This window comes from Neotamlana laminarinivorans (genome assembly GCF_020523925.1).
GTDB lineage: Bacteria > Bacteroidota > Bacteroidia > Flavobacteriales > Flavobacteriaceae > Neotamlana > Neotamlana laminarinivorans.
This window is the reverse complement of record NZ_JAJAPW010000002.1, coordinates 1-115,343: the sequence shown is the minus strand read 5'-3', so window position 1 is coordinate 115,343 and position 115,343 is coordinate 1. Positions and strand designations below refer to the sequence as shown.

The window sequence follows — 115,343 nt, the reverse complement described above, 5'->3', positions numbered from 1 at the left end:
AAACAGCAGCAGAGTTTGCAAACAATGCTGAAGAAACTTTTAACGAAGTAACCGGAGAAAATAAAAAAGTTTTAGCAGGAGTATTAGCTATAATTTTGGGTGCGCTAGGGGTACATAAATTTATTTTAGGATACAATAAAGAAGGAATTATTATGCTAGCTATTTCTGTAATTACTTGTGGTATTGGTGCCTCTGTTATTGGACTTATTGGTTTAATTGAAGGTATTATATACTTAACTAAATCTGATGCAGAGTTTTACGCAACTTATCAATTAGGAAAAAAGGGTTGGTTTTAAGCGTTAAAATATTTTTAAAAAGTCAAAATTTAAGAGTTTTGACTTTTTTTATTCGGTTTATCATCGTAATATTGCAATATATAATTAGATTAAATTATGGGAATTACAAAATCGGATATATTTACAGAGAAGCAAAATGATTTAGCACAGTTTTTTAAAGTACTTGGTCATCCAGCTAGAGTAGCTATTCTTCAGTATATAGGAAGCCAAAACTCATGTATTTGTAACGATTTGGTAGAAGAAATTGGTTTGGCTCAAGCTACTATTTCTCAACATTTAAAAGAGTTAAAAAGTATTGGGTTGCTTAAAGGTGAAATAGAAGGAAAAAAAATGTGTTATTGTATAAATGTAGAGCGTTGGGAAGAAATTCAGCAGCATTTAAATCAGTTTTTTAATAATACAAAATCCAATTGTTGTTAAACCATAATAGTAATGTTTAAATTGTTTTTATTACCTCTTTTTAATTTTCAATTTAACTAATAAAATTTTAAAACTATGAAAACACAAGAATTATTAAACGTTTTAAATCAACATAAAAACAAAAGTTTATTGTTTGAATACGCCCCTAATTTATTAGTTGGTGCTAATTATCATATAACCGAAGTAAAACATATTACTATCGATTCGGTAGATTGTGGCGCACAAACCGATGCATGGAAAGAAACTGTTATTCAGCTTTGGGAAAGCCCGAGCGAACTTGGAAAAACCGAGTTTATGAGTGTTGTTAAGGCTTTAGGTATTTTAAATAAAGTTGGAAAAATTAAAACGTATAATGGCGATGCAGAAGTAAAGTTTGAATACGGAAACGCAAATTTTCATACAGCACAGTTATTTGTTAATGATTTTGAAATACGTAACAATAATTTAATTTTTAAGCTAGCCATTGAAAAAACAGATTGTAAAGCCAAAGGTATTTGTGGTGTGCCAGAAGAAGTTCAGGTTATTGATAATACTAGCGACGAGCCTTGTTGTTCGCCTACAGGAAACTGTTGTTAATTAATTTACCTATAAATCAATTTTTAAATTAAGGAAAAATAAATTCCAAAAACAGATGAAAACACCTCTTTTTGAAACTATTGAAAACACAATAGACTCATTAAATACAAATACTATTTCGGAAGAAAGAAAAGCCATTTTAAACCCTTTAACCGATTATATTAAGTCTAAAATTGATGCCAAAGCACCAATAAATATTAATTTTATTTGTACGCACAACTCACGCCGAAGCCATTTAAGTCAAATTTGGGCACAAACTATGGCTACGTTTTTCAATATTGAAAATGTAACATGTTATTCTGGAGGAACCGAAGCAACAGCTATGTTTCCAAAGGTTGGTGAAACATTACAAAATCAAGGTTTTCAGGTTTTAAAATTATCAGATAACGATAACCCTGTTTATGCCATAAAATATGCTAAAAATAACCCAGCTGTTATTGCTTTTTCTAAAACTTATGGTGATGAATTTAACCCTGAAAGTGAGTTTGCAGCAATTATGACGTGTTCGTCTGCAGATGGTGGCTGTCCGTTTGTGGCGGGTTGCGATAAACGTATTGCTATAACTTACGAAGACCCAAAGGCATCAGACGGTACACCAGAACAAAGTAAAGTTTATGCAGAGCGTAGTTTGCAAATTGCTACCGAAATGAAATATGTTTTTGAGAATTTATAACAATATTTTAATTTGTTGGCAACCAGAAGTTTTTATTTTTTCTGGTTGCTATTATAAATCATAGTTTACAGAAAACAACCAAATGTTGGGTTGAATATAGGTTTGCTTATTTGTTATTAAATAATCAGATATTGAATTACTATTCTTAAACTTAGTGTTAAATATATTAGTCCCACTTAATTTTATACTCCACGGGCTATTATTAAAATCATAGAGTAAAGAGGTGTCTGTTATGTTATAACTGTTTTTCTGATTATTATAATTTTTGTAGATCGTTTTTTCATAATTAAAATTAAATATAAAACCATTTAAAAAATTATAATCCATTGCAAATTTTGGAATGGTTGTTATAAATGTAGAGTTATTGTTATTGTAAATAAATTTATCAAATTGTTTTTTTAAGCTTAACTCAAAATTTGGTAGTTTTTTAAAATCAGTACTTATTTCTAGCTCATAATTTTCACTATTTGATTTCGATTTATAATTCTCGTTGTTAACCATTAACTGAATATCACTAAAAATTAAATCGGTATTTAATGTTACACTAAAGTTGTTAATTCTTTTTTGCAGCATAACATTGGTTAACCATGTTTTTTCAGGGTTTTTTAATAATATATATGCATTTATTTGATTAATACCATTAATTTCTGTGTTGTAATTAATACCTTTTGATGCTATTTTGTAAGTTAAGTTAGAAGCGAAGGTTAAGCCTTTGTATAAACTAAATTTAAGGTAATTTAAGTTTAACGTATGGAAAAGTTCGTTCTCCAAATCGGTATTACCAATAACAATGTTGTTGTAGCTTTTTAACCAGTATTTATTAGCATATTTATTAGCTGAAGCGATACTGCTTTTTAAATTATATTTAAAACTTAATGAATTACTACCACTAAATTTTAGTTTAGTTTGTAAGCTTGGTAACCATACCTGTTTCGTAATTTTTTTATTGAAATTTTGATTAATATTCCAATTATAAAAATGAGTTTCTAAACCATATTTAGCACTAAAAATACCCTTTTGAAATTTGTGTTCTATACCTAAAAATAGGTCATTTGCTTTGTAAATTAGGCTGTTATTAAAATTTGCAGATTCAAAATTATTTAAACTAGTATTACTAAGCTTTTGGTAATCTTCTGTATTGTATTTTTCTGTCAAATTATTATTACCAATAGTAGTGTAAATGTGGTTGTTTTTATTTAATACCCAATAATGCTTTATCAATAAATTAATAGTTTGTTGTTTATTGTTTTCAAAATGATTGATATTATAATTATCATCTTCAATAAGTGGTAAAAAATCATTTAAAATAGGTAAATCTGTAATCCAATAGTTTGTGGGGTTTTGTTTTAGATATTTATAGTTAAAAGTTAATGATGTAGTATGTTTGGTATTGTACTTTTTATGCCATTCTACATTTTGCTTTATTTCTGTAGAATTGTTTTTATAGTTTGTGCTTAAATTGTTTTCTGACAATAAGGTGCTTAAAAAAATATTTCCTACGTTGTTTATTGAAGTTTGTTTTACAAAAGAGTTATACGAGAGGTCTTCTTTGGTTGATGGCTTATATTCTAGCAATAATTTAGAGAACACAAAACGTTGATTATTACTTTGATTATCGGTTTTATTTTCAACGGTATTACTATCGTTAAAAAAATAGTTATTCGTGGTTTCTTCAGTTGTATTGGTTTTTATTTTTGAAGCGATACCGTAACCTGATAAGCTCCATTTACTATTTAAAGCCCGAACAAAATTTAAAGCTGCAAATTTATTTTGCGCCAAAGTAAAATCCTGCCCGTTTAAAAATTGAGAATAATAATCGTTTGTAGATTGAAAATAGGAACTCGGATTGGAAAATAATTTTCCTATGCCGCCTTCAAAATTTAAATAATCTTTTAGGGTAAAAGATTTTATACCAACATCATTTACATCACCAATAAAATTAAAAGTTGTTTTTGGGCTGTAATAAAAAACATTAGGGTGCACTAAATAGTGTTCTTGTTCTGCAATTCCAGTTCCAGCTTCAACATCACCAAACAAAAATCTTTTTTTATCTTTTTTAAGCTTAATGTTTAATGCCATTTTTTCTGAGCTTGATAAACCTTTTAAAAACGATACCGATGTGTAATTATCTATAGCATTTATACTCTCTACCGCATTGGCGGGTATATTTTCTATACCTAATTTTGTATTACCATTAAAAAAGGGTTTATTGTCTACAAGTAGTGTGCTTACTTTTTTACCCATTACTTTTACATTACCATTTTTATCTACATCTATACCAGGTAAATTTTTTAAAACATCTTTTAATTTGCGCTCTGTACCAGTATTAAAAGCATCTGTTTTATAACTAATGGTGTCTTCTTTTATAATTACTGGTGGTGTGTTTTTTATAATAACAACTTCGTCCAATACATCTGTTGCACTTATTAAAATTATATTTTTTTCGGTTGCTTCTGTAATGGTTAAATTAAATTTAAAAGGAGAGAAACCCAGATAACTCACCGTTATTTCGTAAGGTTCGTTTGTATGCAAATTTAATTTATAATAACCTTTAGAATTTGTAATAGTAAAAGCCATGTTTAAATTACTAGAAAGTGGTCTAGCTAAAATATTGGTATTTTCTAAAGGAGAATTAATGGTGTCTGTAACAATTCCTTCTAAAATAATATTTTGTGCATTAGTAATAAAAGGAAAAATAATGGTATACAATATGAGGCAAATACGTATCCAAATCACTTAGTAAAAAAATTTTTTGTGCGTTCTCTCCACTCGGCATAAGTTATTTTTTTGCCTTTTGTTGGTTGCTCTATAGGCTCAAAATCTGTAGAATTAAGTTCTATTTTAGTGGCTTTAAATACATACACCTTTTCTTCAATCTCTAATATTAAACCAGGCAAACCATTAAAACCTTTTGGGCCAAAAGGCAGAGGAATATCTAGTGTGTACCAAGCTATAGGTTTTACTTTACTCCTATTGCTATTAGTTTGTATGGCTTTAAAGCATGTGTACTTACCTATTTGTTTGGTTTCGTTTACAAGTTGCCATTCTTGCTTTTCTTGTATTACCCTAATGTATTCGCCACTTACATCTGAAGCATTAATGTTTTCAATGGTATTATTATAATAAATAGTTCTTCCTCCAGCCATAGGATAAGTGAAATTTACAATAGTTTTATCTGCCTCATTTTTTAAGCTTTCTTGTGCTTTATAAATAGCTTCTTGAGCTGTAAAATGTAATATAGCGGTTACATCTTCTGCCATTTCATATAAATCAAGTACCCTTTGTGCAGATTCCGACGTTTTTGCCTTCTCTTTTAATTGTTCAACATGATCTTTTTTCTGGGAAACAATATAAGTTATTGTTCCATTTGAGATGTTTTGAGCATTACAAAAGGCAGTAACAAGGAGACAACTAATAATAATTTTTTTCATAATTTTCTAGAACTATTTAAGATATGGCTAACTCTAACTACCATAATGAAGTTATGTTCGTTAGCCATAATACTTTTATAAAAATTTAGCAACCGTCATAGCATGCACTATATAATGCTAGGTAGGCAGTCATGTACTTGGGGTTACTATTTACATCCTGATTAGCTTCATCAGCAGCTTCCATGACAGCATTTCTCGAACTTCTCACACAATCTGAAGCACAACCAAAGTCTTCTTCATCTTCTATGTTAATTTCAGTTTTATTTTCATTACTAACATTGTTACCAGTATTAGAAAATGCACTAATTGCAAAAACACAAAAAATTCCAATCAATAATTTTTTCATAATTTTAAATTTTAAACCCATATTATTATATGGATTGGTTAATAAATATTAAGCCAAAAAGTTAAAACCGATAATAAATGTAAAGCCTAATAAAACAATAAAAGCAAATAATGTTGTTTTAAGTAAAAACTAGCGCTAGTTTGTAGATTAATCTTTTGTCTGTATAAATAATTTTCATCGGCTTAATTAAGAAAACAATTTAAAGACAAGTAAATCTAAAGAAAATATTTAAAGAAAAACCTTCTTTTTTTTGAAAAAAGAAGGTTTTTTCGCTTTTTTAAATAATGTTGCTGTGGATTTTCCGAAAATTGATATTAAGGTTAAACGTTTTTTATCCCCTAAACAAAAAGAAATCATCTTTCATATCTTCAATTTGAGCATCTTCGTTGGTAATGATGTAATCGATGGCTTGCGACGTAAAAGCGTCGCCTTTTTCGGTTAACGACACAATGTTTTTATTAAACTTAATCATGTTGTTTTTTAAAGCTAAATCTAGCACGGTTTTGCTTCTTATTTTTTGCCAATTTATATGTTCGTTTAAGTGGTTTACATGGCGTTCTCTTTCATCGGTATGATTTTTTAAATGCAATAAAAACGTTAGTAAAAGTACTTCGGTGCGTTGTTGCTTTTCGCGGTATAAAACAGCAATAACACCTTTGTTTGGAGCAAATAAATACACTAATAAAAAGATGATGCCTAACATGGTGGTTATGGAACCAGATATGGAAGCATCTAAACCATGTGCTAACCAATAGCCAGAAATGGCCGAAAATACGCCAAAACCAACCGAGTAAAAAAGCATCTTTTTTAAATCGGTAGTTAATAAGTAGGCTGTTGCGGGTGGCGCAATCATTAAAGCAACTACTAAAATGGCTCCAACGGCATCAAAAGCTCCAACGGTTGTAATAGACGAGACCGTCATGAGTCCGTAATGAATTACAGCCGGCGAAAACCCAAGCGAAGCTGCTAAACCAGCATCAAAAGTGCTTACTTTAAGTTCTTTAAAAAAGGCAAAAAGCAGTGCGATGGTAATAAGTAGAATACTCCCGATAATCCATAAGGATTTTGGACCAACATCTGCTCCAGAAATTACCATTCTATCGAAAGGTGCAAACGCGAGTTCGCCAAGTAAAACGGCATCGACATCTAAATGGACATCGTTAGCATTTTTAGCAATTAAAATAACACCAATACTAAATAAGGTTGGGAATACTAAACCAATAGCGGTATCTTCTTTTACTAAACCCGTTTTTTGAATGTATTCTACTAAAACAACGGTTATAATTCCGGTTAATGCAGCCAGTAAAATAAGTAATGGCGAATTTAAATCTTGGGTAATAAAAAAACCGATGACTATGCCTGGTAAAATAGAATGACTAATAGCATCGCTTATCATGGCCATTTTACGAAGCACCAAAAATGTACCCGGGATAGCGCAAGCAATTGCAACAATACTTGCAATAAGTTGTATTTCTAATTGTGCGTTACTCATTGGTTTTGTTTTGCTGATTGTATAAATTTGATGCCGTTTTGTAACCTTCTTCGGTTAAGCTCCACATGTTTCCATCTAACTTTACAAAATTCTTTTTTTCTAGTTTTTGAAGTGTTCCGCGAGTGTATCCATGGAAATTATTTAAAATTTTAATAGCATGCGGATGCGAAATATTATCGTGATCTTCGGCGATATGAAACATAAATGTTAGGGTTTTATGAAGCTGTAAATCGCGACGGTTTTTTATAAATCGTATTTGTTTAAATAGTAATCCACGACTTGGTGAGAATACAAACGAAAATAGCACAAAAACACCTGCAATTATAACGATAACCGGACCAGTAGATAAATTGTTTTGTGTGGCGCTAATGGCAGTTCCAAATACACCAGAAAACGCACCAAATAGTGCTGCTAAAAACACCATAGTGCTTAGTTTGTTTGTCCATTGGCGAGCTGCAGCAGCTGGTGCCAGTAACATAGCGCTCATTAAAACCACACCAACAGTTTGCAAGCCTAAAACAATGGCTAAAACTATAAACGAGGTTATTAAAACATCTATGAATTTGGTGTTAAAGCCGAGGGTTTTGGTATAATCAGCATCAAATAAAAGTATTTTAAACTCTTTCCAGAAAAACAATAACACCAGTAAACAGATACCTGAAACTAAAGCCATGAGCCATACATCGCTTTCAACAAGTGTTGCAGCTTGACCAAATAAATATTTATCTAATCCTGCTTGATTGGCATTGGGTTGTTTTTGAATAAACGTGAGCAATAACATACCGAAACCAAAAAACAAGGATAAAATTAAACCTAAAGCGGTATCGGATTTTAAATGCGTTTTTTTAACAATGCCTCGAATCCAGAATGTGCCGATTAAGCCACTAACCAAAGCACCAATTAATAAAATGTTTGAATCTTTTGTTCCGGTTAATAAAAAAGCAATGGCAATGCCTGGTAATGCAGCATGAGAAATAGCATCGCCCAACAAACTTTGTTTTCGTAATACTGCAAAACTGCCTAACATACCTGTTACTGCACCTAAAATGGCTGTACCCAAGGTTATGGTACGCAGTGTGTAGTCTGTAAAAAGAAGTTCTATGTATTCTTTAATATTCATTGTTATATTTCCGCGAAAGCGAAAAATTAATTTTTAGTTAGTTTTTTATGCATTTCAAATTCATCATAATCCACATGGTCTAAAGTTACAATTACGGGTTTTGTAATGCTGTAATTTTTAGATTTATAAAAGGCTACAGCCGATGGTGTTGCAATTAAAAATAATTCTTTTTGGTTTTGCTCTAAGGCATAATTTTCAATAAAATGAATTAATTCTGAACCTAAGCCTTTACCGCGTATATGATGGCTAACGTAAAACCCAACAATCCAATTCTCTTTTAATCCAATAGTACCAACAAGTTTGTTATTTATAAAGGCGCAAAAAACAGTGCGTTCTTGCAATTGCGCTTTTATGCGTGCTGGCGTATTGTATTTTTGCCATGTTGTGGCTTGAATAGTATTGTAATTATTCGGGTTATGTGTTGCCGATGTATTGATTACTAAATAGCTAATTTTATTTGCATCTTCGAGTTTTGCTCGTCTTATTTCCATAATGTTACTTATGAATGCTTACTTTGTAATTTATGCCGTAGGTTTTTGTTAAATAATCGTCGTTAAATATATCTTTTACTGGGCCTGTGGCTATTTTTTTTACGTTTAAAAAGGTTACCCAATCGAAATATTCTGGAACAGTTTGCAAATCGTGATGTACTACAATTACTGTTTTTCCGGCTTTTCGTAAGGCTTTTAAAATGTTTATAATGGCAATTTCGGTGGTGGCATCTACACCTTGAAACGGCTCGTCCATAAAATAAATTGAGGCGTTTTGCACCAAGGCTCTGGCTAAAAATATACGTTGTTGCTGGCCGCCGGATAACTGACTTATTTGTCGGTTTTTAAAAGGAAGCATGCCTACTTTTTCTAAAGCTTCAAGCGCTTCTTTTTTTTGTTTTTGCCCTGGGCGTTTTATCCAACCCAAATTACCGTAAGTTCCCATCATAACAACATCGAGTGCTGTGGTAGGAAAATCCCAATCTACACTACCTTTTTGTGGCACGTAGGCTACTAGTTTTCGTTGCTTATCGTATGGCTTTCCGTAAATGGAAACACTTCCAGCGATAGGTTTTAAAATACCTAAAATAGATTTTATTAAGGTTGATTTTCCAGCACCGTTAGGCCCAACAATAGCCATAAGAACGCCTTCAGGAATTTCTAAATCGATATCCCAAAGCACCGGTTTGTAATTGTAGGCTACGGTAAGGTCGTCTACTTTTACAGCGATTGGTGTTGTTTTATTTTTATTATCAATCATTACCTTTGTTGTTCTGTTGACTGTTTGTTTTTTTATTTTGTTTCATTTATTTTTTGCTTGTCTAAAAAAACGCTTCGATTACGCTCAGGATAAACCAGTCAAAAAAGGACATGGAACAATGCTAGATTATTCTAATCGTTAGAGGCTTTCAATGCTTCAACAATAGTTTTTACATTGTATTGAAACATGCCTATATAAGTGCCTTCAACTGTTCCTGCTGTTCCTAATGCATCGGAATATAAAGTTCCACCAATAGCGACATCGTGATTTTTCGATTTTACTGCGGCTTGCAAAGCTTCAATGGTACGTTTTGGTACCGAGCTTTCTACAAAAATGGCTCGTACTTTATGTTCTATAATAAATGCGGCTAATTTTTGTACATCTTGCACGCCTGCTTCTGTTGCTGTTGAAATACCCTGCAAACCAACAACTTCAAAATTAAAAGATTTTCCAAAATAATTAAATGCATCGTGGGCTGTTACTAAAATGCGTTGTTCTTTTGGTAAAGCTTCAATGGTTTTAGTTATTTCAGCTTTTAAAGTTATTAATTGCGCTTTGTAATTTTCCCAATTTTTTCTGAAAGTTTCTGCTTGTTCAGGTAATTCTGCTTCAAGGGTTTTCGATACAAAAGCTCCGGCTTGTAGCCAATAATCTATATTAAACCAAATGTGCGGATCGAAGTTTGACGCAAAATACTCAGAGCCAATTAATGTGTTTTTATCTAAAGCATCGGCAATAGCAATGGTTTTTTTGTTTTTCATTTTTTCGAAAACTTCAACCAACTTACCTTCTAAATGTAAGCCGTTATAAAAAATAATATCGGCATTGGCTAACTTGGTAACATCGCCTTCGCTGGCTTTGTAAAGGTGCGGATCGACACCGCTTCCCATTAAACCTTTTATATCTACAACATCGCCACCAATGTTTTTAACCAAATCGGTTATCATGGTTGTTGTAGTTACTATTTGTAGTTTTCCTGATGCTTTTTTTTCGTTTTTACAGCCAAAAATAAGACTGAAAAACGCTATAATTAATATTGATTTTTTCATTTTTATGTATTGTCTATTTCATTTAGTTAATCATAAATCGTAAACCTAAAAACAAACGGCGTCCTTGGTTGGGTGCATAAACATAGGACGGATCGAATGTTAATGCATAAGGATTATCGTCGGTAACTATTGCATTTCCATCGTTATCAAATTCTACATTTTCATCAAAAGGATCGTCGCTTCTAGCAATTATAAACGGGTTACCCTTGTTTGGTGTCCAGTTTAAAATGTTTTTAACACCGCCGTAAATTTCAAAATGTTTTAGTCCGTTAAAGGTAAGCTGAATATTTTGAATACTCCAAGTTGGTGAGTATTCGCTTCTAGGGTCTAAATCGCCTAATAATGGTAATCGCATGGGGCCGTAAATGGTTCCTGTGTAATCTACAGATAAGTTAGTTTTATAATTTTTATAGGAAACCGACCAAACACCATTAAATTTTTCGGTTAGTATTTGTTGTATCTTTACATTGTTTTCTGTTTGAGAAACATCTTGAAATGTAGCACCAACTGAAGCTCTTAAGTTAGTGTTTAAAACAGCATCAATATTAAAGCTTGCGCCTTTTGATGTTGAATAACCATCTAAATTTGCGTAAATAATTTGATTTGGATTGGTGTCGTAATCTGGTATAATGGCATTGGTAAAATGGGTGTACCACAACGAGGCATCAAACGTAAACAATTCGCCAGAATTTGTAGTTAATGTTTTTAAGTAGTTTAAAGTAACATTGTATGATTGCTCTGGTTTTAATTCTTCTTCAATAATAACATCTCTTGAGCCTGTTAAAGCAGCGTGGTCTTCTGTAAAAAGGTTTACAACCCTAAAACCGGTACCTGCATTTAGGCGAATAATATCGTTTTTTGTTGGCTTAAAACGGTAGGCTAAACGTGGTGTAAAAATAGATCCGTGGCGTTTGTCGTAATCATAGCGAGCACCTAATAAAATGTGTTGTTTTTCAGATATAGAAAATTCATCTTGAGCAAAAATAGAAGGAATTGTAACTTCATCTGCATGTACTGTTGCAGTGGTGTTATCGTTATAAAAATTATATCGAGCTGCAACGCCAAAAAGTAAATCGTGATTGTTTACAGATTTATCCCAAAGTAATTGCCCAAAACCTATTTTTTGCTGTGCAATATAGGGTGTATCGCCGTAAACGGAATTTTGGTCGTGATCGGAATATGAAAACTGAAAATTCATATGTTCTGAAACCGGCAATTCGTAATTACCAATAATTTCGTAGCGCGAGGTATAAATACTTTCTCCGTAAATGTCGTTGCCACCTCTGTAAGATGAATTCCATTGCATTTCGCCACCCCATCTATTTTCATAAAAATAACGACCGGCTAAGGAAAAAGCTTTTCCGCTGTTGCGTTCAAAATTCCATTTTTGAAACACCGAAATACGATCTTGAAGCGTAACATCGGTAAAATTGTCGTTGTTATTATCTATGGGGTTTGAGTAATTAAAATAGTTTGCTCCAACTAAAACAGTGGCTTTTTTACCAACGTTGGTTTTAAAACCTAAATCGAAATTGGTTTCTCCCCAACTGTTAGAAAACACATCGGCAAATACTAGCGGTGCTTTAAAAAATTGTTTGGTTCTAATATTTATTAAACCACCAACAGCTTCGCTACCGTAAAGTGACGATGCAGGGCCTTTTACAATTTCTATTTGCTCGATTAATGAATTTGGAATACCCGATAAGCCATAAACCGTTGATAAACCACTTACAATAGGCATACCATCTATTAATACCAGAGTATACGGGCCTTCTAAACCGTTAATATGAATATCGCCCGTGTTACACACATTACAATTAAGTTGTGGGCGCACGCCATTAACGTTTTGAAGCGCTTCAAACACATTTGCTGTTGGGTTTTGTTTTAAAAATGTAGCGGAATACACTTCAACAGGAATTGGGCTTTCTAATCTTGATACCGGTTTTAAGGTTCCGGTAACTGTAACTTCGTCTAAAAGTGCAGATTCTTCTAAATTAAAATTCACTGTTAGTACCTCGTTGTTTTTTATGAAAATTTGTTTTTCAACCGATTTATAACCCGTAAATGAAGCTACAATAGTATAATTACCTGCTTTAATATTTTTTATTTGATAATCGCCAAACTCATTTGATGCGTTACCTTTTGTAGTGCCTTTTAAATACACATTTACGTAAGGAAGGGCTTCGTTTTTTGAGGTGATTTTACCTTTTACTTCTTGAGCATTTAGTGGTAAAACCGCAATTAATATAACTGAGAGAAGGAGTTTAATTGTTTTCATTAACGTAGATAATGTTGGTGAAATCGCTGTTAAGCACAATGGTGTTATTGTTAATTGAAATTTGAGTCATTTTACTCGAAATGAATTGCTTCGAGATTGTAACCGTGTTCCCGTATTTTAATCCGTTAGCCGAACAAAAATCGAAAAACTCTTTATCGGAGCTAATTAATCTTGAGATGATATAACTTTTGCCTTCTTGGGCTTTTGATAATGGAATAGAAGTATCTATAGTTGTAATTTCTCCATCGGCATTCGGAATTGGGTCGCCATGCGGATCGAATTTTGGGTTGCCTAAATATTCGCTAATTTTTTCAGCAAGCAAATCGGAAGTTTGATGCTCCAACAATTCGGCTTCTTTATGAATATCGTGTAACGATAAATCGAATAATTTAAATAATAAACTTTCCCATAAACGATGCTTTCGCACAATGCTTAAAGCCATTTTATTGCCTTTTTCGGTTAATTTTAAGGGTTGATATTTTTCGTAAATAACCACATTTTTAGCAGCTAATTTTTGCGCCATATCGGTTGCCGCAGCACTAGATATGTTCAGCACTTTAGCAATATTACCAGGTTTGGTGTTGTTGGTTTTGCTTTTTCCGTTTTTGTAAATGGCTTTTACAAAATTTTCAATGGCTACAGACATTTAATTTGCTTTAAATTATTTTTAAGTAAGCTTAAAAATTTATTCAAATGTAGTTAAAAATCAAATGTACGCAACAAAAAACCCTTTAAATTTTGAAACTTAAAGGGTTGATTTGTTATTTATTGTGTGTATTGTAAACTACAATAACATTATTTCGTCATGCCGAACTCGTTTCAGTATCTTAAAATGTTTTTAAATGAAACCCCGAAAACTAGTTTGGGTAACAAGAAATTTTTTAAAAATTATAGATGATTTTCTTTATTCTTTAAATCGAACGTTTTTAGAAATAAATTTTGGAAACTTTTTTATTGGTGTTAATGTGAGTTGTTTGTAATAGCATTCGGCAGCTTCAGACTGTATTTGTATTTCGCCTTCGTTTAAAATAGTGCCATCGTGTTTTCTAGCATTTTCTAACACCATTACAATTTCTCCGTTTACTAAATGTACCGCATTGTTGCCAATAACATAAATTTCTAAAAGATTCCAATCGCCATGTGGTTTATCGTGCTCTGAATCCGCATGAATGTAACCTTTGCCTTCGGAGTAAACTTCAGAATGTGGGTCGAATCGTTTTTCTTCTTTAAAATCGCCTCTAATATCGGTAATTGGCGAACCTACTTTTGGTTTTGCTGAGTTTCCGCCTAAGGGAATAAAATCACCTAAATCGCTTTCTTGCACTTGGTATTCTAAACAGGTTTTCCAGGTATTCCAAAAACGCCCATGCGGCCCGTAGCAATGGTATAAAATACCGCTATCGCGTTTTTTGTCTAGTCGTGGTTCCCACTTTTTGTCGCCCCATTTAAATAATACACTTAAATGATAATTTGAGTAAGATGCTTTTGATGATATACAACCAAATATTTCGCCCGTAATTTTTAAAACAGGTTCACCATGTTCTTCAATAATAGAAAACACATTTTTTAAGTTGTTGTTTAAACCTATGGGTTCGCCCGAATTCATTTTATCCGATTGATAGGTGCCTTCTGGTAAATCTGTAACCGAGGAATGTGGAATGCTTAGCCAGATATCAAAATGGCTTAAATCTTTATCTAATAAAGCAATAGATTGTCCTTTTTTTTGAGAAAAAGCTGCCATACCAATGCAGGCAAACAGTAAAAATAATTGTTTGGTTTTCATATATTTAGTTTGGTTTACACCAAATATATGAATTATGTAAAATAAAAAACCTGCAAATTTGTAAAATAAAATTGCAGGTTTTTTTTAAGTTTTTAAAACGTAATATTTTATTCCTTTTCCCATTCGGTATGGAAAATGCCTTCTATGTCTAATCTTTCGTAGGTATGCGAACCAAAATAATCGCGTTGCGCTTGTATTAAATTTAATGGCAAACGACTAGAGGTGTAAGCATCGAAATAGGTTAACGAATTTGATAAACCTGGTACAGGAATTCCGCTTTTAGCAGCATAACTTACCAATGTTCTTGCCGAAGCTACGGTAGACTGTACTTTTTCAACAAATTTTGGTGCTAAAAGTAAGTTTTTAAGCTCTGGATTATCGTTGTAAGCTTCAGTAATATCGGCCAATAAAGCAGCTCTAATAATACAACCTGCTCTCCAAATTTTGGCAATAACAGCTAAATCGCAGCCATAACCATATTCTTTTGATGCATCTGTTAATTGGTGTAAACCTTGTGCGTAGGTTATAATAAATGCAAAATATAAGGCTTCTTCAGCTAACTTAGTTAATTCGGCTTTATCAATAGCTTCAGGTGTTGGTCTGTTGTATAATTCATCAGCTAAAATACGTTCGTCTTTTAATGCCGAAATTTCACGCATGCTCACTGCAATATCTATACTTGGTACAGGAATTCCTAAATCCATGGCGTTTTGCGAAGTCCATTTTCCAGTTCCTTTTTGTTTGGCTTTATCTAGAATTTTATCAATTAAATCGCCATCACCTTTGTCATCTTTTTCGGTAAAAATATCGGCAGTAATTTCAACTAAAAACGATTGTAATCTTCCCGAATTCCATTCAGAATACGTATTATGAAGCTCGCTGTTAGTTAAACCACCTGCTTTTTTAAGTAAATCGTAAATTTCGCTGGTAAGCTGCATTAAGCCATACTCAATACCATTGTGTACCATTTTCACATAGTTTCCGGCCGATTTTTTACCCATGTAAGCCACACAAGGTTCGCCTTTGTATTTTGCAGAAACCGCTTCAAAAATGGGTTGCACTACTTTGTAAGCTTCGGCATCGCCACCAGGCATAATACTTGGGCCTTTTCTGGCACCTTTTGCGCCACCAGAAACACCAGCTCCAAAAAAGTGAATACCTTTTTCTTCTAAATACGCATCTCTGCGATCGGTATCTGTATAAAACGAATTTCCGCCGTCAACAATAATATCACCTTTGTCTAAATGTGGAATTAAGCTATCTATTACAATATCAACTACTTTTCCAGCAGGCACTAAAAGCATAATTTTTCGTGGTGTGCTAAGTGCGTCGATAAATGTTTTTAAGTCGGACGATGCGTTTACTTTTTCTGTATTTCCGCCTTCTTCTATTAAAGCATCTACCTTTTCTTGATCTAAATCGTGGCCAAATGCCGAAAAGTTATTATCTGCTACATTTAATATAAAATTACGGCCCATTACACCAAGACCAACTAATCCGAAATCGTATTTTTTATCGCTCATAATTTGTAGTTAAATTTAAGTGAAATCGACTAAAATCCTTTAAACACCTAGAAAATAAAGCGTATATTGAATGCCGAAAAACACAGTGTTTCAAAAGTAAAATAAATTATTTAGTTATTAATGAAATAGGTTTTAAAAAAGCTTACTTTTCAATAAATTAACAAAACAATATGAAGTCTATGGACGAGCAGATGCTTATCATTTTTGGTGCATCGGGCGATTTAACAAAACGAAAATTAATACCTGCGCTTTACGATTTGTATAAAGGTGATTTTTTACCGGAAAATTTCGTGGTTTTAGGAACTAGTAGAAGTGATTTAACAGACGACGATTTTAGAAACCGCGTGGTTTTTAATAGTGAGTTTTTAAAAGATGAAGCAGAAAATAGCGACGCTACAAAAGCTGAATTTGCAAAAAAACTTTTTTATAAAGATTTAGGTGATGGCTACGATACTGATTTTACACCGCTAAAAGAGAGAATACACGAACTTAATAGCAAGTTTAAAATAAATCACAATTTTGTATTCTATTTTTCATTGCCACCAAGTATTTATGAAACCGTTGCTAAAAATTTAGCAGCTGTAGATTTAAGTGTTGAAGGTGTTGGATGGAAACGTTTAATTGTTGAAAAACCCTTTGGTTATAGCTTAGAAACAGCGAAAGAACTAAATATAGGGTTACAAAAATACTTTAGAGAATCGCAAATTTACCGAATAGACCACTATTTAGGTAAAGAAACAGTACAAAACTTATTGGTAACCCGTTTTTCTAATACGGTTTTCGAGCCACTATGGAATCGAAATTACATTCGTCACGTAGAAATTACAAATGCCGAAAGTGTTGGGGTTGGTAATCGTGGTGGTTATTACGACAAATCTGGTGCATTACGCGATATGTTTCAAAATCATTTAATGCAAATTGTATCGATAGTTGCTATGGAACCGCCAATTAGCGACGATCCTGAAGAAATTAGAAACGAAAAGGTTAAGGCGTTAAAATCATTACGAATAATGGACGACGAAGAAACCCTTTTTAATCATACCATTCGTGGGCAATATACAAGCGCTATAATAAATGGCGAGACAGTAAAAGGTTACCGTGAAGAAGAAGGTGTAGACCCAGCATCGACCACAGAAACCTTTGCTGCTATTAAATTTTATATAGATAATTGGCGCTGGAAAGATGTGCCTTTTTATGTGCGTACTGCTAAGCGAATGCCAACAAAAGTTACCGAAATTGTAATACATTTTAAACCGTCGCATCATCACATTTTTAAAGATCAAGATTTTGATACCGATAATAAACTTATTATACGCATTCAACCAGACGAAGGAATTTTAATGAAGTTTGGTGTAAAAGTACCAGGACAAGGCTTTAATGTTGAGCGTGCTAATATGGATTTTTATTATTCTGATTTAGAAGAAGGAAACAATATTATGGAAGCTTACGAACGCTTGTTGCTCGATGCAATGCAAGGCGATGCTACGCTTTATGCACGTGCCGATGAGGTTGAAGCAGCTTGGGCTTTTGTAGACCCTATTTTAAAATATTGGAACGAAAGCAAATCGGCCATTGTACATGGTTATTCTGCTGGTGTTTGGGGACCTTTGCATGCCGATGATTTAATTGAAGGACGCGGTTTTTGGAGAAATCCTTGTAAAAACTTAGCCGATGAGCCTTCGTATTGCGTATTAAATATTAAAAATAATGGAACTGAAAATTTATAAAGACAAAGCCGAAGTTGCCAAATACTTCGCGATATATTTAAAAGAATTAATTAGAACTAACGATAAATTAACCATTGCCTTATCTGGTGGAAGTACACCAAAAGTAATTTTTGATTATATCGCCGAAAACTTTAACGATTTAGATTGGAGCAAAGTGTTTTTGTATTGGGGCGACGAGCGTTGCGTACCACCAACACACGAGCAGAGTAATTACTTAATGACAGTAGAGCATTTAATATCTAAAATTGATATGCCTAAAGAAAATATTTTTAGAGTTTTAGGTGAAGAGTGCCCAAATGAAGAAGCCAAACGCTATGCTATGGTTTTAAATGAAACTTTAGAAATAGAACATGATATTCCGCAATTCGATTTAGTTATTCTTGGAATGGGTGATGATGGGCATACTGCTTCTATTTTTCCTCACGAAATAAACCTTTGGGATGCTGCCGAAAGTTGCGTTGTGGCAACACATCCAGAATCGGCACAAAAGCGTGTGTCTATTACCGGTAAAATTATTAATAATGCGAAGCAAGTAGCTTTTTTAGTAACCGGAGCGAGTAAAGCAGAAAAAGTTGACGAAATTATTAATACTGCCGAAGTTTCTAAAAACTATCCGGCAGCTTTAGTAAAGCCAACAAGTGGTAATTTATATTGGTTTTTAGATGAAGATGCAGCCAAAAAAATAAAATAAATTAACAACCGCAATCACCATTTCCACACGATTTTTTTGAAGATTTTTTGCCTTTAAAAACAAATTTCTTCAATAAAAATAACACTGCAACTACTAACGTAGATATAACGAGTATGTTTTGTATCAAGTTATTCATGTGGTATTAGTCGTTTTATTTTCAAATTATTTCAAAAACTGAAAAGCAATTAAGGCGGTAACATAAGCTAAACCACTCATGAAAACCAGTTGAAGCATCGGCCATTTCCAGCTGTTTGTTTCGCGTTTTACAATGGCTAGCGTACTCATACATTGCATAGCAAAGGCGTAAAACAACAATAGCGAAATACCACTTGCTAGAGTAAAAACCTTGGTGCCGTTACTATACGTTTCGGCAGCCATTTTGTTTTTTATGGTGTCTTCATCTTCATTATCGTTGGCACTACCAACACTATAAATAGTTGCTAAAGTACCCACAAAAACCTCGCGAGCTGCAAACGATGTTACAAGCCCGATGCCTATTTTCCAATCGTAACCCAACGGGCGAATGGCAGGCTCAATGGCTCTTCCAACAATACCAATATAACTGTATTCTAGCTTGTGTGCTGCAATTTTATCGTCTAATTCGGTTTCAGAAAGTGTCGGATTTTCAGTTTTTACAATCGTTTCAGCATTATTAAAATTATCACCAGGACCGTACGATGCAAGTACCCAAAGCACAATGGAAATAGCTAAAATTATTTTACCAGCTTCTAAAATAAACGTTCGTGTTTTTTCGTAAACACTTAAAGCTACATTTTTAAATAACGGAATTTTATAACTTGGCATTTCCATTACAAAGTAACTTTTACTCTTTATTTTTAAAACTTTATTTAAAGCATAAGCCGAAACTATTGCTGTTAAAAAACCAATAATATAAAGACTCATTAAGGTTAAAGCTTTGTAACTCATTCCTAAAAATGTGCCTTCAGGAATTACCAGTGCAATAATTATAACGTAAACAGGCAACCTTGCCGAACAGGTAGTAAACGGTGTAACTAAAATGGTAATAAGGCGTTCTTTCCAGTTTTCAATATTTCTAGCGGCCATAACAGCAGGAACAGCACAGGCGTTTCCAGAAATTAATGGCACAACGCTTTTTCCGCTAAGGCCAAAACGTTTCATAATATTGTCCATTAAAAATACAACACGACTCATATAACCACTCTCTTCAAGCAGGGCAATAAATAAAAATAAGAATGCAATTGGCGGAATAAAAACCATGACACCACCAATACCAGCAATAATACCTTCGGCTAATAAGTTGGTAAATACGCCTGGTGGCAAGGTGTTTTTAACCCAGTCGGCAAGGGCTGCAAAGCTTTCGTCTATAAAATCAGTTGGTGGTCCAGCCCAATCATAAACGGCTTGAAACATTAAAAATAATATCACAAAAAAGATGAGGTAACCCCAAACTTTATGCGTTAAAATTCTATCTAGTTTAATGCGTAAATCGGTAGCTGCAGTTAAATCTATTTTAAGGCCATCTTTTAAAACAGCATTTATAAATTGGTAGCGTTTTATAGTTTCTTTTTGTTGTAATCGCTTTAAGTCGGCAGTACTTTTGGTTTTAAAATCGTTAATATCATTAAAATCTTTACGCTGTATTTTTCCAAAATTTACATCTTGTGTAATTACTAACCAGAGTTTATAAAGTAATTGGTTTGGAAAGGCCTTTTTTAAGTTGCTAAAGTAAGCATCATCAATAGTACTAATATTTAAACAAGGTGTTGTATTAAGTACGCCATAATTTGTAATAAGCTCTTTTAGCTCGTTAATACCTTCATTTTTACGTGTACTAATAACAGCAATTTTGGTGTGTAATTGTGCCTCTAGGTGTTTAATATTTAAAGAAATACCTTTTTTTACCATTCTATCGGCCATGTTAATTACCAAAAGTGTAGGTATTTCTAAATCTTTAATTTGCGTATAAAGTAATAAGTTACGTTTTAGGTTTTCAACATCGGTAACAACTACGGCAACATCAGGAAAATCTTTGTCGTTTTTATTTAAAAGTAGCTCAATAACCACACTTTCATCAAGCGATGAAGCGTTTAAACTATAAGTTCCTGGTAAATCTAAAATATGCGCTTTAAGTCCACGAGGCAGTTTGCAAATACCTTCTTTTTTATCAACCGTAATACCCGGATAATTACCAACCTTTTGGTTTAAACCCGTTAAGGCGTTAAAAACCGAAGTTTTACCCGTGTTAGGGTTTCCTATTAAAGCAACGTTTATTTGTTTACTCATTTAGCAGTTTTTTCAATTAAAATAAGCGCAGCCGTTTCTTTTCTTATGGCTAAATGCGAACCGTTTATGTTTAAATAAATAGGATCGGCGAGTGGTGCCACCTGTAATAACTCTACAGTATTACCGGGTAAACACCCCATTTCTAAGAGTTTTAAAGGAATTTCGCGAGACGACACATCTGTAATTACGGCCGTTTCACCTTTTTTTAAATGAGCTAAAGTATCTTGCAAACTTATTTAGATTGATTTTAAAGAAGCAAAAATAATGTAAAAAGTTTCAGGTTCAAAGTTTCAGGTTTAAAGTTTTCTAAATATCACAGTGTTTTAGGGCATTCCCCTATAGGGTCGGGCTTTTCGTTACTAGTTTTGGCTCGATGCGCGCCTCGCCAAAAGCTATCCACTGCAATCCCTAATGCTGCAGGCAACTACTGTTTGTATTCTTCCTTTAAAATATCGATATCGTTAAGTAAACGCTCAATATCGTCTTTATTTGTGCCATCGTAAAACCCACGAATTTGTCGTTTTTTATCAATAAGCATAAAGTTTTCGGTGTGTATCATATCAAAAGGGCCACCATCACCAAAGTCTTTTACCGCTAAATAACTTTTTCTAGCGAGTTCATAAATTTGTTTTTTATCGCCAGTAACTAAATTCCATTTACTATCAATAACACCTTTTTCTTTAGCATAACGCTTAAGTTGAGCAACAGTATCGATTTCTGGAGTTACACTGTGCGATAATAGCATAACTTCATCGTCATCTTTAATTTCTTTTTGTATATCGGCCATGTTTTTTGTCATAATAGGACAAATGGTTTGGCAAGTGGTAAAAAAGAAATCGGCAACATAAATTTTATCCTTATAATCATCTTGTGTAATGGTTTTACCATTTTGGTTTACAAGACTAAAATTGGCTATTTTATGATATTTACGTTGGTGCTGTATGGTGCTGTCTACCAATTGTTCATCAACCATAGCAGGTTGGTAAATGTTTAGCGGTTGGTAAACATTAAGTGTATTGTAAATTAAAACTAGTATAATAACCGAAATAATGGCAAAAACTATGGCAAACTTCTTGTAAACTTTAAAAAACGACAACATAACATTTAAATTTCACACAAAAATACATTGAAAATTAGAGCTTAAAAATTAATACTGAGCATAAATTAATGTTAAATGGTACTAGAGTAATTAATACTTTTTTTAAAGTTGGTTTAAAAGCTTACTTTTGTGCGATTATAAAAAATTGACTGAAAACAAACTATGGATTTTGTAATAAAAATATCTCAGTTTTTACTGAGCCTTTCCTTATTAATTATTTTACACGAATTAGGACATTTTATTCCTGCAAAAGCATTTAAAACAAGAGTTGAAAAATTCTATCTGTTTTTCGATGTGAAATTCTCATTATTTAAAAAGAAAATAGGAGATACCGTTTACGGTATTGGTTGGTTACCACTTGGTGGCTACGTAAAAATTTCTGGAATGATTGATGAAAGTATGGATACCGAGCAAATGGCTCAAGAACCACAACCTTGGGAATTCCGATCTAAACCCGCATGGCAACGTTTAATAATTATGCTTGGTGGTGTAACCGTAAACTTTTTATTAGCGATTCTTATTTATATAGGAATGAGTTATTATTACGGCGATAAATTTTTACCGGTAGAAAATATAAAAGATGGTTTGCTAATTGAAAACACTGTAGCTAACGAAGCTGGTTTAAAAACAGGCGATAATATTGTAGCTGTAGATGATGTAAAAGTTGAAAACTATTCTGAAATTTCTGAGAAAGTTTTATTTGGAAAAGAAATTACTATTGAAAGAAATGGTGTGCAATCAAAAGTTGCAATGCCACAAGATTTTTTAGCCCAATTAATCGATTCTAAGGAAAAAGACTTAATAAGTTTAAGAATGCCTTTTGCTGTAGTACAAGTGCCAGATACATCTAAGAATGTAAATAGCGGTATTAAAAAGGGTGATATAGTTGTTGGTATAAATGATTATGAAACTAAATATTCAGACCAAGTACAAGATGCCTTAACAAAGTTTAAAGGTCAAGAAGTACAAGCTACTATTTTGCGAGATGGTAATAAAACCATATTACCGATGCAAGTTAGTAAAGAAGGTAAATTTGGTATTGTAGTATCTGGGGTAACACAAGACAATCTTGAAAAATTAGGTTATTACAAATTCGAAACTAAAAAGTACGGCTTTTTCGAGTCTATTCCGGTTGGTTTTACAAAAACTAAAGAACGTTTAGTATCATATTGGGGGCAGTTAAAGGCGATATTTACACCTAGTACTGGTGCATATAAAGGTGTTGGGGGTTTTAAAGCTATTTACGATATATTTCCGGAATTTTGGAGCTGGCAAGTATTTTGGGGAATTACTGCATTTTTATCTATTATGCTTGGTGTTTTAAATTTATTACCAATTCCAGCTTTAGACGGTGGACATGTAATGTTTTTACTTTACGAAATAATTTCGGGTAAAAAACCAGGTGATAAATTCATGGAATATGCGCAAATGGTTGGTTTCTTTATGCTTATAGCTTTAGTGTTATTTGCCAATGGAAACGATATTTATAAAGCACTATTTAATTAGTAATATTTAATTGAAAAAAAATTAAAAAATTTTTCAAAGTGTTTTGCAGAAACTAAAATAATATATATATTTGCGCTCGCTAAGACAAAGCACAACCTTCCTCAGTAGCTCAGTTGGTTAGAGCATCTGACTGTTAATCAGAGGGTCGCTGGTTCGAGCCCAGCCTGAGGAGCGAAAAGCCTAACAGAAATGTTAGGCTTTTTTTATTTAAAAATGTTTGATTTTAAATAAACTTCTAAAATAAATAGTTAAACTATTTATGCTTAATATATTTTATAAATAAGCTACTAAAGTATCTGCAGCAATTTGTAAATCTGGTGCAACTATTTCTGTTTTTGGCGCTAATGGAAATACTTGTTGCCCTGGCCTGCTTATAAATGCAGCTCGCCAACCTGCCCAAAGTGCTCCTGCAACATCCCAACCATGCGCTGCAACTAGCATAGCTTCATTAGGCTGGATATTCATTTTTTTAGCTCCCCAAGCATTTGTATTGCTAAAAGGTTTGAACTTATTGGTTGGTTCTACACTTATTAAGTCATCAAAATAGTTCGTTAAGTCTGCGTTTTTAAACTGTTTTATTAAACCTTCTTGTGATGAGTTTGTAAAAGCTACTAGCGTATACCCAGCATCCTTTAATTGTGTTAAAGCTTGTTTTACTTCTGGATGTGGTGGAAGCGATCTTAATGCGTTTGTAACGATGTTTTCAGCCTTGTTTGTATTAATTTCAATATTATTATTTGCCGCAACCATTTGAAGAGTAGCTGCCCCAATATTAGCAAAACTGTAATATTGTTCTGCTGCAGAGGTTACTAGTGAATATTGTAATAATGTAGTAAACCATAATTTTAGCAAATCCTTATTACCATTTAAAGCTTCACCAATTTGTTCCTTCATTGGTGATAAATCTAACAATGTTTCATTTACATCAAAAAATAATACTTTTGGTTTTATGTTTTTCATAGGTTTTCATTTTTTATTGTTAATAAAATATACTTAGAATTGTTTAATTAACATTAAAGTATTAGTTAAACATGTTGTAAAAAAAAAGAGCTAATATTTAATATTAGCTCTTTTTAAATTGAATTCCTTCAATTATTTTGTCCAAGCAAACTTTTTAAACGCGTCGTCTACAGGAGTTTCAGCAATGTGATTAGTATAATTACTTATTACTTTTTGAGCTAATCCTAGAATTATATCTAAAAGATTACGCTCTGTATAACCTGCCTCGTAGAATTTATTTATTTCTTCATCTGAAATATTACCACGGTTTCTTAAAATACTTAAAGTAGTATCTTGTAAAACTTGTAATTTTTCAGTTGGCATTTTTTCTTGGTTTCTTAAGGCTTCAGTTAAAGCAGAATCTACTTTCATAGAATGTGCAATACCTGTATGTGCTGGCACACAGTAATGGCAACCATGTTCTACGTTAATTGTTTGCCAAACTACAGTTAATTCTTCTGCATTAAATGAAGAACTTGCAAATAAACCGTGTAATACCTTGTAACCTTCTAAAATTTGAGGAGACTCAGCTAATACACCGTGCAAGCCTGGTAACATACCAAAGCTTTTTACAGACTCTTCTAATAATGGTTTACTTTCTGCTGGTGCAGACTCAATACTGTGAACTTTTAATGTACTCATAATTTTTATTTTTCTGTTTCAATTATTATTATATCTAAACAAACGTTTAGGTATGTGTTAAAAAATTTTTACTTATATGTTATTAAATATATTTTCAATATAATTTTCTAGTTGCGTTGAATTAAAAACACGACTTGCAGATGATAACCCGAACATTGCTACAATTAAATAATCGGCTTGTTCCTCTAATAAAGTTTGGTTTAGGTGTTTCTCTTGTTTTAATGTATTTACAAAAACATTGCGGACAACATTTGTAAAACTAGATAATACCTCTTTTATTTTTTCATCGGCATCGGGACTTAACTCATTAGCTGTATTTGTTATTAAACAACCTTTGCCATACTCAGTTTCTTTTGAGAATTCAATAAAGTCGTAAAAGTATGTTTTAATAGCTTTAACGCCTTTTGTAGATTGCTCTAACTTAGCTATAAGTTTATTTAATTTTTGTTTGTAACATTTAATGCTCTCTAAAAAAACGCCATTTTTATTACCAAAACTCGCGTATATTGAAAACTTATTTATGCCCATTTCTTTTTCAAGCATTTGCATAGATGTAGTTTCATAACCATTCCTCCAGAATAGATTCATGGCTTTTTCAATTACTTCTGTTTCGTTATAGTTTTTTGTTCTTGGCATGCTACAAATTTACATTTTTTTTAAAAATGTTGTAATATCACTTGGTTCTGCGCGTTCTCTGTAATCGGCACTTAAAAAAGCGTGCTCAATAACGCCTTTTTTGTTTATAATATATGTGGCCGCTAACGGCAATTCATTACTGGAATCTCCATTATAGGCAGTTAAATCAAATTTAGTATTATAAATATTTGCAACATCGTTGGTTAGTTTAAATACTACACCATAATTTTTTGCTACTTTATTACCAACGTCGCTTAAAACTTCAAATTTTAAACTATGCTTTTCTGAAGCGCTAATAGATGCGTCGGGTAATTCTGGCGTTAAAGCTAATAGGTTTGCACCTTCTGCTTTAAAATTTGGTAATTCTTGCTGTAAATATTGTAAATTTATATTGCAATAAGGACACCAACCTCCTCTGTACCAAACTAGCACAACAGGGCCTTTTTCTAAAAACTGTTTTAAGGTAACTATTTCGCCAACAGCATTTTTTAATGAAAATTCTGGAGCAATATCACCTATCTTTTTTGCCGCCTGTAAAACACCGCTTTTTGTCACAGCATTTAAGCCTTCGCTGTAAACTTTTTTAGTGGTTTTATCGGCTTTTTTGCTAAAACTATCTTTGTGTGCGTTTAATGCTTCGGTTTGGTTTTTATAATTTGACATACTTCTTTGTCGTAACTTCTATGCAAAACTAACTAATCGTTTAGAAATAAAAAATTGTTTAACAATATTTTAGTTAAACAACCGTAATTATAGGTTAATAAAATAAGTTTAACCCTTTATAATTAACCGGATATAGCAGTTTTTGCGTCTTCAACCGTTTTTTTTGAATTTCCTATGAAAATATGGTTTTCAGAAATTATTACTGGACGTTTTAAAAATGTGTAGTGTTCTAAAATATAATTTTTATAATCGCGCTCTGTTAAATCTTGGTTTTTTAAGTCCATTTCCTTGTACAATTTGGCACGTTTACTAAATAAAGCTTCATAACTTCCTGCAAGTGTTTGCATTTCTTCTACCTGCTTAACTGTTATAGGCTCTGTTTTTATGTCTTGTAAAATGTATTCGGTTGGTAAATTCAATTCATTTAAAATACGAACACATGTATTACATGTTTTTAAATAATATACTTTTTTCATGTTTTTAGTTTAAAGCACAAAATAAAGCTATATTCACAGCAAAATAAAATTTTATAATGGATTTCACTTTCGCATTCTTAAACAAAACACGATCAATTTTCATTAAAATTATTGAAGAAAATACTCTTGAGGTTTTAAATAAAGTACCTAATGGGTTTAATAATAATATTATTTGGAATATAGCGCACTGCATATCTGCAGAGCAAGGTTTAACTTATGGTTTATCTGGATTACAAGTTAAAGTGCCAGATGAGATAATTGCTAATTATAAAAAAGGAACTAGACCTGAAAGCTTTATAGCACAGGAGCAAATTGACGTTATAAAAGAGCTTTTAAAAACGAGTATTAAGCAAACGGAAGAAGATTATAAAGCAGGAGTTTTTAATAGTTTTAATCCTTATGTTTTATCTACAACAGGTAACACTTTAAGTAATGTTGATGATGCTTTACAGTTCGTTGCTATGCATGATGGTCTGCATTATGGTTATATTTTGGCTTTATTAAAAGTTGTTAAAGGCTAAATAAGGTGCCACTATATCATAAGGAATAAGAAATTCTGTAATTCCTGCCACATATGGACCTATTTCGTAAATATTGTATAGTAAAACTAAACCTTCGTCTGTAAAAGCTATGTTTTTAGGTAAATCAAACTTTTCTGGGTCGAATAGTATGCTTTTGTCTTCAATACTTTTATTGAAATAGTTTTTTGCTAAGGTTTTAAATCCGTTAAAATCGCTAAATAATTCTTGGTTTTGCAGCGTATTTCCTGTTTCAGGATTAAAATTTTTAAACGCAATATAGGTATTACCATGTGCGCCACCTGCAAAAGTATAGGTGGTTATAGCAATGGATATAATTTCGGACGATTGGTATAAAACTTCAGTGTCAATTTGGGCTTCCCAAGGCGGAGTAGCTACCTCAAATTCTTTTGAAAATTCAATATAAGCAGCGTTAAATTCATCTATACTTTCTTCAATAGAAGAGGCAGTAATATCATCTACAAGATTACCAAAATGTAAGGCAGAGATTATAGATTTTTTTAGTGTATTATTTAGTTTAGTAGCTACTTCGCTATCGCCATCGGCTTCAATGGTGTTAACTTCAACAAGTTTATTGCTATTGGTTGTAATCGTTTTTTCTTTAAATGAAATAGATTTTTGTTCTTTTTCGCATGAAGTTAAGCATATAAAGAAGAAACAAATAGATAGTAGTAATAGCTTTTTCATATAAAATTTCAATTATTTAAATATAGATATTGTATTTATTACAAATAATAAAATACTAAAACTTAACAAAAAATTAAATGAAAAATAAAGTGTTAATTTAGGTAATAAATATAACCAAAGTTTAGCCAAACGAGCCAGTCGTTATTTTGGTTAGAATTTAATTGATGATTTAAACCATCAACCCAGTCGCTAAAGTAATATTGCCACCTTAAGTCTAAAACTAAATCTGACACTCTAGTTAATTTATATCTTACACCAACACTAGATACAACAGATAAAGTTGAAAATGAAGCAGTATCTATAGGATATTCACGTTCTTCTCCAGCTGCTAATGCAGGTAAAAAAGTTGGATCTGCATACCAAAAAGAATAAATATTTTCTTCATCAAAAACGTTGCCATCACCATAAGTTGTTGTTGCTTCTGGCGAGCTGTAAGTGTAATGTATTCCTAGAGAAACGTAGGGGGAAAATCTGTAAGCAAAACCTTGAAAATCTCTTATACTAAGAGGAAAGAATTCTAACTGGGTACCTACATCTAAGTTTTTTGCATAACCGCTTTGAGACCTTAATCTTTCAGAATTATCAGATGTTTTACTATCTGCTACCCACTCACCAAAATGTTCTAATTTAGTTCTGTTGTAAGAAATCTCATTTCTTAATTTAAAGTGGTCATTAAAAAAAGTATCTGTAGAGTAACAGTTACAGTCTGATCGATAAGAAAAATTAATATAATGTACTATACCAACGCCAAAACCAGAATTACCGAAATTAGTTTCGCCTTCTTCTCTTAAACCATAATCCGATCTAAATTGAACAGGGCCAGCTATAGCACCGATTTCATGGGAAAAACCTAATTGAGCGTTTATTGATTGTAGAGAAACAAACAATAAAAAAAAACAAACTAATTGTTTTAAGTTAAGCATACTAAGGCTTGTTTTAGTTGAGGCGAATTAGCGTTCACAAATATATAAAAACTGCGCAAACAAACAAATATTATTAGTTGAGCTGAAAATCACCACATTTTAATTACGGAATTATAAAAGTATCAACGATATTTTTGTAGATATCGTATATTTGCCAAATAAAATTATTTTTTTAATAATAACCATTGCAATACAAATTGTATATGAAAAAAAACATTGAAGAATTTTTAGACCTTGTAAAACTTCGAAATGGTCATGAGCCTGAATTTTTACAAGCGGTTGAGGAAGTAGCCGAAACAGTTATTCCTTACATTGTTAAACACGATATATATTACGGTAAAAATATTTTACTTCGAATGGTTGAACCTGAACGTTTAATTTCGTTTAGAGTGTCATGGGTAGACGATAGTGGCGAGATTCAAGTAAACAGAGGATATCGTGTACAAATGAACTCCGCCATAGGGCCCTACAAAGGTGGTTTACGTTTTCATCCAACGGTAAATGCAAGCATTTTAAAATTTTTAGCCTTCGAGCAAGTGTTTAAAAATTCCTTAACAACTTTACCAATGGGTGGAGGAAAAGGAGGTAGTGATTTTGATCCCAAAGGAAAAAGTGATAACGAAATCATGCGTTTTTGTCATGCTTTCATGAGCGAGTTATTTAGACATATTGGCCCTAATACAGATGTTCCGGCAGGAGATATTGGTGTTGGTGCCCGAGAAATTGGTTTTCTTTTTGGTATGTATAAAAAACTTCGTAACGAATTTACAGGCGTTTTAACTGGTAAAGGTTTATCTTGGGGTGGCTCTTTAATTCGCCCAGAAGCTACTGGTTACGGTACAGTTTACTTTGCAGAAAGCATGTTACAAACTAAAAACGATAGCATTAAAGGTAAAAGTGTAGTTATATCTGGCTCTGGAAATGTGGCGCAATATGCTGCTGAGAAAATATTACAATTAGGAGGTAAAGTTTTAACATTATCAGATTCATCCGGATATATTTATGATGAAGATGGTATTGATGAAGATAAGCTTAAATTCGTTATGGACCTTAAAAATGTAAAACGGGGTAGAATTAGCGAATATGTAAAAGAATATCCTAATGCTAAATTTGAAGAAGGTAAAAAAACCTGGAGCGTAAAATGTGACGTTGCTTTGCCATGTGCTACACAAAACGAGTTAAATGAGGAAAGTGCTAATTTGCTTTTAAAAAATGGCTGTATGTGTGTTAGCGAGGGAGCAAATATGCCATCTACAAAGGAGGCAATAGCAGCTTTTCATAAGGCGAAAATATTGTTTGCACCAGGTAAAGCTTCAAACGCTGGTGGTGTTGCAACTTCCGGTTTAGAGATGTCACAAAATTCGCTAAGAATTAGCTGGACTAGAGAAGAGGTTGATGATAGATTAAAAGGCATAATGAAAGATATTCATGATGCTTGTATAGAATACGGAACCGAAGACGATGGTTATATAAACTATGTTAAAGGTGCTAATATTGCAGGTTTTGTAAAAGTTGCTGATGCTATGCTTGCTCAAGGTATTGTTTAACTTTGTCAAAATAAATTAAAAAAAGCTTCACTTAATTAAGTGAAGCTTTTTTGTTTTTAATATATTTTTTTAAGTTAAAACTCGTTAGTTATAAATATATTTGAATGATAAATGAATGATATGTTAAAACAACTATTTGTCTTTTTAATAGTTTTATTTTCAGTAAATGTGTATTCTCAAGATTACTCAGCACTATGGAAAGGGTATTTTTCATACAATCAAATTATTGATGTCACTAAAGGAGATAACAAAGTGTTTGCAGCATCTACCAATGCTGTTTTTTCTTTTGATACCGTTACAAATAATTTGGAAGAAATTAGTACTATAAATGGGCTTTCAGGAGGAAATATTTCAACACTTTTTTACAGCGCTACATATAAATTACTTGTTATTGGTTACGAAACAGGATTAATAGAAATTGTTTTTGATGATGACGATGATGTACTAACCTTAGTAGATATTGTAGATAAAGTAACTATTTCACCTACCAATAAGCAAATTAATCATTTTAATGCGCTAGATAATCAATTGTATATTTCTACAAATTTTGGTATCACCGTTTTTAATTTAGAGCGTTTAGAGTTTGGTGATACCTATTTTATAGGCGATAATGGAGCACAAATACAGGTAAACCAAACCACCATTTATAATGATTATATTTATGCCGCTTGTGCTGATGGCAACGGAATTAGAAAAGCATCTGTAAGTAGTCCCTTTTTAATAGATTATCAAAACTGGGAAACCTTAAACACAAATTCTTGGAATGGAATAACGGCTACCGAAACAAATTTATATGCTATTAGAAATAATAATAGTATTTACAGTATTACTAACGATGCTGCTACGCAGTTAAATCAATATAATAATGCACCACTAAAATTAAGGTACGATAATGGTATTTTAGTTGTAAGTACAGCCAATAATGTTTTTGCTTATAACAGCGATTTTAGTTTATTAACTCAAGCCGATGTTAATCCGCTTTTTGTTACAGAGTTTACATCAGCAATAGCAGATGGAGACAATCTATATATGGGAACAGAAGATTTTGGTATATTAAAAACAAGTCTTTCAAATACCATTGATTACGAAGAAATTCATCCAGACGGCCCGTTGTTAAATATACCTTTTTCAATAGAAACTTCCACAGATGGTTTGTGGGTAACATTTGGAGAGTATACAGGCTTTTTCAATCCCTACCCATTAAACAGCAGAGGTATAAGTCATTTAAAATATAACGATTGGGTAAATATTAGTTATGATGATGTTTTTGAAGCTAAATCTTTAAATCATATTGCTGTAAACCCTAATAATTTTAATCAGGTTTTTGTGAGTTCTTTTTTTAGTGGTTTATTAGAAGTAAACGACGATTTGCCAACCACTTTGTACAACGAAACAAATAGTGGTTTAAACTCGTTATCCTTGCCTAATAACCCAAATTATATCGATATTAGAGTTGGGCCATCAGAGTTTGATAGTAATGGATTGCTTTGGACCTTAACAAGTTTGGCCGGCAACCCATTAAAATCATTCAATCCAGTTAGTAACCAATGGGAAGTTTATAGTTTTGCAGAAATAACAGGTGATGCTTTTGAGAGCGGAAATTTAGGTTATACAGATATTGAAATAGGTAATGATGGTACAAAATGGACGTCTTGTTATAATTTTGGATTAATAGGTTACAATGAAGCGAACGGTGGTCAAATAAAAAGTATATCTACGGAAGATGAGAATATGCCAAGTAATTGGGCTACAGCTTTAGCTCTAGATAACCAAAACCAGTTATGGATAGGCACTTACAGAGGCTTAAGAGTTCTATACAATACTTCAGGCTTTTTTACAGATGATGATGTTCAAGTTTACGAAATTATTATAGAAGAAAATGGTGAAGCCGAAGAGTTATTGTTTCAACAATATGTAACAGCTATAGAGGTAGACGGTTCAAATAACAAATGGGTAGGAACAGACAATTCTGGTTTGTTTCACTTTTCTTCAGATGGACAAAATACCATATATCATTTCACAACAGACAATTCACCGTTGCCATCAAATAGTATACGAGATATTTCTTTAAATCTAGATAATGGTACTGTTTACATAGCAACCAGCCAAGGTTTAGTTTCGTTTTCTTCCGGGAGTTCAAGTGCGTCAAACGATTTACAAAATGCTTTTGCCTACCCAAATCCGGTACGCCCTGGTTTCGATATTTCAGAAGATAAAGTAAAAATAAAGGATTTCTCAGAAAATGTAAATATAAAAATCACAGACATTGCTGGAAATTTGGTAGCAGAAGCCCAAAGTAACGTAAACGAGAGATTTGGTGGTTATAATCTTGAAATTGATGGAGGTATAGCTTATTGGAATGGTAAAAACTTTGCCAATAATATTGTGGCATCTGGTGTGTATTTGGTAATGATTTTAGATTTAGATTCTTACGAAACCAAGGTTATAAAATTAATGGTGGTTCGCTAATGTTAATAACTACAAATGCTATTGTTCTTTCTAAAATACGCTATAAAGATAACGACCTTATAGTAACCTGCTACACACAAGAAAAGGGTGTTTTAAGTTTTTTAATTCGTGGTGTTTTAAAAAGTAAACGAGGAAACTCTAAAGCAGCATATTACCAATTACTATCTCAGTTACAGTTGGTAATTAATTTTAAAGAAAACCGAAATTTACATGCCATAAAAGAAGCTAAGCCAATAAACATTTACCAAAGTTTACATACCAATATTTTAAAAAGTGCTATAGTTATGTTTTTGGCAGAGGTTTTGGCAACTTCGTTAAAAGAAGAAGAGAAAAATAAAGGCCTCTACGAATATTTAGAAAATGCTTTAGTTTTATTGGACAGCCAAAGTAATTTTGCTAATTTTCATTTACTTTTTTTATTAAAACTAACAAAGTATCTGGGGTTTTACCCAGACGATACCGAAATTGATTTTCAATACTTTAATTTAAGCGAAGGGCAATTCGAGCTACAGCCATCAAATAAACATAGTATTTCAGGCGAAAATTTAACACTATTAAAAACTATGTTAGGCATAAATTTTGATGCTATTTCTACTTTAAAAATTAGCTCACAAAAAAGGCAAACATTTTTAAATATGATGTTGCTTTATTTTGAGTTACATTTGGGCAATTTTAAAAAGCCAAAATCTTTACAAATCTTCAATCAAGTTTTTAATTAATTAATGAAATATTTTTACCTCGCTTCCTTCTTAATTTTTTCAATTTATTCTCAAGGCCAACAAATTAAGGTATTAAATTCAAACACCTACGAACCGTTGTTTGGTGTAGCTATATATAACTCAGATAAATCAAAAAGTGTTGTTACTAATTTTAGAGGAGAAGCCAATATTTCTATCTTTTCAGACCAAGAAATTATATATGTAAAACATCTTTCTCACATATTAAAATATTTAAAAAAATCAGATTTAAAATCAAACATAATTTATTTAGAGCCTAACACACAAGGTTTAGATGAGGTTGTTGTATCTGCATCAAAATTTCAACAAAGTAAACGCGATATACCCCAAAAAATAATAAGCTTAAATGCCAAAGATATTAAACTAAATAATCCGCAAACCAGTGCCGATTTATTAGAGCAAACCGGACATGTGTTTGTGCAAAAAAGTCAATACGGTGGTGGTAGCCCAATGATACGAGGTTTTTCAACTAATCGTTTATTAATAACCGTAGATGGTGTAAGAATGAATAACGCCATTTTTAGAAGTGGCAATTTGCAAAACGTTATTTCTATAGATCCGTTATCAATTAAAAGTACCGAAGTTACACTTGGTGCAGGTGCTGTAATTTATGGTAGCGATGCCATAGGTGGAGTAATGAGCTTTTACACGCAAACACCTCAATTTTCTGCTACTAATAATTTGTTATTTAGTGGTAATGCCATTGCTCGATATGCAACTGCCAGTAATGAAAAAACCGGGCATATAGATTTTAATTTAGGATATAAAAAATGGGCATTTTTAACCAATGTTAGCTTTAATGATTTTGATGATTTAAAAATGGGAAGCCACGGTCCTGAAGAATATTTAAGAACAGAATATGTAGTTACTACAGAAAATGGAGATGAAATTGTAGAAAATAGCGATCCCTTAATTCAAAGATTTTCTGGTTATAGTCAATGGAATTTTATGCAGAAGGTAAAGTTTCAGCCAGAAAACAATTTTAGTTTCGATTTCGGATTATATTACACAGAAACCTCCCAGTATTCTCGTTACGATAGGCTAATTCGTTACAGAGACAATTTATTGCGTTCGGCAGAGTGGAATTATGGGCCGCAAAAATGGTTTATGTCTAACTTACAAATAACTAAATTAAGCAGTAGTTCTAATTTATACGATAAAATAAAAGCAACGTTAGCTTACCAAAATTTTAAAGAAAGCAGAATAGATCGCGATTATCAAGCAGTAGAGCGGAATATTACAGAAGAAGGCGTAAACGCAGTTTCATTTAATATAGATTTAGAAAAAACACTTAGCCCCAAAACCGAATTTTTTTATGGAGCAGAGTATGTTTACAATAAAATAAAATCTAGAGGAGAAACGCAATTTATAGACACAAATATGTTTCAGGACGCTGTATCGCGTTACCCTAATGGTGCCACTTGGCAGTCTGCTGCTATTTACAGTAGTATAAAATATAAGCCTAATCCAAAATTTGTATTTCAATCAGGGTTAAGATATAACTATGTAACCAGTAAAGCTAATTTTACAGAAAATAATGAGTTTTTAAATTTACCGTTTACAAGTTCAGAAAACGAATCAGATGCCTTAACAGGAACTGCAGGTTTTAGTTGGGAACCTAATAAAACTATACAATGGAAATTAAATGCATCGTCGGCATTTAGAGCACCAAATATTGATGATATAGGTAAGGTTTTTGATTCTGAACCAGGTTCTGTAGTTGTACCAAATAACAATTTAAAACCAGAATATGCATATGGTGGCGAGCTAGGTGTAACGCTTAATTTTAATAACAAAGTTATTTTTGATGTAAACACTTATTACACGTATTTAGATAACGCTTTAGTACGCCGCAATTACACATTAAACGGTGAAACCGAAATTATTTACAATGGTGAGCTTAGTAATGTTCAAGCCATGCAAAATGCATCAAAAGCATGGATTTATGGGTTTGAAGCTGGAGGACAAGTAAATTTTACTAATAAATTAAAATTAACTGCACAATACAATGTAATTGGTGGTACCGAAGAAGATGAAGGTATTGAAGTTCCAGCAAGACATGTTGCTCCAAATTTTGGAAATGCACATTTTACTTGGAATAACAATAAATTTACTCTGGACGCTTTTACAAATTTTAGCGATGGGTTTTCCTATTTGCAATTAGCACCATCTGAACAAGAGAAGGATTACATTTATGCCATTGATGCCAACGGAAATCCATACAGCCCATCGTGGTACACTCTAAACTTACGTACACAATATCAAGTAACGCCTAGTACAACTGTAACTGCAAGTTTAGAAAATATAACAGACCAGCGATACAAAACATACTCGTCTGGTATTGCAGCGGCAGGGCGCAATTTGATTATAGCTTTACAATATACTCTATAAATAAAAACCGCCATAAAACTAGAAGTACTATGGCGGTTAGTAAATTAAATTCAGGGAACGATATTTAATTATTAATAGCTTTTTTATTTATTATTAAACCGTTTTCAAGCTCTATTTTAAATATTTAGACTTTGTTTTTTAAGTTATTTAATTGAAAAGCTTCTGTGTCGTTGTTACTTTTAAAGTTATATAATTGGTGGCCAATTAAATCGAAAATTTTAACCGATTTTATTTGTTATTGATTTCCTGCCGAAAATTAAACCTTAAAGTATTTTACTCTAGAAGTTTTATCTTTAACCAGATTTGGTGTTTTATTTTTATATGTTATGGTTTCAATGTTTATTTTTGGGCACATGTTGCAACCCAAAAAAACATATACACTACAAGAAGCTATTAAAAAATTAGAGCATTATTGTGCATATCAAGAACGTTGTCATAAAGAAGTGCGACAAAAACTAATAACTATGCACATGATTCCCGAAGCTATCGATACCGTTATAGTGCACTTATTGCAGCATAATTTTCTTAACGAAGAACGTTTTGCCAAAACATTTGTAAGAGGCAAGTTTAGAATTAAGAAATGGGGACGCCGCCGTTTATCTTTAGAATTAAAGAAAAAAGACATTAGTAAAGTTAATATAAATGAAGCATTTAAGGAAATTAGCGAAACGGAGTACATCGAGGTTTTTAATGATTTAGCCGAAAAAAAGGCTAGTACGTTAAATGGTAATACTCATAAGAATAAAAAAAAATTAATAGACTATTTATTATATCGTGGTTGGGAGTCGCATTTGGTTTACGATAAAGCTAATGAATTATTTAGTTAATCTTGTTTTGTTTATGCAGAGTTTATAAAAACTACTACTATTTAATATTGTTATATGGCACAGCACAACGAGTTAGGTAAAAAAGGTGAACAACTTGCAGTAGATTTTTTAATTGAAAACAACTACCAAATTGTAGAACGAAATTACCGTTTTGATAAAGCTGAAGTTGATATTATAGCAAATAAAAACGATGTTTTAGCAATTATAGAGGTTAAAACAAGATCGTCTAATAATTTTGGAAATCCTGAAGATTTTGTAAAACTAAAACAAATTAAAAATTTAGTAAAAGCTGTTAACGAATACGTAACGGTTAATAATTTAGATGTTGAGGTTCGGTTTGATATTATTGCTATTGTTAAAACAAATAAAACCTTTAAAATAGAGCATTTAAAGAATGCTTTTTACCATTTTTAAGCGTTATTTTACAACAATTATATCGTTTAATTTAGTGGTGTAGCGTGGCGATAGGCGTTCTTGTCGCATTTTCCAGGTTCGCGTTAAATCTTGGTTTGCTAGTTTAATTTTATAATCAGAATATTTTGTATTTAAAGCATCTATAGTGTGCATTAATGGTTTATGCTTAGGATTTTCGCAATCAAACATTTGTAATTGATGATTATTTGTAGGCACTATACCCATTACTATAACTCCTGCCCGTTTATATTTAATTCCTTTTTTAAACATTTTGGTAACCATATTAACCGCTTCTTTGCTAATAATTAAATTAGAATCTGTTGGGTAAGGTAAATTTACCATATTACTTACTCGGTGTTGTTTTAAGTTTTTTTTATGCTTGTCGCTTTGTAGTGTTACGTAAACCATATAGCAACTAGATTTTTGTTTACGTAATTTTTCGGCGCAATTTGTAGCAAAGGTAGATATACGTTCTTTTATATAATTTAAGTCATCATACGCAAAATCGAAACTACGCGTAGTAGCTATAGCGCGCTTAGTTTTTATTTCATCTAGTTGTAGTGTAGCAATGCCTTCTAAATCTTTTTTTAGTTTAAAACCTGTGGTGCCAAAGTTTTTACGTACCCAAGCATCAGGCAAATTAACAAAGTCTATGGCTTTTTTACAGCCTTTAGCTTTTAAACTTTTTTGTAACCCTCGGCCAATGCCCCAAACATCTTCAATGGGCATCCAGTTAAGTGCTTTAATTCGTTGTTCTTCAGAATTTATTACGTAAACACCTCCTGTTTTTTCTGGAAATTTGCGTGCAATTTTATTAGCAATTTTACTTAAGGCTTTTGTCGGGGCTATACCAACACAAGTTGGTATTCCAGTCCATTTTAAAATACGTTTTCGTATTTGGATTCCGTAATCATTAAAATTGTAATTTTCAAAACCTTTAAACTGTAAAAAGGCCTCATCTATGCTGTATACTTCTACATCTGGTGTAAATTGCTCTAGTATTTTCATAACTCGACTACTCATGTCTCCATATAACGGGTAATTAGATGAAAACACAGCAATATTTTTTGCTTTACAAAAGCTATCCCATTTAAAAATAGGTGCGCCCATGGGTAAGCCTAAAGTTTTAGCCTCATCGCTTCTAGCAATAACACAACCATCGTTATTGCTTAAAATAGCAAGAGGTTTTTTGTTTAAATTAGGGTTGAAAACGCGCTCGCAAGAGGCGTAAAAATTATTACAATCTACTAATGCATACATAGACTGTAAAGGTAATTATTTCAGTTTATTTTTGTAATAATTAAGGCAACACAAGTATGTAGTATTAAAACTACAAAATGTTTTAAATTTTGTGATTTTGCTTATCAGGATATTATTTTATCGATGAAATGCATTTTGTGTTTGAAAAAAACAGTTTCTGTTAGTATGGTATTATAAAAAGATTATTTTCACAGAAATAATTTAAAATAATCTAAAATGACATTTAAAAAATTACTTATGCTTTTATGTGTAGTAGCGAGTTTTTCAGCGGCTGCACAAAATTTTTCACCAGCTTTTGAAGGGTTTAGTAGAAAGAAACCTGCATTTATTACCATGGCAGATGGTACAGAATACACGGTTTATTTAAAAAGTTTTAAACGTAAAAAAGGCCTTATAGACCAATTAAAAGTAGAGAGTGTTAACGGAGGAAAGAAAGTAAAAATTAACCCTGAAGATATTTCTCATATGTATATAGCGCCTTCTGGATTAGCTAAGTTAGCTCAAAAAATGGATGCATCAACAGATCTTACAAAAATTCAAGACGGAGAGTTAAATGCAGAGCACCTTGATGAAGGTTATATTTTTATGGAATCTTCTGAGGTTCAAATAAAGAAGAAAACACAGTACTGTATGTTACAGTTAATGAATCCTACTTTTAGTGGAAAAATTAAAGTTTATAACGATCCATTTGCAAAGGAAACAGCAAGTATAGGTATTGGAGGAATGACTCTTGCAGGAGGGTTAGATAAATCATATTACATTAAAAAAGCAGATGAAAAAATTGCTAAGAGAATTAAGAAAAAAGAATATAAAAAAGATATGACAGAAATTTTCTCTGAATGTCCAGATGTGTTAGCAAAATATGCTGATGACCCTAAATGGGGAGAGTTTGAAAACTTTATATACGATTATTCTACAATGTGTAACTAATCAGTTAAAAATATTTTTTGAAAAAGGCAGTCTAATTTAGGCTGCCTTTTTTATTAACTTTATTTTTATAGCCTATGTATACTATTGAGTTTACCATTAGAGAACCAAAAAAATCATCGATACTAAATATTTTTGTAGCAGCAGTGTTTTCTGCATTTTTTACTTATAGTATTTCTCTGTTTTTCCGACACGATTACTCCAAAAATTACGCATCAGCATTAGCAGCTTTTCTCGTTTGGTTATTTGGGTGTTTGTTTGTGTTTCTTATACCACTAATTGCGCGCCATTACATTCATTTTAATTTTCAACATTTAAAAATTAAACATAGTTATTCAATAGGATTATTTAAGTATAACGAAAGTTGGCAAGATTTGAAAAACTTAGAATACATCTCGGTGTTTAAAACACAAAATGGTTATGAAATAAATATGTGGTTTAATAAAAACGACATACTTAACCTTGCGGTTTTAACAGATGCCGATGAAGCCATTAACGAAGGTTTATTCTTTTCAGAAAAATTAAATATTGATTTGCTCGACGCCAGAAAACGAGGCCATCACAAATGGGTTGATAAAGAAGTCTCAAAATTAAATAACATTATAAGTTACAAAAACTAAAACACTTCTATTTTCTTTGCAACGCTATGGCCAATACGCTTATAAGTCACTTTTTCACCGTTGGCGCAAAACTTATAAGTTCCTGTTTTTTTATTTTCTTTTACAGCGAGTAGTACTATGTCTTCAGGGTTACACTCAAAATCTTTAGCTACTTTTTGTTTAATATGTTTTATAGTTGCACGCCCTTTTTTTAATTGATTTTGAACTTTATTATCTAGTTCTGGTTCAATAAAATTTGGCTGAAAATGGCATGCATTTTCATTGTTTTTTATAGTTTTAACTTCGGGAATTTGGTCTTTAGGTACATCTAAATCGATGTATTCCCAAGTAAAATCGGCTTTAAGTAACACACGACGGCCATCTTCGGTTTTAACAATGTAATTGTTTTGGGAAAATGCAGTTAGGGAAATAAAAAATAGAAAAATACAAACTAAGGACTTCATAAAAATAAAATATGGTTTCGTTCAAAAATACAATTTATTTTTTTTTGCTATTTGTTTATTAGTTTATCATATGATTGTTTTAAGAGCTTCACTACAATTTCAATCTCATCTTCATTTAAATGCCCAAAACCAAAACGAATCGCACAGTTATTTTTATCTTGGTATAAAATAGTTTTAGGCAAAAGTAAATCATGCTCATGGGCCACTTCAGCGAGTTTAATTAATGAAACTTTAGTTTTAAATTGCAACCAAATTGCTAATCCGCCGCTAGGTATATTGTATGTTACAATATCTTTTAAATGCAATTTCAATTGTTTGCATAACACATCGCGACGCTGTTTATAGGTTACTATATTCTTTTTAAGGAGTCTGTAAATTTCGCCTTCGTAAATTAATTCCAAAAGCATTTGCTCCTGTATTAAATCGCCTTGTTGGTCAAGTAACTGCAAATAGTTTTTTGCTTCAGAAATTAAATTTTCTGGCGCTACAACAAACCCTGTTTGAAAACTAGGAAACAGCGATTGCCCCATTTTTCCTAAATAAATTATCATACCATTGGCATCGGAACTTGCCATAGGTAACATAGCAGAACCATCGAACTGAAAATCGTAATCATAATCGTCTTCAATAATAGCGAAACCATAAGTTTTTGCTAATTGCATCAATTGTAAACGCCTTTCGGTACTTAAAGAAACGGTAGTTGGGTAATCGCGATTAGCACAAATGTAAATACAGCGAATACGGTTTTTAATAAAATGTGTTTTTATGTATTCAATATCCAGTCCGTTTTCATCAACCGGAATAGTTATTATAGTGGCACCGGCTTGCTGAAAAATCATATTTGCCGCATAGTTACTTAATTGTCCAACCAAAACAATATCGTTGGGTTTTAAAAGTAATTGAGAAACAATGTACAAACTCATTTCGGTGCTTCGTGTACTTACAATATTATTAGGCTTAATATGAAACCCTCGTGTAGTATTTAAAAAATTACATAATTGAGTTTTAAATAATGTGTTTTTTGCTTTATTCGATTTGTTCCATTTATTAACCAAAGTATTGCGTTTCATTGCGGCGCTATACCAGCGTGAAAATTGATGTACTGGGTGTAAACGTAAATCGGGTTTACCATCGTTAATGCTATATTTAGCTTCGGAAGATTGCGTAGTTGGCGATAAATGAAACGATTTTTGAAAAGGAAATCCCGTTGAATCAGAATATTGATAAGCTTTATTAATTGATGCTGCTGAAGCTTTTATTTTTGTAGCATTCTCTTTCGGAAACAATACAAAAGTGCCTTTGTTAGCTATAATTTCTACCCAACCTTGCGACGCTAACTCGTCGTAAATAGCAACAGCCGTATTTCTATGAACACCCAACAATTCACTTAAAACACGTGTGCCAGGTAGTTTATTTCCTTTTGATAAATACCCACGCTGTATGGCATTTATAATTTGTTGAGACACTTGTATATACACTGGTTGCGATAAACTTTTATCGAAACTTATAAGTTGTTTTAACAAATCACTAACCGGACTACTCACTGTTTTAAAACTGGACTATTTTAATCGTCCGGAAAGTTACGATTTTTGCAGCATGAAATTAAAACAAACTAATGAAAACTAAATTTTCACTCTTTACATTTATATTATTTACTATTATCAACCTCGGTGCTCAAGAAGAAACCGTTAAAACCGATTCGTTGCAAGAAGTTGTTATTACTTCTACAAGAATTGATTTACCGTTTAAGGAAAACTCTCGAACTATAACGGTGGTTTCTTCTGAGGACATTAAAAAAAGTGCCGCAACCAATGTTGCCGATGTTTTGCAACAATTTGCTGGTGTAGATATTCGTCGTCGTGGTACTTCTGGTAGTCAGGCCGATTTATACATTCGAGGTGGCGGGTTCGACCAAACACTTTTATTAATTGATGGCATAAAAATGGACGATGCACAAACGGGCCATCACACCATGAATGCAGCTTTACCATTAGAAGTTATAGAGCGTATAGAAATAATTAAAGGTCCAGCAGCGCGTGTTTTTGGGCAAAATGCTTTTACTGGAGCTATAAATATTGTCACTAAAAAAAATGTAGCTAATAGTATTTCAGCAAAAATTGAAACCGGTTCTTTTGGGCAGTTAAATGGAGGGGTTACTGCTGGAGTTAGCTTAAAAAACTCGTCGCATATTGTACATATAGATAAGCTTTCATCGGAAGGGTATCGTTATAATTCCGATTACGATAATAGCAACTATTTTATTAAAAGTGTATTTAATAAAACAGGACAAGCTATAGAAATGACAACCACTTTTCAAGAACGTAAGTTTGGAGCTAATGGGTTTTACGCTAGTGCAAGTGCCACAGAACAATACGAAGAAACACAAAATAGTTTACTAGCCTTTGCAACTACATTTAATAAAAATAATTTAACCATTACGCCTCGAGTGTATTGGAAACGCAATCAAGATATGTATGTGTACCTGCGTAACGACCCAACGGTGTACAGAAACTTACATATTACCAATAAAATTGGAGCCGAAGTTAATGCCTCATACAAATCTAATTTAGGAATTACAGGTTTTGGGGTAGATATGTCTCAAATTTACATTAGTAGTAATAATCTTGGTAATCGTGAGCGTTTCATGACCAACCTATTTTTAGAGCACCGTTTTAAATTATTTAATAATCTTGTAGATGTAACACCTGGCGTAGCCGTAACGTATTTCTCAGATTTCGATTTTTATGCCTTTCCAGGTATAGATGTTGGGGTAAAAATAACAGATGATTTAAAAGCTTACGGTAACATTGGCTACACCTATCGCGTTCCAACTTATACCGATTTATATTATACCGATCCTGTAACACAAGGCAACGAAGATTTAGAGGTTGAAGAAGCCCTAGCTCAAGAAATTGGTTTAAAATACTTTTCAGAAAAATTTAATGCGGCTGTAGCTGTTTACAATAGAGATGCTAAAAATTTAATTGATTACGTAAGGCCAACTACAGATGTAGAAATTTACACAGCAACCAATATTGCCGAAGTAAACACAAAAGGTATTGAAGTAGATTTAGGCTACAATTTTACCCTTGCAAATTACAAACAAACTATTGCCGTTGGTTATAATTATTTAGAAGATGATATTATAGACCAAAACGAAGCATTATCCCGCTATTCGTTAAACACTTTAAAACATCATTTTACTACACGTTTAAGCACGCAACTGTTTAAAAACGTAAGTCAGAATATTATTTACAAACACGCTGAACGTGCCACAGGCCAAAGTTATAATGTTTGGGATGCCTCAGTAGCTGTTAACTTAAAACAATTAGAATTCACTTTTACCGCTAATAATATTTTTGATGCCGATTATATTGAGGCCGGATTTGTACCAATGCCACCAAGCAACGTACTTTTTGGTTTACGATATAACTTTAATTAAAAAACTAATTATCATGAGCAGCTTTAAACATAACTGGACAAAATCTGAGATTTTAGAAATTTATAACAAACCCTTAATGGATTTGTTGTTTGAAGCTGCAAAGGTACATCGAAAACACCACGACCCTAACACTGTACAGGTAAGTACTTTATTATCTATAAAAACCGGTGGTTGCCCCGAAGATTGTGGTTATTGCCCACAAGCGGCACGCTACCACACTAATGTAGAAGGTAACGATTTAATGAGTGTACAACAAGTTAAAGCTCAGGCTTTACGAGCTAAAGCAAGCGGTAGTTCTCGGGTTTGTATGGGCGCTGCATGGCGTAATGTAAAAGGCGGTAAAGAGTTTGATGATGTTTTAGAAATGGTAAGAACCATAAACAAACTAGATATGGAAGTTTGTTGTACTTTAGGTATGCTTACTGAAAACCAAGCACAACGTTTGGCAGAAGCAGGTTTATATGCCTATAATCATAATTTAGATTCTTCGGAGGAATATTATAAAGAAGTCATTTCTACTCGTGGTTTTGAAGACCGAATTCAAACTATTAATAACGTTAGAAAAACCAATGTTACCGTTTGTTCTGGTGGTATAATAGGTATGGGCGAACGTATTGAAGATCGCGCAGGTATGCTTGTAGCCTTAGCTACTTTAAACCCACAGCCAGAATCTGTACCTATTAATGCTTTAGTTGCTGTTGAAGGCACACCTTTAGAAAATGAACAACCGGTTTCTATTTGGGATATGGTGCGTATGGTTGCTACAACACGAATTGTAATGCCAGAAACTCAAGTGCGTTTAAGCGCTGGTAGAACCCAAATGAGCCAAGAAGGGCAAGCTATGTGCTTTTTTGCTGGTGCCAACTCTATTTTTGCTGGCGATAAACTGCTTACTACACCAAACCCCGATGTTAATGAAGACATGAAAATGTTTGAACTTCTGGGTTTAAATCCGCAAAAGCCTTTTATCAAAAAAATGCAACCTAAAACAATTGAGGCTAAAGATTCTAACTTTAAAGATTTAGGTGAAAAACCCAAATGGACGCGCCCTGAGCATAAAATAGCGCGTAACGAAAACGCTAAAAACAAATCTAAAAACTTAAAATAACTATCTTCTCGCATTAGGGATTGCAGCGGTTAGCTTTTGGCGAGGCGCGCATCGAGCCAAAACTATTAGTGTAAAGCCCGACCCCAAAACTTTGGGGTAATGCCATAATTAATATAACCTTATTAATTTGTAACAAAATGTTGTTTTTTAATACTTAATAAGCGTACGATTTTATATAATACTTTTATGTGCTTTATCGAGTCTGTTTATTTTTTAGTAAGTGTTTATAAATAAATCAATTAACTATAAGTTAAATTGTATTGTGATTTTTACAATTAAAATAGTTTGCGATCTCGTACAATTAGGCTTACATTTAATTTATTAATTTATAATTACAAATTATGCTAGATTGGTACTCTAATTTAGATTTTATTTCTCAATTCTTTTGGCTTATTGCCGTAATAGGGTCTCTTATTTTTACAATAGTCGTTATTCTAGCCTTTGCAGGTGGAGATGCTGATGATTTTGATAGCGTTGATGCAGAAATAGAAGCCGATTCGGGTATTGGTTTTCAGTTTATAACATTTAAAAATTTAATGGGTTTCTTTACCATTTTTGGTTGGAGTGGTATAGCATGTACTGAAGCAGGTTTACCCACACCGTTAGTTTTTGTTATTGCTACTGTATGTGGTTTAATTATGATGACACTTATGGCCGCTATGTTTTACTTTATGCAAAAACTTGCAGATAGTGGAACTTTAAATTATAAAAATGCTATTGGAGCAGTTGGTGAAGTTTATTTAACTATAGGAGAAAATAGATCGAAAATGGGAAAGGTTAGTGTTAGGGTGCAAGGTGCTTTACGTGAGCTAGATGCGCTAACTGATGCATTAGAACCTTTAGCTTCTGGAACTATTATAAAAGTAATTGATGTAACTAGCAATGGCATTTTAATAGTAAATAAAACAATTAAACCAATACAACCTACAAAACAATAACCTTATGAAATTACTTATGGCTCAGGAGAGCACTAATTTTGGCTTACCGCTTACCTTAATTTTTGCGGTATTATTCATTTTTTTATTTTTAATTATTTTAATTCGTCGCTATAAGCGTTGTCCTTCAGATAGAATTCTTGTGGTTTATGGTAAAGTTGGCGGCGGTCAATCTGCAAAATGTATTCATGGTGGTGCAGCTTTTATTTTTCCTGTAATTCAAGATTACGAGTTTTTAGATTTAACACCTATTTCAATAGAAGTTAACTTAGTAAACGCACTTTCTAAACAAAATATTCGTGTAAATGTGCCGTCTCGCTTTACAATTGGGGTTTCTACAGAACCTGGTGTTATGCAAAATGCTGCAGAACGTTTGTTAGGATTATCAATGAACGATGTGCAAGAACTTGCCAAAGAAATTATTTTTGGACAGCTACGTTTAGTTGTTGCTTCTATGGATATTGAAGAGATTAATAACGATAGAGATAAGTTTTTAACTAACATTTCGCAATCGGTAGAAACCGAATTAAAGAAAGTCGGTTTAAAATTAATTAACGTAAATATTACAGATATTGTAGACGAGTCTGGATATATTGAAGCACTTGGTAAAGAAGCCGCTGCACATGCTATTAACGCAGCACGTAAATCGGTTGCAGAAAAAACTAGAGACGGTTCTATTGGTGAAGCTAATGCTGTTCAAGATGAAAGAACACAAGTTGCAGCCGCAAATGCACAAGCGGTAGAAGGTGAAAATACCGCAAAAATTGCTGTAGCAAATTCTGATTCTTTACGTAGACAAAGAGAAGCCGAGGCAGAACGTGTTGCTATAGCCGCAGAAAAAGTACAAAGTGCAAAAGCTTTAGAGGAAGCCTACGCTGCAGAACAAGAGGCTGAAACAGCTAGAGCAGAGAGAGAACGCTCTTCTCAAATGGCCGATGTTATTGTACCAGCAGAAATTGACAAAAAGAAGGCAGAAATTGATGCTGAAGCTGAAGCAGAACGTATTAGACGACGTGCAAAAGGTGAAGCAGACGCTATTTTATTTAAAGCACAAGCTGAAGCAAAAGGTTTATACGAAGTTTTAACTAAACAAGCTGCAGGTTTAGACCAAATTGTTAAAGCCGCTGGAAACAACTCTAAAGATGCTGTATTACTCTTAGTTGCAGATAAATTACCTGAACTTGTAAAAACACAAGCAGAAGCTATTAAAAATATTAAAATTGATAAAGTTACTGTTTGGGAAAATGGTGGAAATAAAGATGGTAAATCATCTACTGCAAATTTCTTGTCTGGAATGTATAAATCGGTACCTCCATTACAAGATATGTTTAATATGGCTGGTATGGAGTTACCAGAATATTTAAAAGGAAAAGATATAAAGGATATAGTTGAAGAAGGGCAAAAAGATTCGGCTAAAAAGGCAGAATAAAACTATTTGTAAAATTTAAGAATGCATAATACAACTTTATTACATTTAAGAAAAGCATCAATAATTAAACAAGTTATTGGTGCTTTTCTTTTTATTATTGGTGTTTTTGGAGCCGTAACTAACAATGTTTTTAATTTAATACTTTCTGGTATTGGCGTTTTTTTGATGTTAAGAGAAGGCTCTGAAATAGATTTAGCTTCAAAAAAATTTAGAGAAATTTATTGGATAATGGGCTTGAAATTTGGGTCGTGGAAAGATTTGCCTGAACTTGAATATATTTCAGTGTTTAAAACAAAAGAAAATAAACGTGTTCAAGCCATGGGAGCATCTGCAAATTTTTCTAACCCTATTTTTGTATTAAACTTATTTTATAACACAAACAAAAAAATAGAAGCTTACAGAACTTCTGAAATTAATGATGCTTTTGAAAACGCAAAATATATATCCGAAATATTTAATATAAAGCTTTTAGATGCTACCCAATCAGAATCAAAATGGGTATAAAATTAATATATTAGTGTTGTTTGTTTTTAATAAAAAACCATCTTTTTAAAAGCTTTAGCTTTGTACACTATTTTTACTTTGGTAACGTTTTGTTAACTTTGCGTACTTAATTTTTATACCGTTGTCGTTAAATTTACAAAGCATTCCTAGGGTAAAAACTATTACGAAACAGGAGTTTTTAAAATGTTATTTTAAACCACAAAAACCTGTGGTTATTGAGCGTTTTATTGAAGATTGGCCAGCGTATAAAAAATGGAATTTAGCGTATATAAAAACTTTAGGTGGCGAAATTACCGTTCCGCTTTATGATGACAGACCTGTAAATCATGAAGATGGGTTTAACGAACCACATGCTAAAATGAAACTTGCCGAGTATATTGATTTACTTAAGCGCGAACCTACTAAGTTTCGTATTTTTTTATGGAATGCCTTAAAGGAAATACCGCAATTACAAAAAGATTTTACATTTCCCGATTTTGGTTTACGCCTAATGAAAAGCATACCTATGTTGTTTTTTGGAGGAAGAGATTCGTATACCTTTATGCATTACGATATAGATTTGGCAAATATTTTTCATTTTCATTTTGATGGGCAAAAAAAGTGTATCCTTTTCGACCAAAATCAAAACGATGTTTTATACAAAATTCCGCATTCTTTAATAACGCGAGAAGACATTGATTTTAACAACCCCGATTTTAAAAAATGGCCTGCGTTAAAAAAAGCTCAAGGTTGGGTTTGTGAGCTAAACCACGGTGAAATATTATATATTCCCGAAGGGTATTGGCACTATATGCGTTACGAAACACCTGGCTTTTCTATGAGTTTAAGGGCTATAGCTAGAAACCCCAAAAACTTAAGTAAAGCTATTTATAATGTGTTTATTATGCGGACATTAGACAATGCTATGCGCCGCATAAAAGGACAAAAATGGATAGACTGGAAAAACAGACAAGCCATTTTAAGAACCCACAAAAATATGAGTAAGTAAATTTTATAGTATATAAATTGGCTATATTTGCACTTCAAATCTATAAAAGATATTATGAAGAATTTAATTTTATTATTAGCATTAACAAGTACTTTATTAATTAATGCACAGGCTTTTGAAGGAAAAGGTGATACCAAATTTCAAGTAGGTTTAAATGTTCAAGACAATGGTAGTGGTTTAAATTTAAGTTACGATTATGGTATTGGAGAAAACATCTCAATCGGGTTATCCTCTACTTATCTTTTAGGTGTAGATGAAGATTTAGATAATGTTTATGATGTCGATTTTAGTGATCGTATTGATCTTAAGGCGCGTTTTAACGCTAATTTAGGGAATGTTATTAATGTTAGCGATAATTTTGATTTATATCCTGGTTTAAGTTTAAGTTTTAAAAACTTTGGTGGTCATGTTGGTGCACGTTACTTTTTTACAGAAGGGTTTGGTGTTTATTCAGAACTTAATTTTCCTTTAGCTACTTATGATGAAAACCTTAATCCAGCTGAAAAATTAAACAACCAAGTAACTATAAATATTGGAGCTTCTTTTAACTTATAAGAAGATTTATAATTTAATTAAATAAGTAAACCTTCAGTTTTATAGCTGAAGGTTTTTTTATAAATATACAAAGCTTCTTTTTTTCAATTACAAAGTTTACTAAATTTATACATTAATATAACTTACAATGCGAAGCAATACTATACATAAAGGCAAAAACCTAACTTTTTTTACACCAGAAGTTACAAGTGGTCTAGATGCAGTTTTTTTAGATACAGGTATTTCTGCCGGATTCCCTTCGCCAGCAGAAGATTTTAAAGAAGAACGATTATCTCTAGACCGAGAACTAATAAAAAATAAAGAAGCTACTTTTTTTGCAAGAGTAAGCGGCCAATCTATGATTGGGGCAGGATTAGAAGATAGCGACCTATTAGTAATAGACCGCAGTATAGAGCCTGCTAATAACAAAATAGCTGTTTGTTTTCTTGATGGAGAGTTTACTGTTAAACGTTTAAAAATAGATAAAGACGGTATGTTTTTGCAACCGGAAAATCCCAATTATCCAATAATTAAAATAACAGAAGATAACGATTTTATTATTTGGGGCATTGTAACCAATGTAATTAAAAAGGTGTAAATTAAGCTTAATGTTACATTTAAATTAAGCAATAACGTAAATTAAAATCCATTTGTTTCCTTACCATTAAATAACTGTTAGTATTTATTTATTGACATATTTATACGTTTAATAATTAATAACTTGGTGTATTAATCGAGTTGTTTTCGTATGAAAGTTTTAGTAACAGGTGCTGCCGGATTTATTGGTTTTCATGTAGTTTCAAAACTATTAAATGCAGGTTATTTTGTAGTTGGTTTCGATAATTTAAACAAATACTACAGTACACAACTTAAATACGACCGTTTAGTACAAACCGGAATTTTAAAACATAAGGTTTTAAATAATGTTGCGGTCCAGTCCGAAACGTATTCTAATTACTTTTTTATTAAAATGGATTTATGCCAAAAGGAAGCAGTTATGCAACTTTTTGAAACACATAAATTCGATGTTGTAATTCATCTAGCAGCTCAAGCAGGTGTTCGTTATAGCATACAAAATCCCGAAGTATATTTAAAAAGTAATGTTGATGGTTTTTTAAATATTCTTGAAGCTTGTAGGCAAAACCCTGTAAAACACCTAGTATATGCTTCAAGCTCTTCCGTTTATGGTAATCAAAAAAAAGTGCCATTTTCTGTAAAACATAAAGTAGATACACCCATAAGTTTATATGCTGCAACCAAAAAAAGCAATGAGCTCATGGCGCATACATACAGTCATTTATTCAAAATACCAACTACAGGGTTGCGTTTTTTTACGGTTTATGGGCCTTGGGGTAGGCCAGATATGGCACCGTCACTTTTTACCGATGCCATTATAAATAACAAACCCATTAAAATTTTTAATAACGGTAAAATGAAACGCGATTTTACCTATGTAGATGATATTGTAAAAGGCATAATAGGAATAAGCAAACATCCGCCAGTTGCAAAAAATAAAAAACCACCTTATGTGTTACACAATGTTGGTAACAGTAAGCCAATTAAACTTATGGCATTTATAAAAGCCTTAGAAAATAATTTAAATATAAAAGCCAAGAAAATGTTTTTGCCTATGCAACCTGGAGATGTTAAACGAACATTTGCGAATGTAACCAGCTTAAAAAAAGCCATTGGGTATAAACCAACAACGAGTTTAAACGATGGTGTTAAAGCATTTGTAGATTGGTATGTAGATTATTTTGCTGAAAAAAATACCAAAAATTTAGAAAAAGAAATTCAAGAAAATTAAAACTTATAATGAGCTCTAATACATATATATCTGTAGTAATACCTGTTTATAATGAAGAAGGTAACGTTGGGTTATTAACAAAATCTATTGAAGATGCTTTAAAATTGTATAAATATGAAATTATTTATGTTGATGATTTTTCAACAGATAAAACTAGACAGCAAATAAAAGTTCTTGAAAATCCTAATGTGATACTTATTGAGCTTAAACGAAATTACGGACAAAGTTCTGCACTTGCTGCTGGTATAGAATTTGCTCGTGGAAATTATGTAGTTACTATAGATGGCGATATGCAAAACGACCCTTCTGATATACCAAAAATGTTAGAGTTAGCAATTGCCGAAGACTGGGATTTGGTAACAGGTATTCGTGCCAAACGAAAAGATAATATTATAAAAACATTCCCATCTAAAATTGCCAATTTTATAATTAGAAAAGCAACAAAACTTCATATTTCCGATGCAGGTTGTGCTTTAAAAGTAATGACTGCCGAAACAGCAAAAAATATTCCACTTTACGGCGAGTTGCACCGTTTTATTGCTCTAAATGCTCATATTGATGGCGCCAGAATAACCGAAATACCAGTAAAACATCATCCACGAAAATTTGGAGTATCAAAATACGGCTTAGGAAGAACATTTAAGGTAATGAATGATTTGCTACTTATACTTTTTCAGCGTAAATACCTTCAAAAACCATTGTATTTATTCGGTAATATGGGAATGGCATTTTTTGGCTTAGGATTATTAATAAACATATATTTATTAATTGTAAAATTTTTAGGGAACGATATTGGCACAAGACCTTTGTTATTTTTAGGGATTTTATTAATTTTAGTTGGTATTCAGTTGTTTACAATTGGAATTGTGGCAGATTTATTGATGCGTACCTATTACGAGTCCCAAAACAAAACACCTTATAACGTTAGAAATATTACAAGTTTTGGAGACAAAAAAACAACTTTATACGCTTCTTAAAATTACAGTAACTTGTATTCTGTTATATTGGGTTTTTACCAATATTTCTTTTACAGATATTTATAGTGTTTTACAAAAAATAAATATTGAGTTTTTTATCGTAGCATTGCTATGTTTTAGTTTTTCTCAAATTATATCAGCTAAACGACTTTATTTAATTTTTATAAGCTCCGGTTTTGCTATTTCTAGAAAAAGCAATTATAAGCTATACTTATTAGGCATGTTTTATAATTTTTTTATTCCAGGTGGTGTTGGTGGCGATGCTTATAAGGTTTACATTTTAAATAAAACGTTTAATTGGCCAATAAAAAAGCTTTCTGCTGTAGTTTTTATTGATAGGTTTTTTGGTTTAATTGCAATTAGCTTTTTAACTGTTTTAATATGTTTTTTTGTGCCGTATTTTAAAACAGAAAATTTATTTTGGCTTTTAGGCGTATTACTAATTTTGGGTGCTTTAGGTTCTTATTTTATATTAAAACAATGGTTTAATTCTTTTTTTAAAATTTCTACAAAAGCTATTCTATTATCGTTTTTTATACAGTTATTGCAGTGTTTATCGGTCGTTTTTATTCTGTTATCCTTAAAATTAGCACCTAGCACTTATTCAGTTTATATACTAGTTTTTTTAATATCCTCTGTTTTGTCAATATTCTCCTTTTCAGGAATTGGTGTACGCGAAATGATTTTTTTACAAGCATCTTCTATGTTTTTATTTGATGCTTCAAAGGCCGTAACTGTAGGGTTGTTATTTTCTGTATTAACAGCAGTTATTTCTCTTTTTGGAATAGTTTATCACTTTAAAAGTCAAAAGAAGGCTTTTATAAAGCAACGATTATACTAATTTTTAAAAGATAATTATTGTTTTTTTCTGAAAATTCTTGTTGTATGATTTTCAAAAATAGCCTTACGTTCAAGAACAAGCTCTAAGTTTTTGTGCTCAGAAAGAATTTTGTAATCGTTTCTATCATTAGTGATAATAAAACCGTCCGGATTATTTTCAATAAAATGAAACACTTCTGAAGCTTGGTTACTTACATTAAATGTTCGTTTAAAATTAATAGGAAAAGCAGGATCAAAGCGTTTATAAACTATTATTTTGCTGTTTTTTGAAATTATTTTTTTTGAAGCCTGTACAGGACTTTCATTTGTTAATTTAGGGTAAATTACTAGAAATAGTATAGGAGCCAGAATTATCCAACCTGAAGCAATACTAAGAAACGATTTATTTAACTGATTTTTTAAATAAAAAAACAATCCTATTACCGATAAAACTGAAGTAGGTATTAACCAATAAGCTACATTACTTACAGCCGTTAGTGATTTTTCGTTAGCCAGGGCCAATTTCCCAGCAATGGGTAATAAAACGGATAACATTGTTATTAAAATAACTACTACAGTAATTCCTGTTTTCTTTTTATTATTTTGATAAGTTTTAACTAAATACAAGCTTATTATAAATGCCAAAAACGGATAACAAGGCATGGTATAGTTGGGTAATTTTGTGCCAGAAATACTAAAGAATACAATAAAGACACTTGATACAATTAATGCAAATAAGGTTAATGTGTTTTTTCTATTAAAATAAGCGTTTTTAATGGCGTTAATTATAAAAAACGAAAAAGGCATTAGCCCTAACAAAACAAATGCCCAGGTGATTAAAAAAATACCTCCGTGACCTTCCATTTTACTTCCAAATCGATTTATATTATGGTCAATAAAAAAACCTTGAGTCCAAGCTCCATTTGTTTTTATATGTACTAAAATATACCAAGGTAGAGCAATTATTAAAATAATTAATAAACCTAAAATAGGTTTATATTTAAAAATTCCGCTAACACTAAATTGTTTTGTAGCTATAATAAAAATTAAACAAATTAAGCCGGGTAGGGCAATGGCAACGGGCCCTTTAGCTAATACACCAAAGGCTAAACATACATAAAATAGCCAAAGCGATGTTTTGTTGTTGCTAACTTGAAAATTATAAAAACACCATAAACCTGCACTTATAAAGAAAATTAAATAAGGATCTGGAACCGATAAATGGAATTCTTGTACAAAAAATACCGAAGACCATAATATTAAAATATAAACTAATGCATTAGTTTTGTTTGTGTTTTTTTTTACAAAATGGTAAGAGGTTACCATGGTTAATGCCCCATATACACCAGAAAAAAAACGAGCAGCAAAGGCATTTACACCAAATATTTTATAGCTTAAAATCATAAAAAAGTAATGTAAAGGCGGTTTGTCTGTTCTTAAAATGTTGTTGAAATAAGGCGTTATAAAGTTGCCATTGCTTAACATTTCTCTTGCAGCCTCGGCATTTTTAGCTTCGTCTAAAATATAGATAGGATAATGTCCTGAACCTAGTAAGCATAGCATTAAGCTAATTAAAAATACAGCTATGTTTAATTTATGTTTTTTAACAAATTGAAACATTGTATTTAGTTAGAATTCCAAGATTCTTCAATAATATCAGGTTCTTCAATATAAACTTCTAAATTTTTAAATTTTGGTATTAAAAATTTATTCATCCAAGCATATTTTTTATGAATTCTTTTTGTTATTACAATGGCTAATACTGCAGATATAAACCCAAACAATAACCCAAAATAAACATCGATTAGAAAATGTTGAATTAAATAAATTCGTGACAGTCCAACAAATACCGATAATGCCATCATAACCCAAGCAACACTTCGTATTTTTTTAAAAGCAAAAGCTATAAATGCTGCACCGAATGTTGCTCCTGTTGTATGCCCAGAAGGAAAGCTAGTTGTTCTATATATCCTTAGGTTTTCTATACGGTAAAGTAAATGTTCTTTACCGATGGCTTCAAAGTACCCAAGGGGTCTTAAAACATCAGGAAATAATAGCAGTTTGTTTATTTGAATAAGAATAAAATGAATGGCAAGTCCTATTAAAAAAGCAATTATCCATTTTGTTTTTTTTACCAAAATTAAAAGTAATGCACTTATTAGCATGAAACCTTCACCTAACCATGTTGTTTTTATAAAAAAGGAATCTAATTTAGGAGTGTGAAAACTATTTATAAAAATTGAAGATGCTTCTTTAAAAACAAAAATAAGAGGAAAAAACACTGCTAAAACAATAGCAAAAGGTAATACCGTTTTAAACTTAACTTTCATGTAAGTAAAATTACATTATCAAGCGGTTTTATGTTTTAATATTATGTTATGTGTATATATTTTAGAGTTAAGTTTTAATAGTGTTTTTTAATTAAATGTTATTAAATAAAAAGAGCGCTAAATTATTACAATTTAGCGCTCTTTTTATTGTTTAATAAGTGTTATTATTAATCAGCTAAAACAATAACCTTATTATTATTAATTTCTAAGGTACCAGAATTAATAGCTACCGTTAGTAATTTCTTGTCGTCTTTATGAGGAACAACATTACCGTGTAAATCATCTAGCTCTAAATGGTTTTGAGAATGTGTTCTAATTTTAACAGTACCTTCTTTTAAAAGAGATACAATAGGAGCATGACCTTTTAATAATTCAAACTCTCCATTTATACCTGGTACAACAACAGAGTCTACTTCTGAACTAAAAAGTGTTGCTTCTGGTGATACAATTTCTAAATACATATTCTTTTAGTTGTTTGTTGTTAAGTTGTTGGAAAGCAACCAACAACTATAAACCAATTACGCCTCAGCTAACATTTTCTCACCAGCTTCAATAGCTTCTTCAATACTTCCTTTAAGGTTAAATGCAGATTCTGGTAAGTGATCTAATTCACCATCCATAATCATGTTAAAACCTTTAATAGTTTCTTTAATATCTACTAATACACCTGGTATACCTGTAAACTGTTCAGCTACGTGGAAAGGTTGAGATAAGAAACGTTGTACACGTCTAGCACGTCCTACAGCCATTTTGTCTTCTTCACTTAATTCTTCCATACCAAGAATAGCAATAATATCTTGTAACTCTTTATAACGTTGTAAAAGCTCTTTTACACGTTGCGCACAGTTATAGTGATCTGCACCTAAAATATCTGGAGTTAAAATACGAGAAGTAGAATCTAATGGATCTACCGCTGGGTAAATACCTAACTCGGCAATTTTACGAGATAATACTGTTGTAGCATCTAAGTGAGCAAAGGTTGTTGCTGGAGCTGGGTCAGTTAAATCATCTGCAGGTACGTAAACCGCCTGTACAGATGTAATAGATCCTTTTTTAGTTGAAGTAATACGCTCTTGCATCGCACCCATTTCGGTTGCTAATGTTGGTTGGTATCCTACGGCAGATGGCATACGACCTAAAAGTGCCGACACCTCTGAACCTGCTTGTGTAAAACGGAAAATGTTATCAACGAAGAAAAGTACATCTTTTCCTTGTCCGTCGCCAGCACCATCACGGAAATATTCAGCAATTGTTAAACCAGATAAGGCAACACGCGCACGTGCTCCTGGTGGCTCATTCATTTGTCCGAATACGAAAGTTGCTTTAGAATCTTTCATAGCAGATTTATCTACTTTTGCTAAATCCCATCCGCCTTCTTCCATAGAGTGCATAAAATCATCACCGTATTTAATAATACCAGATTCTAACATTTCTCTTAAAAGGTCGTTCCCTTCACGAGTTCTTTCACCTACACCAGCAAATACTGATAAACCACCGTGACCTTTTGCAATGTTATTAATTAATTCTTGTATTAATACTGTTTTACCTACACCAGCACCACCAAATAAACCAATTTTACCGCCTTTTGCATAAGGCTCAATTAAATCGATTACTTTAATACCTGTAAATAAAACTTCAGTTGAAGTTGATAAATCTTCAAACTTTGGTGCTTGTCTGTGAATTGGTAAACCTGCATCGTTTGCTTTAGGTAAATTTCCTAAACCATCAATAGCATCTCCAATTACATTAAATAAGCGTCCGTAAACAGCATCACCAATTGGCATTTGGATAGGTGCACCAGTAGCTATAACCTCAGTTCCTCTACTTAAACCATCTGAAGAATCCATGGCAATAGTACGAACAGTATCTTCGCCTATATGCGACTGTACTTCTAATACTAAAGCAGAACCATCTGGTTTTTTTATTTCTAACGAATCATAAATCTTTGGAAGCTCTGAACCAGCAGCGAATTCTACATCGATAACTGGACCAACTATTTGTGCAACTTTACCTGTAACTTTAGACATTGCTTATTTGTTTAATATTATGTGTTTTAATTATATGAAAACACTTTTAGTTTTCGGCTGCAAAGATATACCTTTTAATTTAAATTGAAAGTTGTTTTTCTGTGTTTTTCTTAATAAAAAAACACCTTCGATTTGAAGGTGTTTTTATAATTTGTGAAATTTTTAACTTATTGTAGTAAAGGTGAATAGTTTGTAGGGTAGTTTCCTATATCTACTAAATTTCCTGATGCTTCAAAATTACTACCGTAGGTCGTATCAATAGCTTTCATAAATTCGTTTGCTAAATGAGCATAACCTCTTGCGGTTAAATGTACACCATCTAAAGAAAAGGCTCCTCCGGTTACTAAACTAGAAGTTAAAATGAAGTTATCTGACGCTAAACCAGTAGTAGCCAATTCTGATAAAAGTGCATTAGCATCTACAAAAGCTAAGCCAGCATTATCTGCAGCATTTTTTAAAGTTGTATTAAATATATCTGTAGCGGTTTTAATTTCTTCTTGTTCACTAGGTAGTAATACCCATTTGTCTTCTAAAGGTAATGTTATACCTTCAACAGAAAATTGTGCAGCTAATTCTGGCGATAGATTATAACTTAAAAGTGTAGCATACGAAGTTGTGTTTACTTCACCTATAATTGAACTGCTAGATAAAACCAATAAATCATTTTCTGTAGCTTGTCGTGCTTGTCCATAATAATTGCCCATTAAAGTTGCTACAAGTGGTACATAGGCTTCAGATAGCCCAAGGCTTTGTACAAAAAGAGAAAAGCTGTCGCTAGAGCTCAGAGAGGCTGTTATTTGTGTAGATAAATCTGTTAGTGTTTCATCGTGAACAACTACTCCATTAGCTTCACTTTCAGAAAAGGTAATAATTCTTGAAGGATCTAAAACCGAAAAAATTTGATTTAAAGCACCATATACAGTATTTAGGGTTGGTATTTGTGCCACTAAATCGGCGCCAGTATCTTCATCTGTAGGATCTAATGCATTATAAGGTACTGTTGTAAAATGCGGAATATCTGTTACATAAGGAATATTTGCCATAACTCCTTTAGCTCCTGATGCAGTTAAAGCATTAACAATGGTTGATACTGCATAATTGAATGTTGTTTCGTCTGTGATAGGGTCGCTACTGTCTCCTCCTGATGTTGCATATCCTAAAACATCATTATTTCCAGCCCAAAGAGTAAAAAATGTTGGGTTTTGAGCTAGTGATAATTCCAGAATACTAGCATCGGGAGTACTTCCAGTCATTCTAATATAATAAGGATTTGCAGCTGTAGGGAAGTTAGCTATATTGCCATAACCTGGAGCAATTATATGATAACTTTTTGCTCCTGGAACGCCCATGTTGTTAAATGGCCCTGTAGGATTGTTTAATAGAAAATCTGTAGTAGGAGTGACATTTCCAATAACATCTGTTAAGGCTAACGGTGCTCCACCTGTAGTTACTAATCTTGGTGCGAATAGTTGTTCGCCCGTAGTAGGATCATAAACTACATTTCCTCCTAAAATAAGTCCGCCATAATTATCATTCATTAAAGGTTGTGTGAAGGTTCCACTGCCTAAAAGTTGAAATTTTTGGGATAATATGTTGGGTATAGAGTTTTCTTGGCTAGCTATAAATAATGCATTATCTGTAAAACCAGCGGTTAAAGAATTACCTATGGCAACGTAAGTTGAAAAATCTGCTGTACCAGTAACTAGTGTTTCAGAAGATTCTTCTGTTGTGGTATCAATATTAAAATCGGCTAATACATCTTCAGGTTCGTTACAAGAAACAAACCCTATTAGTAAAACAAAAAGCCATGTATATTTAGTGTAAGTTGTATTTTTCATAATATTATAGGTTGTTTATTGTCCATGATACGTAGTACATAGAACCAATGTTTCCTGTACCAAAAGCAGTAAAGTATTCGTCGCCCAATAGGTTGGTTGCACCAGCTTTAAAGGCAGATTTTATGCTTGGAACTTTTAAGTTGATTTGAGCATCTACAACATGAAATTCTGGAACTAAACCATTACCAAAAGTTGCTTCCCAATAATAGTCATCGCTAAACCTGTATGCAATGTTGAAACCGAAGTTTTTAAATAATTCGGTGTTGCCAAAAGAAGCTTTAAATTTATGTTCTGGTGTATTGAAGTTTGTGGTGAAGTCTGGATAAGTTTGTCTATCAAAGTCTAATTTTGCATAAGTGTAGCTTCCACTTAAATCGAAATCACCAAATATTTTTGTTGATAAACCTATAGATGCTCCATAAGAATTAACATCTGCAGGAGAGTTTGTGTAAGTGCTATAAGCTTGGTAGTCGTCGTTTGCTATTGCGGCTATAGATAAGCCACCGTCTCCAACAGTTCCGTAATAAGGGGAAACTACAACTTCTTGAGATATAAAATCTTTGTATTTGTTGTAATACGCACTTAAATCTACAATTAAATTATTGAACTTGCCGCGATAACCAACCTCGGCAGAAGATACTTGCTCTGGTTTAATTATATCTGGGTTTGAAACTACTAAATCTGCAGGATTACCTGTTTCGGCTAAGGTTGCTACAGAACTAGCTGTGTATGAGTTTTCGTAAGCTACTCTTCCTGTTTGTGTTACGGTTTCGCCTTGTCCTAGTGCTTGTCCTTCTGTGCTTACATTGAAAGTACGTACATATCTGTCTAGATTTGTAGGTGCAGAACCAATTAAAATAGCTCTACCGGCATCTAAACCAATAAATAAATCTTGTGTGGTTGGGTTTCTAAAACCAGTTTGTACAGATGCTCTAAAGTTATGGTCTTTATTAACGGTTAAACCAGCAGAAATTCTTGGAGAAACAAATCCGTCAAAAAATTCAGATTTATCGTAACGCATAGAACCTGTTAACTTTAAATTTAAAGCATCGTTTAATTCTATGTTTTTTTGAATTTGAGTGTATAATCCATATTCTGAATACTCAATAGGAGCATCGTAATCGGTATAAATAGTTCCTGAAGAATTCAAAGCATATTGTCTGTAAGATCCTCCTAATTGAATTTCTGCCCAATCTATTAAATGACTAAAATTGTAATTAGCATCGGCGTGATAATATTTTGATGCATCTTGAAATTTTGAACCAGTAGATAAATCAGGATCGTTTATACTTCGGTTAAAAGCAGCTATAAACTCATCAGAACCAGGTTCGTATCTTCCAGATTCGGCTTGAGCCCGAGCAGCGGCATGTGCTTCGGCCTCGGTAGCACCAGTTAATGTGGCTCCTGCATAGGTTTCAATGTATTCGCCAAACCATTGTTCGTCACTTTTCCAGGCGCGGTTTATATTAATACCAGTAAAAACCATATCATAAGAATCTCCAGCTTTATCTGCAACAATATACCCTCTTAAAAAGAAGTTATTGTTTTTAAACTCTAATTTATGTTGCTGTTGAAAAAAGTTGTTAATATTATAACGGTTTGTTCCTTGATAAATGGTAGAGCCTGTTCCAACTTTACCAACATATTGAATTTCAAAATCGTTTTCCCAAGGTCGATAATATAAACCCCAATCAGCTTTAATACTTTCTGCGTTGTAATTTGTTAAATAGCGTTCGTTATATCCTGTTCTACTAACATCTACATCAGGAATTATACCTTTAATAGATTCTGGAGCAAGCGATCTAATGTTAGCTGAAACTTCATCACCATACACATTTATACCATCATAGTCTAAATCTGCTCTGGTTCTTGTCGGGTCAATTTTATCAACTTCACTAGTTGCTGCCCAATCAGTTCCCTTTAAATATCCGAAGTTAATTTTACCTGCAAATTTTTCAGAAAATTTTTGCGCTGCGCGGAAACTTATATCTGTATATTCGTTATCGCCTGCAGCTTTTTGTGAAGTGATACCTTTTTTAATTGAAGCACTAATGCCTTCGTGGTCAAAAGGGTTTTTACTTCTCATAAATAAAATACCGTTAAAAGCATTGGCTCCATAAAGAGCTGAAGATGCGCCAGGTAATAATTCTACGCTTAAAACATCGGTTTCAACCATACCTACTAAGTTTCCAATAGGAAAGTTTAATGCGGGTGTGGAGTTGTCCATGCCATCAACTAATTGCATAAAACGATTGTTTGCAAAGGTTGCAAACCCACGTGTGTTAACCGATTTAAATGTTAAACTGTTTGTGTTTACATCTACTCCTTTTAAGTTTTCTAAGCCGTCATAAAAATCTGCAGAAGCAGTATTTTTTATTTGTTTTAAACCGAAGCGTTCTACAGTTACAGGAGACTCGAAAATACGTTCTGGAGTTCTAGATGCAGAAATTACAACTTCATCAAGTGTGGTGCCTTCTTGAAGTATAAAATTTAATTTTTGGTTTTTTGTGTTTACTTCAATGGTTTGACTTTCAAAGCCTACGCTACTAGCTTGGACTTTAAACGGTGGGTTTTGGCCGTAGGTTAATGTAAAGTTTCCGTCAAAATCTGTGACAACACCTGTTGAGGTGCCTAAAATAATAATGTTTGCTCCTGGTATGGGTTGGCTATTTTCGTCAACCACAGATCCAGAAAATGTTGTTTGGGAAAATGATATACCGCAAATCAACAAGAAAATGAATTGGAGAATTGTTTTCATGTATTAAGTTTAGTTTAAATTGTGAAAGCAATATATGTATATTAATGCATTACTTCATAATAAAAATATGAAAAAGTATGCGTTAATATTACTTTTTTAACAAAAAAGACGATTAAAAATTACTGTTTGTTTAAAAAAACAGCAATTTGAATGCGAATAAAGCTTATTGAGGAGCTTTTAGTTTAAACCTAATATATTAAAAAACTACTCCACCGTTACAGATTTTGCCAGATTACGTGGTTGATCAACGTTTTTATCTAATAAAACAGCTATATGATAGGACAGTAATTGTAATGGGATAGTAGTGAGTAGTGGTGTTAAAAATTCTAAAGTTTCAGGAACCTCAATAACATGATCTGCCAATTCTGTTACCTGCTCATCACCTTCAGATACAATAGCAATTATTTTACCTTTTCTAGATTTTATTTCTTGAATATTGCTTACAACTTTTTCGTAATGCCCTTTTTTAGTGGCAATTACTACAATTGGCATGTTTTCGTCTATAAGAGCAATAGGGCCGTGTTTCATTTCGGCAGCAGGATAGCCTTCTGCATGAATATATGAAATTTCTTTAAGCTTAAGTGCGCCTTCTAAAGCAACAGGGAAGTTGTAGCCACGCCCTAAGTACAAGCAGTTTAAAGAATTTTTATAAATGTCTGCAATTAAACTAATGTGAATATCAGACTTTAAAGCTTGTTCGACTTTATTAGGTATTAATTCTAACTCTAATAGGCATGTTCTAAAATCTGAACTGCTAATAGTGCCTTTAGCACGAGCTAAGCGTAGTGCCATTAAAGTTAGTACTGTAATTTGTGTGGTAAATGCCTTTGTTGAAGCCACGCCAATTTCTGGTCCTGCATGCGTATATGCTCCTGCATGGGTTTCTCTTGCTATAGAGGAACCTACAACATTGCAAACACCAAATACAAAAGCACCTTTAGATTTTGCAAGTTTAATTGCTGCTAAAGTATCGGCTGTTTCTCCAGATTGAGAAATGGCAATAACAACATCATTTTCGTTAATTACAGGGTTTCTATATCTAAATTCTGAGGCGTATTCTACTTCTACAGGTACTCTTATTAAGTCTTCAAAAATATATTCGGCTACAAGTCCTGCATGCCATGAAGTGCCACAAGCAACTATAATAAAACGGTTAGCGTTTAAGAATTTCTTCATATTATCTTCTACGCCTGCCATTTTAATTATAGCTTCGTTGCGTAAAAGTCTTCCTCGGTAAGTATCTCTAATAGCTTTAGGTTGTTCGTGTATTTCTTTAAGCATAAAGTGGTCGTAGCCACCTTTTTCAATTTGCTCTAGGTTAAGTTGTAGCTTTTGTACGTAAGTATCAACTAGAGAATCATCTTTAATTTTGCGAACTTTAACGCCTTTTTTTTGACTAATAATAGCCATTTCTTCATCTTCTAAATAAACGGCATCTTTTGTGTATTCTAAGAAAGGAGAAGCATCACTAGCAATAAAAAATTCGCTTTCATTTTCGCCAATACCAATAGCAAGAGGGCTTCCTAAACGAGCAACAACAACTTCTTCTGGTTTGTTTTTGTCGAAAACAGCAATGGCGTAAGCCCCAATAACCTGGTTTAGTGCTATTTGCACAGCCTGTCCTAGCTTTACGTTTTCTTGTTGTTTTACATCTTCTATTAAATTAACTAGTACTTCTGTATCTGTATCTGATGAAAATGTATATCCTCTGGCTGTTAATTCTTGTTTTAATGATTCGTAGTTTTCTATAATTCCGTTGTGAATTATAACCAAATCGCCAGAGTTTGATTTGTGTGGATGAGAGTTTATATCGTTTGGTACACCATGAGTAGCCCAACGTGTATGGCCAATGCCTACTGTTCCTTTTTTTGGTATTTCGGTAACAACACGTGTTTCTAAATCTGATACTTTACCTTTGGTTTTCGAGATGTTTAGGGTTTCTCCATCAAAAAGAGCTATACCTGCACTATCGTAACCGCGGTATTCTAGTCTTTTTAATCCTTCTATAATTATTGGGTAAGCGTCTCTATGGCCAATATAGCCTACAATTCCACACATATATAATTTAGTTGTATTTTATGTTTTATTATATGTACGTAAAAACTTTAAAATTTGTTTATTGGAGAATTATTTTTTTCTTAAACCAAAAATAATTGGTTTATGCTCCTAAAATATCATTATTAAAAAACGATGTATAAGCTTCTCCGAACTCGTCTCTACTTTTGTATTCTAACATTGGTTTGTCTGAAGACTTTATGTGTTCGTTAAGTTCATCTGGAATATTTTCAGAACCAACAATTAAACCATCAGAATAATCAATAGCTACTTTCATTAAGTTGTTATATGTAGGTTGGTCTAAAATCTTTACAGCGTCTTCGGTAATGTTATCAAATTTAATTTTGTTAATTAAATCGTTATTTAGCATATTATCGAAACTTTGGTTGTAAACCGATGTAACAATTTTACTTTCGTTAAATAGAGGTTCATCTTTATAATATTCCTTTAAGTAAACCGGTAGCAGAGCAGCTAGCCATCCATGAACATGTATAATATCTGGAGACCAATTTAATTTTTTTACGGTTTCAATTACTCCTTTTGCAAAAAATATGGCACGCTCGTCGTTGTCTGGAAATAAGTTGCCATCTTCATCGGTTAATGTTGCTTTGCGTTTAAAGTATTCATCATTATCTATAAAATAAACTTGAATACGCTCTTTAGGAATAGATGCTACTTTAATGATAAGCGGCATATCTAAATCGTTAATTACTAGGTTTATACCGGAAAGTCTTATAACTTCGTGTAATTGGTGTCTGCGTTCATTTATATTACCGTATCTAGGCATAAAAATACGAATTTGCCCACCTTGTTGATTCACCAATCTTGGTGCTTCAAAAGACATAGAAGAAATTTCGGTTTCAGGTAAATAAGGCACTACTTCAGATGATACATATAATATCCTCTTATCTTTCATATGTTTGTTTTTGTTGACTTTTAACGATTTTAAAAATCATTAGTAATTATTGATTTGTTTTTTGTCGAATTAAAAAGCTTTTTTTCTTTAAATTCAAAAGAAAAACATGCAAAACTACAAAAATTTATGCTAATTTGATTGTAAAATCTTAAGTTTGCACCCGTTAATTTTTTAAGAAACGTGGAAGTTTACAATAAGAAAGAAGAAATTAAAGCTGCAATTGCATCATTTAAAAGCAACCAAAACACTGTTGGTTTAGTGCCAACTATGGGGGCGTTGCATGAAGGACACCTTCAGTTAGTAAAGCGCGCTTTAAGTGAAAATGATAAGGTGGTGGTTACTATTTTTGTAAACCCAACCCAGTTTGATAATCAAGATGACTTAGAGAAATACCCGAGAACTTTAGAGGTTGATGTTGATTTGTTAAAGTCTGTTAATAAGGATAATATCGTTGTTTATGCACCTTCGGTAAATGATATTTATGAAGGTAATACTGTTTCTGAATCTTTTAATTTTGATGGGCTAGAACATGAAATGGAAGGTAAGTTTCGTCATGGACATTTTGATGGTGTTGGAACTGTAGTAAAACGTTTTTTTGAAATTATAACTCCAGATAAAGCTTATTTTGGAGAGAAAGATTTTCAGCAACTAGCTATAATTAAAAAATTAGTTGAAAAATATAACATTCCAGTTAAAATTGTAGGTTGCGATATTTATCGAGAGGCATCTGGTTTAGCAATGAGTTCAAGAAACACTAGGCTAAAACCAGAATATAAAGAAGCGGCACCATTTATTTACAAAACTTTAAAATCTGCCAGAATGTACTTTGGCACAAAAAGTGCTACTTTAGTAACGCAATGGGTAACCATGGAATTTGCAAAGCATAATTTATTAGAACTAGAATATTTTATAATTGCTGATGCAGAAACCTTAAAACCCGTTCATAGAAAATCGAGCAAAAAAAAATATAGAGCATTTATAGCGGTTTATGCCGATGATATTAGGCTAATAGATAATATCGCACTAAATTAATTATCTTTGTTACATGCAAATTCAAGTAGTAAAATCTAAAATACACAGAGTAAAATGCACAGGTGCAGAACTCAATTATATTGGTAGTATAACTATAGATGAGGATCTAATGGATGCTGCTAACATTATACAAGGTGAAAAAGTTCAAATTGTAAATAATAACAATGGTGAACGATTGGAAACATATTGTATCCCAGGGCCAAGAAATAGTGGTGAAATTACTTTAAATGGTGCGGCTGCTAGAAAAGTTGCTTTAGGAGATACGCTTATTTTAATAACATACGCATTTATGGATATTGAAGAAGCTAAAGGCTTTAAACCTGCACTAGTTTTTCCAGATGAAGCTACCAACTTGCTTAAATAATTTCTCTTGAAATTTAATATAAAAAGTATTTTAAAAATTGGACTCCCATTATTATTGGGAGTTTTTTTGGTTTATTATTCTCTATCACAAATATCCATAAACGAATTGATAAAATACTTTAAAAAGGCCAATTATGCTTATGTGTTTTTAGGAATATTTTTTGGTTTTTTAAGTCATTTATCAAGGGCTTATCGTTGGCGATTTCAATTAGAACCAATGGGTTACAATATTAAGTTTAAAAATAGCTTAATGGCTGTTTTTGCAACATATTTAATAAATTATACAATACCCAGAGCAGGTGAAGTAGCTAGAGCTTCAATATTAACTAATTACGAAAATGTACCCTTCGAAAAAGGCATTGGTACCATTGTAGCAGAGCGAGTTGCAGATTTGGTAATTATGCTATTTATAATAGCAATAACTTTAGTGCTAGAGTTTGAGTTTATTTATAGTTTTTTAATAACTAAATTTAATCCAAAGGGTATAGTTTCTTTGTTGGTAATAGGTTTGTTTTTATTGTTGTCTGTTATCATTTATGTTGCTAGAAGTAAATCTAAATTTGCACAAAAGGTTAAAGGTTTTTTGGAAGGACTTACGGAGGGCGTCTTAAGTATTTTTAAAATGAGTAAGAAATGGCCTTTTATTTTTCATACTCTTTTTATTTGGTTAATGTATTTACTTATGTTTTACACCACATCATTTGCGTTACCTGAAACAAGTAACGTTACAATAGCAGCGCTTTTAATTGGCTTTATTGCTGCAAGTTTTAGTATAGCTGCTACTAATGGAGGTGTAGGTTCGTATCCAGAAGCCATTGTGTTAGCATTTACTCTTTTTAGTATACCAGAAAACCCAAGTAGGGCTTTTGGTTGGATTATGTGGAGTTCGCAAACCGTTATGTTAATTGTATTAGGAGGTCTGTCTTTAATATGTTTACCTATTTTAAATAGAAAAAGGTAAAATATATCGTTTTTTAAAATTCTACTTTTTTTATACCTTGCTACATCAAATCTCAAATCAAAAGAAATGAAAAAGAATTTACTTTTTTCACTAATTGTATTAGCTTCTGTGGTTTCTCATAGTCAAGTTATATATAAAAAATTAGAATCGCTTAAGCTTGATCAAACTAGGGAAATTAAAATACAATTACCTAGAGGTTATGAAAACAATCCAGAAAAAAAATATCCAATATTTATAGTTTTAGATGGAGATTATATGTTTGAAGTTGTGGCTGCAAACGTAGATTATTTATCGTATTGGCAAGATATGCCAGATGCTATTGTGGTAGGGGTAAACCAAGTAGATACACGTTTTGAAGATAGTATGTATGGGCAGCAAAATTCATTACCAATAGATTCTAGTGCTAGTTTTTTTGAGTTTATTGGTATTGAGTTAGTTCCTTATATTGAAAAAACTTACAGAACAACAGGTTTTAGAGTTTTAGTTGGTCATGGTAGTACGGCCAATTATATAAATTACTTTTTATTAAAACCATTGCCGCTATTTAGTGGTTATATAGTGTCAAGTCCTGAGCTTGCACCGAACATGTTAGACTATATTCCAGAAAGATTTCAAAAGCTTGAAGATAAAACATTTTATTACTTAGCCAATACAAAAAAAGATTCTAAATCTGTTTTAGAAATGACAAGCGCTTTAAATCAAGATTTGGTAAGTATAGACAACCCTAATATTGAATATACATATAAATTGTATGAAGGCGCTTCACATTATTCGCTGCCAACCAGGGTTATACCAGAGGCAATAGAACAATTTTTCAAGATTTACCAACCTATAAGTAAAGAAGAATATCAAAACGTTATCTTAAAATTAGAATATTCACCAGTTACTTATCTTCAAGAAAAATATGGTGCAATTAACGATTTTTATGGTGTAGAGAAACCAGTAATAATTAATGATTTTAAGGCAATAGCGGCTGCTATTGAAAAAAATGAAGGTTTTGAGTATTATGAAGAATTAAGTAAAATAGCAAATAAATATTATCCAGATAGTCTTTTATCTGGTTATTATTTAGGTAGATTTTACGAAGAAACAGGTAAGGCCAAAAAAGCTATGCATACATATCAAGAAGCTTTTGCAAAAGAAGAAATTGCAGGTATAACTAAAGATTATATTCTAGAATTGGTAGATGCCATTAAAGACGATTTTGGATATTAATGGCAAAAGTAAAAACTTCTTTTTTTTGTCAGAGTTGTGGTGCGCAATATGCTAAATGGCAAGGGCAGTGTAATGCCTGTAAACAATGGAATACTATAGTTGAAGAGGTTATACAAAAGCCAGATAAAAATGATTGGAAATCTCCTTCAACAGCATTAAAAAAGTCCTCTGTTCCATTAAGAATTAATGAAATAGATTCTGCTAAAGAAACACGTTTAAATACTTTTGATGGTGAGTTTGATAGGGTTTTAGGTGGCGGAATAGTACCAGGATCTGTAACCTTGCTTGGTGGAGAGCCAGGTATAGGGAAAAGCACGTTGCTTTTACAAATATCGTTACAGTTGCCTTACAAAACTTTATATGTTTCGGGGGAAGAAAGTCAAAAACAAATAAAAATGCGGGCAGAACGAATTAAGCCTAATAGCAAAAACTGCTTTGTTCTTACCGAAACAAAAACTCAGAATATATTTAAACAAATCGAATCACTTGAACCAGATGTGGTTATAATAGATTCTATTCAAACTTTGCATAGTGATTATATAGAGTCCTCTTCTGGAAGTATTTCACAAATAAAAGAATGTACTACAGAGCTAATAAAATTTGCAAAAGAAACAGCCACACCAGTAGTTTTAATAGGTCATATAACAAAAGATGGTAATATTGCTGGACCTAAAATACTAGAGCATATGGTCGATACGGTTTTGCAGTTCGAGGGAGACCGAAATCATGTATTTAGAATTTTAAGAGCACATAAAAATCGTTTTGGTTCTACAAACGAATTAGGTATTTATGAAATGCAAGGAAGCGGGTTGCGTGAAGTAACAAATCCTTCAGAGATTTTAATATCAAAGAAAGATGAGGAGTTGTCTGGAAATGCAATAGCAGCAACACTTGAGGGGGCGCGTCCTTTAATGATAGAGGTGCAAGCATTAGTAAGTACAGCTGTTTATGGTACTCCACAACGAAGTGCTACTGGTTTTAATGCTAAACGATTAAATATGTTGTTAGCAGTTTTAGAAAAGCGTGCAGGTTTTAGGTTAGGAACTAAAGATGTGTTTTTAAATATTACAGGAGGCATTTCTGTGGACGATCCTGCAATAGATTTAGCTGTAGTAGCATCTATTTTATCTTCAAATGAAGATGTAGCATTACCAAAAGATGTCTGTTTTGCAGCAGAAGTAGGTTTATCTGGAGAGGTTAGACCTGTGCAACGTGTAGAGCAACGTATTTTAGAAGCTGAAAAATTAGGGTTTTCAACTATTTATATTTCGAAATATAATAAAATTTCAAACAAACAATCTACTATCAAAATTCGTTTGCTTTCAAAAATTGAAGATTTGGCACTAAATATTTCGTAATAAAATTCTTTAACTTTAACATTTAAATTTTAAAAACTTAACTTTTTTTAACTAAAAAGCGCGTTTTAACGATTATTATTTGTTTTTTATCGATTTTTTTAATTATACTTGCCTTAAATTTTAGAATTAAATTGATATCATTAATTTTATAAAAGCATGTGTTCTAGTTATAATTAAGTATAAAATAATTTAATGTGAAAAATAATGAATTTATTGTATGATTTATTGATTACCTCAAGTTGATTCACAGCAGTATTTTGTACTTTTAACGAGTAAATAGTTTAAAATATGTATTATGTATTATTTTTGCTAAATAAAAGTTTACTTCCCTCGTAAATATTATTTAATCCAATCCATCATATTATTAATAAAAATTTAATAGTCCCAAACTAATTAAAATTTTAACCTATGAATGTAATTTATAGTAATTTATGCTTCATTGAGCATTTATATTCAAGTTGTATACCATATATAACTTCAATATTTTTAATTAAAAAAATAAGCAACAATACATTAAACAATCGTATTTGTAGCCCAATTATTGTACAAGACTATAGTTTTTTCTTCAAAACAGTTATTGTAAGTATTTCTTTATTTAAACGACTGTCTTTCATATCAGAATATGAATCAAATCAAAAAAATGGTCTAACTATTGCTATGCCTATATTAAATAGTTAGTCTTATATATAATAAACAAAACAAAAGGACTCTACATAACCCCAAAAAATATTAAAATGCGCCCCAACAAGTTTAATTTTATCCTATTTCTTGCCTTAATTTGTTTTAATGCTGTAAATGCACAGTTAAGCGATTTACATTATTTACCGCCGTTAAAACAAGATAGTAATAATATAGCAATACAACAGCAAACTATCTATCTATCTACGCCAGTAACTACAGCATTTACTGTAAATGTTTATAGAGGTACAAGTGCAACACCTTTAACAAGTTTTTCCTTATCTAAAGGCACACCTGCAACTTATGGTTTATCCAATGGAGATAATAACATTACCTTGGTAACAAATGCCAACACAGGGGTTGTTTTAAACAATGCCGGTTTGAGGTTTGAGTCGCCTTCAGGCGAAAAGTTTTATGTAAATTATAGAGGACGTTCAGGGTCCCAAGCTGCTTCAATTACTTCAAAAGGTAGAGCAGCACTGGGGCAAAGTTTTAAATGGGGTGGAGCACCAATTGAAGCAGATCATACCAGTATGAGTGCTACTTTAGGTATTATGGCAACAGAAGATGATACTGAAGTACATATATCAGGATACAATACTAATTGTGAATTCCGGTTGGGTGCAGATGTTGATGGTATTACAGATAATGCAATAACAATTATTTTGCAGCAAGGAGAATCTTATGTATTAGAGGCTGCCAAAGATGCAACAACAGCTAATATAGACGGTTGGATAGGTGCATCAATAGAATCAGACAAAGATATAGCCATTAGTAATGGTATGTTAAATTTTGGGGTTAATCCAGCAAGTGCTAGTAGAGATGCGGGAGCAGATCAACCTGTTCCAGAAGATAAATTAGGTAAAGACTATGTTTTTGTAAGAGGTAATGGAGGTGTAACAAATGAATATGTTATTATTATAGCAACCCAAGATAATACCAATGTTTATGTTAATGGAAATACAACAGCTTTTGCTAATATTGATGAAGGTGAATATGCTGAAATTCCGAGCACATTTTTTTCAGGTGTAACGGTTGGTAGTAATATGTTAGTTACTACATCAAAAGATACGTATGCATATCAGGTGCTTTCTGGATCTTCATCCATTGTGTCTGTTAGTTTAAACTTTGTGGCGCCTGTAAATTGTTTATTGCCAGATATAATGGATCACATACATAATATCACTGATATTTCGGGAATAACGGCTACAGGTGGGATGTTTTTAATAGCATCAACTTCAACCCCAGATGCCAATATAACGGTTCAGGATGGTTCAGGAGTGGTTACATTACCAGCATCTTCAGCGGTTGCAGGAACCCCAGATTGGAAAACATTTTATATATCTGGTCTTACAGGAGATGTTTCTGTAGAATCTACAGGGCCCATCGCCGTTGGTTTTATAGGTTTTAACGGAGTTCGTGGTATCGCAGGATATTTTTCTGGATTTGATACGGTGCCAGAAGTAAATCTTCAAGTAGCTGGAGGTGGTTGTTTACCTGGTGCAGATGTAGAGGTAATTGATGAAACTTTCGATTCATATCAGTGGTTCGAAGATGGCGTTTTAATTTCAGGAGCAACAAGCGCTACTTATTCGCCAACAACTTCTGCTGATTATTATGTTAGAGTGGTAAAAGGAGGGTGTACCTATGATTCACAACCACTTTCTGCATATTATTGTGATCCAGATGTGTTAATAAATAAAACAGTAGATAAAGATAAGGTTGTAGAAGGAGAAACAGCTATTTTCACTATAGAAGTTCAAAATTTAGGAGTTAATCCAGTAACTAATTTAACAGTACTTGATAATATCCCTTCGGGATTAACTTTAATAAGTTCAAATCCTTCTGTTGGTTCTTGGAGTGGAAATACTTGGACTATTGGAACTCTAAACAGTGGAGTAAAAGAGACTATAGAATTAGAAGTTCAAGCAGATCAAATAAATACGCATAGTGTAACTTTAACAAATACAGCGTACAATAATCAAACAGAAACAGATACTAACGTAACAGCAGATAGTCCCTCAGCAGATATAACAATTTATAATTATGTAAGTGAAGCTTCAATAGATTTTGATGGTGTAGACGATTATTTATCAGGAACATCATTTGTTAATGGTAACAGTGCTGTAACCATAATGGCATGGATAAAAAGTGATTCAGGTAACAGCACCGATATGGTTGTAGCAGGAGAAGATGAGGCATGTAAATTATGGTTGTCTAATGGTAATATTCCTAGTTTTACAATAAGTACAACTTTAAATTCAGCAGTTACAATTAGTTCAACTAGTTCAATAGCTTTTGATGAATGGCATCATGTTACTGGAGTTTATGATAATGCTAGTGGAAACATGAGCTTATATATAGATGGTGTTGAAGTTAGTACAGGCAGTACTAATGGAGCGATTGCAACAACAGCTTCATCAAATGGTAATTTTGAAATAGGAAGATTATCTAGTTCAGTCAGCAATCAACAGTATTTTAAAGGAGATATTGATGAGGTGAGAGTTTTTAATACAGCTCTAGAAACTTTACAAGTTCAGCGAATGGTGTATCAAGAAATAGAGGAATTATCAGGTAATGTTTCTGGTTCTATAATCCCTAAGGAAATAACCGATTCCACACTTGCAAGTATATCTTGGTCTAACTTAATAGGTTATTATCCAATGACAGATATTGATCTTACTTCAGATATTGTAGATGATTATTCAGGAAATGGAAATGATTTAAGTTTATACAATATTTCAACTATTGTAGAACAAACAGCACCTCTACCTTATGAGAGTGAAACAGACGGATTATGGACTTCAGAAAGTACTTGGTTACATGGAAATGTATGGGATATAGAAGATGTCCCTAACAACAAAGATTGGAGTATTGTAAAAATATCGAGTGAAGTTGCAACAACAAATTCTCATACAAATTTAGGTTTAATTATTGATTCTGGTAGTACATTAAATATAAGTGGTGAGCAATCCTTAACTAACACATGGTATTTGGAGTTAAATGGAACTTTAGATTTAGAAGATGACTGTCAGTTATTACAAAGTACAAATAGTGATTTGGTTAGTTCAGCATCAGGAAAATTGTTAAGACGTCAAGAAGGAACATCAAATGCGTACCGTTATAATTATTGGAGTTCTCCAGTGGGAGCTTTAGGTTCAACAAGTTTATTAGATGATAATGCCTCTACTAATAATACCAATAATAGCGACTTTACTTTAAACATGTTAAAAGATGGAGCTGAAAACCCTATGACATTCACATCGGGATATACAGGTAGCGGAAGCATAAGTACATATTGGTTGTATACCTATAAAAATGGTGTTACTTACTGGGACTGGAGTAAAATAGGAACTTCTACAAACATACCGGCAGGAGTAGGATATACTCAAAAAGGTACAGGAGTTAGTGGTACAGAGCAAGCTTATATATTTGAAGGAAAACCAAATAATGGTACAGTAAAAGTAAGTGTAAGCGATGTAGGAGGTAGCGGATCAAAAACAGATTATTTATTAGGTAATCCATATCCATCAGCAATTGATGTACATCAGTTTATTGATGACAATAAAGATATTATAGGAGGATTTATTTATTTATGGCAACAATGGAGTGGGGATTCACATTATTTAAATGAATATAATGCAGGTTATGCTACAGTAAATAAGACAGGTGGTGTACGTGCATTCCAATTTGTTGGTATTTATGGTGGTAATAATGGAAGTAAAGATGGTACAAAACACCCAACAAGATATTTGCCAGTGTCACAAGGTTTTATTGTAGAAATTGTTGATGATGGCGAAATTGAATTTAATAATGGTCAGCGTGTTTTCGTTTTAGAGTCTGATGCAGATGGAACAGATTATAATGGTTCAGTCTTTTTTAAAGGTAATTCTTCTAAGGACAATTCTACAAAAGAAGATGATGATTCAACAATACAAAAATTGCGTATAGAATTAAATTCTGTAAGTGGTACAGATACACGAAGAGAATTATTATTAGGATTTAGTAATTATACAACCGACGAGTATGATTATGGTTATGATGCAAAGCTAGGTGAGATAACAAGTAACGATATAAGTCTAGATTTAAATGGAGAGAATATGCTAATTCAAGCTTACGGGGAAATAACAAGTGATAAAATTGTTCCTTTAAACTTTAGATCTTCCGGTGATAATACCTTTGAAATTCAAGCTACTGAATTAATTGATTTTGATGATGATCAAGAAGTATATTTAAAAGATAACTTAACAGGAACCTATTTTGATTTAACCAGTGGAGAGGCCTATAGTTTTACCACTAGTCAAGGAATTTTTAATGAACGTTTTCAGATTGTATTCCAAAATGAAACTCAACAGGCGTTAAGTACTGACGATACTTCTTTTAATTCAAATTACATATATTACCAAAATAGTAACAAAACCTTTTATGTTAAAAACTTAACTACAGATGTTAAAAATATAGCTTTAATAAATATGCGAGGACAAACAATGCTAGAATTAGAAAATGTTTCGGCATCAAGTTTAAATAACGGCATACAGCTAAATGTTTCAACAGGAGCATATATAATTAGTATGCGTACAGATAGTAATGAGGTGTTAACCAAAAAAATTATTGTAAATTAAGTATATTCAGTTTAATAAATTTAAAAGCCAAAACATATGTTTTGGCTTTTTTTTATGCATAAATTTAATGGCTTCAAAACTAATTTTACCAATTTGTAAATACAAATATATAAATTTAAATGTAGGTAAAAACTTTCTAATTTTGGATAACCAGTCAAATTTTACCGATTAAATACATTATTCATGGTTAAAAAGTAAAATATATTCATTTTCTGACGTTTTTCATAGATATAAACTGTAATTTTACATCAGAGTTAAAACAGTTAGGTTAAATAACTAAATGTTTTTTTAGAATAACCCCAAAAATATTTGAGCTATGAAAAATTTTTACTATAAATCTTACACCTTAATTTACTCATTAATTATCATGCAATGTGTTTTGTTTGCAAGTAATCTTAATGCACAAACAACAAAACTAGGAACAGTAAATAATTCAGAATTAGAAAAAACATCATCAAATAAGTCAACTATAATTAGAAGAACTACATCTTCTGGTTTTCAAAAAATAAGAATAGAATTTTTAGGTTTAGAGGGAGCTTCAATAAGAAGAGAGTTGCTTTTAGGTTTTAGTGATGCAACAACAGATGGTTACGATTATGGTTATGATGCCGCCGTTATGAGAACATATGATGATGATTTAAATTTAGATTTAAATGGAACTAACATGAGTATTCAAGCCTATTGTGCATTAAGTGAAGATAAAGTAATTAAGTTTAACCATTATTCTTCTGGAGAAAATACGTTCTCTATAAAAGTAATAGAACTAGAAAACATAGAAGAAGGTCAATCTATATACATACAAGATGCTTATACAGGAAAACTTTTTGATTTAGCTAGTGGAGAGGCCTACGAGTTTGTGTCATCTCAAGGTGCCTTTACAGATAGATTTCAAATGGCATTTCAAGAAGAAACAAGTGTGCTTAGTAGCACAGAAGTAGCTTACAATTCAAAAAACATGTTTTACCAAAATAGTACAAATACATTTTATGCAAAATCATTGAAAAACGGAGTTAAAAAGTTAGTGTTATTTAATCTTCAAGGTCAAAAAGTTTTGGAATACAGTAACTTATCATCAAGCGAGTTAAATTCTGGAATAAATTTTAATAGCATTCCAGTAAACGCATATGCTGTTGTATTGCAAACCGAAACAAACGAAATAGTTAAGAAAAAAATAATAGTGAACTAAATTTTTAATAGTAAAGTAATAGCACTAAAGCCAAAACATTTGTTTTGGCTTTTTTAATGCTTAAAATTCCATAAGAAATTATTAAATTCGCGAACTTAAAAGATTAATGAGTAAATGAGCGCGAAATTTCCTGAATATAAAGGACTTGACTTGCCAAAAGTAACCGAAGAAATTCTTAACTATTGGCAAGAAAATAGCATATTTGAAAAAAGTGTAACTACTAGAGAAGGCAATGAAACATTTGTGTTTTTCGAAGGACCACCATCAGCAAATGGCTTGCCTGGTGTGCACCACGTGTTGGCGCGTGCTATAAAAGATATTTTTCCACGATATAAAACCATGAAAGGTTTCCAAGTAAAGCGTAAAGCAGGTTGGGATACGCATGGTTTACCTATTGAGCTTGGTGTAGAAAAAGAGTTAGGCATTACTAAAGAAGATATAGGGAAAACTATTTCTGTCGAAGATTATAATGCAGCGTGCCGCAAAGCCGTAATGCGCTACACCGATGTTTGGAACGATCTTACTCAAAAAATGGGGTATTGGGTAGATATGGACGATCCGTACATTACCTACGAACCTAAATACATGGAGTCTGTTTGGTGGTTATTAAAACAGATTTACAATAAAAGTTTATTATACAAAGGTTATACTATACAACCTTATTCGCCAAAAGCGGGAACTGGTTTAAGTTCTCATGAGCTAAACCAACCAGGAACCTATCAAGATGTAACCGATACCACAATTGTCGCGCAGTTTAAGGCTGTTAACGAAACGCTGCCAGACTTTTTACAAAACGAAGGCGATATACATTTCTTAGCTTGGACCACCACACCTTGGACATTGCCAAGTAACACCGCGTTAACCGTTGGTCCAAAAATAGATTATGTTTTAGTTGAAACATACAATCAATATACTTTTGAGCCAATCAATGTAGTATTGGCTAAAAAATTGGTGAACTATCAGTTTTCTGGAAAGTTTAATCGTGTTGAAAATAAATCTGAATTATTAGAATACAAATCTGGCGACAAAAAAATTCCATACTTCGTTGTAAAGGAATTTGTAGGTAAAGATTTAGTTGGTATAAAATATGAGCAACTTATGCCGTATGTTTTACCAAACGATAATCCAGAAAATGCATTTAGAATTATAGCTGGAGATTTTGTAACTACCGAAGATGGTACAGGTATTGTACACACCGCACCAACCTTTGGTGCCGATGATGCTTTGGTTGCAAAACAAGCAACACCAGAAGTACCGCCAATGCTTGTAAAAGATGAAAACGGAAACTTAGTACCGCTTGTAAATTTACAAGGTAAATTCCGTCCAGAGTTAGGCGAATTGGCAGGTAAATACGTTAAAAACGAATATTATAACGATGGCGAAGCTCCAGAACGTTCGGTAGATGTAGAAATTGCCATTACATTAAAAGAAGAAAACAAAGCCTTTAAGGTTGAAAAATATAAACACAGCTACCCGAACTGTTGGCGTACCGATAAACCAATTCTTTATTATCCTTTAGATTCTTGGTTTATAAAAGTTACCGACATAAAGGATAGAATGTACGAGCTTAACGAAACTATAAACTGGAAACCAAAAGCTACAGGAACGGGTCGTTTTGGTAATTGGCTAGCCAATGCTAACGATTGGAATTTATCGCGATCGCGTTACTGGGGAATTCCGTTACCAATTTGGAGAACCGAAGATGGTAAAGAAGAAATTTGTATAGGTTCGGTTGAAGAACTTAAAGCAGAAATGCACCGTGCCGTTGAGGCAGGCGTTCTTGAAAAAGATATTTTTGAAGATTTTGAAGTTGGAAACAATTCCGAAGAAAATTATGCAAAATTAGATTTACATAAAAATATAGTTGATGGCATTATTTTAGTGTCTCCAACGGGCCAAAAAATGTTCCGCGAAAGCGATTTAATCGATGTTTGGTTCGATTCTGGTTCAATGCCTTACGCACAATGGCATTACCCATTTGAAAATAAGGAATTAGTTGATGGAGGCGTATCGTACCCTGCAGATTTTATAGCCGAAGGTGTCGATCAAACTCGTGGATGGTTTTACACACTTCACGCTATTGGAACCATGGTTTTCGATTCTGTAGCTTACAAAAATGTAGTTTCTAATGGGTTAGTGTTAGATAAAAACGGACAAAAAATGTCCAAGCGCTTAGGTAATGCTGTCGATCCGTTTGAAACTTTAGGTAATTACGGTGCCGATGCTACACGTTGGTATATGATTAGTAACGCCAATCCTTGGGATAATTTAAAATTTGATATTGATGGTGTAGAGGAAGTAAAACGTAAATTCTTCGGAACGCTTTATAATACCTATTCGTTCTTCTCGTTATATACAAATTTAGATGGTTTTAGTTACGCTGAAACCGATATACCTCTGGAAGATCGTCCGGAGTTAGACCGTTGGATTTTATCAGAATTACATACCTTAATTCAAAAAGTAGACGAATATTATGCCGACTACGAACCAACTAAAGCGGCTAGAGCAATTTCAGACTTTACGCAAGATAATTTGAGTAACTGGTTTGTACGTTTAAGTAGAAGGCGTTTCTGGAAAGGCGATTACCAACAAGATAAAATTTCGGCCTACCAAACATTATATACATGTATGGAAACCATAGCGAAACTTGGGGCGCCAATTGCACCTTTCTTTATGGATAAATTGTATTTAGATTTAAATGCAGTAACCAAAAAAGAAAGTTTCGAGAGTGTACACTTAGCTAATTTCCCAGTTTACAACGAAGCTTTTGTAGATAAAAGTTTAGAGCGTAAAATGGAAAATGCTCAAATAATATCATCGTTAGTATTATCGTTACGAGCAAAAGAAAAAATAAAAGTACGTCAACCACTGCAAAAAATTATGATTCCTATTGATAACGAACAGCAAAAGGAGGAAATATTAGCGGTGTCAGATTTAATTAAACACGAAGTAAACGTAAAGGAAATAGAACTTTTAGATGACGCTTCAGATATTTTAGTAAAACAGATAAAACCAAACTTTAAAGTACTTGGGCCACGTTTTGGTAAAGATATGAAGGCAGTAGCGTCTAAAGTAATTAACTTTTCGGCAGAAGATATTAACAAAATTGAGCAAAATGGCGAAATAGAAGTTGATATTAATGGAAAAAGCATTATTTTGGAACGCGGTGACGTAGAAATTACATCGCAAGATATAGAAGGTTGGTTAGTTGCAAATGAAGGTGCTTTAACTGTTGCTCTAGATGTTACAATTACAGACGAATTACGTAAAGAAGGTATAGCAAGAGAATTAGTTAACAGGATTCAAAATTTACGTAAAGACTCAGGGTTTGAGGTAACAGATAAAATAAATGTAGAGCTTCAAAAAGACGATAACATTGTAAATGCCATTAATTCTAATATCGATTACATAAAAACCGAAACATTAACCGAACAATTAGAAATTAAAGACGAAATTAATAATGGTATAGAAATTGCTTTTGATGATGTAAATACCAAATTGTTTATTCAAAAACATTAACATTATGAGCTCAGAAACAAACGTAAGATATTCAGATAAAGATTTAGCCGAGTTTAAGGCTATAATTTTAGATAAAATTGAAAAAGCTAAGCATGATTTAGATCTTTTAAGAAGTGCGTATATGAACGACCATAATAATGGTACAGACGATACATCGCCAACTTTCAAGGCGTTTGATGAGGGTAGTGAAGTAATGAGTAAAGAGTCTAATTCGCAGTTAGCAATTCGTCAAGAAAAATTTATTCGCGATTTAAAAAATGCATTAATTAGAATTGAAAATAAAACCTATGGTATTTGTCGTGTAACGGGTAAGCTAATAAACAAAAAACGTTTAGAGCTGGTGCCACATGCAACTTTAAGTATTGAAGCAAAAAATATGCAGAAATAAATTTGCGTTAAATAATAAAATTAAAACGTCTCTACCTATAATTCAGGCTTGAGACGTTTTTTATTTGATAGTATTAAAAGGAAAGAGTTAAAGGTTTTAAGCAGAAAAAGAATGTCTTTAAAAAAATCTATTTTATTTATAATTAGCATTCTACTTATAGATCAAATAAGTAAAATTTACATAAAAACAAACTTTGTACTTTATGAAAATGTTGAAGTATTTAGTTGGTTTAAAATTTATTTTATTGAAAATGATGGAATGGCTTGGGGTACAAAAATTAGTGATTTCACTACTTTAATTTCCGACAGAACAGCTAAAGTTATTTTAACTGTATTTCGCATTGTGGCCATTTTTGGTATAGGGTATTGGTTATTAAGTGCCATAAAAAAACAAAGTCCTAAAATACTTATTACAGCCATTGTGTTAATATTTGCTGGTGCTTTAGGTAATATTGTAGATTCTGTGTTTTACGGTGTTTTGTTTGATGACAGTATAAACCAAGTAGCAGCCTTTTTACCAGAAGCTGGTGGTTACGATACGCTGTTGCATGGTAAGGTTGTTGATATGCTTTACTTTCCTTTATTTGAGGTAGATTTACCTCAATGGTTACCCATTTATGGAGGTAAACGCTTTAATTTTTTTGAGCCTGTTTTTAATATTGCCGATGTTGCAATTAGCACAGGTTTCGTTATGCTTATAGTATTTAATAAAAAGGCGTTTTCAAAGGATAATTAAAACTTATAAACCTGTTCAGGAGTAACACAAAAATCCAATGTAATATCGCTATTAAAAATATCACATATTTCTGTTTCTGCTTCAAAAAAAGATAAACCTATTTTAATAGTTTCGGGGCGGCATTTACTTAAAAAACGGTCGTAAAAACCTTTGCCATAACCCACACGATTTCCTTGCTTGTCGAATGCTAAAAGCGGAATAAACACAACTTCAATATTTTCGTTTTTTATTTCAATGCCATCAATGGGTTCAGGAATGTTGTATTTATTCTTTTTAATTTTAGTATTATCGGTGAGTAAATAATGCGTCATTTCGTAAGTTTTAAAATCACTTTTAGAAATCACTATATTTTTGTCTTTACCAGAAAGAATGTTCAAAATATAATCGGTGTTTACTTCTTTCTGCTCTTCTATAGCTAAAAAAACATGATAAAAAGATGCTTGCCAAACATGAAGCTTTAAAAGTTGATTTGCTATTGCAATACTTAAATTATCTACATCTATTTCAGACAATTGTTGTCTTTTAGTTTTGTATATATTTCGCAGTTCGGCTTTCTTCATGTTACTTAAGCATGGTTGAAATATGAAATAAAGCATCGCCTTGATATACAATGGGCGATTCGTTTACATTAATAATATAACCAGTGTTTGATGCTCTTACAAAGTAGTTAAGCTTTCCGTATGGGTCTGTAATGTTGCCAATAATGTCGTCTTTTTGCACCAAAGAACCAACAGGAATTGAAGCTTTAAACATGCCAGAGTATTTGGCGCGTTGCCATTTACTATCTATTATAAAAATACACTCGGTTTTTGGTTTTGTAGCCTTGAAAGTAGTTTGTAGCATGCCTAAATGTTTTAAAATACGTTTAGAGCCATTTACACCTGAGTGTGTTACAATATCATCAAAATGAAACGATTTGCCACCTTCGAAAAGCAATAAAGGTTTGCCTAATTTATTACAAGTGCTTCTAAAGGATTTTGATAAGTTGCTTGAATATAAAACAAAAGGCGCTCCGAAAATTTTGGCAAGTTCGTCTAGGTTGGTTTTATGTTTCGAGTAACGTAATTGAGGCGCATTGAACCTGCCAGATCCGCCTGTATGGAAATCGATTATTAAATCGGCATGAGGAATAATGTCTTTTACTAATTTGTAAGCTACACGACTTGCTAACGAACCTGATTTACTTCCTGGAAATACTCGGTTTAAGTCGCGCCCATCGGGAAATTCTCGCTTTAAGTTAATAAAACCAAAAATATTAATAACAGGCATGCAAATTATAGTGCCTATTTTGGGTTTATTTATACCTTTTGCTATAAGTTGTCGAATAATTTCGGTGCCATTAACCTCATCGCCATGTATGCCAGCTGTAAATAAAACAGTTGGTCCTGGTTTTTTAGCACGCTCTATTATTACAGGCACATTTACGGCACCTGAGGTATGTAAATTAGCAACATCAAAATTAACTTCTTTACTTTCTCCGGGATAAATATTTTCTCCTAAAATAGATAGAACATTGTCTTTTTTTAACCGCATTTATTTTCTGTTTCTTTCTATAAAAGTAATAATAGCTTTGGCAATGTTTTTTCCTGTAGCGCCCTCAATACCTTCTAAACCGGGTGTTGAGTTAACTTCAAGAAGTAAAGGTCCACGTTCCGATTGTAACATGTCTACACCGCAAATAGGTAGTTTTAAGGCACGAGCAGCATTCATGGCTACTTTTAATTCTTCATGGCTTAGTTTTACTATTTGTGCCGAACCACCACGATGTAAGTTAGAGCGAAACTCGCCTTCTTTACCTTGGCGTTTCATGGCGCCAACTACCTGGCCGTCTACAACTAAAGCTCGTAAATCGGCACCTTTAGCTTCAGAAATATACTCTTGAACTAAAGCACGAGCTTGTAGGCCGTTAAAGGCTTCTAGAACAGATTCTGCTGCATTTTTAGTTTCAGCTAAAACCACACCTAAACCTTGAGTGCCTTCTAAAAGTTTTATAATTACAGGAGCACCACCAACATGCGATAGTACTTTTTCTACATCTCGAGAGTAATTGGTAAAAACAGTTTTAGGCATGCCAATTCCAGCTTTAGATAAACGTTGAAAACTACGCAGTTTATCGCGCGAACGTATTATAGCATCACTGGTAACCGAGGTGAAAACACCCATCATTTCAAATTGTCTAACCACAGCGCAACCAAAAAAGGTAACCGAAGTTCCAATTCTTGGAATAATAGCATCAACGTAATCTAGATATCTATCTTTATAGTAAATAGTTGGTTTTTCTTTTTCAATAATTATGTCGCATTTTAATGGATCTATAACTTCAATAAGATGGCCGCGTTTTTCGCCTTCTTCAACCAAACGGTTTGTAGAGTATAAGTTTGTGTTTCTAGATAGTATTACTATGTTCATTCTGTGTGGTTTTAAACGAAATGTTTTCTAAATCAACATCCACTAAAAATTTATGTTTTAAAAATTCTCTGCCAATTAAAACAGGAAAGCGCATATCCTCGCGCGTGCTTAAAGTTAAGTTAATCTTATATGTTTTACCAAAAAATATAACTTCAGATTTTACTTTATAACGATTTTCTTTGTAGCCATTACTACTTTTTACATTGGTATTAGTAAAGGTATCGAAAACTATTTCGCTTTTACCAAAGTTTTGGTGCACATCACTTTTAAACATACAACGTAGGCTGTTATTTTCTTCAATTATACGCGAGCAATGAATGGCCGATGTATATGCACCGGTATCTATTTTTACGTTTATGCCGAAAAGTTCTAATTTTGGAAAGTCAACTTTGTCAACTCTTCCTATAATTTTTTTACTCATTTTTTATTGTTAAAAAAGTGGCGCAAGGTAACAAATTACACCTTTTAAATATCTATTTTTTTAATAGATATTTAAGAAAGAAAATTAGTGATAATATTTTAAATATTTACCTTTACAGTAATGGATGTTCCTGCTTTAGAAATACAACTAAAAACCTTACCAAATGCACCTGGAGTTTATCAATATTTTGATAAAGAAGGTACTATTATTTATGTAGGTAAAGCTAAAAATTTAAAAAAGCGAGTAAGCTCATATTTTACAAAAACTCATGATAGTGGAAAAACCCGAGTTTTAGTAAAAAAAATTGCTAACATAAAGCATATTGTTGTTGAAACAGAAACAGATGCTTTATTGCTTGAAAACAACTTAATTAAAAAGCACAAACCTAGGTATAATGTACTTTTAAAAGATGATAAATCTTACCCGTGGATTTGTGTTAAAAACGAACGTTTTCCTAGAGTTTTTTCTACGCGTCGCGTGTTTAAAAATGGAGGCGATTATTTTGGGCCATATACAAGCGTTAAAACAGTACATACTTTACTCGATTTAATTCGTGGTTTATTTTCGTTGCGAACATGTAATTACGATTTACATGAAGAAAAAATACGGTCAGGAAAGTACAAGGTGTGTTTAGAATATCATTTAGGAAATTGTAAAGGGGCTTGCGAAGGTTTAGAGAGTGAAAAGCATTATAATGAAAATATAAAGGCTATAAAGCAAATTTTAAAAGGAAATTTTAAAGATTCCTTATCGAAATTTAAAGAGCAAATGATGGAACTTGCAGAAAACATGCAGTTTGAAGAAGCTCAGAAAATAAAAGAAAAAGTTGAGGTTTTAGAAAATTACCAAGCCAAATCTACCATTGTAAATCCTAAAATTAGTAATGTAGATGTTTTTAGTGTAATAAGCGACGAGAGTTATGGTTATATTAATTTTTTACAACTCTCTTATGGGTCTATAATTCGTTCGCATACACTAGAAATTAAGAAAAAACTCGATGAAACCGATAAGGAATTATTGGAGTTAGCTATTACCGAAATTAGGCAACGGTTTCACTCTAAATCTAAAGAAATTTATGTGCCTTTTCCGGTTGATATTGGTGAAGATATTAAAGTTACCGTGCCGCAATTGGGCGATAAAAAGCATATTTTAGATTTATCTATTAGAAATGCTAAGTATTTTAGAATGGAGCGTTTTAAACAAATTAAAATTGTAGATCCAGATAGGCATGCTAATCGGGTTATGGCGCAAATGAAAGCAGATTTACGTTTACATGAAGAACCTCGGCATATTGAGTGTTTTGATAACTCAAATATTCAAGGAACCAACCCTGTGGCGGCTTGCGTAGTATTTAAAAATGGTAAGCCCAGTAAAAAAGATTATCGTCATTTTAATATAAAAACGGTTGAGGGTCCAGACGATTTTGCATCTATGGAAGAAGTTGTATATCGCCGGTACAAACGTTTGTTAGATGAAGAGCAGCCGTTACCACAACTTATAATTATTGATGGAGGAAAAGGGCAACTATCGTCAGCATTAAAAAGTTTAGATGCTTTAAATTTAAGAGGAAAAATTGCCATAATCGGAATTGCTAAGCGTTTAGAAGAATTATTTTATCCAAACGACCCAATTCCGTTATATTTAGATAAAAAAAGCGAAACATTAAAAATAATTCAACAATTACGAAACGAAGCACACCGTTTTGGTATAGAGCATCACCGTAATCGTAGAAGTAAAAGTGCATTAAATACCGAGTTAGAAACTATAAATGGTGTAGGCGAAAAAACAGTTGTAGAGTTACTTAAGCATTTTAAATCGGCTAAACGTGTAGCTAATGCTAAACTTGATGAGTTAGAAGATGTTGTTGGAGCATCTAGAGCAGAAAAAATTTATAATTATTATCACAACAATTAAATTGTTTTAGTTGAGTTAAAAATAAACACAAAAATCTTATTTTGAATTTAAAACACATTGTATTAGTATTATTGTTACTTGTTTCAGTTTCCGCGAAAGCGCAAGACAATAATATAGAAAAAACAGAGCCAAAAGTAGGTTTGGTTTTAAGTGGTGGTGGTGCAAAAGGGCTTGCTCATATAGGTGTTTTAAAAGTAATAGATAGTTTAGGTGTAAAAATAGATTACATTGCAGGAACAAGCATGGGGGCAGTAATTGGCTCGTTGTATGCCTCTGGGTATTCTGGTAATCAGCTAGATTCAATATTTAAATCTGTTGATTTTGATAATATTTTAAACGATAATTTGCCAAGAAAAGCAAAAACTTTACACGAGCGAAATAATGCAGAGCGTTATGCAATAAAACTTCCTTTTAATGAATTTAAAATAAACTTGCCATCGGCATTATCAAAAGGCCATAACACATACAATTTGTTATCGCAACTTATGCTTCCGCTATGCGAAACAAAAGATTTTAAGGCTCTTCCTATTCCGTTTTTTTGTATTGCGACAGATGTAGAAAAAGGTACGCCTGTTGTTCTAGAGAAAGGAGATTTGCCCTTATCGGTTTTAGCTAGTAGTGCATTGCCATCAGTTTTTAAACCCGTTTTTATTAATAATAAAATGCTAATTGATGGCGGTGTAGTAAATAACTATCCCATTGATGAGTTAAAAGCTAAAGGAATGGATGTAATTATTGGGGTAGATGTACAAGATGGCTTAATGAATAGAGATGAATTAACCTCAGGTTTAGATGTACTGCTTCAAATAAACAACTACCGTACAGTTAACGATATGAAGCTAAAAGTTGGTAAAACCGATATTTATATTAAACCGGCTATAAAAGATTATACTGTAATGTCTTTTGATGAAGGTAGAAGTATAATTAATTCTGGTGTTATGGCTTCAAACAATGTTATTAAAGCATTAAACGGTTTACCAAAATTAAAAGAAGAAAATCGGCGTATCAAAATAAATCCACTAGATAGTCTGGCAATTAAAAATGTAAAAATTGAAGGATTAACAAAATATACAAGGTCTTATGTTACCGGAAAACTAAAATTTAAGAGTAACCAGAAAATGAGTTATACAGAATTTGTTAGTGGTTTAAATAATTTAGAAGCAACTAATAATTTCGATGCCTTCGATTACAATCTTCAAGAAACAGAAAGCAAAGGTGTGTATAATTTTACAGCTCGTTTAAAGGAATCTAAAATAAATACCTATTTAAAATTAGGAGTGCACTTTGATGATTTATACAAAAGTGCAGCGTTAATTAACTTAACAAAAAAACGATTATTGTTTAATAACGACGTGGCATCTTTTGATTTTATTTTGGGTGATAACGTAAGATATAATTTCGACTATTTAATTGATAAAGGTTTTTATTGGAGCGTTGGGTTAAAATCGCGCTACAACCAGTTTAAAAAAGATGTAAGTGCAGATTTGTTGTTAGATGGTGGTCCATTTTTAAGTTCAGGTATTAATAAAATAAACGTAAAACTTAAAGATTTTACCAATCAATTTTACCTTCAAACATTATTTCGTAGAGATTTTGCACTTGCTTTGGGTGCAGAACACAAACATCTAGATATAACTTCTGAAACCTTAACAGATGAGGTTACCGAGGAAGATTTTGATTTTGAAAGATCAAATTTATTTAGTGTATTTGGTAATTTAAAATACGATACTTACGATAATAAATATTTTCCTGAAAAAGGTGTTTTCTTTAATAGCGATATACATTGGTACTTATTGGGTACTAGTATATTCCAAGAGTTTAAAAGTTTTGCTATTGCACAGGCAGAAGCTGGTTATGCTTTTAGTGTGTCTAATAGTTTGTCTTTTAATGTTCAAGCCCAAAGTGGCTTTAGGATTGGCGATAGTAGTTTTAATACTTTAAATTTTGGTTTGGGAGGATATGGAAATAATTTAATCAACAATTTTATACCATTTTTAGGATACGATTTTGTTGCTTTAGGTGGTAATAGTTTTATAAAATCTAAATTTACTGTAGATTTAGAACTATTAAAAAAACAACATTTAACTATTGAAGGAAATTGGGCAAACGTAGAAGATAATCTTTTCGAAACGGGTAAATGGTTATCGTTACCTACTTATAGTGGTTATGCTCTTGGTTATGCTCTAGATACTTTTTTAGGGCCAGTTCAAGCTAAATACAGTTACACGCCAGAATTAGGAGAAAGTATATGGTATTTTAGTATTGGTTTTTGGTTTTAATTTATAAATACAAATGCTATTTAAATGTTAACAGTTTTTTAAAAGAATATAAGTGTTAAGAAATTTTATATTTTTGGAATGGTAATTGTAAATTTAACCGTACAATGAACGTATCTAATTAAAGTTACAAGTAACAGCCCTGTAAGCCATGAAAAAAATATTGCTATTAACATTTACAATTATTGCATCTCATGTTTATGCCCAAGAACCAGCTTTCGATACTGGTGAATGGTTTAAGTTTAAAATGAGTTATAGTGGCTGGATGAAAGCCGGAAACGCCACTTTAAAAGTTAACGAATCTCAGTTTAACGGAAAACAAGTTTATCATGTTGTTGGAAAAGGTTGGACAACAGGCATGATTAAATGGGTTTTTAAAGTAGAAGATCGCTACGAAAGTTATTTTGATAAAAAAGAACTAATACCCTACAAGTTTGTTAGGAAGATAGATGAAGGTGGGCATACCAAAAATTTAGTTATAAACTTCGATCAAGAAAAAAACAAAGCTCATGTTAACGATCTAAAACATAACACAAAAAAGGTTTTTAATACCGAGCCTAATATTCAAGACATGGTTTCTACATTTTATTACCTAAGAAATAAATTAGATACCAAAGTGATGAAAAAAGGTGATGAAGTAAAAATTGATATGTTTTTTGATGAAGAAAACTATGGATTTAAACTTAAATTTTTAGGTGAAGAAACTATAGAAACAGAATTTGGAGATATAGAAGCATTAAAATTTCGACCATATGTAATGGCTGGGCGTGTTTTTAAAGAAGAAGAAAGTTTAACACTTTGGGTTTCTAAAGATAAAAATAAAGTACCTTTGCGTATTCAAGCCGATTTAGCAGTAGGTTCGTTAAGAGCCGATTTAGAAGCTTTTAAAGGCTTAAAATATCCGTTTAAAATACTTGTTAATAATTAAAGGTCTTGAGCTCCAAAATAAATACCGAACTTAAACAAAAGTACGAAGCCATAAACCAAGATGTAGAAACACATCTTGAAGGTTTGTTACACAGTAAACCTATAAATTACTGGGATTATATTCAAACCGACGCTTTATTAAGTCTTCAAGTACAGCGCACTGTTTTTCCAGACGAAAATGTGTTTATAATGTATCATCAAATATCAGAATTGTTATTTAAAATGATACTTAGTGAAATTGAACAAGTGGCCAAAACAGATGACATTTCTGTCGATGTTTTTACCGATAAAATAATGCGAGTAAGCCGCTATTTCGATGTTCTAACGTCTTCATTTAGCATCATGAAAGACGGAATGGATATTGAACAATACAACAAGTTTAGAACAACCTTAACTCCAGCAAGTGGCTTTCAAAGCGCGCAATATCGTAAAATTGAGTTTGCATCAACCGAGCTAATAAATTTAATAGACAATCGTTTTAGAAATACAATAAATAAAAATTCATCATACGAACACGCCTTCGAGCACTTGTATTGGCAAGCGGCAGGTAAAGATTTTAAAACTGGAAAAAAAACTTATACTTTAACAGCTTTTGAAGAGCGTTATAAAGATGAATTTATTAGATTTACTAAATTTTATCAATTTAATAATTTATATTCAAAATTTAAATCGCTTCCACCAGAAGCTAGAGATAATAAATTATTAATAAACGCCATGCGTCACTATGATTATACGGTAAATATAAAGTGGGTAATGGCACATTATAACACAGCAAACCATTATTTAAATATTGGAGGCGAAACAGCCGAAGCTACAGGAGGTAGCGAGTGGGTAAAGTATATGCATCCAAAATATCAAAAACGAATATTTTTTCCAGATTTATGGACAGAAAACGAAATCGCAACTTGGGGAACAGATTTGTAGTATTACTAATATTAGTAATCTGTTTTACTAGTTGTAAAAATGAAGAAGAAAAACCTGAAAATAAAACTAACGATTTAGCTGTTGTAGAGCCTCCAATAGAGCCTAAAGAGTTTGGTTTTAAATTAAACGATTATGTGGTAAAACGCGATACAGTACGCAAAGGCGATACTTTTGGCGTTATTCTAGATAGAAATCATGTAAGTTATCCTAAAATTTATGAAATAGCAGAGCAAACAAAAGATACTTTTGATATTCGTCGTTTGCAAATAGGTAAAACTTATACCTTATTATGTGCTAAAGATTCTTTAAATACTCCACAAGCATTCATTTATCAACCCAATAAAGAGGATTATGTGGTGATAAGTTTTAAAGATTCTATTCATGCTTACAAAAGCAGAAAACCTATAAAATATGTTGAAAAAACTATTACAGGAGTAATAAATAGTAGCATATCCGAAACTTTAGATAAGCAAGGCGTTAGTGCTGTGTTAACAAATATGTTAGCTAATAATATTTATGCTTGGACTATAGATTTTCGTCGTTTGCAAAAAGGTGATCGTTTTAAAGTGATTTACAGTGATAAATATATAGATGATAGTATATACACAGGTGTTCACGAGGTTAAAGCAGCTTATTTTGAGCATAATCATGAACCTTTTTATGCATTTCAATTTGAAACCGATTCGGTAAAGGGTATAGTAGACTATTTTAACGAGGAAGCTAAAAATTTACGTCGAGCATTTTTAAAATCTCCAATTGAGTTTGGTCGTATTTCTTCAAGATATAATTTAAAACGCCGTATTGCTTATTATGGTTATAAAATTAGGCCACATAAAGGTACCGATTTTGCCGCTCCAATTGGAACACCTATTCGAGCTACAGCTAGCGGAACAGTAACAGAATCTACCCGACGAGGCGGAAATGGTAAATATGTGAAAATTAGACATAACTCTACATTTGAAACACAATACCTTCACATGAAAGCCCAAAATGTAAAAAAAGGACAATTTGTAAAGCAAGGAGATGTTATAGGCTGGGTAGGTATGACAGGCAACACCGGAGGTCCTCACGTATGCTACAGGTTTTGGGTAAACGGAAGGCAAGTTGATCCTTTTAAACAAAAATTGCCAGAAGCAAAACCAATATCCGATTCACTTAAAGCCCAATATCTAGAGTATATAAAGCCTATTAAGCATAAATTAGATAATACATTTTTTGAGCCTGAAATTAACGAGCAGCCAGAACAAACTGTAATTACACAAGCTCAAGCTAACTCATAAAACACAATGGCATTACCAACTGTTAACCCAACCACAACAAATGCTTGGAAAAAACTACAAGCACATTTTGAAGATTTAAAAAACACTCAAATGAAAGATTTATTTGCTCAAGATGCAGAGCGAGCAAATAAAAAGTCGATTAAATGGGATGATTTTTATGTAGATTTTTCAAAAAATATAATAACCAAAGAAACGCTCAGTCTTTTATTAGAATTAGCAGAGGATGTTAAGCTAAAGGAAGCTATTGTAAGTCAGTTTGCAGGAGAAAAAATAAATAAAACCGAAGATAGAGCAGTGCTCCATACAGCTTTGCGTGCACCAAAAAACGCTCAGTTTTTTGTTGATGGTGAAAATGTAATGCCAGAAGTTTACGAAGTAAGAGAAAAAATAAAAAGTTTTACAGACAAAGTTGTAAGTGGAAAATTAAAAGGTTACACCGGAAAAGCATTTACTCATGTTGTAAATATAGGTATTGGGGGGTCAGATTTAGGTCCAGCAATGGTTGTTGATGCACTTCAGTATTATAAAAACCAATTAACTACTTATTTTGTAAGTAATGTTGATGGCGATCATGTAAACGAGATTATTAAAAAACTAGATCCAGAAACCACATTATTTGTAATAGTTTCTAAAACTTTTACAACACAAGAAACATTATCTAACGCCAATACTATTAAATCTTGGTTTTTACAATCGGCTACAAGGGCAGATATAGCTAAGCATTTTGTGGCGGTTTCTACAAACCTAGAAAAAGTTAAAGATTTTGGAATTGATGCCAATAATATATTCCCAATGTGGGATTGGGTTGGTGGTCGTTTTTCATTATGGAGCGCCGTTGGTTTGTCAATTAGTTTATCAGTAGGTTATCAAAATTATAGTAACTTATTGTTGGGAGCAAATAAAATGGATGAGCATTTTAAAACTACAAGTTTTGAAAGTAATATTCCAGTAATTTTAGCTTTAATAAGTATTTGGTATAATAATTTTTTTGGAGCAGAAACTGAAGCTATAATTCCATACTCTCAATATTTAAACCAATTTGCTACCTATTTACAACAGGGTATAATGGAAAGCAATGGTAAGAGTGTAGATAGAAATGGTAAACCAATAAATTATCAAACAGGAACAATTATTTGGGGCGAACCAGGAACTAATTCTCAGCACGCATTCTTTCAGTTAATACACCAAGGAACAAAATTAATTCCAGCCGATTTTATTGGGTTTACACAATCTTTACACGGAAATAGGGAACACCATGATAAGTTAACCTCAAACTTTTTAGCGCAAACAGAAGCTTTAATGAATGGAAAAACTAAAGAAGAAGTTATTGCAGAAGGAACTAAAGCCAATATAATACCATTCAAGATATTTGAAGGTAATAAACCAACAAATACCATATTTGTAAAAAAATTAACCCCAGAAAGTTTAGGAAAGTTAATAGCTATGTACGAGCATAAAATTTTTGTACAAGGTATAGTTTGGAATATTTTTAGTTACGATCAATTTGGAGTGGAACTTGGAAAGCAGCTTGCAAGTAAAATTTTAAAAGAATTTGATTCAAACGAAAATTTCCCACATGATTCATCTACAAAAAACTTGTTAAAATTTTACAAAAATAGTAAATAGGCGACGTTTAGTTTAGTATTTGATAAAAGTTAGTTATTTTTTTTCTTTTTTTATTTTCTATCAATAGGTTTGTAGGCTGTGTCAAAATTGATGTTTGTTAATATTTACTTAATATTAGATTTATTGTAATCATTAATTTTGCCCCGATTAACTTTTAAATAAAAAATCAAACTTTTATCAAATTATGAGAAAAATTGCTCAAAATTTATTTTTTGTTGTAAGCTTTTTGTTTGCAACAAGCTTAATTGCGCAAAGTACAATTACAGGTACTGTAATTGACGCTGATTTAAACACACCACTTCCAGGTGCTAATGTTATTGAAAAAGGAACAAGTAATGGTGTTTCTTCAGATTTCGATGGAAAATTTACGTTAACAACTAAAGAGTCTTCGGGTCAAATCATTATAACTTTTGTTGGTTATGGTAAAATTGTATTGCCTTTTAATGGAGATACTAATTTAGGAGAAGTTAAATTATCTCCAGACAATTCACTAGAAACTATTGTAATTACTGGGTCTGGTGTTATCGATTTAGCATCAGATAGAAAAACACCAGTTGCTGTAAGTACTATTAATAAAGGAACAATACAAAGCAAATCTGTAGGTAACGTTGAAGTTGCAGAAATTGTAAAAAACACGCCTTCAGTATATGTTTCTGGTCAAACAGGTTTTGGAGATAGCCAACTTTATATGCGTGGTTTTGATCAATCAAACATTGCTGTACTACTAAACGGACAGCCAGTAAATGGTATGGAAGATGGGTTAGTATATTGGTCTAACTGGGCTGGTATTGCAGATGTTGCAAACGGAGTACAGGTTCAAAGAGGTTTAGGTTCATCTAAGTTAGCTATTTCATCTGTAGGTGGTACAATGAACTTAGTAATGAAATCTACAGATAGAAAGCAAGGTGGTTTTGCTAGATTTTTAACAGGTAACGATCAATATTATAAAGGAACAGTTTCTTACGATACAGGAATTAACGATAAAGGTTGGTCTTTCTCTGTATTGTTAGATCATTGGCAAGCAGAAAACAAATGGGCCGATGGAACTTTTGGTTCTGGTCAAACATATTTCTTCTCTGTAGGATATAAGCCTAACGAAAACCATGCATTTAACTTTTTAATTACAGGTGCACCACAACAACACGGTCAAAGATGGTCTCAAAGTTTATCTACTATAGAAGAAGATCCTAAATATAACCAACACTGGGGTTATACTTCTGGTTTAGATTCAGCAACAGGTTATTATACTGATGATGTAGAGTCAGAAAGAACAAACTTTTACCATAAACCAGTAATGAACCTTAACTGGGACTGGACTATAGATGATGCCTCTCAATTATCAACAGTAGCATACGCTTCAATTGGTCGTGGTGGCGGAACAGGCGATCGTGGTGATGGTCGTGTAAGAACAGATGAAGGCTTAATGGATTACTACGGTATAGAACAACAAAACCTTGCGGATCCTGACGGTATTGGACAATCTGGAGATTATTATATTTTATCTGGTGGAGAAGAAGAAGGTAATTATATCCGTAGAGCTTCAATGAATAATCACCAATGGTTTGGTTTAGTAACTAACTACGAGAGAGAGTTAAGTGAGTTTGTTAACTTTAATGTTGGTGCAGATTTTAGATTTTACAAAGGAGATCACTTCAGACAAGTAATAGATTTTTACGGATTAAATGGATGGGCTAATGATAGAGCAGATGATATAGTTGTAACCGATGCATTTAGTATTAACCCATGGTCTACTTTATTTGATTTTGCAGATGAAGATCAAAGAATAGCTTACGATTACTCTGAAACTATAAACTATCAAGGTATATTCTCACAAATAGAATATTCAAAAAATGAATTTTCAGCTTTTTTCCAAGGAGCTTTATCTAATCAATCCTACCAGAGAGAAGGTAGAATGTATGGTGCTGGTAAATCTGAAAAATTAAATAAAATAGGATATAACCTTAAAGGAGGTTTAAGTTATGATATTACTGAAGAGTTTACAATATTTGGTAATGCAGGACATTATTCTCGTCAACCATTTTTAGATAATGTTTTTAGCAATATTCAATATTCAAACGACTTAGTAGAGCCAGAAGTAGATAACGAAGATATTACTAGTTTCGAAACAGGGTTTAGATTTACAAAATCTAAATTTAGAGCCAACTTCGATTTTTATTATACAAACTGGGATAACAGAGTTATTTTAACAACAGGTTCTGAAATTATTAACAATTCTGAAGTAGATGTTAGATACTTTAGAAGAGGTGTACAACAAGAACATAAAGGAATAGAATTAGATTTAAGATATCGTGTAGCTAATAAAGTTAATCTTGGAGCTTATTTATCTTCAGGAAGCTGGGTTTACAGAGATATTGAAAAAATCGACACTTATAGCGATGACGATGGTTCTTTAATTTCTACTGCAGAAGGTGAAGATATTAGTGGAGTACATGTAACTACAGCTCCTCAATTTACAGCAGGTGCTGTATTTGATGCAGAAATTATTGAAGGTCTAAGAATCGATGGTAACTGGAACTACTATGCTAACCACTACCAAAATGAAATAGATTTTTCAGATTCAGATATCGAAACAGAGGATGCAGGTGTATTACCCGCTTACTTTTTGCTTGATGCAGGTATAGAGTATGGTTTCAATTTTGGGGATAATAAATTAACTGTTAGAGCTAATGGTTATAACTTATTAGATAAAATAGCTTTACAAAATACTGATGTATTTGGTTATTATAATACTAATGGATTTACTTGGAATGCTTCAGTTAAGTACGAGTTTTAATACATAAAATAATTAAATTTATAAAAGAGTCACTGATTTATCAGTGGCTTTTTTTATTTATGTTAACACAGTTTTATGTTATTTGTTTATTGAATTGTAGGCTTTTTATGTATTTTCCGTTATTTTTTTCATGTTTTTTTTAAATTCATTGATTTTTTCTCATTTTTTTTCTCTAGTTTTATAGGCTGTTGTTAAATTTCTTAACATTAAGGTAACTTCAAATATCTTAATGTAACTAAATTTGCACGGACTAATTTCAAAAAAATAATAAATAACTTTTTTAAAAATTATGAGAAAATTTACTCAAAATTTATTAGCAGCTGTAGTGTTTTTATTCTCTGCGGTTGTTATGGCACAAAGTACTGTAACAGGTACAATTATGGAAGCAGGATCAAATCTTCCGCTACCAGGTGCAAACGTTATTGAAAAAGGTACTTCAAACGGGGTTGTAACAGATTTCGATGGTAACTTTTCATTAGCAACAAATCAGCCTTCTGGGGAACTAGTAATTACTTTTGTTGGTTACACTTCAAAAACCATCACTTTTTCTGACGGTGCTAGTTTAGGAAACATTTATTTAGAATCTAGCCAAGTAGGTCTTGATGAGATTCAAATTATTGCTTCGGTTGCAGTAGATAGAAAAACGCCAGTAGCTGTTTCTACCGTAAAAGCAGAAGATATTGAGATTAAATTAGGAACTCAAGAATTTCCAGAAATCCTAAAATCTACACCAGGTGTGTATGCTACCAAATCAGGTGGTGGTTTTGGTGACTCTAGAATTAACTTACGTGGTTTCGAGTCTGAAAACGTAGCTGTAATGATTAACGGTGTACCTGTTAACGACATGGAAAACGGTGCGGTATATTGGTCTAACTGGGCAGGTTTATCAGATGTTACACGTTCAATGCAAGTGCAACGTGGTTTAGGTGCTGCTAAAGTAGCTGTTCCTTCCATTGGAGGTACAATTAACATCTTAACAAAAACTACAGATCAAGAGGCTGGAGGAAACGTAACAACAACTATAGGTAATGCAGGTTACTTTAAAAGAGGTTTTACTTTATCTACAGGTTTAATGGATAACGGTTGGGCCGCAACAGCATCTTTTGCTAAATTAGATGGAGAAGGTTATATCGATGGTACTCAATTTGAGGGTTATAACTATTTTGTTAGTATCGCAAAAAAAATTGGTGAGAACCATACGCTTTCTCTAACTTCTTTTGGTGCGCCACAAGAGCATGGTCAAAGACAAAATAGAAGTTTGATTTCTAAATATCGTTCGGCAGAAAGTGGAATTAAATTTAACCCAGATTGGGGATATAAAAACGGACAGATTTTAAATACTGAAGATAACTTTTATCACAAATCTCAAACGTCTCTTAATCACCACTGGGATATTAACGATAATACATCTTTATCTACTGCAATTTATGCTTCTTGGGGTCGTGGAGGCGGCGGTGGTACTGCTGGTGAAAACCGTGACTTATTTAACTTAAGATTAGGAGCAGACGACCAACCAATCGATTTTGATTCTATCGTAGAAATTAACCAAGAAAATGCTGCAAATGGTGAAGAGTCTGAGGCTTACTTAAGAGCTTCAATTAATAGTCATAACTGGTTTGGTGGTCTTTCTACTTTAAAAACAGATTTAAACGAAAATTTAGTGTTTTTAGCAGGATTAGATATTAGATCATACAGAGGACTTCATTATTCTGAAATTACAGATTTATTAGGTGGTGATTTCGTTTTAGAAGATAGCGATGTTAACAACCCTAACAGAATTGCCAAGGTAGGTGATAAAAGAGATTACAATAACGATGGTGTTGTAGGATGGCAAGGTTTATTCGGTCAACTAGAGTATAGTAAAGATAAATTAGCAGGATTTGTTTCTTTATCTTTATCAAATACATCATATAAAAGAATTGATTATTTCCAATATTTAGATAACGATCCACTTCAAGAAACAGATAGATATAACTTTATGGGTTATATGATTAAAGGTGGTGCTAACTACAACCTTGATGGCAAAAATAATGTGTTTGCTAATATTGGTTATTTCGAAAAAGCGCCAGGATTCGATGCAGTTTTCTCAAACTTCGATAACGAATTAATTAACGATGATGCAGAAAATCAAAAAATATTTAGTGCAGAATTAGGATACGGCTTTAGAAGCTCTAAATTTAGAGCTAACGTAAACCTATATTACACAAGATGGAACGATAAAACAGATACCAGAAGTGTACCAGGTTCAAACGGTGAAAACTTTGTGTTTAACTTAACAGGAGTTAATGCATTGCACACAGGTATTGAGATTGATGCCGTATATCAACCTATAGATAAATTAACACTTACAGGTATGTTATCTGTTGGAGATTGGAAATGGGATGATAATATTGAAAATGTTCAAATTTTTGATGAAGACCAAAATGCCGTAGGCGATCCAATTAATATTGCTATGAAAGGTTTAAAAGTTGGTAATGCTGCTCAAACAACTGCTGCTTTATCTGCCGATTACAACTTCTTCGATAAAACGTACATAGGTCTTGATTTTAATTACTTTGGAGATAACTATGCAGATTTCGATCCAACAGGAAGACAATACGATGATGTTTCAGAAATTGATACAGCTCAAGCTTGGAAAATGCCAAATTATACTACAATGGATGCTAACTTCCGCTACGGTTTTGATTTGTTAGGTTTCGATTCAACAATTATACTTAACGTAAACAATATATTTAATACTGAGTATATTGCTGATGCTACTGATGGTTCCGGTCACACCTATGATACAGCATTAGTTTGGTATGGTTTCGGAAGAACTTATAGCCTTGGTGCTAAATTTAGATTTTAATTGAAAAAGAAATTATTATGAAAAAATTTATTTATTTATTAATACTAATCGTTGGGGGAGTATTTACTTCATGTAACCCAATGGAAGACATCTACGAAGAGCTTGATTCTCAAGAAACAGAAGGAATCGATTACTTAACAGGTGTTACGGATTACACATTAACAGATGATGACTACGATTTCCTAAGTTTAAGCTACGGAAACTTTAGTTCAGAAGATGAAGCAAGACTTTTAATTCCAGATCTATTAGCTGAAAGATTTCCTGTATGGGGAGAATCATCTTTAGCTAATGTAACTTATTTGCTTTACGATCCTTTATCTTTTGAAGATTATACGGTTACATCTTCAGATTATAGCGAATTAGGTCTAGAAGCTTTTACTTCAATGACAGATATTGAAAACTTTTTCGATTTAAGGTATGAAACTGCTGAAAAAGGAACATATGTGAATTTAACTTACGCTACTTTAGCCGATGTTATTTTATATGAAATTACAGGAGATGATTTTGATGCTATAGGATCTGCTTTGTCATCAACTTATCCAGATCCAGCAGAGAGTGCAGCAAACTATAGTAACTTCGATAGAAGAGAAGGTAATTCTGCCTATTGGAGTGATGATATGATTGTTGAAGCATTAAATGTAATTTTACCTACAGCCTCTCTTGGGCAGCAGTATAATGTAACTTTTGCTATTTACAATGGTTCAAGTGGAACTGAAACATTTTTAGTAGAATACAACGGAACAGCTTATGTAAAATTAACAGTAAACGAGTCTGAGCTTGTAGACGAAGATTACGATGCGATTGTTGCAGCCTTAAGCAGTACTTACCCAGACGCTACTACTAGTATGAATGACTACGGTAACTTCGAGAGAAGACCAACTAATGCTGCTTATTGGAGTGACGATATGATTGTTGAAGCTTTAAACGTTGTTTTAAGTGCAGGTGTTGAAGATGAAAGATATGCTGTAACTTTTGCAATTTACGACGGCGGTACAAATTTTACTGAAACTATGGATTTAACTTATTCTGGTGGAGTGTATATTAAATCACCTCAATTATTACTAGATGAAACTACATTATTTGTTTTAACAGATGGATGGGCAGAACCTTTTAGTATTTCTGAAGAAGCTTATACTGCAATGGGACAATCTTATCCTAATTTTGATGATGAAGATGAAGCCTTATATAAGTTAGCGATTTATTTATCTCAGCAATACCCTTATGCTTTCGAAGATGATATGATAGCTGTTGCTTACGATTTTTATAATGGTGATGAAACAGTAGTAGAATACGTGAATTTTGTATACGATGGTTCTTCTTGGAATGCTGTACAAAGTGTAATTGAACAGACACTTCAATTTGGTTACGAAGATGGTGCTTGGTTGCCAGATAACACTATTCAATATACTATGGTTGGTGCCGATTATACAACTATAGCTGCAGAATTTGCAGATGTTGATGGTTTTATAAGTGCCGCAGCAAGTATGGGTAGCTATGGTAACTACGATAGAAGAGAAGGTAATTCTGCGTATTGGAGCGATGAAATGATTCTAGAGACTATTAAGTTTTTATTAGATGAAATCGATCCTAGTGCAGAGGAAGGTCAAAAATATTCTGTATCATATGCAGTTTGGATTGGTTCTGATGCCTTCGAAACATTTAAAGTTATAAAAGAAAACGGAGAATGGGTTGATAATAACTAACCTAAAATTCAATTATAATATTTTGAAAAACCTCTTATTTTTAAGGGGTTTTTTTTACTTTTTTAATAAAATTTATTATGAAAAAATGTATTTATTTCATTGTTCTAATGGCAATATTTGGCTGTAGTGATAATTCAAGTGATAACACAGTGGAGCCACCAATAGCTTTAGACGATACTGTAACTACGCAAGAAAACACAGCTGTTATTATAGATGTATTAAATAACGATACCTTAATTAATAACGCCACTTTAAATGATTTCGATGCAGTATCTGTTAATGGAGGTAGTATCACACAATCTTCGAGCAAGTTAGTTTATACACCTTTAGATGGTTTTACAGGCACCGATACTTTCGAGTATACTATTTGCGATGGTTTCGCTAATCCTAATTGTGATACAGCTTCGGTTAGTATTACCGTAACCGATGAAGGCGATGCTATTGCAGTCGATGATGCTTTTGAGGTATTAGAAAATGCATCAATAACCTTTAATGTTTTAAGTAACGATACGTTATTAGATGGAGCAGAATTAACATCTGTAGACGCCAGTTCAACTAACGGTGAAGTTGTGTTAAATAATGATTATACAATATCATACACTTCAAATAACGGTTTTTCAGGCGAAGATACATTTACCTATACCTTATGTGATAATGACGAAACACCAACTTGTGTAACCGCTACAGTTACAATTACGGTAATAGATGAAGGTAACCCTGAAGCTTTTGATGATATTGTAAATATATCTGAAAATTCATCGAACATTACAATTAGTGTTTTGGAAAACGATACAGTAATTGACGACGCAGTTGTTTCTTCAATTGATAATGCATTATCTGTAGGTGCAGTAGTTTTAAACACAGATGGAACTGTTAGTTATACGCCACCAGCAGATTTTACAGGAACAGATTCTTTTACATATACTATATGTGACGACGATGCTACACCATATTGCTCAACGGCAACGGTAAATATTAAAATTATAACACCAATGGTGTTTAATATGCCATCAGAATTAATGGAGTATTATGAAGACGTAATTTTTACAACAGATACCGATGTAATGTTAAGTGAATTAGAAACTGTTACAGAAACAAAGCATACAACTAAACTTACTTATGGGCAACGCCATAACTATTTGTATGATGCAGACGAAGACATGAGTAACACAGATAATGTTGTATTAATATACAGTGGAGAAAGTAGGTATTGGGAAGAATATGATTCCCCAACAAATACTTATGAAATAACAAGTTTTAATACAGAGCATATTTATCCGCAGTCTTTGTTAAATGATAGTGAAGAAGCACCAAACGATATACATCATATGCGTGTATGCGATCAAAGTATAAATAGTCAGCGTAGTAATCATCCGTATCGAGAAGGTAGTGGGAGTTATTTACTAACTAACCAAGAATGGTATCCAGGAGATGATTGGAAAGGCGATGTGGCACGTATGGTTATGTATGTACATATTCGTTACGGCGATTCTTTTGCCGAAGTAGGTTCTTTAGAGTTGTTTTTAAAATGGAATGCAGAAGATCCTGTTTCAGAGTTCGAAAAACAACGTAACAACGTAATTTACGGTGCACAAGGAAACCGTAATCCGTTTATCGATAATCCTTATTTAGCAACGCTTATTTGGGGAGGCGATGCTGCCGAAAATACTTGGGAGTAGATAATATTTATAATAAAATAAAAAGCCAGAGTTTATTTCTCTGGCTTTTTTATTTCCATTGTAATGATTCCATTAAGCGCTTAACATCGTTTTGTAAATATTGAGCTGCAGGATAAATAGAATCGTAGTTGGGTTTAGCATAAAAATAAACAGATCCAGTTATGAAATGATTTATACTATCGGTAACATAAAATTGTGCTGGAGAGGCTACGTCTCCTTTAACTTCAGATAATAATCCATAAACTTTTCTACTACTATCTTCGTAAGGGTAAGCAGGAATCTCATCGGCTTTTTGGGTGTGTTCTAAAGTAAACTTTTGTGCGTCTTTTAAATAATCTTTTAAATTTTGTTGATTATTTTCAATGGCTTTATAGGTTATAAATATAGTGCCTTTTAATGCTGGATATTCTAAATTAAGACCATAACTTTTAGTTGTAGATTTTAAAGGTTTTATTTTAATCTTTTCAGCTATCAGATTTTTATCGAAAGTAAAAGGTAAATCTAAATTAGTGGTAACGTAATTTGTTTCTGGAAAATCTAAACGTAACTGGGCTTTTGGTTTGGGTTTATAGTCTTCGTTACATGAAAAACAAATAACTAAAAGTATTATGTACGTATATTTTATCATTACAAAATTGTGAATTTTACTAATTTAATACGTTTTTTATCCATAGCTTCAATAGTAAAAACGTAGTTTTCAAAATTTATTTTACTGTTTAGTTTTGGGAAACTACCTGAAATTTCTAGAACAAAACCAGCAATAGTTTCAGCTTCACCTTTATTTTCTTCAAAAGGAGTGTCGTCTTCTAGTTTTATTATTTTGTAAATATCTTTTAAAGTTGTTTTTCCTTCAAAAATATAATTATTTTCATCTAGTTTAGAGTATGTTAGGTCTTCATCATCAAACTCGTCACTAATATCACCAACAATTTCTTCTATAATATCTTCTAAAGAAATAAGTCCAGATGTGCCACCATATTCATCAACAACAACAGCTAAGTGCACTTTTTTCTCTTGAAATTCGGCCATTAAATCGTCAAGTTTTTTGTTTTCGGGCACAAAAAAGGGTTCGCGTAATAAGCTTGTCCAATCAAATTGTTTTCGGTCTACATATGGTAATAGGTCTTTAACGTAAAGTATGCCTTCAATAGTATCTATATTGTCTTTATAAACTGGTATTCTGGAATAACCATTGTTTACAATTTCAGGCATGATTTCGCTATATTTTTGATCTATATTTAGTGCAAAAATATCTATGCGTGGGCGCATAACTTGTTTTGTATCGGTATTGCCAAACGATACAATACCTTGTAGAATTTTGTGTTCTTCTTTTGTGGTGTCTTCTTCACTTGTAAGTTCTAATGCTTGAGAAAGTTGGTCTATACTTAGGTTAGATTTTTGTTTTCCTAATTTATTATGAATAGCCAAAGTTACACTGCGCATAGGTAGGCTAATGGGAGATAAAATTACATCTAGAACTCGTAAAGGGAATGCCATAAACATAGCAAATTTAACATTGTTTCTGCTGGCATAAATTTTGGGTAAAATTTCACCAAAAAGTAAAATTAAAAAGGTAACTACAACAACTTCTAAAATAAACTTAACTTGTACGCTGGTAATACCTCCAAACATAAAATCGCCTAAAAAGGCAAACAAAATAACTACAGCTATATTTATAAAATTATTGGCCACAAGTATAGTAGCGAGTAGTTTTTTGGGGCGTTCTAAGAGTTGTAATATAATTTGAATGGGTTTAGATTTTTCATCAAAACCATCTTCTAAATCTGTTTTGCTAATTGAAAATAATGCTACCTCTGCACCAGAAATTAATGCAGAACAAATTAACAGTAAAAAAAGCAAGGCAAAGCCAAGTACAACTGAAACATCAATTGATAAAAGTGGAGTTATTAAACTGGCAGGGTCGGGATCCAATTATGGTTAATTTAGTTAAACTTAAAAAGGAAGATCATCATCGCTTTCAACAGGTTCAACAGGTTTTGTTTGTGTGGCCTGTGGTTTTTGTTGTGTTGCTATAGATGTATTTTCACTTTCATTTTTTGTGGTAAGAAAAGTAAAGTCTGTACATTGTATTTCGGTAGCGTATCTATCGTTACCTTTTTCGTCTTGCCACTTTCTGGTTTTTAAACGTCCTTCAATATAAACTTTATCGCCTTTGTTTAAATATTTTTCACAAATTTCGGCACCTTTATTTCTTACTACTATGTTATGCCATTCGGTGTTTGTAACGCGTTCATTTGTTTGCTTATTTGTGTAGGTTTCGTTGGTAGCTAAAGGAAACCTACCTACACAGCCACCACCTTCAAAGTAGTGCATTTTCACTTCATCTCCTAGGTGGCCAATTAGCATAACTTTATTTAAGGTTCCGGACATAATATTTTTGTTTAAAAGACAGCAAATGTAACTATTTGTATGTCAATTTTAAAATTAATAAAAAAATATGATTGAAGGTGTTAAACTAAATTAAAATTAAACGATTCTATAAAATTGCTAATTAAAACAGGAACAGGGTAATTTTTAATTTTAGTAATAGGAATGGTGTTCCCCTCAAGCTTATCAATGTTAATTATCCAGAACTTGGTGTACAAATGTTGATGCGATAATTTGTGTATTACAGGTTGACTGTTATATAATGAGAGTTGAAATTTTTTATTTTTTAAAAATGTATAACTTTTAATAACATCATTTAATGTTTTAGCGTTTATAGGTTTTTTAGTTTCAATTAAAGGAAACTGATGTAAGTTTTGCCAAATACCTTTACCTTCTCTTTTTTCCAGTATAGTTTGGTTGTCTTTGGTAATGTAAATTAGGAAATTAAAATATTTTTTCTTGGCCTTAACAGCTTTAGTTTTTACGGGTAAAGCATCTATTTTTTTTAAGCTTAAGGCTAAGCAACTATTATTTAGTGGGCACGAATTACAGTCTGGGTTTTTTGGTTTGCATTGTTTTGCACCAAATTCCATAATGGCTTGGTTAAAAAGTGCAGGGTCTTTTTTGTTTATAAGCTCTTGTGCTAAGCTTTTAAATTCTTTGGCACCCTTACTTGAATTAATGGGAGTGTCAATATTAAAATATCTTGATAGTACTCGGTATACGTTCCCATCAACCACAGCTGTAACCTCATTAAAACAAATTGATGCTATTGCACTTGCAGTGTAATCGCCAATACCTTTTAGTTTTATTATATCTTTATAAGTGTTAGGAAACACCCCATTAAATTCGTTTACAATGTGTTTTGCGGTGGCATGTAAATTTCTAGCACGCGAATAATAACCTAAACCTTGCCATAGTTTTAAAACATTGTTTTCTGGAGCATTTGCTAAGTGAAAAATAGTAGGATATTTGCTTACAAAAGCTTCGTAATAAGGTAACCCTTGCTTAACTTGAGTTTGCTGTAAAATAATTTCGGAGAGCCATATTTTATAAGGGTTTACGGTTTTTCTCCAAGGTAAGTCTCGCTTATTTGTTGAGTACCAATATATTATTGATTTAGTAAAGTTCATGAGCTGTTTTATATAGAGCAAACAAAAATAAACGTTTATGATATTAAATTTTAGTGAATTAGGTTTGAAATATTGAATATTAAATTCCTATATTTGCATCCCTTTAAAATTAATAGTAACCCAAATAAAAAATATTAAGTATGACTAAGGCTGATTTAGTAGCAAAAATTTCTGAGAAGTTAGGAATTGAAAAAGGAGATGTACAAGCAACTGTTGAATCGTTTATGGATGAGGTAAAAACTTCTTTAGAAAGTGGAGATAATGTTTACCTAAGAGGGTTTGGTAGCTTTATTATTAAAACTAGAGCTGAAAAAACAGGGAGAAATATTTCTAAAAATACTACTATAAAAATTCCTGCTCACAACATTCCTGCATTTAAACCTGCAAAAGTTTTTGTTGAGGGGGTTAAAACAAATGTAGACGTTAAGTAAAACAAAATGGCTGTTTTCCGGATTTAGTTGGAATTCAGTTTTAAAATAATTATTAATTTAAAAAGACAACTATTTATGCCAAGTGGTAAAAAACGTAAAAGACATAAGGTAGCGACGCACAAACGTAAGAAACGTAGACGCGCTAACCGTCACAAAAAGAAAAAATAAATCAAAAAAAGTAGTTAGTGATTGACTACTTTTTTTTTGATTTTAAAAAAACAAACAAGTTCTTTGAAATGAGTTCACTATTTTTTAGCATCTAAACCGGTGCTTTTGAACTCCACGGATTAAATCCTGTGACAAAAAATAATGTATAATCCATCTGTCACACTATTACGTGATGGATTAAAATTAACAAAATGGATAAAGAATTGATTATTCGATCTGGTTCTGAAAATGTTGATTTTGCCTTATTAAAAGATGGAAAACTTATTGAATTACAGAAAGATGAAGGTGAGAATAAATTTTCGGTTGGCGATGTGTTTATAGCCAAAATAAGAAAAACTGTTCCTGGTCTTAATGCTGCATTTGTTAATGTAGGTTACGAGAAAGATGCATTTTTGCATTATCACGATTTAGGGCCAAAATTACCTTCTCTTTTAAAATTCACAAAACGTGTAAGCACAGGTAAACTAAAAGATTTTTCTTTAAAAAATTTCCCATTTGAAAAAGATATTGATAAAGGCGGCAAAATTGTAGACGTCCTAAAATCAAATCAATCGTTATTGGTACAAATAGTAAAAGAACCTATATCTACAAAAGGGCCTAGAATAAGCAGCGAGCTTTCTATAGCCGGTAGATATATTGTTTTAGTACCTTTTTCTAATCGTATTTCTATTTCTCAAAAAATTGAAGACAAAGAAGAAAAAGATAGGCTAAAACGTTTAGTAAAAAGCATAACACCAGCAGGTTTTGGTGTTATTGTTCGTACCGTAGCACAAGGCAAAAAAGTAGCTGAACTAGATAAAGATTTACAAAACTTGCTTAGTCGCTGGACAGCAATGAGTAAAAAGCTACACAAAGCACATCATCCTACAAAAGTTTTAGGTGAAATGAATAAAGCCTCGTCTATTCTTCGAGATATATTCAACGATACCTTTACAGGAATTACAGTAGATGACGAAGAGCTTTACATTCAAATTAAAGATTATTTGCAAGAAATTGCACCAAACAAAGAATCAATAGTTAAATTATATCAATCTAAAGTTCCAATTTTTGAAAAATTTGGAATTGAAAGACAAATTAAAACTTCCTTTGGAAAAACCGTATCTATGTCTAAAGGTGCCTATTTGGTAATTGAACATACCGAGGCCCTTCATGTTGTAGATGTAAATAGCGGTAACAGATCTAACAAAGCTAACAACCAAGAGGAAACTGCACTTGAAGTTAATCTAATAGCGGCAACAGAAATAGCCCGCCAATTACGCTTGCGTGACATGGGTGGTATAATTGTAGTCGATTTTATAGATATGACAAATTCGCAAAATAGGCAAAAGCTTTTCAATCATTTAAGAGATGAAATGAAAGATGATAGGGCTAAACACAAAATATTGCCTCCAAGTAAATTTGGATTGATACAAATAACAAGACAACGTGTACGTCCTGAGCTAGATATTAAAACTCGGGAAGAAAATCCTAATGGTGCCAATGGCGCCGAAATAGAAGCACCAATTGGTGTTGTACAAAAAATAACGCACGACCTTGAAAAACTATTTAAAAAAGACTATACAAAGGTGACTCTAAACACACACCCTTTTATAGCAGCCTTCTTAACAAAAGGTTTTCCATCAGTACGTTCTAAATGGTTTTTAGAACATAAAAAATGGGTGAAAATTTTACCAAGAGATGCTTACACATACCTAGAATATCATTTTTTTGATAAAAATGGTAAACAAATTAAATAATAAAAAAACCCGTTAAATGTAAAATTTAACGGGTTTTTTTATTTAGTAAAATTTAATAAATATTCACCTCTCTCTCGTCTCCCTGTTTTCAGGGGGTAAATTTTCCCTGAAAAACGTGATTTAAATGAGCTTCTCAAAAACTTACCTTTGCTGCTTAATAATTTAAGTAAAAAAATGTTTAATCATCTCTTTATTTAAGAGTTGTGTGTAACTAAAATAAAATCAATATGAATAATAATCAAAATGAAATCAAATTATCATCTAATTGGACTAATATTGGACTGTATGGAGGAAGTGTGTTAGTGCTTTTTATGATTCCTGTTCTAATCTCAGTAATAAAAGAACAAAAATTCAATGGTGGAATGGTAATTGGCGGAATAGTTTTTGTTGCTCTGGTTGGCTTTTTAATTTATCAATTTATATATGTATGTAATGCTAAAATAATAGGAGATAAAATTGTACTTAAAAAGAAATTCAAACCATCTAAATCATATAATTTTGATAGAATTGGGTATCCAAAATCTTTTCAATTGAAAAGGACGAAATATATAACTGTAGAAATGAGAAATGATGATAGTACAGTTGAAAAATATTTAATTGTAAATTCAAAATCCTTACTCTCCTTTGAAAATAAGGATGCTGAAAAGACATTGATTAGTTTAATAAATTCTGTAAAAAAACAATAAACTATACGCAACGCGGTGTTTAAAATATAACTATAAACAACTTAACCAGAAAGGTTTGTGCGTATTTATAAAGTTGGCCAACTTCTTAATTTGGCTTTTTAAAAGTTTATTTACAATAAATAATTAAAGATAAAATAGATTATGCGAAAAAAGTATCTTGTATACTTTATTTTTTTTATAGGACTAAATGTTTTTTCTCAAAATTTTAGATCTATATGGAATACAAGTAATATAGAAACGGGATCTTCAGCAGATAACCAAATTACCATCCCAACAAATCCTGTTTTTACAACATATAATTATAATGTAAATTGGGGAGACGGTACTTCAGATACTGGAATTACAGGTAATATTACTCACAATTACACCACACCAGGAACTTATACTATAGAAATTAGTGGCGATTTTCCCGCTATCTATTTTAACGATGGCGGTGATAAAATTAAAATTATTCAAATTCTTGAATGGGGCTCGTCTATAGAATGGCAAACCATGGAAAATGCTTTTTATGGTTGTGAAAATATGAATTTTGATTTAATTGATGCTCCAGATTTATCGCAAGTAACAAGTTTACAAAACATGTTTAGGGGGTGTACTTTATTTAATGGAATTTTAAATAATTGGGATATTAGTACTATTACAAATTTATCTGGAATTTTTAGAGAATGTAGTACGTTTAATAGGCCTTTGGATTTGTGGAACACAGCTGCAGTTACAGATATGTCTGAAACGTTTTTTTCTGCCCAAAGTTTTAATGAACCATTAGATAACTGGAGAACAGCTGCGGTAGCTACAATGTATGGAATGTTTTATAATGCGGTTGCATTTAATCAAGATATTAATGGTTGGGATGTTAGTAATGTTACAAACATGTCTGGGATGTTTTATTCTGCAAAAAGTTTTAGTCAACCCTTAAATAATTGGGTGGTTTCTAATGTTACAGATATGTCCTATATGTTTGCTTTCTCGGTGTTTAACCAATCTATAGATAATTGGATAGTTTCAAATGTTACAGATATGTCTGGAATGTTTCAGAGAGATAGAGTATTTAATCAACCTTTAAATAGTTGGGATGTTAGTAGTGTAACTAACATGAATAGAATGTTCGACGGGTTTTACCTCAGCATGCAATTTAATCAGCCATTAAACAATTGGGTTGTTAGTAATGTTGAAAACATGAGTTATATGTTTCGAGATGCGAGAAATTTTAATCAAGATATAAGTAATTGGGCTGTAGCTAATGTTACCAATATGCAAGGTATGTTTGATAGTGCATCTACTTTTAATCAAGATATAAGTGGTTGGGTAGTAAGTAGCGTTACTAACATGAGCGAAATGTTTTCTTCTGCTTCTGCTTTTAATCAAGATATAAATGGTTGGATAGTAACTAGCGTTACTGATATGAGCGAAATGTTTTATTATGCTTCTACTTTTAATCAACCATTAAACAATTGGGATACATCTAACGTTTCAAACATGTCTAGAATGTTTTCTTCTGCATCAAGCTTTAATCAACCTTTAAATTTATGGGATGTAAGCAATGTTACAAACATGAGTTATATGTTTAATAATGCAGATGCGTTTAATCAAGATATAAGTGGTTGGGATGTTAGTAAAGTTAGCAACATGAGCTATATGTTTAGTGGTGCAGATGTTTTTAATCAGGATATAAGCGGTTGGCTTGTTAGTAGTGTTACTAATATGAGTAGTATGTTTAACAGTGCTATTTTGTTTAATCAAAATATTGGAAGTTGGGATATTTCAAATGTTAGTAATATGTTGGGGATGCTTTCAAGTAGTGGTATTTCTCAAGAAAATTATGACGATATTTTAATAGCATGGTCTTCTCAAGCTGTTAAAACGGGTGTAGATTTAGGGGCTACTAATTTAAAATATTGCGATGCTTTAAACCAAAGGCAAAGTTTAATTGATAATTATGGATGGACAATTTCTGGTGATCTAGTAAATTGTTCAAATGTTTTTTGTACACAAATTTTGGCTCCACGAGCAAGTGATACCGCAATTCCCGCCAATAGCCACATTATTTGGGAGGCAACACCAAATGCAACAGGATATACTGTTACTTTAGAGGTAGAGCGAGCAGGAGCTCGTGGTTATGTGATTTTTGGCGGAAATATACTAAATAATTACGATGTTGGTAATGTAACAGGTATAGGTTTTTCTAATGATTTTTTTGAAGCAGGAGATATTATTTATATAACAGTTGTGCCTTATAATGATTTAGGTCCGGCAACGGGTTGTAGCGAAGTAAGTTTTTCTGTTGTAGATAGTTGGGTAGATAGTCCTGATGCTTTTAAACTAACATTTGACACCACCCTTACAGATGTTTATTCTAGTGATAATGATCAAATTAAAATAGGAGCAAATAGTAGTTATAGTTATAATTATTCTATCGACTGGGGAGATGGACAGTACAACAATAATGTTACAGGTTCAATAACACATACATATGCAATACCTGGAGAATATACAGTATCAATAATAGGAGATTACCCAGCACATTATAATTATTATACTACAGGAGACTCTAACAAATTAATATCTATAGATCAATGGGGGTCACAAGTTTGGGAATCAATGAGACGTGCATTTCGTGATTGTGATAACATGGAATATAAAGCTTCAGATATTCCCAATCTTACGAATGTAACTAATATGGAATATATGTTTTATGGCTGTAGGTCATTTAATTCTTATATAAATGATTCAGGTAATGAAGAGCAAAGTAACATAATTAATTGGGATGTTAGTAGTGTTGAAAACATGAGTTACATGTTTTATAATGCGGTTGCATTTAACCAAGATATTAATGGTTGGGATGTTAGTAGTGTTGAAAACATGAGTTACATGTTTTATAATGCGGTTGCATTTAACCAAGATATTAATGGTTGGGATGTTAGTAATGTTACAAACATGTCTAGGATGTTTTCATCAACAAATAGTTTTAACCAACCTTTAAATTCCTGGATTGTTGGAAATGTAATAACCATGGAAGGTATGTTTACTTATTCTAATGCTTTTAACCAATCTTTAAATGGTTGGGATGTTTCAAAAGTAGAAAACATGTCTAGTATGTTTTATAATGCAGAAGCTTTTAATGGTGAAATAGATAGTTGGGATGTTTCGTCTGTAATAACAATGTATCGAATGTTTAGAGAAGCCACAGTGTTTAATCAACCGTTAAATAGTTGGGACACACCTGTGTTGTTAAGTACAAATGAAATGTTTTATGAAGCAGATGCTTTTAACCAACCATTAGATGATTGGGATGTCTCTAAAGTAACCAATATGTCATCTATGTTTTACGGTGCCGATAACTTTAATCAAAATATAGATAGTTGGAATGTAACGGAAGTAACCAATATGTCATCTATGTTTAGTTACGCTACTAGCTTTAATGAACCCTTAAATAGCTGGGATGTAAATTCTGTAGTAAATATGTCTAGCATGTTTCATGGAGCTTCTGTTTTTAATCAACCATTAAATGAATGGGATGTAAGTGCCGTGGCAAACATGAGTAATATGTTTGAAGATGCTATAGTGTTTAATCAACTTTTAACCTGGGATTTAAGTTCTGTAACATTAATGCCATCAATGTTTGAAGGAGCTTTGGTATACAACCAAGCAATGGATTGGAATGTTTCTGTAGTAACCAATTTCGAATCCATGTTTAAAAATGCAGAAGCTTTTAATCAACCATTAAATTCATGGGATACAGGCGAAGCATTAACCATGGAGGCAATGTTTTATGGAGCTACACTTTTTAATGAACCCTTAAATAACTGGAACACTTCTTTTGTAAAGAACATGCAAGATATGTTTAGAGAAGCACAAGCCTTTAATCAACCTCTAACAGTATGGAATGTTGCTTCTGTAACTACTATGGAAAATATGTTTCAAGATGCAATTAATTTTAATGGAGATTTAAACGGATGGAACGTTAGAGCCGTAACTACAATGGAAGATATGTTTAACGGCGCTTCAAGCTTTAATAAACCAATAAATAGTTGGAGAACTAATAATGTTATTTCAATGAAAGGTATGTTCCAGGAGGCAAGTACTTTTAACCAATCTTTAAGTGAATGGCTAATTGGAGATGTAACAATGGAAGATATGTTTCATGATGCTATAAGTTTTGATCAATATATAGGAGATTGGGATGTAACAGGAGTAAATGATATGTCAAATATGCTGGACGACACGGCATTAACTCGCGAAAATTACGATAATACTTTAATAGCTTGGTCAGAACAAATATTAACTCCAGGAATTACGTTAGGGGCTAAGTCATTAGTGTATTGTGATGCTAAAGATGAAAGACAATCCATGATTGATAATTATGGATGGACATTTAGTTTAGACGTTTTAGATTGTCCAATTCCAGAATGTACACAATTAGTGTCTCCAGTAAACGGCGATATAAATGTACCTGTTAATGCAAATATTACTTGGGAACATGTACTATATGCAGAAGGGTATTATTTAACAGTAGGAACTACTTCTGGAGGTAACGATATATTAGATAGAGAAACGGTTACTAATGAAACCTTTTATGAATTTGCAGCAGACTTCAATATTGGTGATGTTGTATATGTAACCATAATTCCTTTTAATTATATTGGAGAAGCAATTGGGCCTTGTGCAGAAGAAAGTTTTACAATATCTAATAGTCCGGCTACAATACCAAATTGTACATCACTTATATCTCCTATAGATGGCTCTGAAGATATAGAAGTTTCTACTGATTTAAGTTGGAATGCTATTTCAAATGCAGACGGTTATCAATTAACAGTAGGAACAACACCAGGAGGTAGTGATATTGTAAATAACGAAGATGTTGGTAATATTACAGTATACGATTTTACAACAGATTTACCTGAAGATACCAATATTTATGTATCCATAATCCCTTATAATGATGAGGGTGATGCTTCTGGCTGTTTAGAAGAGTCTTTTAAAACTGAACTTATTCCAGTAGTGCCTTTATGTACAACACTAATAAGTCCATTAAACGGCGCAATAAATGTAGGAACAACTAATCTGGAAATAAGCTGGAATAGTGTTGTAGATGCTACAGGCTACTTAATAAGTGTTGGTATTACACCTGGAGGTATAGAAGTTCTTAATAGTATTGATAATGGTAATGCAACAACTTATACTTTTTCTGATGATTTAGAAGCTAATAGAAAACATTATGTAACCATCACGCCATACAATGCAGTAGGTGATGCGGTAGGTTGTACTGAAGAAAGTTTTACAACTGCAGCAATTCCTACTTCTGCTCCAATGTGTACAGCATTAACAAGTCCGTTAAACGGTTCAACAGATGTTTCAATAACTACCAATTTATCATGGACAGCTATTTCAGATGCTACAGGTTATAAGCTAACAGTAGGAACAACATCAGGAGGGACAGATATTTTAAATGCAGAAGATGTTGGTAATGTATTAACCTACGATTTCGTATCAGATTTACCAGAAACGTCTGAGATTTATGTTACCATAACGCCTTATAATGTAGTAGGCGATGCAGTAAGTTGTACAGAAGAAAGCTTCAGTACAGAAACACTTCCAACAGTTCCAATGTGTACAGCATTAACAAGTCCGTTAAACGGTTCAACAGATGTTTCAATAACTACCAATTTATCATGGACAGCTATTTCAGATGCTACAGGTTATAAGCTAACAGTAGGAACAACATCAGGAGGGACAGATATTTTGAATGCCGAAGATGTTGGTAATGTATTAACCTACGATTTCGTATCAGATTTACCAGAAACGTCTGATATTTACGTAAGCATAACGCCATACAATGCTGTAGGCGATGCAGTAAGTTGTGCAGAAGAAAGTTTCAGTACAGAAACACTTCCAACAGTTCCAATGTGTACAGCATTAACAAGTCCGTTAAACGGTTCAACAGATGTTTCAATAACTACCAATTTATCATGGACAGCTATTTCAGATGCTACAGGTTATAAGCTAACAGTAGGTACAACATCAGGGGGAATAGATATTTTGAATGCCGAAGATGTTGGTAATGTATTAACCTACGATTTCGTATCAGATTTACCAGAAACGTCTGATATTTACGTAAGCATAACGCCTTACAATGCTGTAGGCGATGCAGTAAGTTGTGCAGAAGAAAGTTTCAGTACAGAAACACTTCCAACAGTTCCAATGTGTACAGCATTAACAAGTCCGTTAAACGGTTCAACAGATGTTTCAATAACTACCAATTTATCATGGACAGCTATTTCAGATGCTACAGGTTATAAGCTAACAGTAGGTACAACATCAGGAGGGACAGATATTTTAAATGCCGAAGATGTTGGTAATGTATTAACCTACGATTTCGTATCAGATTTACCAGAGACCACAACTATTTACGTAAGCATAACGCCATACAATGCTGTAGGCGATGCAGTAAGTTGTGCAGAAGAAAGTTTCAGTACAGAAACACTTCCAACAGTTCCAATGTGTACAGCATTAACAAGTCCGTTAAACGGTTCAACAGATGTTTCAATAACTACCAATTTATCATGGACAGCTATTTCAGATGCTTCAGGTTATAAGCTAACAGTAGGTACAACATCAGGGGGAATAGATATTTTGAATGCAGAAGATGTTGGCAATGTATTAACCTACGATTTCGTATCAGATTTACCAGAGACCACAACTATTTACGTAAGCATAACGCCTTACAATGCTGTAGGCGATGCAGTAAGTTGT

At 32.4% G+C, this 115,343-nt stretch carries 93 protein-coding genes and 1 tRNA gene (1 of these 94 running past the window's edge); 53 read left to right on the top strand and 41 right to left on the bottom strand.

Going from position 1 to position 115,343, the window contains the following annotated elements; translation table 11 throughout:
• The 4 genes from LG649_RS04340 to LG649_RS04325 all read left to right on the top strand — a co-directional run.
• Positions 1–296 carry the 3' portion of a TM2 domain-containing protein gene (locus LG649_RS04340; RefSeq protein ID WP_226541353.1) on the top strand. Its footprint begins 91 nt before the window's first position, so the window shows 296 of its 387 coding nt (coding positions 92–387); its start codon lies beyond the left edge, outside the window; its stop codon occupies positions 294–296.
• A 96-nt stretch (positions 297–392) separates the two neighbouring features.
• The gene (locus LG649_RS04335; protein WP_226541351.1) at positions 393–716 is read left to right on the top strand and encodes an ArsR/SmtB family transcription factor; all 324 of its coding nucleotides are present in this window, start codon (positions 393–395) and stop codon (positions 714–716) included.
• A gap of 75 nt (positions 717–791) precedes the next feature.
• On the top strand, positions 792–1,292 hold the full coding sequence (locus LG649_RS04330; protein ID WP_226541349.1) for a DUF6428 family protein: 501 nt from the start codon (positions 792–794) through the stop codon (positions 1,290–1,292).
• A gap of 55 nt (positions 1,293–1,347) precedes the next feature.
• Positions 1,348–1,965, top strand: a complete 618-nt coding sequence (locus LG649_RS04325) for an arsenate-mycothiol transferase ArsC (protein WP_226541347.1) — start codon at positions 1,348–1,350, stop codon at positions 1,963–1,965.
• Between the two features lie 51 nt (positions 1,966–2,016).
• Here the strand turns inward: LG649_RS04325 and LG649_RS04320 are convergent, their stop codons facing one another.
• From LG649_RS04320 to gndA, 12 genes are all read right to left on the bottom strand, one after another.
• Positions 2,017–4,674: a TonB-dependent receptor gene (locus LG649_RS04320; protein WP_226541345.1), complete on the bottom strand. Its 2,658-nt coding sequence runs from the start codon at positions 4,672–4,674 to the stop codon at positions 2,017–2,019.
• A gap of 23 nt (positions 4,675–4,697) precedes the next feature.
• The gene (locus LG649_RS04315; protein ID WP_226541343.1) at positions 4,698–5,396 is read right to left on the bottom strand and encodes a GLPGLI family protein; all 699 of its coding nucleotides are present in this window, start codon (positions 5,394–5,396) and stop codon (positions 4,698–4,700) included.
• An 85-nt stretch (positions 5,397–5,481) separates the two neighbouring features.
• Positions 5,482–5,742, bottom strand: a complete 261-nt coding sequence (locus tag LG649_RS04310) for a hypothetical protein (RefSeq protein WP_226541341.1) — start codon at positions 5,740–5,742, stop codon at positions 5,482–5,484.
• A gap of 331 nt (positions 5,743–6,073) precedes the next feature.
• On the bottom strand, positions 6,074–7,234 hold the full coding sequence (locus LG649_RS04305; protein WP_226541339.1) for a metal ABC transporter permease: 1,161 nt from the start codon (positions 7,232–7,234) through the stop codon (positions 6,074–6,076).
• A complete protein-coding gene (locus LG649_RS04300) occupies positions 7,227–8,354 on the bottom strand; it encodes a metal ABC transporter permease (RefSeq protein WP_147132257.1) in 1,128 nt (375 codons plus the stop codon). The genes LG649_RS04305 and LG649_RS04300 overlap by 8 nt, the downstream gene beginning before the upstream one ends.
• 26 nt (positions 8,355–8,380) lie before the next feature.
• The gene (locus tag LG649_RS04295; protein ID WP_226541337.1) at positions 8,381–8,845 is read right to left on the bottom strand and encodes a GNAT family N-acetyltransferase; all 465 of its coding nucleotides are present in this window, start codon (positions 8,843–8,845) and stop codon (positions 8,381–8,383) included.
• Between the two features lie 4 nt (positions 8,846–8,849).
• Complete coding sequence (locus LG649_RS04290) at positions 8,850–9,605, bottom strand: metal ABC transporter ATP-binding protein (protein WP_044631816.1); 756 nt, start codon at positions 9,603–9,605, stop codon at positions 8,850–8,852.
• Positions 9,606–9,736: 131 nt separating this feature from the next.
• Positions 9,737–10,654 carry a metal ABC transporter solute-binding protein, Zn/Mn family gene (locus tag LG649_RS04285; protein WP_226541335.1) on the bottom strand — a complete coding sequence of 306 codons (918 nt, stop codon included), beginning with the start codon at positions 10,652–10,654 and terminating at the stop codon, positions 9,737–9,739.
• A 22-nt stretch (positions 10,655–10,676) separates the two neighbouring features.
• Complete coding sequence (locus tag LG649_RS04280; RefSeq protein WP_226541327.1) at positions 10,677–12,932, bottom strand: TonB-dependent receptor; 2,256 nt, start codon at positions 12,930–12,932, stop codon at positions 10,677–10,679.
• Entirely contained in the window at positions 12,919–13,578 is a 660-nt protein-coding gene (locus tag LG649_RS04275) for a metal-dependent transcriptional regulator (protein WP_044631717.1), read from the bottom strand. The genes LG649_RS04280 and LG649_RS04275 overlap by 14 nt, the downstream gene beginning before the upstream one ends.
• A 258-nt stretch (positions 13,579–13,836) precedes the next feature.
• Complete coding sequence (locus tag LG649_RS04270) at positions 13,837–14,715, bottom strand: 3-keto-disaccharide hydrolase (RefSeq protein ID WP_226541325.1); 879 nt, start codon at positions 14,713–14,715, stop codon at positions 13,837–13,839.
• A gap of 107 nt (positions 14,716–14,822) precedes the next feature.
• Positions 14,823–16,238 (bottom strand): NADP-dependent phosphogluconate dehydrogenase, encoded by a 1,416-nt coding sequence (gene gndA / locus LG649_RS04265; protein WP_226541323.1) that lies wholly within the window; start codon positions 16,236–16,238, stop codon positions 14,823–14,825.
• Positions 16,239–16,408: 170 nt separating this feature from the next.
• On the opposite strand from gndA, the gene zwf reads away from it, so the two are divergent.
• Entirely contained in the window at positions 16,409–17,965 is a 1,557-nt protein-coding gene (gene zwf / locus LG649_RS04260) for a glucose-6-phosphate dehydrogenase (RefSeq protein ID WP_226541316.1), read from the top strand.
• On the top strand, positions 17,946–18,656 hold the full coding sequence (pgl, locus tag LG649_RS04255) for a 6-phosphogluconolactonase (protein WP_226541314.1): 711 nt from the start codon (positions 17,946–17,948) through the stop codon (positions 18,654–18,656). Before zwf ends, pgl begins: the two co-directional genes overlap by 20 nt.
• A 162-nt stretch (positions 18,657–18,818) precedes the next feature.
• Here the strand turns inward: pgl and feoB are convergent, their stop codons facing one another.
• From feoB to LG649_RS04235, 3 genes are all read right to left on the bottom strand, one after another.
• Positions 18,819–20,921: a ferrous iron transport protein B gene (feoB, locus tag LG649_RS04245; RefSeq protein WP_226541310.1), complete on the bottom strand. Its 2,103-nt coding sequence runs from the start codon at positions 20,919–20,921 to the stop codon at positions 18,819–18,821.
• Positions 20,918–21,151, bottom strand: a complete 234-nt coding sequence (locus LG649_RS04240) for a FeoA family protein (RefSeq protein ID WP_226541308.1) — start codon at positions 21,149–21,151, stop codon at positions 20,918–20,920. Before LG649_RS04240 ends, feoB begins: the two co-directional genes overlap by 4 nt.
• Positions 21,152–21,345: 194 nt before the next feature.
• Positions 21,346–22,020 carry an SCO family protein gene (locus tag LG649_RS04235; RefSeq protein WP_226541306.1) on the bottom strand — a complete coding sequence of 225 codons (675 nt, stop codon included), beginning with the start codon at positions 22,018–22,020 and terminating at the stop codon, positions 21,346–21,348.
• Positions 22,021–22,182: 162 nt separating this feature from the next.
• Here LG649_RS04235 and rseP point away from each other — a divergent pair, with 162 nt between their 5' ends.
• Positions 22,183–23,526, top strand: coding sequence for an RIP metalloprotease RseP (gene rseP, locus LG649_RS04230; RefSeq protein ID WP_226541304.1), 1,344 nt, complete (start codon positions 22,183–22,185; stop codon positions 23,524–23,526).
• A gap of 98 nt (positions 23,527–23,624) precedes the next feature.
• Positions 23,625–23,698 (top strand) — tRNA-Asn (locus LG649_RS04225).
• Between the two features lie 101 nt (positions 23,699–23,799).
• On the opposite strand, the gene LG649_RS04220 is transcribed toward LG649_RS04225, so the two are convergent.
• The 5 genes from LG649_RS04220 to LG649_RS04200 form a co-directional block, all read right to left on the bottom strand.
• Positions 23,800–24,486 (bottom strand): haloacid dehalogenase type II, encoded by a 687-nt coding sequence (locus LG649_RS04220; protein ID WP_226541302.1) that lies wholly within the window; start codon positions 24,484–24,486, stop codon positions 23,800–23,802.
• A gap of 132 nt (positions 24,487–24,618) precedes the next feature.
• Positions 24,619–25,167, bottom strand: a complete 549-nt coding sequence (locus LG649_RS04215) for a carboxymuconolactone decarboxylase family protein (RefSeq protein WP_226541294.1) — start codon at positions 25,165–25,167, stop codon at positions 24,619–24,621.
• 72 nt (positions 25,168–25,239) lie between these two features.
• A complete protein-coding gene (locus LG649_RS04210; RefSeq protein ID WP_226541292.1) occupies positions 25,240–25,803 on the bottom strand; it encodes a TetR/AcrR family transcriptional regulator in 564 nt (187 codons plus the stop codon).
• A gap of 9 nt (positions 25,804–25,812) precedes the next feature.
• Entirely contained in the window at positions 25,813–26,466 is a 654-nt protein-coding gene (locus tag LG649_RS04205; RefSeq protein ID WP_226541290.1) for a peroxiredoxin-like family protein, read from the bottom strand.
• A gap of 122 nt (positions 26,467–26,588) precedes the next feature.
• Positions 26,589–26,942 carry an arsenate reductase family protein gene (locus tag LG649_RS04200; RefSeq protein WP_226541288.1) on the bottom strand — a complete coding sequence of 118 codons (354 nt, stop codon included), beginning with the start codon at positions 26,940–26,942 and terminating at the stop codon, positions 26,589–26,591.
• Positions 26,943–26,998: 56 nt separating this feature from the next.
• Between LG649_RS04200 and LG649_RS04195 the strand changes: the two genes are divergently transcribed.
• The gene (locus LG649_RS04195; RefSeq protein ID WP_226541287.1) at positions 26,999–27,463 is read left to right on the top strand and encodes a DinB family protein; all 465 of its coding nucleotides are present in this window, start codon (positions 26,999–27,001) and stop codon (positions 27,461–27,463) included.
• Here LG649_RS04195 and LG649_RS04190 read toward each other — a convergent pair.
• Both LG649_RS04190 and LG649_RS04185 read right to left on the bottom strand, forming a co-directional pair.
• Positions 27,443–28,168, bottom strand: coding sequence for a DUF3298 and DUF4163 domain-containing protein (locus tag LG649_RS04190; RefSeq protein WP_226541285.1), 726 nt, complete (start codon positions 28,166–28,168; stop codon positions 27,443–27,445). The genes LG649_RS04195 and LG649_RS04190 overlap by 21 nt on opposite strands.
• A 92-nt stretch (positions 28,169–28,260) precedes the next feature.
• On the bottom strand, positions 28,261–29,091 hold the full coding sequence (locus tag LG649_RS04185) for a THC0290_0291 family protein (RefSeq protein ID WP_226541283.1): 831 nt from the start codon (positions 29,089–29,091) through the stop codon (positions 28,261–28,263).
• A 203-nt stretch (positions 29,092–29,294) separates the two neighbouring features.
• Between LG649_RS04185 and gdhA the strand changes: the two genes are divergently transcribed.
• The 6 genes from gdhA to LG649_RS04155 all read left to right on the top strand — a co-directional run bounded on the left by gdhA (position 29,295) and on the right by LG649_RS04155 (position 37,476).
• Positions 29,295–30,638: an NADP-specific glutamate dehydrogenase gene (gene gdhA, locus LG649_RS04180; RefSeq protein WP_226541281.1), complete on the top strand. Its 1,344-nt coding sequence runs from the start codon at positions 29,295–29,297 to the stop codon at positions 30,636–30,638.
• 120 nt (positions 30,639–30,758) lie between these two features.
• Positions 30,759–33,107, top strand: coding sequence for a type IX secretion system anionic LPS delivery protein PorZ (porZ, locus tag LG649_RS04175; RefSeq protein ID WP_226541273.1), 2,349 nt, complete (start codon positions 30,759–30,761; stop codon positions 33,105–33,107).
• Positions 33,107–33,826: a DNA repair protein RecO gene (gene recO / locus LG649_RS04170; protein WP_226541271.1), complete on the top strand. Its 720-nt coding sequence runs from the start codon at positions 33,107–33,109 to the stop codon at positions 33,824–33,826. The genes porZ and recO overlap by 1 nt, the downstream gene beginning before the upstream one ends.
• A gap of 3 nt (positions 33,827–33,829) precedes the next feature.
• On the top strand, positions 33,830–36,235 hold the full coding sequence (locus LG649_RS04165) for a TonB-dependent receptor (protein WP_226541262.1): 2,406 nt from the start codon (positions 33,830–33,832) through the stop codon (positions 36,233–36,235).
• Positions 36,236–36,561: 326 nt separating this feature from the next.
• On the top strand, positions 36,562–37,062 hold the full coding sequence (locus LG649_RS04160; RefSeq protein WP_226541255.1) for a regulatory protein RecX: 501 nt from the start codon (positions 36,562–36,564) through the stop codon (positions 37,060–37,062).
• Positions 37,063–37,116: 54 nt separating this feature from the next.
• Complete coding sequence (locus LG649_RS04155) at positions 37,117–37,476, top strand: YraN family protein (RefSeq protein ID WP_226541253.1); 360 nt, start codon at positions 37,117–37,119, stop codon at positions 37,474–37,476.
• 3 nt (positions 37,477–37,479) lie between these two features.
• On the opposite strand, the gene LG649_RS04150 is transcribed toward LG649_RS04155, so the two are convergent.
• On the bottom strand, positions 37,480–38,736 hold the full coding sequence (locus tag LG649_RS04150) for a Y-family DNA polymerase (RefSeq protein WP_226541251.1): 1,257 nt from the start codon (positions 38,734–38,736) through the stop codon (positions 37,480–37,482).
• A 216-nt stretch (positions 38,737–38,952) separates the two neighbouring features.
• On the opposite strand from LG649_RS04150, the gene LG649_RS04145 reads away from it, so the two are divergent.
• Together LG649_RS04145 and LG649_RS04140 are read left to right on the top strand one after the other, a co-directional pair.
• Positions 38,953–39,666 (top strand): hypothetical protein, encoded by a 714-nt coding sequence (locus LG649_RS04145; RefSeq protein ID WP_226541249.1) that lies wholly within the window; start codon positions 38,953–38,955, stop codon positions 39,664–39,666.
• 74 nt (positions 39,667–39,740) lie between these two features.
• Positions 39,741–40,283, top strand: a complete 543-nt coding sequence (locus LG649_RS04140) for a hypothetical protein (RefSeq protein WP_226541247.1) — start codon at positions 39,741–39,743, stop codon at positions 40,281–40,283.
• Here LG649_RS04140 and LG649_RS04135 read toward each other — a convergent pair.
• A complete protein-coding gene (locus tag LG649_RS04135) occupies positions 40,280–40,726 on the bottom strand; it encodes a DUF3157 family protein (protein WP_226541245.1) in 447 nt (148 codons plus the stop codon). The two genes, LG649_RS04140 and LG649_RS04135, sit on opposite strands and share 4 nt — an antisense overlap.
• A gap of 47 nt (positions 40,727–40,773) precedes the next feature.
• Positions 40,774–42,270, bottom strand: coding sequence for an aminotransferase-like domain-containing protein (locus tag LG649_RS04130; RefSeq protein ID WP_226541243.1), 1,497 nt, complete (start codon positions 42,268–42,270; stop codon positions 40,774–40,776).
• 71 nt (positions 42,271–42,341) lie between these two features.
• Here LG649_RS04130 and LG649_RS04125 point away from each other — a divergent pair, with 71 nt between their 5' ends.
• From LG649_RS04125 to LG649_RS04075, 11 genes are all read left to right on the top strand, one after another.
• On the top strand, positions 42,342–44,168 hold the full coding sequence (locus LG649_RS04125; RefSeq protein ID WP_226541242.1) for a TonB-dependent receptor plug domain-containing protein: 1,827 nt from the start codon (positions 42,342–42,344) through the stop codon (positions 44,166–44,168).
• A 13-nt stretch (positions 44,169–44,181) separates the two neighbouring features.
• Positions 44,182–45,276, top strand: coding sequence for a biotin synthase BioB (gene bioB / locus LG649_RS04120; RefSeq protein ID WP_226541240.1), 1,095 nt, complete (start codon positions 44,182–44,184; stop codon positions 45,274–45,276).
• A gap of 341 nt (positions 45,277–45,617) precedes the next feature.
• Positions 45,618–46,214: a hypothetical protein gene (locus LG649_RS04115; RefSeq protein ID WP_226541238.1), complete on the top strand. Its 597-nt coding sequence runs from the start codon at positions 45,618–45,620 to the stop codon at positions 46,212–46,214.
• A gap of 4 nt (positions 46,215–46,218) precedes the next feature.
• On the top strand, positions 46,219–47,640 hold the full coding sequence (locus LG649_RS04110) for a flotillin family protein (RefSeq protein WP_226541236.1): 1,422 nt from the start codon (positions 46,219–46,221) through the stop codon (positions 47,638–47,640).
• 21 nt (positions 47,641–47,661) lie between these two features.
• Positions 47,662–48,144: a hypothetical protein gene (locus LG649_RS04105; protein ID WP_226541234.1), complete on the top strand. Its 483-nt coding sequence runs from the start codon at positions 47,662–47,664 to the stop codon at positions 48,142–48,144.
• A gap of 121 nt (positions 48,145–48,265) precedes the next feature.
• Positions 48,266–49,132, top strand: a complete 867-nt coding sequence (locus tag LG649_RS04100; RefSeq protein ID WP_226541232.1) for a cupin-like domain-containing protein — start codon at positions 48,266–48,268, stop codon at positions 49,130–49,132.
• A 54-nt stretch (positions 49,133–49,186) separates the two neighbouring features.
• On the top strand, positions 49,187–49,687 hold the full coding sequence (locus tag LG649_RS04095) for a DUF6646 family protein (RefSeq protein WP_226541230.1): 501 nt from the start codon (positions 49,187–49,189) through the stop codon (positions 49,685–49,687).
• Between the two features lie 127 nt (positions 49,688–49,814).
• A complete protein-coding gene (locus LG649_RS04090) occupies positions 49,815–50,264 on the top strand; it encodes a LexA family protein (protein ID WP_226541228.1) in 450 nt (149 codons plus the stop codon).
• Between the two features lie 150 nt (positions 50,265–50,414).
• Positions 50,415–51,473, top strand: coding sequence for an NAD-dependent epimerase (locus tag LG649_RS04085; protein ID WP_226541219.1), 1,059 nt, complete (start codon positions 50,415–50,417; stop codon positions 51,471–51,473).
• A gap of 8 nt (positions 51,474–51,481) precedes the next feature.
• Entirely contained in the window at positions 51,482–52,450 is a 969-nt protein-coding gene (locus LG649_RS04080) for a glycosyltransferase family 2 protein (RefSeq protein WP_226541217.1), read from the top strand.
• Complete coding sequence (locus LG649_RS04075) at positions 52,416–53,291, top strand: lysylphosphatidylglycerol synthase transmembrane domain-containing protein (protein ID WP_226541201.1); 876 nt, start codon at positions 52,416–52,418, stop codon at positions 53,289–53,291. The genes LG649_RS04080 and LG649_RS04075 overlap by 35 nt, the downstream gene beginning before the upstream one ends.
• Positions 53,292–53,305: 14 nt before the next feature.
• Here LG649_RS04075 and LG649_RS04070 read toward each other — a convergent pair whose 3' ends face one another.
• The 8 genes from LG649_RS04070 to LG649_RS04035 form a co-directional block, all read right to left on the bottom strand.
• A complete protein-coding gene (locus LG649_RS04070; RefSeq protein ID WP_226541199.1) occupies positions 53,306–54,889 on the bottom strand; it encodes an ArnT family glycosyltransferase in 1,584 nt (527 codons plus the stop codon).
• A gap of 5 nt (positions 54,890–54,894) precedes the next feature.
• Complete coding sequence (locus LG649_RS04065) at positions 54,895–55,599, bottom strand: phosphatase PAP2 family protein (protein WP_226541197.1); 705 nt, start codon at positions 55,597–55,599, stop codon at positions 54,895–54,897.
• Positions 55,600–55,766: 167 nt separating this feature from the next.
• Complete coding sequence (locus LG649_RS04060) at positions 55,767–56,060, bottom strand: F0F1 ATP synthase subunit epsilon (RefSeq protein ID WP_226541195.1); 294 nt, start codon at positions 56,058–56,060, stop codon at positions 55,767–55,769.
• A gap of 57 nt (positions 56,061–56,117) precedes the next feature.
• On the bottom strand, positions 56,118–57,626 hold the full coding sequence (gene atpD, locus LG649_RS04055; protein ID WP_226541194.1) for a F0F1 ATP synthase subunit beta: 1,509 nt from the start codon (positions 57,624–57,626) through the stop codon (positions 56,118–56,120).
• Positions 57,627–57,793: 167 nt separating this feature from the next.
• Positions 57,794–59,464 (bottom strand): SGNH/GDSL hydrolase family protein, encoded by a 1,671-nt coding sequence (locus LG649_RS04050; RefSeq protein ID WP_226541192.1) that lies wholly within the window; start codon positions 59,462–59,464, stop codon positions 57,794–57,796.
• A gap of 4 nt (positions 59,465–59,468) precedes the next feature.
• Positions 59,469–62,222: a TonB-dependent receptor gene (locus tag LG649_RS04045; protein WP_226541190.1), complete on the bottom strand. Its 2,754-nt coding sequence runs from the start codon at positions 62,220–62,222 to the stop codon at positions 59,469–59,471.
• Positions 62,223–62,426: 204 nt separating this feature from the next.
• Positions 62,427–64,280 carry a glutamine--fructose-6-phosphate transaminase (isomerizing) gene (gene glmS / locus LG649_RS04040; RefSeq protein WP_226541189.1) on the bottom strand — a complete coding sequence of 618 codons (1,854 nt, stop codon included), beginning with the start codon at positions 64,278–64,280 and terminating at the stop codon, positions 62,427–62,429.
• A 100-nt stretch (positions 64,281–64,380) separates the two neighbouring features.
• Entirely contained in the window at positions 64,381–65,193 is an 813-nt protein-coding gene (locus LG649_RS04035; RefSeq protein ID WP_226541187.1) for a glycogen/starch synthase, read from the bottom strand.
• A 180-nt stretch (positions 65,194–65,373) separates the two neighbouring features.
• Here LG649_RS04035 and panC point away from each other — a divergent pair, with 180 nt between their 5' ends.
• The 11 genes from panC (at position 65,374) to LG649_RS03980 (ending at position 81,250) form a co-directional block, all read left to right on the top strand.
• Entirely contained in the window at positions 65,374–66,225 is an 852-nt protein-coding gene (panC, locus tag LG649_RS04030) for a pantoate--beta-alanine ligase (protein WP_226541185.1), read from the top strand.
• Positions 66,226–66,238: 13 nt separating this feature from the next.
• Positions 66,239–66,589: an aspartate 1-decarboxylase gene (gene panD, locus LG649_RS04025; RefSeq protein ID WP_226541183.1), complete on the top strand. Its 351-nt coding sequence runs from the start codon at positions 66,239–66,241 to the stop codon at positions 66,587–66,589.
• Between the two features lie 6 nt (positions 66,590–66,595).
• Positions 66,596–67,549 carry a lysylphosphatidylglycerol synthase transmembrane domain-containing protein gene (locus LG649_RS04020; RefSeq protein WP_226541181.1) on the top strand — a complete coding sequence of 318 codons (954 nt, stop codon included), beginning with the start codon at positions 66,596–66,598 and terminating at the stop codon, positions 67,547–67,549.
• Between the two features lie 66 nt (positions 67,550–67,615).
• A complete protein-coding gene (locus LG649_RS04015) occupies positions 67,616–68,764 on the top strand; it encodes an alpha/beta hydrolase (protein ID WP_226541179.1) in 1,149 nt (382 codons plus the stop codon).
• Positions 68,764–70,122, top strand: coding sequence for a DNA repair protein RadA (gene radA / locus LG649_RS04010; RefSeq protein ID WP_226541177.1), 1,359 nt, complete (start codon positions 68,764–68,766; stop codon positions 70,120–70,122). The genes LG649_RS04015 and radA overlap by 1 nt, the downstream gene beginning before the upstream one ends.
• 408 nt (positions 70,123–70,530) lie before the next feature.
• Entirely contained in the window at positions 70,531–70,800 is a 270-nt protein-coding gene (locus LG649_RS04005; protein ID WP_226541176.1) for a hypothetical protein, read from the top strand.
• A 56-nt stretch (positions 70,801–70,856) separates the two neighbouring features.
• On the top strand, positions 70,857–75,422 hold the full coding sequence (locus LG649_RS04000; protein ID WP_226541174.1) for a LamG-like jellyroll fold domain-containing protein: 4,566 nt from the start codon (positions 70,857–70,859) through the stop codon (positions 75,420–75,422).
• Between the two features lie 316 nt (positions 75,423–75,738).
• Positions 75,739–76,608: a hypothetical protein gene (locus LG649_RS03995; protein WP_226541172.1), complete on the top strand. Its 870-nt coding sequence runs from the start codon at positions 75,739–75,741 to the stop codon at positions 76,606–76,608.
• A 114-nt stretch (positions 76,609–76,722) separates the two neighbouring features.
• Complete coding sequence (gene ileS / locus LG649_RS03990) at positions 76,723–80,127, top strand: isoleucine--tRNA ligase (RefSeq protein ID WP_226541170.1); 3,405 nt, start codon at positions 76,723–76,725, stop codon at positions 80,125–80,127.
• Positions 80,128–80,131: 4 nt separating this feature from the next.
• A complete protein-coding gene (locus LG649_RS03985; RefSeq protein WP_226541168.1) occupies positions 80,132–80,515 on the top strand; it encodes a TraR/DksA family transcriptional regulator in 384 nt (127 codons plus the stop codon).
• Positions 80,516–80,626: 111 nt separating this feature from the next.
• Positions 80,627–81,250 (top strand): lipoprotein signal peptidase, encoded by a 624-nt coding sequence (locus tag LG649_RS03980; RefSeq protein ID WP_226541166.1) that lies wholly within the window; start codon positions 80,627–80,629, stop codon positions 81,248–81,250.
• On the opposite strand, the gene LG649_RS03975 is transcribed toward LG649_RS03980, so the two are convergent.
• From LG649_RS03975 to LG649_RS03960, 4 genes are read right to left on the bottom strand one after another with little or no spacing between them, the layout of a single operon-like run.
• A complete protein-coding gene (locus tag LG649_RS03975; RefSeq protein WP_226541164.1) occupies positions 81,247–81,810 on the bottom strand; it encodes a 5-formyltetrahydrofolate cyclo-ligase in 564 nt (187 codons plus the stop codon). The two genes, LG649_RS03980 and LG649_RS03975, sit on opposite strands and share 4 nt — an antisense overlap.
• Before the next feature lies 1 nt (position 81,811).
• The gene (locus LG649_RS03970) at positions 81,812–82,783 is read right to left on the bottom strand and encodes a succinylglutamate desuccinylase/aspartoacylase family protein (RefSeq protein ID WP_044630887.1); all 972 of its coding nucleotides are present in this window, start codon (positions 82,781–82,783) and stop codon (positions 81,812–81,814) included.
• The gene (gene rimK / locus LG649_RS03965) at positions 82,784–83,659 is read right to left on the bottom strand and encodes a 30S ribosomal protein S6--L-glutamate ligase (protein ID WP_044630888.1); all 876 of its coding nucleotides are present in this window, start codon (positions 83,657–83,659) and stop codon (positions 82,784–82,786) included.
• Positions 83,637–84,080, bottom strand: a complete 444-nt coding sequence (locus LG649_RS03960; RefSeq protein WP_044630889.1) for an ATP-dependent zinc protease family protein — start codon at positions 84,078–84,080, stop codon at positions 83,637–83,639. Before LG649_RS03960 ends, rimK begins: the two co-directional genes overlap by 23 nt.
• Positions 84,081–84,200: 120 nt before the next feature.
• Here LG649_RS03960 and uvrC point away from each other — a divergent pair, with 120 nt between their 5' ends.
• The 10 genes from uvrC (at position 84,201) to LG649_RS03910 (ending at position 102,051) form a co-directional block, all read left to right on the top strand.
• Entirely contained in the window at positions 84,201–85,994 is a 1,794-nt protein-coding gene (gene uvrC / locus LG649_RS03955; protein WP_226541162.1) for an excinuclease ABC subunit UvrC, read from the top strand.
• A gap of 41 nt (positions 85,995–86,035) precedes the next feature.
• A complete protein-coding gene (locus LG649_RS03950) occupies positions 86,036–88,273 on the top strand; it encodes a patatin-like phospholipase family protein (RefSeq protein ID WP_226541160.1) in 2,238 nt (745 codons plus the stop codon).
• A gap of 148 nt (positions 88,274–88,421) precedes the next feature.
• Positions 88,422–89,198: a DUF3108 domain-containing protein gene (locus LG649_RS03945; protein WP_226541158.1), complete on the top strand. Its 777-nt coding sequence runs from the start codon at positions 88,422–88,424 to the stop codon at positions 89,196–89,198.
• A gap of 5 nt (positions 89,199–89,203) precedes the next feature.
• Positions 89,204–90,121, top strand: a complete 918-nt coding sequence (locus LG649_RS03940) for a tryptophan 2,3-dioxygenase family protein (RefSeq protein WP_226541156.1) — start codon at positions 89,204–89,206, stop codon at positions 90,119–90,121.
• Positions 90,079–91,401 carry a M23 family metallopeptidase gene (locus tag LG649_RS03935; protein WP_226541148.1) on the top strand — a complete coding sequence of 441 codons (1,323 nt, stop codon included), beginning with the start codon at positions 90,079–90,081 and terminating at the stop codon, positions 91,399–91,401. The genes LG649_RS03940 and LG649_RS03935 overlap by 43 nt, the downstream gene beginning before the upstream one ends.
• Before the next feature lie 6 nt (positions 91,402–91,407).
• Complete coding sequence (gene pgi / locus LG649_RS03930; RefSeq protein WP_226541146.1) at positions 91,408–93,027, top strand: glucose-6-phosphate isomerase; 1,620 nt, start codon at positions 91,408–91,410, stop codon at positions 93,025–93,027.
• Positions 93,028–93,211: 184 nt separating this feature from the next.
• Positions 93,212–95,821, top strand: coding sequence for a TonB-dependent receptor (locus tag LG649_RS03925; RefSeq protein WP_226541137.1), 2,610 nt, complete (start codon positions 93,212–93,214; stop codon positions 95,819–95,821).
• Positions 95,822–96,110: 289 nt separating this feature from the next.
• A complete protein-coding gene (locus LG649_RS03920; RefSeq protein ID WP_226541135.1) occupies positions 96,111–98,669 on the top strand; it encodes a TonB-dependent receptor in 2,559 nt (852 codons plus the stop codon).
• A gap of 17 nt (positions 98,670–98,686) precedes the next feature.
• The gene (locus LG649_RS03915) at positions 98,687–100,372 is read left to right on the top strand and encodes a hypothetical protein (protein ID WP_226541133.1); all 1,686 of its coding nucleotides are present in this window, start codon (positions 98,687–98,689) and stop codon (positions 100,370–100,372) included.
• Positions 100,373–100,449: 77 nt separating this feature from the next.
• Positions 100,450–102,051 (top strand): Ig-like domain-containing protein, encoded by a 1,602-nt coding sequence (locus LG649_RS03910; protein ID WP_226541131.1) that lies wholly within the window; start codon positions 100,450–100,452, stop codon positions 102,049–102,051.
• A 49-nt stretch (positions 102,052–102,100) separates the two neighbouring features.
• On the opposite strand, the gene gldD is transcribed toward LG649_RS03910, so the two are convergent.
• From gldD to mutY, 4 genes are all read right to left on the bottom strand, one after another.
• On the bottom strand, positions 102,101–102,679 hold the full coding sequence (gldD, locus tag LG649_RS03905) for a gliding motility lipoprotein GldD (protein WP_226541129.1): 579 nt from the start codon (positions 102,677–102,679) through the stop codon (positions 102,101–102,103).
• On the bottom strand, positions 102,679–103,983 hold the full coding sequence (locus LG649_RS03900) for a gliding motility-associated protein GldE (RefSeq protein WP_226541128.1): 1,305 nt from the start codon (positions 103,981–103,983) through the stop codon (positions 102,679–102,681). The genes gldD and LG649_RS03900 overlap by 1 nt, the downstream gene beginning before the upstream one ends.
• Positions 103,984–104,004: 21 nt before the next feature.
• Entirely contained in the window at positions 104,005–104,442 is a 438-nt protein-coding gene (locus LG649_RS03895) for a single-stranded DNA-binding protein (RefSeq protein WP_226541127.1), read from the bottom strand.
• A gap of 80 nt (positions 104,443–104,522) precedes the next feature.
• Positions 104,523–105,572 (bottom strand): A/G-specific adenine glycosylase, encoded by a 1,050-nt coding sequence (mutY, locus tag LG649_RS03890; protein WP_226541119.1) that lies wholly within the window; start codon positions 105,570–105,572, stop codon positions 104,523–104,525.
• Between the two features lie 140 nt (positions 105,573–105,712).
• Between mutY and LG649_RS03885 the strand changes: the two genes are divergently transcribed.
• The 4 genes from LG649_RS03885 to LG649_RS03870 all read left to right on the top strand — a co-directional run.
• Positions 105,713–106,003: an HU family DNA-binding protein gene (locus tag LG649_RS03885; RefSeq protein WP_044633095.1), complete on the top strand. Its 291-nt coding sequence runs from the start codon at positions 105,713–105,715 to the stop codon at positions 106,001–106,003.
• Between the two features lie 359 nt (positions 106,004–106,362).
• A complete protein-coding gene (locus LG649_RS03880) occupies positions 106,363–107,907 on the top strand; it encodes an Rne/Rng family ribonuclease (RefSeq protein WP_226541116.1) in 1,545 nt (514 codons plus the stop codon).
• Positions 107,908–108,134: 227 nt separating this feature from the next.
• Positions 108,135–108,593, top strand: coding sequence for a hypothetical protein (locus LG649_RS03875; RefSeq protein WP_226541115.1), 459 nt, complete (start codon positions 108,135–108,137; stop codon positions 108,591–108,593).
• Between the two features lie 141 nt (positions 108,594–108,734).
• Positions 108,735–115,343: BspA family leucine-rich repeat surface protein (locus LG649_RS03870; protein WP_226541113.1), on the top strand; the 6,609-nt coding region annotated here is incomplete at its 3' end.

Excerpts from the sequence above, each read along its gene's own strand:
- LG649_RS04335 (WP_226541351.1), top strand. The coding sequence starts at position 393 with ATGGGAATTACAAAATCGGATATATTTACAGAGAAGCAAAATGATTTA.
- LG649_RS04330 (WP_226541349.1), top strand. The coding sequence starts at position 792 with ATGAAAACACAAGAATTATTAAACGTTTTAAATCAACATAAAAACAAA.
- LG649_RS04325 (WP_226541347.1), top strand. The coding sequence starts at position 1,348 with ATGAAAACACCTCTTTTTGAAACTATTGAAAACACAATAGACTCATTA.
- LG649_RS04315 (WP_226541343.1), bottom strand. The coding sequence starts at position 5,396 with ATGAAAAAAATTATTATTAGTTGTCTCCTTGTTACTGCCTTTTGTAAT.
- LG649_RS04310 (WP_226541341.1), bottom strand. The coding sequence starts at position 5,742 with ATGAAAAAATTATTGATTGGAATTTTTTGTGTTTTTGCAATTAGTGCA.
- LG649_RS04305 (WP_226541339.1), bottom strand. The coding sequence starts at position 7,234 with ATGAGTAACGCACAATTAGAAATACAACTTATTGCAAGTATTGTTGCA.
- LG649_RS04300 (WP_147132257.1), bottom strand. The coding sequence starts at position 8,354 with ATGAATATTAAAGAATACATAGAACTTCTTTTTACAGACTACACACTG.
- LG649_RS04295 (WP_226541337.1), bottom strand. The coding sequence starts at position 8,845 with ATGGAAATAAGACGAGCAAAACTCGAAGATGCAAATAAAATTAGCTAT.
- LG649_RS04290 (WP_044631816.1), bottom strand. The coding sequence starts at position 9,605 with ATGATTGATAATAAAAATAAAACAACACCAATCGCTGTAAAAGTAGAC.
- LG649_RS04285 (WP_226541335.1), bottom strand. The coding sequence starts at position 10,654 with ATGAAAAAATCAATATTAATTATAGCGTTTTTCAGTCTTATTTTTGGC.
- LG649_RS04280 (WP_226541327.1), bottom strand. The coding sequence starts at position 12,932 with ATGAAAACAATTAAACTCCTTCTCTCAGTTATATTAATTGCGGTTTTA.
- LG649_RS04275 (WP_044631717.1), bottom strand. The coding sequence starts at position 13,578 with ATGTCTGTAGCCATTGAAAATTTTGTAAAAGCCATTTACAAAAACGGA.
- LG649_RS04270 (WP_226541325.1), bottom strand. The coding sequence starts at position 14,715 with ATGAAAACCAAACAATTATTTTTACTGTTTGCCTGCATTGGTATGGCA.
- gndA (WP_226541323.1), bottom strand. The coding sequence starts at position 16,238 with ATGAGCGATAAAAAATACGATTTCGGATTAGTTGGTCTTGGTGTAATG.
- zwf (WP_226541316.1), top strand. The coding sequence starts at position 16,409 with ATGAAGTCTATGGACGAGCAGATGCTTATCATTTTTGGTGCATCGGGC.
- pgl (WP_226541314.1), top strand. The coding sequence starts at position 17,946 with ATGGAACTGAAAATTTATAAAGACAAAGCCGAAGTTGCCAAATACTTC.
- feoB (WP_226541310.1), bottom strand. The coding sequence starts at position 20,921 with ATGAGTAAACAAATAAACGTTGCTTTAATAGGAAACCCTAACACGGGT.
- LG649_RS04235 (WP_226541306.1), bottom strand. The coding sequence starts at position 22,020 with ATGTTGTCGTTTTTTAAAGTTTACAAGAAGTTTGCCATAGTTTTTGCC.
- rseP (WP_226541304.1), top strand. The coding sequence starts at position 22,183 with ATGGATTTTGTAATAAAAATATCTCAGTTTTTACTGAGCCTTTCCTTA.
- LG649_RS04220 (WP_226541302.1), bottom strand. The coding sequence starts at position 24,486 with ATGAAAAACATAAAACCAAAAGTATTATTTTTTGATGTAAATGAAACA.
- LG649_RS04215 (WP_226541294.1), bottom strand. The coding sequence starts at position 25,167 with ATGAGTACATTAAAAGTTCACAGTATTGAGTCTGCACCAGCAGAAAGT.
- LG649_RS04210 (WP_226541292.1), bottom strand. The coding sequence starts at position 25,803 with ATGCCAAGAACAAAAAACTATAACGAAACAGAAGTAATTGAAAAAGCC.
- LG649_RS04205 (WP_226541290.1), bottom strand. The coding sequence starts at position 26,466 with ATGTCAAATTATAAAAACCAAACCGAAGCATTAAACGCACACAAAGAT.
- LG649_RS04200 (WP_226541288.1), bottom strand. The coding sequence starts at position 26,942 with ATGAAAAAAGTATATTATTTAAAAACATGTAATACATGTGTTCGTATT.
- LG649_RS04195 (WP_226541287.1), top strand. The coding sequence starts at position 26,999 with ATGGATTTCACTTTCGCATTCTTAAACAAAACACGATCAATTTTCATT.
- LG649_RS04190 (WP_226541285.1), bottom strand. The coding sequence starts at position 28,168 with ATGAAAAAGCTATTACTACTATCTATTTGTTTCTTCTTTATATGCTTA.
- LG649_RS04185 (WP_226541283.1), bottom strand. The coding sequence starts at position 29,091 with ATGCTTAACTTAAAACAATTAGTTTGTTTTTTTTTATTGTTTGTTTCT.
- gdhA (WP_226541281.1), top strand. The coding sequence starts at position 29,295 with ATGAAAAAAAACATTGAAGAATTTTTAGACCTTGTAAAACTTCGAAAT.
- porZ (WP_226541273.1), top strand. The coding sequence starts at position 30,759 with ATGTTAAAACAACTATTTGTCTTTTTAATAGTTTTATTTTCAGTAAAT.
- recO (WP_226541271.1), top strand. The coding sequence starts at position 33,107 with ATGTTAATAACTACAAATGCTATTGTTCTTTCTAAAATACGCTATAAA.
- LG649_RS04165 (WP_226541262.1), top strand. The coding sequence starts at position 33,830 with ATGAAATATTTTTACCTCGCTTCCTTCTTAATTTTTTCAATTTATTCT.
- LG649_RS04160 (WP_226541255.1), top strand. The coding sequence starts at position 36,562 with ATGGTTTCAATGTTTATTTTTGGGCACATGTTGCAACCCAAAAAAACA.
- LG649_RS04155 (WP_226541253.1), top strand. The coding sequence starts at position 37,117 with ATGGCACAGCACAACGAGTTAGGTAAAAAAGGTGAACAACTTGCAGTA.
- LG649_RS04150 (WP_226541251.1), bottom strand. The coding sequence starts at position 38,736 with ATGTATGCATTAGTAGATTGTAATAATTTTTACGCCTCTTGCGAGCGC.
- LG649_RS04145 (WP_226541249.1), top strand. The coding sequence starts at position 38,953 with ATGACATTTAAAAAATTACTTATGCTTTTATGTGTAGTAGCGAGTTTT.
- LG649_RS04140 (WP_226541247.1), top strand. The coding sequence starts at position 39,741 with ATGTATACTATTGAGTTTACCATTAGAGAACCAAAAAAATCATCGATA.
- LG649_RS04135 (WP_226541245.1), bottom strand. The coding sequence starts at position 40,726 with ATGAAGTCCTTAGTTTGTATTTTTCTATTTTTTATTTCCCTAACTGCA.
- LG649_RS04125 (WP_226541242.1), top strand. The coding sequence starts at position 42,342 with ATGAAAACTAAATTTTCACTCTTTACATTTATATTATTTACTATTATC.
- bioB (WP_226541240.1), top strand. The coding sequence starts at position 44,182 with ATGAGCAGCTTTAAACATAACTGGACAAAATCTGAGATTTTAGAAATT.
- LG649_RS04115 (WP_226541238.1), top strand. The coding sequence starts at position 45,618 with ATGCTAGATTGGTACTCTAATTTAGATTTTATTTCTCAATTCTTTTGG.
- LG649_RS04110 (WP_226541236.1), top strand. The coding sequence starts at position 46,219 with ATGAAATTACTTATGGCTCAGGAGAGCACTAATTTTGGCTTACCGCTT.
- LG649_RS04105 (WP_226541234.1), top strand. The coding sequence starts at position 47,662 with ATGCATAATACAACTTTATTACATTTAAGAAAAGCATCAATAATTAAA.
- LG649_RS04095 (WP_226541230.1), top strand. The coding sequence starts at position 49,187 with ATGAAGAATTTAATTTTATTATTAGCATTAACAAGTACTTTATTAATT.
- LG649_RS04090 (WP_226541228.1), top strand. The coding sequence starts at position 49,815 with ATGCGAAGCAATACTATACATAAAGGCAAAAACCTAACTTTTTTTACA.
- LG649_RS04085 (WP_226541219.1), top strand. The coding sequence starts at position 50,415 with ATGAAAGTTTTAGTAACAGGTGCTGCCGGATTTATTGGTTTTCATGTA.
- LG649_RS04080 (WP_226541217.1), top strand. The coding sequence starts at position 51,482 with ATGAGCTCTAATACATATATATCTGTAGTAATACCTGTTTATAATGAA.
- LG649_RS04070 (WP_226541199.1), bottom strand. The coding sequence starts at position 54,889 with ATGTTTCAATTTGTTAAAAAACATAAATTAAACATAGCTGTATTTTTA.
- LG649_RS04065 (WP_226541197.1), bottom strand. The coding sequence starts at position 55,599 with ATGAAAGTTAAGTTTAAAACGGTATTACCTTTTGCTATTGTTTTAGCA.
- LG649_RS04060 (WP_226541195.1), bottom strand. The coding sequence starts at position 56,060 with ATGTATTTAGAAATTGTATCACCAGAAGCAACACTTTTTAGTTCAGAA.
- atpD (WP_226541194.1), bottom strand. The coding sequence starts at position 57,626 with ATGTCTAAAGTTACAGGTAAAGTTGCACAAATAGTTGGTCCAGTTATC.
- LG649_RS04050 (WP_226541192.1), bottom strand. The coding sequence starts at position 59,464 with ATGAAAAATACAACTTACACTAAATATACATGGCTTTTTGTTTTACTA.
- LG649_RS04045 (WP_226541190.1), bottom strand. The coding sequence starts at position 62,222 with ATGAAAACAATTCTCCAATTCATTTTCTTGTTGATTTGCGGTATATCA.
- glmS (WP_226541189.1), bottom strand. The coding sequence starts at position 64,280 with ATGTGTGGAATTGTAGGCTATATTGGCCATAGAGACGCTTACCCAATA.
- LG649_RS04035 (WP_226541187.1), bottom strand. The coding sequence starts at position 65,193 with ATGAAAGATAAGAGGATATTATATGTATCATCTGAAGTAGTGCCTTAT.
- panD (WP_226541183.1), top strand. The coding sequence starts at position 66,239 with ATGCAAATTCAAGTAGTAAAATCTAAAATACACAGAGTAAAATGCACA.
- LG649_RS04015 (WP_226541179.1), top strand. The coding sequence starts at position 67,616 with ATGAAAAAGAATTTACTTTTTTCACTAATTGTATTAGCTTCTGTGGTT.
- radA (WP_226541177.1), top strand. The coding sequence starts at position 68,764 with ATGGCAAAAGTAAAAACTTCTTTTTTTTGTCAGAGTTGTGGTGCGCAA.
- LG649_RS04005 (WP_226541176.1), top strand. The coding sequence starts at position 70,531 with ATGAATGTAATTTATAGTAATTTATGCTTCATTGAGCATTTATATTCA.
- LG649_RS04000 (WP_226541174.1), top strand. The coding sequence starts at position 70,857 with ATGCGCCCCAACAAGTTTAATTTTATCCTATTTCTTGCCTTAATTTGT.
- LG649_RS03995 (WP_226541172.1), top strand. The coding sequence starts at position 75,739 with ATGAAAAATTTTTACTATAAATCTTACACCTTAATTTACTCATTAATT.
- ileS (WP_226541170.1), top strand. The coding sequence starts at position 76,723 with ATGAGCGCGAAATTTCCTGAATATAAAGGACTTGACTTGCCAAAAGTA.
- LG649_RS03985 (WP_226541168.1), top strand. The coding sequence starts at position 80,132 with ATGAGCTCAGAAACAAACGTAAGATATTCAGATAAAGATTTAGCCGAG.
- LG649_RS03980 (WP_226541166.1), top strand. The coding sequence starts at position 80,627 with ATGTCTTTAAAAAAATCTATTTTATTTATAATTAGCATTCTACTTATA.
- LG649_RS03975 (WP_226541164.1), bottom strand. The coding sequence starts at position 81,810 with ATGAAGAAAGCCGAACTGCGAAATATATACAAAACTAAAAGACAACAA.
- LG649_RS03970 (WP_044630887.1), bottom strand. The coding sequence starts at position 82,783 with ATGCGGTTAAAAAAAGACAATGTTCTATCTATTTTAGGAGAAAATATT.
- rimK (WP_044630888.1), bottom strand. The coding sequence starts at position 83,659 with ATGAACATAGTAATACTATCTAGAAACACAAACTTATACTCTACAAAC.
- LG649_RS03960 (WP_044630889.1), bottom strand. The coding sequence starts at position 84,080 with ATGAGTAAAAAAATTATAGGAAGAGTTGACAAAGTTGACTTTCCAAAA.
- uvrC (WP_226541162.1), top strand. The coding sequence starts at position 84,201 with ATGGATGTTCCTGCTTTAGAAATACAACTAAAAACCTTACCAAATGCA.
- LG649_RS03945 (WP_226541158.1), top strand. The coding sequence starts at position 88,422 with ATGAAAAAAATATTGCTATTAACATTTACAATTATTGCATCTCATGTT.
- LG649_RS03935 (WP_226541148.1), top strand. The coding sequence starts at position 90,079 with ATGGACAGAAAACGAAATCGCAACTTGGGGAACAGATTTGTAGTATTA.
- pgi (WP_226541146.1), top strand. The coding sequence starts at position 91,408 with ATGGCATTACCAACTGTTAACCCAACCACAACAAATGCTTGGAAAAAA.
- LG649_RS03925 (WP_226541137.1), top strand. The coding sequence starts at position 93,212 with ATGAGAAAAATTGCTCAAAATTTATTTTTTGTTGTAAGCTTTTTGTTT.
- LG649_RS03920 (WP_226541135.1), top strand. The coding sequence starts at position 96,111 with ATGAGAAAATTTACTCAAAATTTATTAGCAGCTGTAGTGTTTTTATTC.
- LG649_RS03915 (WP_226541133.1), top strand. The coding sequence starts at position 98,687 with ATGAAAAAATTTATTTATTTATTAATACTAATCGTTGGGGGAGTATTT.
- LG649_RS03910 (WP_226541131.1), top strand. The coding sequence starts at position 100,450 with ATGAAAAAATGTATTTATTTCATTGTTCTAATGGCAATATTTGGCTGT.
- gldD (WP_226541129.1), bottom strand. The coding sequence starts at position 102,679 with ATGATAAAATATACGTACATAATACTTTTAGTTATTTGTTTTTCATGT.
- LG649_RS03895 (WP_226541127.1), bottom strand. The coding sequence starts at position 104,442 with ATGTCCGGAACCTTAAATAAAGTTATGCTAATTGGCCACCTAGGAGAT.
- mutY (WP_226541119.1), bottom strand. The coding sequence starts at position 105,572 with ATGAACTTTACTAAATCAATAATATATTGGTACTCAACAAATAAGCGA.
- LG649_RS03885 (WP_044633095.1), top strand. The coding sequence starts at position 105,713 with ATGACTAAGGCTGATTTAGTAGCAAAAATTTCTGAGAAGTTAGGAATT.
- LG649_RS03880 (WP_226541116.1), top strand. The coding sequence starts at position 106,363 with ATGGATAAAGAATTGATTATTCGATCTGGTTCTGAAAATGTTGATTTT.
- LG649_RS03875 (WP_226541115.1), top strand. The coding sequence starts at position 108,135 with ATGAATAATAATCAAAATGAAATCAAATTATCATCTAATTGGACTAAT.